Source organism: Bacillus rugosus (assembly GCF_023238245.1).
GTDB classification, from domain to species: Bacteria; Bacillota; Bacilli; order Bacillales; family Bacillaceae; genus Bacillus; species Bacillus rugosus.
Genome location: NZ_CP096590.1, coordinates 2,310,053 through 2,424,482, shown reverse-complemented (window position 1 = coordinate 2,424,482; position 114,430 = coordinate 2,310,053). Strand labels below are relative to the sequence as shown.

The window sequence follows — 114,430 nt, the reverse complement described above, 5'->3', positions numbered from 1 at the left end:
CATTATACCCGTTATTTTCAAATTTTACTCTCTGCTGTCAAAAAGTGTGAGCTTTTTTATTGACATTTTATTTTTTGGGCACACTTTAACTGGAGGTGCCATGATGACAAGCGAAAAAGATACAGAACAAGATCAACAACTGAATGAGAAGCAAGGGCCGCCTGTTCCAATGGCCGGAAGGGTGGCGGCAACAGGTTTTTGCGGAGGCGTGTTATGGAGTTTCATTGCTTATATTGCATATTTGTTTCATTTTTCTGAAATCAGTCCGAATATGATTTTGCAGCCGTTTGTGCTCGGAGAGTGGAAAAAACATGGACTGGGAACCGTAATCAGCATCATTTTGATCGGCATTCTTTCAATTGGCGCAGCGTTTCTTTATTATCTTCTATTGAAACGTTTAAAAACAATGTGGCCGGGTGTTTTATATGGCTTGCTGCTTTGGCTGCTCGTGTTTTTTGTTTTTAATCCGATTTTTCCTGATGTTCGCGCGGTGACCGAACTGAAAGCAGATACAGTTATTACAACTATTTGCATCTATTTGCTTTACGGGCTGTTTGTCGGTTATTCTATTTCATTTGAATACAATGAGCTGAATTCGGAAAAGCTGGCACGTGCGCTGGGAACGCATAGAGAATAGTGTATTATCCTTTTTCAGTATGATAAAATGTTCACGAGAAGTGAACATTTTTTACATGAGAAACCCTCGCGAAAAGGAGAGATTCATGTGCCTCATTTTTTAATTTTGAACGGGCCGAATGTCAATCGGCTGGGGAAGCGTGAGCCGGAGGTATTCGGCCGCCAGACACTGACCGATATTGAAACAGATCTTTTTCAATTTGCAGAAGCCTTACATATCCAGCTCACTTTCTTCCAGTCTAATCACGAAGGTGATTTGATAGATGCGATACATGAGGCTGAGGAGCAATACGGCGGGATTGTTCTGAACCCCGGCGCCCTGACTCATTACAGCTATGCGATCAGGGATGCTATTTCAAGTATCAGTCTTCCTGTAGTTGAGGTGCATTTATCAAACTTATACGCCAGGGAGGAGTTCAGGCATCAGTCGGTTATCGCTCCGGTTGCGAAAGGGCAGATTGTCGGTCTTGGAGCTGAAGGCTACAAGCTTGCTGTTCGCTACTTATTAAGCCAGCAAGGGGGAGAATAAAGATGAAGCTAGAGAAAATAAGAAATCTGTTTGGACAGCTGGGGATTGACGGAATGCTGATTACAAGCAGCACAAATGTACGCTATATGACAGGATTTACAGGTTCGGCGGGCCTGGCTGTTATATCAGGTGACAGGGCAGCGTTTATTACGGATTTTCGTTATACAGAGCAGGCGAAGGTGCAGGTAAAGGGCTTTGAGATCATTGAACATGGCGGCAGCTTGATTCAGACCACTGCCGACACGGTTGAAGCGTTCGGCATCAAGCGCCTTGGCTTTGAACAGAACAGCATGACATACGGCACATACGCTTCGTACAGCGCGGTTGTCAGTGAGGCTGAATTAGTGCCTGTGGCTGAATCGGTAGAAAAGTTGCGCTTGATTAAGTCTAGTGAAGAGATTAAGATATTAGAGGAAGCTGCGAAGATTGCAGATGATGCCTTCAGACATATCTTGACGTTTATGAAACCCGGCATTTCTGAAATCGCTGTTGCTAATGAGCTGGAGTTTTATATGAGAAGCCAGGGAGCTGACAGCTCTTCTTTTGATATGATTGTCGCCTCGGGCCTTCGGTCAAGCCTTCCGCACGGTGTGGCCAGTGACAAACTGATTGAAAGTGGAGACCTTGTTACGCTTGATTTCGGCGCTTATTATAAAGGATATTGTTCTGATATTACCCGTACGGTCGCTGTAGGTCAGCCCAGTGATCAATTGAAGGAGATTTATCAGGTCGTATTTGATGCTCAGGCGCTTGGCGTCGCACATATTAAGCCGGGGATGACAGGAAAAGAGGCTGATGCCCTTACAAGGGATCACATTGCTGCAAAAGGCTACGGTGAATATTTCGGCCATTCAACCGGGCACGGGCTCGGCATGGAAGTTCATGAATCGCCGGGATTGTCCGTCAGATCTTCAGCTATCCTTGAACCGGGCATGGTGGTCACAGTGGAGCCGGGCATTTACATACCAGAAACAGGCGGTGTCCGCATAGAAGATGACATCGTGATTACAGAAAACGGCAACCGGACAATCACCCATTCCCCAAAAGAACTTATTATTTTGTGATTGGAATATAGGAGGACATTAAACATGATTTCAGTTAACGATTTCCGTACAGGATTAACAATCGAAGTAGATGGCGGCATTTGGCGCGTCGTTGACTTCCAGCACGTAAAACCTGGTAAAGGTGCGGCGTTTGTCCGCTCTAAACTCCGCAACCTTCGTACTGGCGCGATTCAGGAAAAAACATTCCGCGCTGGTGAAAAAGTAGCGAAAGCGCAAATCGAAACAAAAACAATGCAATACCTATATGCAAACGGAGATCAGCACGTATTTATGGATACTTCTTCTTATGAGCAGCTTGAACTAAGCGCGACTCAAATCGAAGAGGAGTTAAAATACCTGCTTGAAAACATGTCTGTGCATATCATGATGTACCAAGATGAAACGCTAGGTATTGAGCTTCCGAACACAGTTGAGCTGAAAGTTGTTGAGACTGAACCTGGCATTAAAGGCGATACAGCATCAGGCGGTACAAAACCTGCGAAAACTGAAACAGGCCTTGTTGTCAACGTGCCGTTCTTTGTGAATGAAGGCGACACACTTGTTGTCAATACATCAGACGGTTCTTACGTTTCAAGAGCGTAGAAAGAAAAAAGAAGTCTGTTCCCAAATGGGAGCAGGCTTTTTTTTTGCCCAAAAACTGAATCTTTCTTTTATACGAAAATGACAAGACTACTTCCGCTAGCTAGAGCATATCATATAAAAAAATGGGAGGTTGGGAGAGTGCTATGAAATTTTTACTTGGAAATATTAATTCTACTGTTTTAACAATGGCTGGATTGCGAGTTTTATCCTCTATGATTGAGCTGACGGCAGCGATTATCATGCTTGTGACAAATGATGTCCGGAAGGCGGTTGTGGTTAACAGCATTCTTGCTATTGTCGGTCCGCTGATTTTTATCATCACCATGACTGTCGGAATCTATCAAATTGCCGGGCAGCTGTCGTATGCAAAGCTGATTCTGATTTTTACGGGTGTTGTTTTGATTTTGGCGGGTGTTCATAAATAAAGAGAGGCTTGTCATAAAGTCTGCCTCACGTCATACATTTTAAAGAAGCCAATCGGTAGAAAGGAGGAGGCTCTGTTGAATGAAATTGCTGAGGTTCTCCCTGAATCCATGAAAAACGCCCTTTCTGAAATACCGGAACATCAATGGCTGGAAATCGAAGAAGTCAGAATTCGGGTCAACCGCCCTGTTGAATTGATTCGAAAAGGACAACCTGTTTTTTTGTCCTATGCCGGCACGGCTGAGGATGCCCATCTGATTCTCAGCCGGCTCAGCAACTATAGCATGTATACGCTCGAAGAAGAGCTGAAGAAAGGGTATGTCACCATCAGAGGCGGCCACAGAGTCGGACTGGCAGGCAGAGTCATCACGGAAAACGGAGGTGTGAAAGGCCTCCGTGACATCACATCTTTTAATATACGAATTGCCAGGCAAAAGCTGGGGATTGCGGAGCCGCTGCTTCCATTCTTATATCGAGACAGCTGGCTGAATACGCTGATTATCGGTCCGCCGCAAACCGGTAAAACAACACTTCTTCGGGATCTTGCGAGACTCTCGAGCACCGGCAAAACCCACATGTTGCCCGTAAAGACAGGAATCGTCGACGAACGGTCAGAAATTGCCGGATGCCTGCGGGGCATTCCGCAGCATCAATTTGGACAGAGGATTGATGTATTAGACGCCTGTCCAAAGGCTGAGGGGCTGATGATGATGATTCGATCCATGAGCCCTGAGGTGATCATTGTCGATGAAATCGGGCGCATTGAAGATACAGATGCACTTCTTGAGGCCCTGCATGCAGGTGTTTCAGTAATCGTCTCGGCGCATGGCTGGAGCATATCCGATCTGATGAAGCGGCCTTCATTGAAGCGTTTGTGGGAAGAAAGAGCCTTTGACCGCTATTTGGAATTATCGAGAGCGAAGGGGCCTGGGACAGTAAGCCGCATTTATGACAAAGACGGTAATGTGCTGTCTGGAACGATGGGAGTGAAGACATGCTGAAGCTGCTGGGCGCTGTATTCATTGTGGTAGCGACAACATGGACAGGTTTTGAGATGGCGAAGATTTACACAGAACGGCCGAGGCAAATCCGCCAGCTGCGTGCGGCGCTCCAATCCCTCGAGGCTGAAATCATGTACGGCCATACACCGCTTCATACCGCTTCACAGCAGATCGCCAAGCAGCTGGCACAGCCTGTTTCAGCTCTTTTTATTACGTTCAGTGATCAGCTGGACAAGGGAAGTGATTCCGCGAAAACGGCGTGGGAGCAAAGCTTAAAGAAGGTGTGGGACACCATGTCTTTGAAAAAAAGCGAATATGAAGTGCTGAAGCAATTTGGCGAGACGCTCGGGATTCATGATCGCATCTCTCAGCAAAAGCACATCAAGCTGGCGCTGACACATTTGGAAGCCTCGGAAGCGGATGCTGAGCAGGCACAAGCGAAAAATGAAAAAATGATAAAAAGTTTGGGCTTTTTAGCGGGCTTGTTACTCATTCTTCTATTGATGTAAACGTGAGGGGAGCAAAAATAAAATGGGAGTAGACGTGAATGTCATATTTCAGATCGCTGGAGTGGGAATCGTGGTCGCATTTTTACACACGATTTTGGATCAGATGGGCAAAAAAGAATACGCGCAGTGGGTGACGCTGTTAGGTTTTATCTATATTTTATTTATGGTCGCCACGATTGTAGATGACCTTTTTAAAAAGATAAAAGCTGTGTTTTTATTCCAAGGATAGGGGGGCTTGCAGATTGACATTGTTCAAATTGTAGGTTTAGGGCTGATCGCCACCTTCCTTTCTTTGATTGTAAAAGAACAAAAGCCGACTTTTGCGTTTTTAATTGTCGTGTTTGCCGGATGTGCCATTTTTCTTTATTTGGTAGACCAGATCTACGCCATTATTCGAATGATAGAAAAAATCGCGATTAATGCAAATGTCAACATGGTCTATGTTGAAACCATTTTAAAGATTATCGGAATTGCCTATATTGCTGAATTCGGGGCGCAGCTCACAAAAGATGCCGGTCAAGGGGCCATCGCCTCGAAAATAGAATTGGCTGGGAAAATTTTAATTCTCGTTATGGCTGTTCCCATTTTAACCGTCATTATCGAAACGATTCTCGGACTTATACCTTCTATGTCATAACCGAAAGGAGGCGGTAGATTGAAGCGTTTTCAATTGGCTTTGCTTCTGGCCGTGCTGATCATAGCAGGCCGTGCAGAAGTTGTACAAGCAGCCGGTGACGCCGAACAAACGGAAGACCATGCTGAAACGGCTGAGCAATTAGCAGAAAGGACAGCGGCCTCGCTTGAAACAGACAAGATCGGTGAATTTTGGAATGACATTATGACAGAGTACGGCGGACTGCTGCCGGAAAGCCAAAAAGGCAGCTTAATTGAGTTTATCAATGGCGATAAAACATTTTCACCGCAAGAATGGCTTAAAGCTCTCTTTTCATATTTGTTTCATGAAGTGCTTGCCAACGGAAAGCTGCTTGGCACATTGATTTTGCTCACGATATTTTGCGTCATCCTGCAGCTTCTGCAAAATGCATTTCAACAAAGCACCGTCAGTAAGGTCGCTTACTCAATTGTATACATGGTGCTGATTATCCTTGCGCTGAACAGTTTTCATGTGGCAATCAATTATGCGACAGAGGCCATTCAGACGATGACCAGCTTTATACTGGCGCTCATTCCGCTCCTTTTGGCGCTTTTGGCTTCCTCAGGCGGAGCTGTATCTGCAGCCTTCTTTCATCCTGTTATCCTCTTTCTGATGAACACGAGCGGTCTCTTGATTCAGAATATTGTCATGCCGCTCATTTTCTTATCAGCAATTCTGAGCATTGTCAGCACAATGACCGAACAATACAAAGTGACGCAGCTGGCCAACCTGCTCAGAAATATTGCCATCGGGGCGCTCGCCGTCTTTCTCACCATCTTTCTCGGCGTCATCTCTGTTCAGGGAGCCTCAGCTGCAGTGACAGACGGCATTACGCTCAGGACGGCAAAATTTATAACCGGTAACTTTATTCCTGTGCTTGGCCGAATGTTTACAGACGCAACAGATACTGTGATCAGCGCTTCCTTACTTTTGAAAAATACAGTAGGAATTCTCGGAGTCGCTATTTTGATCTGTATTGCGGCTTTTCCAGCAATCAAAGTGCTTTCCCTCGCTTTTATTTATAAGCTGGCGGCCGCGATTCTTCAGCCGCTTGGAGGCGGGCCAGTCATTACCTGCCTCGACGTCATCAGCAAAAGCGTCATTTATATTTTTGCAGCTCTCGCCATTGTGTCTCTCATGTTTTTTCTAAGCCTTACCGTCATAATCACAGCCGGAAACCTCACGATGATGATGAAATAAAGGAGGCTGGCGGATGAGTTTTTTAACTGAATGGCTTACCACCATCGTGTTGTTTATCCTATTTGCAACTGTGATTGATATGCTGCTGCCAAGCTCCAGCATGCAAAAGTACGCAAAAATGGTAGTCAGCCTGCTCTTGATTGTCGTCATGCTTACGCCAATTTTTAAGATTTTCAACACAGACCCTGCAGTCATCTTTGAATACCTCACAAAAAACGGGCAGTCAGAGTCTGCCAACATAAAAAATCAAATCAATTCAAAAAAAATAGAAATACAAGCTTCCCAACGCGCATATATTTTAGAAGAAATGGCTGTCCAACTAAAAAAGAAAGCGGAGGAGAGATTCAGTCATGATGAATACAAAGTAGACAACATCAAACTCACGGCAGGAGAAAAGGTAGATTCAGAAGAGGATATTAAAACAATCAGCGTGTATATGGCCCCGTCTTCTGAAAAAACGGTCCAAACGGTCGCGCCGGTTCACATTGATACAGACCATGCATACGTAACGAAAGAAGCAGCCGAACAAAAAGAAGCCAAACAGATCAAGTCACAGCTTGCGGACATTTGGGAAATCGGAAGTGAGAAAATTACGGTTCATATGGAAGGCGGGGAGAGTGTCGGCAATGAATAAAAACGGATTATGGAATGTATTGAAAAAGCAGTTTCTTCCGGGGCAAACGAAGGACGGTGAAAAGCCGAAGCTGACCAAATATCATTACTTTCTATTCGTTTTTGTTCTCGGAGTTTCCTTTATGCTTGTCAGCCATCTGTTTTCGTCACCTGAGAAAATAGAAAACGCCAAAACGATAACGGCAGTATCATCACAAGATACTAAAGACAGCAAAGAGAAAACAGCCGAAGTGTTTAAAGCCTCGAAATCTGATGAACCTAAGAGCTCGATCGATGATTATGAAAAAGAATACGAAAATCAGCTGAAAGAAATTCTTGAAACGATTATAGGTGTGGACGATGTCTCTGTTGTCGTGAATGTTGATGCAACGTCGCTGAAAGTATACGAAAAAAACAAATCAAACAAAAATACAACAACTGAAGAAACAGACAAAGAAGGCGGAACAAGAAGCGTTACAGACCAGACATCAGAAGAAGAAATTGTCATGATCAAAAACGGCGATAAGGAAACACCCGTCGTCGTTCAAACGAAAAAGCCTGATATACGCGGTGTACTCGTTGTTGCTCAAGGAGTGGACAACGTTCAAATAAAACAAACCATTATTGAAGCGGTGACACGGGTCCTGGATGTTCCAAGCCACCGGGTTGCGGTTGCCCCTAAAAAAATAAAGGAGGATTCATAAATGCTCAAAAAACAAACCGTTTGGCTATTAACAATGCTCAGTCTTGTCGTGGTGTTAAGCGTCTACTATATCATGTCGCCGGAAAGCAAAAATGCCGTTCAAATGCAAAGTGAAAAAAGCGCGTCTGACAGCGGAGAGGTCGCAACTGAAAAAACGCCTCCAAAGCAAGACACAAAGGAAAAAAACGGTACAGAAACTGAAAAAGATAAAGAAGATGGAACAAAGGGCACAAAAGATTCATCAGCAGACAAGGAAACATCAGCTGAAGCTAGTGAAAAAGGAACTGTTGTAACAGAAACAGCTGATGATGATCTGTTCACGACGTACCGCCTTGATTTAGAAGATGCCAGAAGCAAAGAAAGAGAAGAGCTGAATGCCATTGTGTCAAGCGATGATGCAACAGCAAAGGAAAAGAGCGAAGCATATGATAAAATGACAGCACTCAGTGAAGTGGAAGGAACAGAAAAACAGCTGGAAACGCTTATTAAAACACAAGGCTACGAAGACGCGCTCGTGAATGCTGAAGGAGATAAAATCAACATTACAGTCAAATCAGACAAACACTCCAAATCGAAGGCGACAGCCATTATAGACCTTGTGGCAAAAGAAATCAAAACAATGAAAGACGTCGCTGTCACATTTGAACCATCCAAGTAAAAAAGAGGAAATGCACGCCCGCTTAAACAGCGGGCTTTTTGGCGTGCCAATCATATTAGAGTTGAATTCAAAAGTCCGCTCCTGTAAGATGAACATAGTATGTACTTTTAGTAGTAACCTATAAAAAAGAAATTTCATACATAGGAGTGCGATTGAATGTTAAATATTAAAGAAATCCACGAGCTGATTAAAGCAATTGATGAGTCTACAATTGACGAATTCGTATATGAAAATGAAGGTGTATCCTTAAAACTGAAAAAACATGAAGCAGGCACTGTTCAAGTCATGCAGCAGGCGCCGGCAGCACCTGTACAGGCGCAGGCTCCGCAGGCAATTCAGCCGCAAGCGCAGCAAGCAGCGCCGGCACCTGCCCAAGAAGAACCTAAGCAAGATGAGAATCTGCATAAAATTACTTCACCAATGGTCGGAACATTTTATGCCTCTTCTTCTCCGGAAGCTGGCCCGTATGTGACAGCTGGTTCAAAAGTAAATGAAAACACAGTTGTCTGCATTGTAGAAGCGATGAAGCTTTTCAACGAAATCGAAGCGGAAGTAAAAGGCGAAATCGTTGAAGTATTAGTAGAAAACGGCCAGCTGGTCGAATACGGACAACCTCTATTTCTTGTAAAAGCAGAGTAAGGAGACTTAACATGATTAAAAAGCTATTGATCGCCAACCGAGGAGAAATTGCTGTCAGAATCATCAGAGCCTGCAAAGAGCTCGGAATTGAGACTGTCGCTGTTTATTCAGAAGCTGATAAAGATGCCCTTCATGTTCAAATGGCCGATGAAGCTTTTTGTATCGGACCGAAAGCATCAAAAGACAGCTATTTAAACGTTACAAATATTGTGAGTGTTGCGAAGCTGACGGGTACGGACGCTATTCATCCGGGATATGGATTTTTAGCTGAAAATGCTGATTTTGCGGAATTATGCGAAGAAGTTAACGTCACGTTTGTCGGCCCGAGCGCTGATGCCATTTCTAAAATGGGAACAAAAGACGTCGCGCGGGAAACGATGAAACAGGCTGGCGTGCCGATCGTGCCAGGTTCACAAGGAATTATAGAAAATGTGGAAGAAGCGGTTTCGCTTGCTAATGAAATTGGGTATCCTGTAATTATAAAAGCCACTGCAGGCGGAGGCGGAAAAGGAATCAGGGTTGCTCGCACCGAAGAGGAACTGATAAACGGCATTAAGATTACACAGCAGGAAGCCGCAACAGCATTCGGAAATCCAGGTGTTTACATCGAAAAATACATAGAAGATTTTCGTCATGTTGAGATCCAAGTGCTTGCCGATAACTATGGAAATACCATTCATTTAGGAGAACGCGACTGCTCGATCCAAAGACGTCTGCAAAAGCTTTTGGAAGAATCACCATCTCCTGCGCTTGATTCAGAAATCAGGGAGCAGATGGGCGATGCCGCGGTAAAGGCTGCAAAAGCGGTTGGCTATACAGGTGCTGGAACAGTTGAATTTATATATGACTACAATGAACAGCGCTATTACTTCATGGAAATGAACACGAGAATTCAGGTAGAGCACCCAGTCACAGAAATGGTGACGGGAACTGACCTGATTAAGGAACAAATCAAAGTGGCATCAGGAATGGAACTGAGCCTCAAGCAAGAAGATGTTGTATTTGAAGGCTGGGCTATCGAATGCCGTATCAACGCAGAAAACCCAAGTAAAAATTTCATGCCGTCACCTGGTGAAATTAAAATGTACCTGCCTCCTGGCGGTTTGGGTGTTCGTGTCGATTCAGCTGCGTATCCGGGCTATTCCATCCCACCGTACTATGACAGCATGATTGCAAAAGTGATCACATACGGAAAAACGAGAGATGAAGCGATTTCCCGCATGAAACGCGCATTGAGCGAATTTGTCATCGAAGGCATTGAGACAACGATCCCGTTCCATTTAAAACTGCTTGAACACGAAACATTTGTGAGCGGAGAGTTTAATACGAAATTTTTAGAAACATATGATGTAATGGGCTCATAATTTTTACGGAGGTGAATTGAATGAAAGACAACAGCTTGCTTAAAATGGATCAAGAAGATACGCATTTGGGTAAGGTTGAGATTGCACCAGAAGTCATTGAGGTCATTGCCGGCATAGCAGCTTCAGAAGTTGACGGTGTTGCCGAAATGCGCGGAAACTTTGCGACTGGCGTCGTTGAGCGCTTCGGTAAAGTGAATCATGGCAAGGGTGTCAAAGTCGACCTGGTGGATGACGGAATTACGATCGATGTATACTGTGTCGTAACATTCGGTGTTTCGATTCCGAAAGTTGCAGCATCCGTTCAGGAAAACATTCGTCAAACCTTATTAAATATGACGTCTCTTTCGATTAATGAGATCAATATTCACATCGTCGGCATTCAATTTGACACAAAAGCCCAAGAAGTCCAAATCGACGAAGAAATGTAAATGGCTTAACACGAAACCAAGGGGAGGGCGGCCCTTTGGTTTTTTTACACGTTACCCTTTATTTCAAAGCATGAAGAAAGCCGGCTCAAGGCAGCCGAGTTTCTTCATGAACGTGAAACCCGAATGATCATATTAAGGTGTGTGAAAATATTCGGCAATAGGGTGAAAAAACCTTGATTTCAATATGCGGATACGAAAAAAATATGTTATGATCTCTTTGTGGCTTAACGACAAGCGGATAAAGAGGATCAAAGGAGAAAGAAAATGAAAAGAAGAACAGCAAGAGAAAAAGCTTTGCAGGCACTATTTCAAATTGATGTCAGCGATATTGCAGTGAATGAAGCCATAGAACATGCACTGGATGAAGAAAAAACAGATCCTTTCTTTGAACAGCTTGTATACGGGGTATTGGAACATCAAATCCAGCTGGATGAAATGATCTCCAAACATCTGGTGAATTGGAAGCTCGATCGGATTGCCAATGTTGACCGCGCAATTTTGCGTCTGGCAGCATACGAAATGGCATATGTCGAAGACATTCCGGTGAATGTCTCCATGAACGAAGCGATTGAGCTGGCAAAACGGTTTGGTGATGACAAAGCGACAAAGTTTGTAAACGGGGTTCTTTCTAACATTAAATCTGATATTGAACAATCATAGGAGGAAAGACAATGACTGCAACAATCATCGACGGAAAAGAAACGGCTAGAGAAAAACGCGAACAATTGGCAAAAGAGGTAGAAGAGCTTAAAAAGCAAGGCGTCACTCCCGGACTGGCGGTTATTTTGATTGGAGATGATCCTGCTTCTCACTCTTACGTGCGAGGAAAGAAAAAAGCGGCTGAAACAATGGGAATGAATTTCAAGCTCGATCAATTTGACAGCAGCCTCACAGAAGCTGAACTGCTTTCCATTATCGATCAATACAATCAAGACCCTGAGTTTCACGGCATTCTCGTTCAGCTTCCGCTTCCAGACCATATTTCTGAAAAAGCGGTAATCGAACGTATCTCTCCTGATAAAGATGTAGACGGTTTTCATCCGCTAAACGTAGGGAAAATGCTGCTTGGCGAAGATACGTTTCTTCCTTGCACGCCTCACGGAATTGTTGAGCTTTTGAAGAAAACCAATATCGACCTTTCCGGTAAAGAGGTTGTTGTAGTCGGCCGAAGCAATATTGTCGGCAAACCTGTCGGCCAGCTTTTACTTAATGAAAACGCAACAGTTACTTACTGTCATTCAAGAACAGAAAATATTACCGAACATACGAAAAAAGCGGACATCCTGGTGGTTGCAGTCGGCAGAGCCAACTTCATCAATGCAGACCAGATTAAAGAAGGTGCTGTTGTCATTGACGTAGGCGTTAACCGTCTGGAAAGCGGAAAGCTTTGCGGAGACGTTGAATTTGAAGGGGCAAAGGAAAAAGCCTCCTTCATCACGCCAGTTCCGGGCGGAGTAGGTCCGATGACCATCACGATGCTTGCGCATAATACTGTTAAATCTGCGAAACGTACGTTATCATAGATAATTGGAGATATTCACAGGCGAGAGATTTTGCCCGCTGTGAATATGAGCACGATACCCGCTTCTTCAGGCTCCTAAAGCCAGGGCGGGTTTTCTTTAGTTATGGTGCAGGAATGCTTATGAGAGGAGTTTGAGACATGGGCGAAACAGCGTTTGTTACCGTCTCAGCGCTGACGAAGTATATAAAACGAAAATTCGATGTAGATCCTCACCTTGAAAATATTTGGATTAAAGGCGAATTATCGAATGTAAAAATACACACAAGAGGCCACATTTATTTCACACTGAAAGACGAAAACGCCAGAATGCAGTCGGTGATGTTCGCGAGACAGAGCGAGCGTCTGCCTTTTAAACCTGAAAACGGCATGAAGGTGCTGGTCAGAGGCGGAATTTCCGTATATGAACCGAGCGGAAACTACCAATTATATGCCAAAGAAATGCAGCCTGACGGGGTCGGAGCGCTTTATTTAGCGTACGAAGAATTAAAAAAGAAGCTTGCCGGAGAAGGTTTATTTGACGAACGTTTTAAAAAACAAATCCCCGCATTTCCAGCCACAATCGGGGTTGTGACATCTCCAACCGGTGCCGCTGTCAGAGACGTCATTACAACTCTCAAAAGAAGATATCCCCTTGTAAAAGTCATTGTTCTTCCAGCGCTCGTACAAGGCGAAAATGCGAGCAGATCCATTGTTACGCGCATTGAAGAGGCAAACGAAAAAAAGGTTTGCGACGTATTAATTGTCGGAAGAGGCGGCGGTTCGATAGAGGAACTGTGGGCATTTAATGAAGAAATTGTAGCACGCGCGATCTTTGCTTCTAACATTCCGATTATATCGGCAGTCGGGCACGAGACGGACTTTACGATCAGTGATTTTGTCGCTGATATCAGAGCCGCAACGCCGACAGGAGCAGCTGAAATTGCCGTGCCACATACCACTGATTTAATCGAACGGACAAAAACAGCGGAAGTCAGAATGACAAGAGCGATGCAGCAGCATCTCGGCCAGAAAAAAGAACGGATTCAAACGCTGCAGTCCTCGTATGCCTTTCGTTTTCCCAAGCGTTTGTATGCGCAAAAAGAGCAGCAGTTTGACCTTGCCTATCAGCAGTTTCAAGCACAGCTTACCGCTCTTTTAGACCGAAAAAACAGACAGCTGGAGCGTGAAACGTACAGATTAGAGGCGCTGCATCCTCATGAACAGCTGAAGCAAGCGAGAACACGATACGAGGAACAAACAAATCAGCTGAGAAAAAATATGAATATCCAAATGAAGCATTTGCATTCCCAATTTCAAACTGTTCTTGGCAAGCTGAATGCGTTAAGTCCTCTTCAAGTGATGGAAAGAGGATACAGCTTGGCTTATAAAGAAGAGGAACTCATTAAAAGTGTCAGTCAAATAGAAGAGAAGGACCAGGTTGAGGTCAAACTGAAGGATGGCGTGCTGACCTGTGAAGTATTAGAAAAGAGAGGGGAAGAAAAATGACAGACGTGAAAAAAAATGAAAACATGACATTTGAAGAAGCGATGAAAGGGCTTGAGAGCATTGTGTCAAAGCTTGAAGAGGGCGATGTGCCTTTAGAGCAAGCAATTAACTATTTCCAAGAAGGCATGGCTCTTTCAAAGATGTGTCATGAAAAGCTGCAAAAAGTCGAAAAACAAATGGACTTCATTTTAAAAGAAGATGGCGAACTGGCACCTTTCAGTGTTCAGGAGGAAGACGAAGGTGACAAATAAATTAACGAGCTTTTTGGCGGAGCGGAAAAAAACGATTGAAAATCAGCTTTCTGTCTATACAGAAAAGCTGGATATGCCGGACTCATTAAAAAAATCTATGCTGTATTCCCTTGAGGCTGGCGGAAAGAGGCTGCGTCCCCTCATTGTACTGGCCGTTTTAAACGCATACGGGAAAAGTGAAAAGGACGGCATTCCGATCGGGTGTGCTGTCGAAATGATTCACACGTATTCGTTAATTCATGATGACCTTCCTTGTATGGATGATGACGATTTGCGCCGCGGGAAGCCGACAAACCATAAAGTGTTCGGTGAAGCCACAGCAGTATTAGCTGGTGACGGCCTGCTGACGGAGAGCTTTAAGCTAATCACCTCCCATGTATCAGACGAGGTGTCAGCAGAAAAGCGCCTTCGGCTTGTGAATGAACTGATTTCAGCGGCAGGCACTGAAGGCATGGTCGGGGGGCAAGTAGCTGATATGGAAGCGGAAAACCGCCAAATCACGCTTGAAGAACTTGAATCCATTCATGAACGGAAAACCGCCAAGCTCCTCGGTTTTTGCGTAATTGCTGGTGCTATTTTGGCGGATGCGCCTGAAGAAGACATCGAAACGCTGCGTACCTTCAGTAGCCACATTGGAATCGGTTTTCAAATCAGAGACGATATTTTAGATTTAGAAGGCAGTGAAGAGAAAATCGGCAAACGTGTCGGCTCGGATACAACAAACGACAAATCGACCTACCCGTCACTTCTTTCACTGGAAGGAGCCAAACATAAATTGGATGTTCATATAAAAGAGGCGAAGCGTTTGATCGGCGGACTCTCTCTTCAAAAAGATCTTTTATATGAGCTTTGTGATTTAATTGCGGCAAGAGATCACTAAACCGATCCTAATTTGAAGCGGCTGCACGAGATATGGTAAAATGTAAGCAGTTTATATGAAAAACGAAAAGGAAAAGCGCGTTTGTCTTTTTTTATGTCTGAGATTGGCTATTGTCAAGCTCGGCATGCGGAAGACATGTATCATTGCAGAAATTCATGCTGAAAGTGAGTTGATCCGCTTTGGATCTTTTATCAATACAGGACCCGTCGTTTTTAAAAAACATGTCCATTGATGAATTAGAGAAATTAAGTGATGAAATCCGTCAATTTTTAATTACAACTTTATCCGCTTCCGGCGGCCACATTGGCCCAAACTTAGGTGTTGTAGAGCTTACTGTTGCGCTGCATAAGGAATTTAACAGCCCGAAAGACAAATTTTTATGGGATGTAGGCCATCAGTCGTATGTCCACAAGCTCCTGACAGGACGCGGAAAAGATTTTGCGACGCTTCGCCAGTACAAAGGGCTTTGCGGATTTCCAAAGCGGAGTGAAAGCGAGCATGATGTTTGGGAAACCGGGCACAGCTCAACTTCTCTGTCAGGCGCGATGGGAATGGCAGCTGCGCGTGATATTAAAGGAACGGATGAATTTATTATACCGATTATTGGTGACGGCGCGCTGACCGGCGGAATGGCGCTTGAAGCCTTGAACCACATCGGCGACGAGAAAAAAGACATGATTGTCATCCTAAATGATAATGAAATGAGTATTGCACCGAATGTCGGTGCCATTCATTCTATGCTCGGACGGCTGCGCACTGCCGGGAAATACCAGTGGGTTAAAGACGAGCTCGAGTATTTGTTTAAAAAGATTCCGGCAGTGGGGGGCAAACTTGCCGCTACGGCGGAACGAGTCAAAGACAGCCTGAAATATATGCTCGTCTCCGGAATGTTTTTTGAGGAGCTTGGTTTTACGTATTTAGGCCCGGTGGACGGACATTCTTATCATGAGCTGATTGAGAATCTTCAATACGCCAAAAAAACAAAAGGCCCTGTTCTCTTGCATGTCATTACGAAAAAAGGGAAGGGGTACAAACCGGCTGAGACCGATACGATCGGAACATGGCACGGTACCGGACCTTATAAAATCAATACCGGTGACTTTGTAAAACCGAAAGCAGCAGCTCCTTCATGGAGCGGCCTAGTCAGCGGCACTGTGCAGAGAATGGCACGTGAGGACGGACGCATTGTAGCCATTACGCCGGCTATGCCTGTCGGCTCAAAGCTAGAAGGCTTTGCAAAGGAATTCCCTGACCGCATGTTCGACGTAGGAATCGCAGAACAGCATGCCGCAACGATGGCTGCAGCTATGGCAATGCAGGGGATGAAGCCGTTTTTGGCGATTTATTCAACCTTCCTGCAAAGGGCATATGATCAAGTGGTTCATGACATCTGCCGTCAAAACGCCAATGTGTTTATTGGAATTGACCGTGCAGGACTCGTAGGTGCTGACGGAGAGACACATCAAGGTGTGTTTGATATAGCGTTTATGCGCCACATTCCAAACATGGTCTTAATGATGCCGAAAGATGAAAATGAAGGACAGCATATGGTTCATACAGCACTCAGCTATGACGAAGGCCCGATTGCGATGCGTTTTCCGCGGGGAAACGGACTTGGCGTAAAAATGGATGAACAGCTGAAAACGATTCCGATCGGCACGTGGGAAGTGCTGCGTCCGGGGAACGATGCTGTCATCTTAACATTTGGAACAACAATCGAAATGGCACTTGAAGCAGCTGAAGAGCTGCAAAAAGAAGGCCTTTCCGTGCGCGTTGTGAATGCGCGTTTTATTAAGCCGATTGATGAAAAAATGATGAAGGGTATCCTAAAAGAAGGCTTGCCAATTTTAACGATTGAAGAAGCGGTCTTAGAAGGCGGTTTTGGAAGCTCGATTTTAGAATTCGCACATGATCAAGGTGAATATCATACACCAATTGACAGAATGGGTATACCGGATCGATTTATCGAACACGGAAGCGTAACGGCGCTTCTAGAAGAGATTGGACTAACAAAACAGCAAGCGGCAAACCGTATTAGATTATTGATGCCGCCGAAGACACACAAAGGAATTGGATCATGACGTCAAAGAAAGAACGATTAGATGTATTACTAGTAGAAAGAGGGCTGGCGGAAACGCGGGAAAAAGCCAAGAGAGCCGTTATGGCGGGCATCGTCTATTCAAACGAAAACCGTTTGGACAAGCCTGGGGAAAAAATTGACCGCGACCTACCGTTAACCGTCAAAGGAAACCCGCTGAAATATGTGAGCAGAGGCGGCTTAAAGCTTGAAAAAGCACTGGAGGAGTTTCCTGTCTCTGTTAAAGATAAAATCATGATTGATATCGGCTCATCCACCGGCGGTTTTACGGACTGCGCTCTGCAAAACGGAGCTAAACAGTCATACGCGGTGGATGTAGGCTACAACCAGCTCGCATGGAAGCTCAGACAGGATGAACGTGTCGTCGTGATGGAACGGACTAACTTCCGTTACGCGACACCGGCAGACTTTACAAAGGGCATGCCGGAGTTTGCCACAATTGATGTGTCCTTTATTTCACTGCGGCTCATCCTGCCTGTCCTCAAAACATTGCTTGTACCGTGCAGTGACTGCATGGCTCTTGTAAAGCCGCAGTTTGAAGCGGGACGTGAATCCGTCGGCAAAAAAGGGATTGTCAGAGATCCTAAAGTGCATGCTAATGTTCTCAAGCGAATGATCAGTTTTTCTGCTGCAGAAGGCTATATTTGCAAAGGCCTGTCATTTTCTCCAATCACGGGAGGAGACGGAAATATTGAATTTCTCCTTCATTTGCATTGGCCGGGAGAGGGACAGGAAGGACAGGAGCTGCCGGAAGAAGAGATCATCCGCGTTGTAGAAGAGGCACATGCGACGTTAAAAGAAAAAAAAGCAGATGTACCGGAATAATAGGGCGCTATTATTCCTTTTTTCTGCATTCATGTACAATTTGCAGAGAATCATATAACATAATAGAACAGATAAGCTGGAAATAGAGGTGCTTACATGAACAAAGGCCAGAGGCATATTAAAATCAGAGAGATCATTACAAGCAATGAAATCGAAACGCAAGATGAATTGGTCGACATGCTGAAGCAGGATGGATACAAAGTAACACAAGCCACGGTTTCACGAGATATCAAAGAACTTCACCTTGTAAAAGTGCCTACGAATAACGGCTCTTACAAATACAGTCTTCCGGCAGACCAGCGTTTCAATCCGCTATCCAAGCTGAAGCGGGCATTGATGGATGCATTTGTGAAAATAGATTCAGCAAGCCATATGATTGTGCTGAAAACGATGCCGGGCAACGCCCAGGCAATCGGGGCGCTGATGGACAATCTGGACTGGGATGAAATGATGGGGACCATTTGCGGAGATGACACAATTTTAATTATTTGCCGGACTCCTGAAGATACAGACGGCGTAAAAAACAGGCTGCTTGAGCTGCTGTAACAGAAATCTAACATAGATAAGAGGTGTAATGCTGTTTGTTAGCTGAACTATCGATTAAAAACTTTGCCATTATTGAGGAACTGACGGTTTCTTTTGAACGCGGGCTCACGGTTTTAACAGGAGAAACCGGAGCCGGCAAATCCATCATCATTGACGCCATTTCTCTTTTAGTCGGAGGCCGCGGATCATCTGAATTTGTCAGATATGGAGAGACAAAAGCCGAGCTTGAAGGGCTGTTTCTGCTGGACAGCGGCCATCCCGTTTTTGACGTATGCACTGAGCAGGGAATCGACGTTTCAGACGAAATGATCGTTATGAGAAGGGATATCAGCACGAGCGGAAAAAGCGTTTGCCGTGTTAATGGAAAGCTTGTCACGATTGCTTCACTAAGAGAGATCGGCAGACTTTTATTAGATATTCACGGGCAGCACGATAACCAGCTGTTAATGGAGGACGAAAATCATCTCCAGCTTTTGGACAAGTTCGCCGGAGCCGAAGTAGAAAGCGCACTTCAAGCGTATCAGGAAGGGTATCATCGGTATATGAAGCTGCTTAAAAAGCTAAAGCAGCTTTCTGAAAGTGAACAGGAAATGGCCCACCGCCTTGACCTCATTCAATTTCAGCTCGAAGAAATAGAATCGGCAAAGCTCGAGCTTAATGAAGATGAACAGCTTCAAGAAGAGCGCCAGCAAATTTCAAACTTTGAAAAGATATATGAATCGCTACAAAATGCATATAACGCGCTTCGCAGTGAGCAGGGCGGACTGGACTGGGTCGGAATGGCATCAGCGCAGCTTGACGATGTATCTGATATTAACGAATCGCTGAAAAAACTGTCTGAAGGTGTATCGAACTCCTACTATCTTCTGGAGGACGCTACATTTCAGATGAGAAATATGCTGGATGAGCTTGAATATGATCCGGAACGCCTGAACTATATTGAGACGCGACTTAATGAAATCAAACAGCTGAAACGAAAATACGGTGCAACTGTTGAGGATATTTTGGAATACGCTTCTAAAATTGAAGAAGAGATTGACCAAATTGAAAACAGGGACAGCCATCTTCAAAGCGTGAAAAAGGAGCTTGACTCAGTCGGCAAAGATGTCGCAGTAGAAGCGGCAAATGTTTCGCAAATCCGGAAAGCATGGGCGAAAAAGCTGGCCGATGAGATTCATCGCGAATTAAAAAGCTTGTATATGGAAAAATCAACTTTTGATACAGAATTTAAGGTTAGAACAGCGTCCCGCGATGAGGAGGCGCCGATTGTAAATGGCCAGCCTGTTCAGTTGTCTGAACAAGGGATTGATCTGGTGAAGTTTTTAATTTCAACCAATACAGGCGAACCGCTGAAATCCCTTTCGAAAGTCGCTTCCGGGGGAGAGCTGTCACGGGTGATGCTTGCCTTAAAAAGCATTTTTTCTTCACAACAGGATGTAACGTCCATTATTTTCGATGAGGTCGATACCGGTGTAAGCGGCAGAGTCGCACAGGCAATCGCTGAAAAGATCCATAAAGTGTCGATAGGATCACAAGTGCTATGTATTACACACTTGCCTCAGGTGGCTGCCATGGCAGATACGCATCTTTATATTGCGAAGGAATTAAAAGACGGCAGAACGACCACTCGTGTCAAGCCGCTGTCTAAGCAGGAAAAGGTGGCGGAAATCGGGCGCATGATTGCCGGAGTCGAAGTAACAGACTTAACGAAACGCCATGCGAAAGAACTTTTAAAACAAGCGGATCAAGTCAAAACAACTGGGTAAGCTGCGCGAGAAGCGCGGCTTATTTTTTTTGCTCACATCCATTCGTTCATCAGTATATCCAATGTTTTTCTTTATATGACAGTTATAAATAAGCCGTCAGAAGGCAAAATTAAATGATGTAGCAGCAAGTCATAAAGAAGGTGTGGGATAGGAGCGAGGAGAGTGAAGTAGTGAATGCCCGATAACATCAGAAAAGCAGTAGGTTTAATTCTCCTTGTTTCATTATTAAGTGTAGGTTTATGCAAACCGCTAAAAGAGTATTTACTGATTCCAACGCAAATGAGAGTATTTGAAACCCAAACACAAGCGATTGAAACGGGCCTATCGGTAAACGCTCATGCACAAGAAACATCAGAAGCGTTTACAGTAAAGAAAGACCCGCATGAAATCAAGGTGACAGGCAAAAAATCAGGTGAGTCAGAGTTAGTATACGATCTTGCCGGATTTCCAATCAAAAAAACAAAAGTGCAAGTTCTTCCTGATTTAAAGGTCATACCTGGCGGACAATCAATTGGGGTAAAACTTCATTCCGTCGGTGTTCTTGTCGTCGGATTTCATCAAATCAACACAAGTGAAGGCAAGAAATCTCCGGGAGAAACGGCCGGCATTGAAGCAGGCGACATCATTATTGAGATGAATGGACAGAAAATTGAAAAAATGAATGATGTAGCCCCATTTATTCAGAAAGCCGGTAAAACCGGAGAATCTCTAGATTTGCTCATTAAACGTGACAAACAAAAAATCAAAACAAAGCTCATCCCGGAAAAGGATGAAGCAGAGGGCAAGTACAGAATTGGTTTATACATCAGGGATTCTGCTGCTGGCATCGGCACCATGACCTTTTATGAACCGAAAACAAAAAAATACGGGGCACTTGGCCACGTGATTTCTGATATGGACACAAAGAAACCAATCGTAGTGGAGAATGGAGAAATTGTTAAATCAACTGTAACATCCATTGAAAAAGGGACAGGCGGAAATCCGGGAGAAAAACTGGCGCGATTTTCCTCAGAACGCAAAACGATCGGGGACATTAACAGAAACAGCCCATTTGGCATTTTCGGCACACTGCATCAGCCGATTCAAAACAACATTTCAGATCAAGCACTGCCGGTTGCGTTTTCTACTGAAGTCAAAAAAGGGCCTGCTGAAATTTTAACGGTCATTGATGATGACAAGGTAGAAAAATTTGATATTGAAATTGTCAGCACGACGCCGCAAAAATTCCCGGCGACAAAAGGAATGGTCTTAAAAATAACCGATCCGAGGCTGTTGAAAGAAACAGGCGGCATCGTACAGGGGATGAGCGGGAGCCCGATCATTCAAAATGGAAAAGTGATCGGCGCTGTCACCCATGTGTTTGTAAATGACCCGACAAGCGGCTACGGCGTTCATATTGAATGGATGCTGTCAGAAGCAGGAATCGATATTTACGGAAAAGAAAAAGCAAGCTGACTGCCGGAATTTCCGGCAGTTTTTTTGTTTTGATCCCCCTTCACTTCTCAGAATACATACGGTAAAATATACAAAAGAAGATTTTTCGACAAATTCACGTTTCCTTGTTTGTCAAATTTCATTTTTAGTCGAAAAACGGAGAAAAACATAGAATAACAAAGATATGCCACTAATATTGGTTATTATGATTTTTTTTAGAGGGTATATAGCGGTTTTGTCGAATGTAAACATGTAGCAAGGGTGAATCCTGTTAACTACATTTGGGGAGGAAGAAACGTGGAGAAAATTAAAGTTTGTGTTGCTGACGATAATCGAGAGCTGGTAAGCCTGTTGAGTGAATATATAGAAGGACAGGAAGACATGGAAGTGATCGGTGTTGCTTATAACGGACAGGAATGCCTGTCGTTGTTTAAAGAAAAAGATCCCGATGTCCTCGTTTTGGATATTATTATGCCGCATTTAGACGGACTTGCGGTTTTAGAGCGGCTGAGGGAATCAGATCTGAAAAAACAGCCGAATGTCATTATGCTGACAGCCTTTGGACAAGAAGATGTCACGAAAAAGGCCGTCGATTTAGGCGCGTCCTACTTTATTCTCAAACCGTTTGATATGGAAAACCTTGTCGGCCATATCCGCCAGGTCAGCGGAAATGCCAGCAGCGTGACGCATCGTGCGCCTTCATCGCAAAGCAGCATTATACGCAGCAGCCAGCCTGAACCAAAGAAGAAAAATCTCGACGCGAGCATCACAAGCATTATCCATGAAATCGGCGTCCCGGCCCATATTAAAGGTTATCTTTATCTGCGCGAAGCAATCTCAATGGTATACAATGACATTGAATTACTCGGCAGCATTACAAAAGTCCTCTATCCGGACATCGCCAAAAAATTCAACACAACCGCAAGCCGTGTAGAAAGAGCGATCCGCCATGCGATCGAAGTGGCATGGAGCAGAGGTAACATTGATTCCATTTCCTCGTTGTTCGGCTATACTGTCAGCATGACAAAAGCTAAACCGACAAATTCAGAATTCATTGCAATGGTTGCGGATAAGCTGAGATTAGAGCATAAGGCTTCTTAAGCATGAATATATTAACCGATGATTAAATCAAACGTCTTTTATTTATTAGTTTGCGCTGATAAATAGGAGGCGTTTTGTTTTGGGGACGTTTATTTGAAGGGTGATGAATATGAAGGATCTATTTTTCGCAAGGAGGATGTTTGAAAAGTACGGAGTGCCGAGGGCATTATTTAGCCGGGCGCTTTGCGTCCATTCGTACATCATTACTGACACACACATACTAGGCGCACCCCTGATTGACTTTACCTCATTTGCAGTCATGGTTTTATGTGTTTTCGCTACTGGGTGCATAAAAAACAAACAATCAAGATCAACTTGAAACCTTTTCCCTGTAAAATCGTAAGTAAGGAAGCATTCATGAACAAAGGAGACGTACGAATGAAAAAGAAAAAAGCCAGAAAGCGTGACGGGCTTCTCCTAGATTTGCTTCCCGAAGCAGCTGGCGAGCTCCTTCTCTTGCTGTTTAGATGTTTACATAAATTATTTATTTAAAATTGAAAAAAGACTGCCGAAGTGTTTCGGCAGTCTCAACACATTAGTCTTTATAAGGCACCCAGCCAGGCGTGTTCACAATTGCTTGCCATAGCGGTTCAGGCAAGTGATATTTTTCTTTATCTGTGCCTTTAATTACGGTTTCGATTTGTTTTTCCCGGCCTTCTTTTACTTTCACTGTCCAGTCAGGATCAACTAAAATTTCGCGTCCCATTGCGACTAGCGGAATGCCGTTTTCGATCACAGCCAGCGCGTCATCTGCGGAATGAATGGAACCGACGGCGATCAGCGGCACTTTGTTTCCGACACGTTCATTCAATAAGTCCATGCGTGTGCGAGTCGGATCTGCACCGCGGCGCGCGTTTGAGTTCACGTCCATCAGTGAGATATGAAGGTAATCCAATTCTTTATCCCCTAAAGCATCAACAAGCGTAAAGGTTTCAGCCATTGTCAATCCTGGTGTCTCAGGTTCTTCCGGAGACAGGCGGTAGCCGACTAAGAACGCACCCTTCGCATGTTCTGCAGCTGCTTTTTTCACTTCATCGACAATAGCAAGCGGGAAGGCTAACCGTTTTTCGTCGCTTCCTCCCCAGCGGTCTGTGCGCTGATTGGTTTTCGGAGAATAAAACTGCTGAATCAAGTAGCCGTTAGCACCGTGAATTTCAACACCGTCAAAGCCTGCTTCAATGGCGCGTCTTGTCGCATCTCCAAAAGCCCTCACAATGTTTTCCGTTTCTTCTTCTGTTAAGGCACGGGCAATTTGCTTGCCGTTATCAAATACGTCACTTGGCGCTACAACATCTTGTTGCGGAACAAGCTCAGACGGGCATTCAATGCCGCCATGATGAATTTGCACAACAGCTTTAGCACCTTGCGCCTGAATGGCTTGTGCTAATTTTTTTAAACCTGGAATGTTGGAATCATCATGGATGGCCGGCTGGCCGGGAAATGCTTTTCCGTCTGGCGTGACGTTTGCGCAGGCTGTAATCACCATTCCCATCTCTTTTGAGCGGGGGATGATGTAGTCAAGCTCTGCTTCAGATATCGTACCGTCTTCATTAGAAGCGTAATGAGTCATTGGCGCTACTGTGATCCGGTTGTCGATTGTAACGCCGCTTTTAAATGTAAATGGTTCAAACAGCGGTTTATACTTAGGGTTCATTTGATCATCTTCTTTCGTTTGGATTCGCACATATTCTAGCCTATATGTAAAAATTAATGCAATTGATCTGCTTTACCGGCTGAATATCTTGAGTGCAGAGTGATGTTTTCTGCGCTCTTTTTCGGAGGCTTTTCAGCCGCTAATTTGGTGGCCGATGATGCAAGTGATGATCGCTGCAGTAAGCAACATAACGAACTTTTTCTTGGCTGTATACTTCTTTCTGTAAAGTAAATATCCTTTAAAAGGTTGCGCCTGGCTGATCCACCCGTCAAACGATTTGCTCACCTCATTCTGCAAATTTTTCAAAATGAATAAAAAGTTGCTTCTTTCCGTTAATTTTTTCTAATATGTGCCTCAATTAGAGCGATCCTCATAGACAAATGAGATTGTTTTCTTTCTAACAACAGGAAAAGATCAGGTCGGATAGCCCTTTTGAAAAACTTGGAACTTCATCGCCTGCTTTCACAACATCTTTACAAAACTGCCATTCTGGTCAAAGATAAAAGCCAAACATCAGGAAGAGGTGATCATGTGAAACAAACGGCTCTTTTGCTGTTTACTGTGCTGTTTCTCTCGGGTTGCAGTATTGCAAGTGCAGATGACTCCGCCCCAAGGTTTACCGAAGAGGGAAAATACATTGGCTCGGCTGATCCTCATACAATCGCGGTTTCTCTGAATGGAGAAGAAACCATGATACAAGTTCCGAGGGATAAACGTGATGAATGTGAATCACTGCCAGATCACACAAATGTCCTGGTGAAATATATAAAAAAGGATAATGGAACTTTACAGCTGCAAGATATTCAGCTGCAGAAGAACTCGTCATAAAAAGACCGGAGGGAGAAAGTTGAGAATGTTATGGAGGAGCTTAGCCCTATGCGGATTGGCTTTGACGCTCGCGCCTTGTGCACAGGCCGCAGAGCCGATAGAAGGGAAAACAGTATACATTGATGCTGGACACGGCGGTGAAGACAGCGGAGCAGTCGGGAATGGGCTCTTTGAAAAGGATATTAATGTAGCAGTATCCGAACATGTGACGGACAAGCTGAAAGCGGAAGGAGCCAATCCTGTTGCATCCAGGTCTGACGATCATTTTCTGACCTTAGAGGACAGAGTGGCAAAGGCAAGTGCCAATCACGCCGATCTTTTTGTCAGCATTCATGTGAATTCCGGGGTTGCTTCAGCTTCAGGAACAGAAACGTATTTTCAATCTGATTATGAAGGGGAGAACAGCCGGCGTCTGGCATCCGATATTCAGTCACAGCTCGTCTCATCCTTACAGACGAGAGACAGGGGCGTGAAAGAATCAGACTTTTACGTCATTACATATTCACAAATGCCGAGTGTGCTGGCGGAGCTTGGGTTTATTACTAACAGCTCTGACGCGGACAAGCTTGGAAGCGAAGAATACCAGCAAAAAGCCGCGGATGCGATTGTCACCGGCATTGATTCTTATTACGATCAGTAGATTAATACAGCCTTAATCCTAGAGTGGAACCGCCAAAATCAGTATAATGGAGAAAACTTTAGGGCTTGAGGTGAAACAATGACAAAGATTTTTGCCCATCGGGGGGCGTCAGGGCAATTTCCCGAAAATACAATGCTTGCATTTGAAAAAGGAATTGAAGCCGGGGCGGACGGAATTGAGCTTGATGTACAGCTGACAAAAGATGGACGCATTGTTGTGATCCATGATGAAAGACTCGACGGGACGACATCGCTCAAAGGATTCGTGAAGGATACAGCGTATGATATAATAAAAACTGCGAATGCGGCAGCAAATCACAATCAAACCTACAGTGATATCAAAGTGCCGCTGCTTGAAGGCGTGCTTTCATGGGCAGAAAAAAAGAATTTTCTCATCAACATTGAATTGAAAAACAGCGTGATCCGTTATGAGGGATTGGAAGAAAAAGTGCTGGAAGCAGTGAAGCGATTCAATATAGAGGAGAGAATCATCCTGTCCACATTTAACCATGAAAGCTTGGCGCTATGCGCCCGGCTTGCGCCCCATATCGAACGAGCGGCATTGACTTCAGATGTGCTTTATCAGGCTGATCGGTATATCACATCAATTCCGGCTTCCGGCTATCACCCGAAGCTGAACAGCCCGGGGGCCTCGGATGAAGTACTGAAGAAAATGAGGAACAGTTCGATCGAGGTAAGGCCGTATACAGTCAATCGGCCGGAAGATATGAAGCGCCTCTTTGAAGCGGGGGCAGATGGCATTTTCACCGATTTTCCTGCAAAGGCTTTGGCATTGTTAAAAAATAAATAGTTGTTTTAGAAGGAGGCTGTTGGCGCAGCCTTCTTTTTTCATTCATTCCTGCCCGTTTCAAAGCATACATTCATAGAAGACAACTAGAAATTGTAAGCGCTGTCTATCTTCTGAATGAGGTGAAACCATGAGGAAAACAGTCATTGTAAGTGCCGCAAGAACTCCATTTGGCAAATTCGGCGGAGCGTTGAAAGAGGTGAAAGCTGCCGAGCTTGGGGGCATAGCGATGAAGGAGGCGTTACATCGCGCTGGAGTCTCTGGAGATGAGACGGAAGGTAATGTCATGGGCATGGTTGTCCAAGCTGGCTCAGGGCAGATACCTTCCCGCCAAGCTGCTCGTCTGGCTGGAATGCCTTGGAGTGTGCCGTCAGAAACGCTGAACAAAGTCTGCGCATCCGGACTGCGCGCTGTCACCTTGTGTGATCAAATGATTCGAGCGTATGATGCGGATATTCTTGTTGCCGGAGGAATGGAAAGCATGAGCAATATTCCGTATGCCGTTCCCGCCGGGCGCTGGGGAGCGCGGATGGGAGACGGTGAGCTTAGGGACTTAATGGTCTATGACGGATTAACGTGCGCGTTTGACAAGGTGCATATGGCTGTTCACGGAAATGCAGCCGCCAAGGAATATGAAATCTCACGCAGGGAGCAGGATGAATGGGCGTTAAGAAGTCATGCGCGGGCAGCTAAGGCATCCGATGAAGGAAAGTTTCAGGAAGAAATCGTTCCTGTTAGCTGGACCAACCGAAAAGGAAAAACAAATATTTTTGACAAAGATGAAGCGATTCGGCGTGAAACAAGTCTGGATCAGCTTGCAAAACTTTCACCGATTTATACAAGTAACGGTTCTATTACAGCCGGCAATGCTCCCGGGGTTAATGACGGAGCCGGCGCGTTCGTGCTGATGTCTGAGGATAAAGCTGCTGAGCTTGGCAAGCGGCCTTTGGCTACAATTCTTGGTTTTTCAACTATGGGAATGCAAGCACACGAACTAGCGGCTGCACCCGGGTTTGCAATCAACAAGCTCCTGAAAAAGAACGGTTTAACCGTCCAAGATATTGACTTGTTTGAAGTAAATGAAGCGTTTGCTTCTGTTGTTTTAACATGTAAAAAAATCGTCGGTTACGATCTTGAAAAAGTAAATGTAAACGGCGGTGCGATCGCGCTCGGCCACCCGATTGGCGCAAGCGGGGCGAGAATTCTCATGACGCTTGTTTATGAACTAAAGCGCCGGGGAGGGGGACTGGGAGTTGCCGCCATTTGCAGCGGTGCGGCTCAGGGAGATGCCGTCTTAGTGCAGGTTCATTAAAACAATGACGAAAAAGGGGATTTAAATGGAGATTAAACATATCATGGTGGCCGGTGCAGGACAGATGGGAAGCGGAATCGCTCTAACAGCTGCCGAAGCAGGTTTTTATGTGCGGATGTACGATGTGAACCCGGAGGCTGCTGAGGCAGGATTGAAGCGGTTGAAGAAACAGCTCACCCGTGATGCTGAGAAAGGAAGAAAGACCGAAGCGGAAGTGAAGGATGTGATCAGCCGCATTTCGCTCTCTCAAACGCTAGAGGAGGCAAAGCATGCGGACATTGTGATTGAGGCTATTGCAGAAAACATGACGGCGAAAACCGAGATGTTTAACACACTTGATCATATTTGCCCGCCTCATACGATTTTGGCCAGCAATACATCTTCCTTGCCTATTACAGAAATCGCTGCTGTGACAAACCGGCCTGAACGAGTCATTGGCATGCATTTTATGAATCCTGTCCCTGTGATGAAGCTTGTTGAAGTGATTCGCGGCTTGGCTACATCAGAAGAAACGGCCTTAGTTGTTATGGAAATAGCGGAAAAGATGGGGAAAACACCGGTGGAAGTCAATGATTTTCCGGGGTTTGTTTCCAATCGCGTTCTTCTTCCGATGATTAATGAAGCCATTTATTGCGTATATGAGGGGGTGGCGAAGCCGGATGCAATAGACGAGGTGATGAAATTGGGCATGAACCATCCGATGGGCCCGCTGACATTAGCGGATTTTATCGGGCTGGATACGTGCTTATCAATTATGGAAGTCCTTTATTCCGGTCTTGGCGATTCCAAATACCGTCCTTGCCCGCTGCTCCGCAAATATGTCAAAGCGGGCTGGCTTGGCAAAAAGAGCGGACGCGGCTTTTATCAATATGAGGAGAGGACTTCCTGAAGTCAATTCCATCCGGGGGTGGCCGAGTTGCATTTAACCCAAGAGCAAGTCATGATGCGAAAAATGGTGCGTGATTTTGCCCGAAAAGAAATTGCTCCCGCTGCAGAAATCATGGAGAAAACGGACGAATTTCCGTTTCAGCTAATCAAAAAAATGGGAGAACACGGCTTGATGGGAATACCGGTGCCGGAACAATACGGCGGCGCAGGGGCGGATGTTGTTTCTTATATTTTGGCGATTCATGAGATTTCTAGAATCAGCGCGGCGGTCGGTGTCATTCTTTCCGTTCATACCTCGGTCGGCACAAATCCGATCCTGTACTTCGGCAACGAAGAACAGAAGATGAAATATATACCGAAGCTCGCTTCAGGAGACCATTTGGGCGCATTTGCACTGACAGAGCCACACTCAGGGTCAGATGCTGGAAGCCTCCGCACAACTGCCATCAAAAAGAATGGCAAATACCTATTAAACGGATCGAAAATATTCATTACGAACGGCGGAGCCGCCGATATCTATATCACCTTTGCTTTAACAGCTCAAGATCAAGGCAGGCACGGGATTTCGGCTTTTATCGTTGAAAAAAACACACCTGGTTTTACCGTTGGAAAAAAAGAAAGAAAGCTGGGGCTCTATGGCTCCAATACGACGGAACTGATTTTTGATAATGCAGAAGTGCCGGAAGAAAATTTGCTTGGTAAAGAGGGTGACGGCTTTCACATTGCCATGGCGAATTTAAATGTCGGCCGCATCGGCATTGCGGCTCAAGCGCTCGGCATTACAGAGGCGGCTCTCGAGCATGCAATTGGTTACGCGAAACAGCGGGTGCAATTTGGGAGGCCTATCGCAGCCAATCAAGGCATATCATTTAAGCTGGCTGACATGGCGACAAGGGCTGAGGCGGCAAGGCATCTTGTCTACCACGCCGCAGACCTTCATAACCGCGGTTTGGCCTGCGGAAAAGAAGCGTCTATGGCAAAACAGTTTGCTTCCGATTCCGCGGTGAAGGCGGCGTTAGACGCCGTGCAAATTTACGGGGGATATGGCTATATGAAGGATTATCCGGTCGAGCGGCTGCTTCGCGATGCAAAGGTGACGCAAATCTATGAAGGGACGAACGAAATTCAAAGACTGATTATTTCCAAGCATCTGCTTGGCGGAACCTGATAAACAAAAAACGTAAAACGGAGGTTGAGGATATGGAGGAGAAACAGCGTTATTCTCCGGGTTTGGATGGTGTGATTGCGGCAGAAACTCATATTTCTTATCTTGACACGCAGTACAGCCAAATTTTGATACGAGGCTATGATTTAATAGATCTTTCTAAAACAAAAAGCTTTCTGGAGCTTGTCCATCTATTGCTGGAGGGCAGGCTGCCGGAAGAAAGTGAAATGGAAGAGCTTGAAAGAAACATAAACAGCGTATCAAGCCTGCCTGCTGATCTTCTCCGTCTGCTTGAGCTGCTCCCTGAGCACACTCATCCGATGGATAGCCTGCGTACCGGCCTGTCGGCACTTGCCGGCTATGATCGGCAAATAGATGATCGGTCTCCTTCTGCAAACAAAGAACGCGCCTATCAGCTTCTCAGGAAAATGCCTGCCCTCACTGCTGCCAGCTACAGGATCATCAATAAGAAAGAGCCGATTCTTCCGCTTCAAACCCTATCCTACAGTGCAAATTTTCTATACATGATGACAGGGAAATTGCCGTCCTCACTGGAAGAACGGATTTTTGACCGGTCCCTTGTCCTGTACAGTGAGCATGAGATGCCGAATTCAACTTTTGCGGCAAGGGTCATCGCTTCTACACATTCGGATCTTTATGGCGCTTTGACAGGAGCTGTCGCCTCCCTGAAAGGGAATCTTCACGGCGGGGCAAATGAAGCTGTGATGTATATGCTTTTGGAGGCGAAAACAACGGCCGATTTTGAGCAGCTTTTGCAAACAAAACTGAAAAGAAAAGAAAAAATTATGGGGTTCGGCCACCGGGTGTATATGAAAAAAATGGACCCAAGAGCACTCATGATGAAAGAGGCACTGCAGCAATTATGCGATAAAGCCGGTGACCATCGTTTATACGAGATGTGTGAAGCGGGTGAGCGGCTGATGGAGAAAGAAAAAGGGCTATACCCGAATTTGGATTACTATGCTGCCCCGGTGTATTGGATGCTCGGCATACCAATTCCTTTGTATACGCCTGTCTTTTTCAGTGCGAGAACGTCCGGTTTATGCGCCCATGTGATCGAACAGCATTCCAATAACCGTCTCTTCCGTCCCCGTGTCAGCTATATGGGCCCGCGCCATCAGGGTGAATCATAAATCATGAAAGGAACTGGTAGAATGCTGAAAACGGATCATGTCATTGAAAAAATTGCAGACTATGTGCTTGAGAAAGAGATTACAAGTTCCGAGGCGTATACAACAGCGGGGCATGTGTTACTGGATACGCTGGGCTGCGGGATTTTGTCGCTCCGGTATCCTGAATGCACAAAGCTGCTCGGCCCGATTGTTCCTGGGACGATTGTCCCAAATGGAAGCAAAGTGCCGGGAACATCATATGTTCTCGATCCGGTGAGAGCAGCGTTTAATATCGGCTGCATGATCCGCTGGCTCGATTACAACGACACGTGGCTTGCTGCGGAGTGGGGACATCCGTCTGATAATCTGGGAGGAATCCTTGCCGCCGCTGATTTTGTATCGAGAGTAAGGCTGTCTGAAGGAAAAGAGCCTTTAACGGTACGCGACGTACTTGAAATGATGATCAAGGCACACGAAATTCAAGGCGTACTTGCGTTAGAAAACAGCTTAAACCGAGTTGGCCTTGATCATGTGCTGTTTGTCAAAGTGGCGACAACCGCTGTAGCAGCAAAGCTGTTGGGCGGCGGAAGAGAAGAAATCAAAAATGCGCTTTCGAATGCATGGATTGACAATGCAGCCTTGAGGACATACCGTCATTCACCGAATACCGGCTCGCGCAAATCGTGGGCGGCAGGAGATGCAACGAGCAGAGGTGTTCATTTGGCGCTGATGTCGTTAAAAGGGGAAATGGGTTACCCGACAGCTTTAAGTGCACCGGGATGGGGGTTCCAAGATGTTTTATTCAATGAACAAGAGATCAAACTCGCCCGCCCGCTCAACTCTTATGTTATGGAAAATGTGTTATTTAAAGTGTCTTATCCTGCGGAATTTCACGCCCAGACAGCGGCAGAGTGCGCCGTCATACTTCACCCTCAGGTAAAGGGCCGGATTGATGAGATTGACCGTGTAGTCATCAATACGCACGAATCCGCTATCCGAATCATTGATAAAAAAGGCCCGCTTCATAATCCGGCAGACCGTGATCACTGCCTCCAGTACATCACAGCAATCGGTTTGCTTTTTGGTGATATCACCGCGCAGCATTATGAGGCTGAGACAGCGAGTGATCCGAGAATAGATAGACTACGTGATAAAATGGAAGTGACTGAAAACAAAACATATACCGAGGATTACCTGAAACCCGACAAGCGTTCCATTTCAAATGCCGTTCAAGTTCATTTTAAAGACGGAACGAGCACGGAAATGGTGGAATGTGAATTTCCGCTCGGCCATCGTTTTCGGAGAGACGAGGCAGTGCCGAAACTGCTGGAAAAGTTTTCTGCCAATCTCAAAACTCATTATGCTGACAAACAGTACAAACATATTTATGAGCGCTGTACCAGCTATGAGACATTACAAACGATGCGCGTAAATGAATTCGTAGATATGTTCTGCATGTAAAAGAAGGAGGACTTGCGTCATGTCGTGGATCGTCAATAAGCAATCGTCACAAGAGGAGCTTGCCGGGCATTTCCGCAAGCTGATGTCAGCGCCGGACATTCTGCAAATTCCCGGCGCCCATGACGGAATGGCAGCCTTGCTTGCAAAGGAGGCCGGTTTTTCTGCTATTTATTTGTCTGGTGCGGCTTATACAGCCAGCAGGGGGCTTCCTGATTTAGGGATCATCACGTCGACAGAAATGGCTGATCGGGCCAAAGATCTTGTGCGTGCAGTTGACCTGCCTTTGCTGGTTGATATAGATACGGGATTTGGCGGTGTGTTAAATGCCGCCCGAACCGCCCGTGAGATGCTTGAAGCCAGGGTAGCCGCCGTTCAAATAGAAGATCAGCAGCTCCCGAAAAAATGCGGACATTTAAATGGCAAACAGCTTGTCCCAATAAAAGAAATGGCACAAAAAATAAAAGCGATCAAACAAGCGGCGCCTTCCCTTGTCGTTGTTGCTCGTACTGATGCCAGGGCGCAGGAAGGACTTAAGGCCGCAATGAAACGGTCAGCGGCTTACATTGAGGCTGGAGCGGACGCGATATTTCCGGAAGCGCTCCAGGCGGAGAACGAATTCAGACAGTTTGCTGAGCACATCTCCGTTCCGCTCCTTGCGAATATGACCGAGTTTGGGAAAACGCCGTATTATCGCGCCGATGAATTTGAAGATATGGGGTTTCGCATGGTGATTTATCCTGTCACATCGCTTCGAGCGGCGGCAAAAGCTTATGAACGGATGTTTGGTTTGATGAAGGAGCGCGGCTCACAAAAAGAAGGACTTCATCATATGCAGACAAGAAAAGAACTGTACGATACGATTTCTTATTATGACTATGAAGCGTTAGATAAAACGATTGCCAAGACCGTTTTGCCTGACGAATAGTTTCGATCAAAAAAGCCGGAGCATTCTCCGGCTTTTTTGCAGCTATCGTTTTCTGAATCGCGGGCTGACTTGATTGCGTTTTCTGTCTCTGTAAAAAATGAACCCGGCCAGCACATAAAGGCCGAACGCAAAAAAGATAAATCCTGACAAACCTTGGAGCCAAAGAGCTGCAAATGGCTTTATCGCATGGCCGAAAAGCGTATCCCTCATCAGTTTAATGCCTAAAGCGGAAATGGCGCCGGGGATGACTAATATCAAAAGCGCAAGAAGTCGGCTCATCCTCAGAAAACTCCTTTATCTTTTCATTTCCTTTATTGTCCAGCGGAAAAAATATTTTGTCAAGAGAAGAAAACGTGGTAACATAAGGTTGTGCAAATTATTGCAACGGAATAAATAGGTGTGCAAATTTTTTCATACAAAGGGGTAGCGGGATGCAAAAGGTACTGATTGTAGGTGCCGGGAAAAGGGGAACGGCGTTATTACATATTCTGATCAAAACAGCCATCATTGAGATCATTGCCGTGGTTGACAAAGACCCCGAGGCGCCGGGATTGAAAGAAGCAGAACAGTATGGGATTGCCGTTTCATCTGATTGGAAACCTTACATACAACTAAAACCGGATATCGTCATTCATACCACCGGCGATCAAGCCGTGTTTGACGGACTCCTTCAGGAAAAGCATGAAGAGACTATTGTTATGCCAGGGAAAATGGCGTACATCGTTTTTCAGCTGATGGAAGAAAAGCAGCACCTGATTCAAATGCTGAAAGAGCAAACATACAAACACGACCGAATTTTTAATTCCACCCATGACGGGATGATTTTTATTGATATCAATGAAGAAATCATTCTCTTTAACCATATGGCCGAAAAAATGGTCGGGAAAAAAAGAGAGGAAGTCATTGGGTGCCCGATAAAAGAAGTCATTCCGAGCACGAAGTTGCCGCGGATTTTAAAAACAAGAGTGCCTGAATACAACCAGAAGCAGCTTTTAGGCGATCATTTGCAAATTGTGACGACAAGGCTGCCGATAATCGATGAAGGCGGACGTCTGCTCGGAGCGCTCTGTGTGTTTAAAGATATTACCGATGCGGTCGAGCTGGCAGAGGAAGTGACCAACTTAAAGCAGGTCCGTACGATGCTGGAGGCGATTATTCAATCCTCCGATGAGGCGATTTCTGTCGTCGATGAAAATGGCATCGGACTCCTGATCAATAAAGCATATACAAAAATGACGGGGCTATCTGAAAAAGAAGTCATCGGCAAGCCTGCAAACACTGATATTTCTGAAGGCGAAAGCATGCATTTAAAGGTGCTAGAAACAAGACGGCCTGTCCGCGGTGTCAGAATGAAGGTCGGCCCGAATGAAAAAGAGGTCATCGTCAATGTAGCGCCGGTGATTGTAGACGGGATTTTGAAAGGCAGTGTCGGTGTGATTCACGACGTGTCCGAAATTAAAATGCTGACAGTGGAGCTGAACCGCGCCAGGCAAATCATTCGGACGCTTGAAGCGAAATACACTTTTGACGACATTATCGGCAAAAGCGAGCAAATGCTGGTTGCGCTTGAGCAGGCGAAGCTCGGGGCGAAAACGCCAGCAACCATTTTGCTGCGCGGGGAGTCAGGAACAGGAAAAGAACTGTTCGCCCATGCCATCCATAACGAAAGCGACCGGAAATATAATAAATTTATTCGCGTGAATTGTGCAGCCCTTTCTGAAAACCTGCTTGAATCAGAATTGTTCGGCTATGAGGATGGTGCGTTTTCAGGTGCGAAGCGCGGCGGTAAAAAGGGCTTATTCGAAGAAGCCAATAATGGCAGCATTTTCTTAGATGAAATCGGTGAGCTGACACAAAATATGCAGGCGAAATTGCTCCGCGTCCTTCAAGAAAAGGAAATCGTCAGAGTGGGCGGCACGAAAGCGATCCCTGTTAATGTCAGAGTGATCGCGGCGACAAATGTAAATATTGAAAAGGCGATGGCGGATGGAACATTCCGCGAAGACCTATATTACAGGATCAACCGCTATCCAATCTCAATCCCGCCTTTGCGGCAGCGGCTGGAAGACATTGAAGCATTAAGCGTCAGGCTTATTCAAAAAATCAACCGGGATTATGGCAGGAATGTAAAGGGGCTCTCGCAGCAAGCCTTGCGTGCCTTATCCGCTTACCATTGGCCTGGGAATGTCCGTGAGTTGGAAAATGTCCTTGGACGAGCCATGATTTTTCTGAATCCGCATATGGAATGGATTGAAAAAGATCACTTGCCTGTATTCGAACTTGAGCAAAAAGAAAGTGACACAGAACAAGGTGCAGGGTTTGATTTCCCGGATATTGAAGGAGAAAAGCTGTCTGTCGCAGTAGAAAAGTTTGAAGCGCATTTGATCCAGCAAACGCTCGAAAAGCATCATTTTAACCGGACAAAAACAGCGAAAGCCCTCGGTGTCAGCATTCGGAATTTATATTACAAAATGGATAAATATGGCCTTGCAAATGAAGGCATGCAATAATTTGCAGAATGAACGCAAACATCTGCACGGATTTTTCAATACATCCGTTATGACAGCGTGGCAATAAGCTGGCATGGAACTTGCATAATAAAAGGCGGAGTCGAAACAAGGAAGGTGGTAACAGATGAAGCTGAAAGATTTGATCGGCAAAGCATCGATGTACAAAAACAAAACCATTGCGGTTGCCCATGCTGAGGATGAGGAAGTGATCCGGGCTGTAAAGCTGGCAGCCGAGCACCTATCCGCCCGTTTTTTGTTAGTGGGTGACAGCAAAAAACTGAACGATTTGACGTCATCTATGCAAGGGCATCAAGTGGAAATCGTTCATGCCGATACGCCTGAGGAATCGGCAAAATTAGCAGTTCGTGCTGTGCATCACAAAACAGCGGACGTTTTAATGAAAGGGAATGTGCCGACTTCTGTTTTGCTTAAAGCGGTACTGAACAGACAGGAGGGGCTTAGATCATCCAGTGTCCTTTCCCACGTGGCTGTGTTTGATATACCGGACTTTGACAGATTGATGTTTGTGACAGATTCGGCTATGAATATTGCCCCATCACTGGAAGAGCTTCGGCAGATTTTGCAAAATGCCGTTCATGTGGCCCATGCAGTAGGGAACAATATGCCAAAAGCAGCTGCTCTGGCAGCTGTCGAAACGGTGAACCCGAAAATGGAAGCGACAGTGAATGCAGCTGCTCTTGCTCAAATGTACAAGAGAGGCCAGATCAAAGGCTGCATTGTTGATGGACCGCTTGCTTTGGATAACGCAGTATCACAAATTGCCGCAGCCCAGAAAAAGATTTCGGGAAATGTTGCGGGCAGCGCTGATATCCTTCTCGTCCCAACAATTGAGGCCGGCAATATTTTATATAAATCATTGATTTATTTTGCGAAGGCCAGCGTGGCGGCTGTGATTACAGGAGCGAAAGCACCGATTGCCTTAACGAGCAGAGCGGATTCCGCTGAAAATAAACTGTATTCCATTGCGCTGGCGATATGCGCATCTGAAGAATACACACATTAGGAGGAACGAACATGGAACTTTTTAAATATATGGAGAAATACGATTACGAACAATTGGTATTCTGCCAAGATGAACAATCTGGCTTAAAAGCAATTATCGCAATTCACGATACCACGCTCGGCCCGGCGCTTGGCGGAACGAGAATGTGGACGTATGAAAATGAAGAAGCGGCAATTGAAGACGCGCTCAGGCTGGCAAGAGGCATGACCTATAAAAACGCGGCGGCAGGCTTGAACCTTGGCGGCGGAAAAACAGTGATAATCGGCGATCCGCGCAAAGACAAAAATGAAGAAATGTTCCGCGCGTTTGGCCGCTATATTCAAGGGCTGAACGGCAGATACATTACAGCTGAAGATGTGGGCACAACGGTTGAGGATATGGACATCATTCATGATGAAACAGACTATGTCACAGGGATTTCTCCTGCTTTTGGATCTTCTGGAAATCCATCCCCAGTTACGGCTTACGGGGTGTACAGAGGAATGAAAGCAGCAGCTAAAGCTGCTTTCGGAACCGACTCTCTTGAAGGGAAAACCATCGCTGTGCAGGGTGTAGGAAACGTGGCATACAACCTATGCCGCCACCTGCATGAAGAAGGGGCAAACTTAATCGTTACGGATATCAACAAACAATCAGTACAACGCGCAGTTGAAGACTTTGGCGCTCGTGCGGTTGATCCGGAAGAGATTTATTCACAAGACTGTGATATTTATGCGCCGTGTGCCCTTGGTGCGACAATTAACGACGACACCATTAAACAGCTGAAGGCGAAAGTCATCGCTGGTGCAGCGAACAACCAATTAAAAGAAACACGCCATGGCGATCAAATTCACGAAATGGGCATCGTTTACGCGCCGGATTATGTCATTAACGCGGGCGGCGTCATCAACGTAGCAGATGAGCTTTACGGCTATAATGCGGAACGTGCATTGAAGAAAGTTGAAGGCATTTACGGAAATATTGAGCGTGTACTCGAAATTTCTCAGCGTGACGGCATTCCGACGTATTTAGCGGCTGACCGCTTGGCAGAGGAACGGATTGAACGCATGCACCGCTCAAGAAGCCAGTTTTTGCAAAACGGCCACAGTGTATTAAGCAGACGTTAAGAAATTGATCTGGAGGTTATGAAAGTGCTACATGATGAAAAACGCATTCTCACAATTAATCCAGGCTCAACTTCAACGAAAATCGGTGTTTTTCATAACGAACGAAGTATTTTTGAAAAAACATTGAGACACAACATAGAAGAGCTGCAGCGATTTAACCATATTATTGATCAGTATGAATTTCGCAAAAACCATATACTTGAAACGCTTCATGAACAGGGAATCAATATTTCAAAATTTGATGCAGTCTGCGCCAGAGGCGGGCTTCTCCGGCCAATTGAAGGCGGAACTTACGAAGTGAGCGATGATATGATTGAGGATTTGAAAAGCGGCTATGCAGGCCAGCATGCTTCTAATCTTGGCGGCATTATCGCGCGAGAAATCGCTGACGGCTTAAATATTCCTTCGTACATCGTCGATCCTGTTGTTGTAGACGAAATGTCAGTGCTTGCAAAAATCTCAGGCATGCCTGAGATTGAACGGAAAAGCATTTTCCATGCGTTAAATCAAAAAGCTGTCGCCCGTAAGGCGGCAGCCTCTCTTGGCAAACGATATGAGAATATGAAAATGATTATTACCCATATGGGCGGAGGTATTACAATTGGCGTCCATGACCACGGGCGAGTGGTGGACGTCAATAACGGCCTTCACGGAGAGGGGCCATTCAGCCCTGAACGTGCAGGAACAGTGCCTGCGGGAGATCTTGTCGATCTATGTTTTTCAGGACAGTATACAAAAGAAGAAATTATGAAAAAACTGGTGGGCACCGGCGGGCTTTTAGGCTATCTAGGAACGAATGACGCAGTAAAAGTGGAACAGATGATTCAGGAGGGCGATGAAAAAGCCCGTTTCATTTTTGATGCCATGGCGTATCAGATAGCAAAGGAAATCGGGGCAGCCAGCGCGGCATTAAAAGGCGAAGTTGAAGCGATTGTGCTGACGGGAGGCCTTGCGTACGGCAAAAGCTTTGTTTCCAGTATCAGATCATACATAGATTGGATTTCAGACGTTTTAGTCTATCCGGGAGAAAATGAACTGCAGTCTCTGGCCCAAGGGGCGCTCAGGGTATTACTGGGCGAGGAGCAATCCAAACAATATCGTATTGAATAGACAGACTAGGAGTGAGTCACCATGGCAACTGAGTATGACGTAGTCATTCTGGGCGGCGGTACCGGCGGTTATGTTGCGGCCATCAGAGCCGCTCAGCTCGGCTTAAAAACAGCCGTTGTGGAAAAGGAAAAGCTCGGAGGAACATGTCTGCATAAAGGCTGTATCCCGAGTAAAGCGCTGCTTAGAAGCGCAGAGGTATACCGGACAGCTCGTGAAGCAGATCAATTCGGAGTGGAAACGGCTGGCGTTTCCCTCAATTTTGAAAAAGTGCAGCAACGTAAGCAAGCTGTTGTTGATAAACTTGCAGCCGGTGTGAATCATTTAATGAAAAAAGGAAAAATCGACGTATTCAACGGATATGGCCGTATCCTCGGACCGTCAATCTTCTCTCCGCTGCCGGGAACGATTTCTGTTGAACGGGGAAATGGCGAAGAAAATGACATGCTGATCCCGAAGCAAGTCATCATTGCAACAGGATCAAGACCGAGAATGCTTCCGGGCCTTGAAGCGGACGGCAAGCATGTATTGACTTCGGATGAGGCTCTTCAAATGGAGGAGCTGCCAAAATCCATCATCATCGTCGGCGGAGGCGTTATTGGTATCGAATGGGCGTCTATGCTTCATGATTTCGGCGTGAAGGTAACGGTTATTGAATACGCGGACCGCATATTGCCGACTGAGGATCAAGACATTTCAAAAGAAATGGAAAGCCTTCTTAAGAAAAAAGGCATTCAGTTCGTTACAGGGGCAAAAGTGCTGCCTGACACAATGACAAAAACGTCAGACGACCTCACCATACAAGCAGAAAAAGACGGAGAAACCGTTACTTACTCTGCTGAAAAAATGCTCGTTTCCATCGGCAGACAGGCAAATATCGAAGGCATCGGCATTGAAAACACCGATATTGTCACTGAAAAAGGCTTTATTTCAGTTAATGAAAGCTGCCAAACGAAGGAATCTCATATTTATGCAATCGGAGACGTAATCGGTGGCCTTCAGTTAGCTCACGTTGCATCGCATGAAGGAATCATTGCCGTTGAGCATTTTGCAGGTCTCAATCCGCATCCGCTTGATCCAACGCTTGTACCGAAGTGCATCTACTCAAGCCCTGAAGCTGCCAGTGTCGGCTTAACAGAAGATGAAGCAAAGGCGAATGGGCACAATGTCAAGATCGGCAAGTTCCCATTTATGGCAATTGGAAAAGCGCTTGTATACGGAGAAAGCGACGGATTTGTCAAAATCGTGGCGGATCGTGATACGGATGATATCCTCGGCGTGCATATGATCGGCCCTCATGTCACCGACATGATTTCAGAAGCGGGTCTTGCCAAAGTACTGGACGCGACGCCGTGGGAGGTCGGACAAACGATCCATCCGCATCCGACGCTTTCTGAAGCGATTGGAGAAGCAGCGCTTGCCGCAGACGGCAAAGCCATTCATTTTTAAAAGCACAAAGGAGGGGCTTGAATGAGTACAAAACGACATCAAGCACTAGGGCTAACTGATCAGGAAGCCGTTGATATGTATAGAACCATGCTGTTAGCAAGAAAAATCGATGAAAGAATGTGGCTGTTAAACCGCTCTGGTAAAATTCCGTTCGTGATCTCTTGTCAAGGACAGGAAGCAGCGCAGGTAGGAGCGGCTTTCGCTCTTGACCGTGAAATGGATTATGTACTGCCGTACTACAGAGACATGGGCGTCGTGCTGGCGTTTGGCATGACAGCAAAGGACTTAATGATGTCCGGGTTTGCCAAAGCTGCAGACCCGAATTCAGGAGGCCGCCAAATGCCGGGGCATTTCGGACAAAAGAAAAACCGCATCGTGACAGGATCGTCTCCAGTAACAACGCAGGTTCCGCACGCAGTTGGCATTGCGCTGGCGGGACGTATGGAGAAAAAGGATATCGCAGCCTTTGTTACTTTTGGTGAAGGCTCTTCAAACCAAGGCGATTTCCATGAAGGAGCAAACTTTGCCGCTGTCCATAAGCTGCCGGTGATTTTCATGTGTGAAAACAACAAATACGCAATCTCAGTGCCTTATGATAAGCAAGTCGCATGTGAGAACATTTCCGATCGTGCCGTAGGCTATGGAATGCCTGGCGTAACCGTGAATGGAAATGATCCGCTGGAAGTCTATCAAGCGGTCAAAGAAGCACGTGAACGGGCGCGCAGAGGAGAAGGCCCGACATTAATTGAAACAATTTCTTACCGCCTTACACCGCATTCCAGTGATGACGATGACAGCAGCTACAGAGGCCGTGAAGAAGTAGAGGAAGCGAAAAAAAGTGATCCCCTGCTTACTTACCGATCTTACTTAAAGGAAACAGGCCTGCTGTCCGATGAGATAGAACAAACCATGCTGGATGAAATCATGGCAATCATAAACGAAGCGACGGATGAAGCGGAGAACGCCCCTTATGCAGCCCCTGAGTCAGCGCTTGATTATGTGTATGCGAAGTAGGGAGGAAGAACAAATGTCAGTAATGTCATATATTGATTCGATTAATTTGGCGATGAAAGAAGAAATGGAACGAGATTCTCGCGTTTTCGTTCTTGGGGAAGATGTAGGAAAAAAAGGCGGTGTGTTTAAAGCCACAGCCGGACTCTACGACCAATTCGGAGAAGAGCGTGTTATGGATACGCCTCTTGCTGAATCAGCGATCGCCGGAGTCGGTATCGGAGCGGCTATGTACGGCATGAGACCGATTGCCGAAATGCAGTTTGCTGATTTTATTATGCCGGCGGTCAACCAAATCATTTCTGAAGCGGCTAAAATCCGCTACCGCAGCAACAATGACTGGAGCTGTCCGATTGTCGTCAGAGCGCCATACGGCGGAGGCGTACACGGGGCCCTTTATCATTCTCAATCAGTAGAAGCGATTTTTGCTAATCAGCCCGGACTGAAAATTGTGATGCCTTCGACGCCATATGACGCGAAAGGACTCTTAAAAGCCGCAGTTCGTGATGAAGATCCGGTGCTGTTTTTTGAGCACAAGCGCGCGTACCGCCTGATAAAAGGAGAGGTTCCGGCAGATGATTATGTCCTGCCAATCGGAAAGGCTGATGTAAAACGGGAAGGCGACGACATCACGGTAATCACATATGGCCTGTGTGTCCACTTCGCGTTACAGGCTGCAGAACGTCTCGAAAAAGATGGCATTTCAGTACATGTGGTGGATTTAAGAACGGTTTACCCGCTTGATAAAGAAGCAATCATCGAAGCTGCATCCAAAACCGGTAAGGTCCTTTTAGTCACAGAAGATACAAAAGAAGGCAGCATCATGAGTGAGGTGGCTGCGATTATATCCGAGCATTGTCTCTTCGATTTAGACGCGCCGATCAAACGGCTTGCAGGTCCTGATATTCCGGCTATGCCTTATGCGCCGACAATGGAAAAATACTTTATGGTCAATCCTGATAAAGTGGAAGCGGCGATGAGAGAATTAGCGGAGTTTTAAAGACGTAAGGAGGATACAATCATGGCAATTGAACAAATGACGATGCCGCAGCTTGGAGAAAGCGTAACAGAGGGGACGATCAGCAAATGGCTTGTCTCCCCCGGTGATAAAGTGAACAAATACGATCCGATCGTGGAAGTCATGACAGATAAAGTAAATGCAGAGGTTCCGTCTTCTTTTACCGGTACGATAACAGAGCTTGTGGGTGAAGAAGGCCAAACCCTGCAAGTCGGGGAAATCATTTGCAAAATCGAAACAGAAGGCGCCAATCCGGCTGAACAAAAAAAAGAGCAGCCGGAGGAGTCATCAGCTGCTGAGACGCCTGCCGCAGAAAACCGCGCAGAAGCAGCCAGTCAGCCTAATAAAAAGCGTTACTCGCCAGCTGTACTCCGTTTGGCCGGAGAGCACGGCATAGATCTTGATCAAGTGACAGGAACAGGTGCCGGCGGCCGCATTACGCGAAAAGATATTCAGCGTATCATTGAGACAGGCGGCGTGCAAGAACGACCTGAGGAGCCGAAAACAGAGGCTCCTGCACCTGCCACTTCACCAAAACCGGAGCCGAAGAAGGAAGAGGTTTCATATCCTGTATCAGCAGCGGGAGATAAAGAAATCCCTGTCACAGGCGTAAGAAAAGCAATTGCTTCCAATATGAAACGAAGCAAAACAGAAATTCCGCATGCTTGGACGATGATGGAAGTCGATGTCACAAATATGGTGGCATACCGCAACAGTATAAAAGATTCCTTTAAGAAGACAGAAGGGTTTAATTTAACGTTCTTCGCCTTCTTCGTTAAAGCTGTTGCTCAGGCGTTAAAAGAATTCCCGCAAATGAATAGCATGTGGGCGGGCGACAAAATCATCCAGAAAAAGGATATCAATATTTCAATCGCGGTTGCGACAGAGGATTCTTTATTTGTTCCGGTAATTAAAAACGCTGATGAAAAAACAATTAAAGGCATTGCGAGAGAAATTACCGACCTTGCCAAAAAAGTAAGAGACGGAAAACTCTCAGCAGATGATATGCAGGGGGGAACGTTTACAGTTAACAACACAGGTTCGTTCGGATCTGTTCAGTCGATGGGCATCATCAACTACCCTCAGGCTGCGATTCTTCAAGTGGAATCCATTGTCAAACGCCCTGTTGTCATGGATCATGGCATGATTGCTGTCAGAGATATGGTCAATCTGTGCCTGTCCTTGGATCACAGAGTGCTTGACGGCCTTGTTTGCGGACGATTCCTTGGACGCGTGAAACAAATTTTAGAATCGATTGACGAGAAAACATCTGTTTACTAATAAGAAAAAGAGCATTTTTTGAAACATAACTTCAAAAAATGCTCTTTTTTTATGCATCATGATTCTGCGATTCGGATTTTCATTTCGACCCGATATTCTTCTTGTTTTTTCGGTGAGTAATGAATCGGTATAATTAACTCGTACACATCACTAGCAACTGTTAATTGGTGGTCTGCGATATACTTAATAAGCTTCTGTAAGTTGAAAAAATAATGCTCGGGTGAAAAATTATACGCGATACAAACATATCTGCCTTTAGGGATCGTTGTGATTTCCATATCCGGCGTAATAGCAGAAATTTGTTTATTCGTCAATACAGGAGTAAAGATATGACGGTAGGTCATTTCATCAATGCTGGCGTACGGCTGAAACGAGAAAGTGGCGCCGTAGCTATTATTCGTAAAACCATCTGCTGATTCGATAAATTTTTTTAATTTGCTGTAGGAGGCGTTGAGCACGTTTTCAGGTCCGATTCCCTCTGCCTCTGTCTGGATGATGCGTGTTTCTTCTTCATCTAAAACAAACACCTCGCCGAGCGCAGGGTATTCCATCTGCCGTTTCATCCGCTTTTTCACCAGTGAAATGGTTTGCTCCAATGCTGATAAAAAGTCTAGTTTCTCCCTGATTTGCCTCTCCTGCTCTGTATAAAAAGCAAACAGTTCTTCCATCTCTAAGTCCTGTGCCTTTTTCATCTCTTCTAAAGGTGTGCCGATATATTTTAATGATTTGATCAAATCCAGAAGAATGAGCTGAGAATCTGTATAATAGCGGTAGCTGGTATTCGGATCGACATAGGCGGGTTTAAATAAATCAATTTTATCGTAATAACGGAGCGCTTTAATCGACACGTTTGCCAATTTTGAAACTTCCCCAATTGAGTAATACGACTCCTTCATGCCATCACTCCTTATATGATCAGTATAATAAAGAAGCGCATTCTTTGCAGTACGCAAAGAATACGCTTTTTATCACGTGCTGGCTTTAAGATGTGCAGGTGCTTTCCAAGCAATGGTCAGCGCAATGCCTATCGCTAAAGCTACCGTTGCAAAGTAGAATGGATAGTTTACATCGATATCGAACAGCATTCCGCCGATAATAGGCCCGAATACATTGCCGATACTTGTAAACATTGAATTCATACCGCCGGCAAACCCCTGTTCATTTCCCGCAATCTTTGACAGATAAGTCGTTACCGCCGGCCGCATGAGATCAAATCCGACAAATACGGTGACTGTAACCAGCAGAATTGAAACATAAGAATTCACGATTGTCATCAAGAATACAAGACTCGTCGAGAGAATTAAGCTATACCGAATTAAATGGATTTCGCCAAACCACCTTGTAAAGCGGTCGAATAAGACGACTTGCGTAATGGCGCCAACAATCGCTCCTCCTGTAATCAAAATGGCAATGTCGCTGGCCGTAAATCCGAATTTATGGTCAACGAATAACGCAAATAGAGATTCAAATGAAGCTAAACCAAAAGACGAAATCAAGATGATGAGAAAAGCAATGAAATACATGGGTGCAAAAATACGTTTGAAGCCTGTCTTCTGTCCTGTTATGTCTTGGTTTTCAGGATTTCGTTCCGGCTCGCGCAGTGTGAACATAGATAAAATGGCTGCCAGCAACGCAAAGGCTGCCGCAAAGAAAAAAGGCAGACGGGAATAGATTTCCGCTAAAAATCCCCCGATACCGGGACCGATAATAAAGCCTGTTGAAATAGCAGCTGACATATAACCTAGCGCTTTCGGCCGCGTTTTAATGGTCGTGATATCCGCGATAAAAGCCGTGACTCCAGGCATAATAAAGGCAGCGCTGATACCGCCAAGCATACGGGAGATAAATAACATCTCAACTGTTTTTCCGATGCCGAATAAAAACTCTGAAATACTAAAGAACAACAGTCCGATCACGATCATGATCTTGCGTCCGAAGCGGTCAACCCATCGTCCGCCTATTGGTGAAATAATGAGCTGTGTAACAGCGAAGCAGGCAACCATATAGCCGACCGCGGTACCCGATAAATGCAATTCATTCATAATGGTAGGCGTTACAGGAATGACAAGGCCGATCCCCAAAAACGCAATAAATAAATTGGTTAATAATATTGTTAAGGTAATATTTTGTTTCTCCATGTAACTTCCCCTTTTTCGAAAGTGTATCCCTTATACTCTAAGGCCTCCTCTTAGGGGAGAGTCAACGGATTTACACCTTCTTTCTAACAGTATTCGATCTTTATTCATTGCACGGGACTAGCATATCAATGTGCTGCGGCAGCACCTGGATCACCGCGGGCGTATGAGTATAGACTTCTCCATCTGTATCAGCCTTTTTGACAGTATCAGTTTCAATTTCGATACGGGAGGCTTGGATATAGGACAGCTCTCCGGTAAACCGATCAATTGTGCCCTGCTCCATGCTCATCAGCTCCCTCAATGCGGAGAGGTTGGTGCCGCGGCAAATGAGGATATCGAGTAAGCCGTCATTTATACTGGCATCCGGCAGGGGAATTCGGTTCGTTCCAATGTATTGTCCGTTCATGACAAGCAGCATTACGGCTTCTTCTTTAATTTCTTTTCCGTCAATTTTTAATGTCATCGGAAACGATCCCGCAGATGAGACTGTTCGGAGTGCACTTGTAAAATAGCTGATTTTTCCCAGCAATGCTTTTGAGGTCTCGTTGATTTGATTTGACGTTTCTGTAATCAGGCCGATCCCCCAGAAATTTAAAAAATAACGCTCGTTCATCCGACATACATCTACACTTGTTTTTTTTCCTGACACAAGTGCTTCCGCCGCCTTTGCGAGATTTTGAGGGATGCCCAGCACTCTTGAAAAGTCATTGCACGTGCCGCCGGGCAAAATTCCGACCGCGGGCTTTCTTTCTAATGTGCTGAGGCCATTAATGCATTGATGGACTGTGCCGTCGCCGCCGAGAATAAAGACGGTGTCGACAGAATCATCAATGGATTGGCAAAAATGATACGCATCGTCTTTTTTCTTTGTCTGTCTAATGATCACCTCATCTAAAGCTTGTGATAATACCGGCACCACAGCCCCTAATGCTTTTTCTATATTTTTGTTGCCGGCATTTCCGTTATGAATCAGTAATGCTTTCCGGTGGCTCATACAAAACTGCTCCTTTATATTACATCTGGTTATATAATCCCCTTTTTCTGTAAGCTGTAAACAGAGAGCAAAAAAAGTGTACGGCCAAGCAATGTGATTTGCCGTTATGGACGTTTCCTTGCTATCATAAGAAGAGATGATGAAAAAGGAGAGGTCTTCATTGAACATGGACTTTAATTTATTTATGAATGATATTGTCCGCCAAGCGAGACAAGAAATTGCTGCTGCCGGATACACTGAGCTAAAAACCGCTGAAGAGGTGGATGAGGCACTTACGAAAAAAGGAACGACGTTAGTCATGGTAAACTCTGTTTGCGGATGCGCCGGAGGAATTGCAAGACCGGCTGCATACCATTCCGTTCACTATGATAAAAGACCTGATCAGCTCGTTACCGTCTTTGCCGGACAGGATAAAGAAGCGACAGCGCGAGCGCGTGACTATTTTGAAGGGTATCCGCCATCTTCTCCGTCCTTTGCGATTTTGAAAGACGGAAAAATCATGAAAATGGTAGAACGCCATGAAATTGAAGGCCATGAGCCGATGGCAGTAGTGGCGAAGCTGCAAGAAGCCTTTGAAGAATACTGTGAAGAAGTATAAGACGAAAAACCCGGGTGCCTAAGCGGCTCCGGGTTTTTTTATGCATAAAATCCCAGAGAGGTATGAATAAATATTAAGAGATTATTCAATCCGATTGTACAATGAATCTATATTTATCTAGTGATATACCGTTGGAAAAATAAGCTTGAAGATAATTTTTAAAAATAGTATTGCATAAAAATAAGAAACTGTTTAAAATACAAATTAACGAATAAATATTCAAACACACGAAAAGTAATGAATATGGGGGAAATGGATCATGAAAAAATGGCTCTTATTACTTGTGGCTGCCTGCATCACTTTAGCACTATCGGCTTGCGGGTCAAGCAATTCAGGTTCTGAAGGCGGAAAGAAAAAGTTAATTATGGGTACTTCGGCGGATTACAAACCGTTTGAATATAAAGAAGGCGATAATATTGTCGGCTTTGATGTAGATTTGGCAAAAGCGCTTGCGAAGAAGACTGGCTACGAAATTGAAGTGCAGGACATGGACTTCAACAGCTTAATTACAGCGCTGAAATCAAAACAGGTGGATTTGGTTCTGTCAGGAATGACACCAACGCCTGAACGTAAAAAACAAGTTGATTTTTCCGATGTGTACTACACAGCGAATCATATGATTGTCAGCAAAAAAGACAGCGGCATTACATCTCTGAAAGACCTGAAAGGAAAAACAGTCGGCGTTCAGCTTGGCTCTATTCAAGAAGAGAAGGGGAAAGAACTTTCTCCGGAATATGGTTTTAAAACAGAAGACCGCAACAGAATTTCTGATTTGGTGCAGGAAATTAAATCTGACCGCTTTGATGCCGCGATTATCGAAGACATGGTGGCAGAAGGGTATTTCAAATCAAATGACGACCTGCAAGGCTTCGTGATTCCGGATGCGAAAGCGGAGGAAGCCGGTTCAGCGATCGCTTTCAGAAAGGACAGTGAACTGACAGACAAATTCAATAAAGCGCTCAAGGAAATGGAAGATAACGGAGAGCTCGAGAAATTGAAGAAGAAATGGTTCACTGGCGAGAAGTAAAAAAAGCGGCTCAACTTTTTCGTTGAGCCTTTTTATTGAATAGGAAATCTTTTTTCCTGTAAGAAAAGGAGACAAAGACTATGAATTTGGATTTTTCAGCAACGATCCCCCAAATTCCTTTTATATTAGAAGGCTTGGCAATTACTTTGAAAATTGTCATCGTATCAGCGATTATCGGACTTATACTCGGTATTGTGCTAAGCTTATGCAAGATCAGCACGTTCCGACCGCTTATATGGATAGCTGATTTTTATACATCAGTGTTCCGCGGTACGCCTTTAGTGCTGCAGCTTATGATTGTCTATTTCGGGCTTCCTCAGCTGCTCGGCTTTCAAATTGACCAGTTTTGGGCTGCGGTTGTCGCATTGTCATTGAATTCCGCCGCTTATGTATCGGAAATTATCAGAGCCGGAATCAATGCCATTGATAAAGGGCAAAAAGAGGCGGCTGTCGCACTGGGTGTCCCGTACGGCAAAATGATGAAGGATCTGCTGTTGCCGCAGGCCTTCAAAAATATATCACCGGCAATTGTGAATGAATTAATTACGTTAACAAAAGAATCGGCGATCGTCACCGTCATCGGCCTTGGTGATGTCATGAGACGCGCATATCAAGCTGGCGCTGCCACTTACAATTACCTTGAGCCGCTCATTATCGCCGGATTGATTTATTATGTGCTTGTCCTGATTTTAACGTTTATCGGCAAGGCTGTAGAAAGGAAGCTGAAATCCAATGATTAAGGTTGAAAAGCTGTCAAAATCATTTGGGAAACACGAAGTATTAAAAAACATTTCAACAACAATCGCTGAAGGTGAGGTTGTTGCCGTAATTGGCCCTTCAGGCTCAGGCAAATCAACGTTCCTTCGCTGTTTAAACCTGTTGGAAAAACCTAACGGCGGAACCATTACAATCAAAGACAACGAGATCACGAAGGCGAAAACCAACACATTAAAGGTCCGGGAAAACATCGGGATGGTTTTTCAGCATTTTCATCTCTTTCCGCACAAAACGGTTCTCGAAAATATCATGTACGCGCCTGTTAATGTCAAAAAAGAATCAAAACAGGCTGCACAGGAGAAAGCCGAAGAGCTGCTCCGCAAAGTCGGTTTGTTTGAAAAGAGAAATGACTATCCAAACCGCCTATCAGGCGGGCAAAAACAGCGTGTCGCTATTGCCCGGGCTCTTGCGATGAATCCGGAAATCATGCTGTTTGACGAACCGACCTCTGCACTTGATCCGGAGATGGTAAAAGAAGTTCTCCAGGTTATGAAAGAGCTGGTCGAAACCGGTATGACTATGGTGATTGTCACGCATGAAATGGGCTTCGCAAAAGAAGTGGCTGACCGCGTGTTATTTATGGATCAAGGAATGATTGTCGAGGACGGCAATCCGAAAGAATTTTTTCTTTCGCCAAAATCCAAAAGAGCGCAGGACTTTTTAGAGAAAATATTATAGAATATAGAAAAAAAGAAGAAGGCGTATCGCTTCTTCTTTTTTATTGAGAAACAAATAGAAATGGAGTCCGACATGTTTAAAATTGGTTACCGCACAATAAAGACCGCGCTTGGTACAGCTTTGGCTATTTATTTAAGCCAGCTATTGCATTTGCAAAACTTCGCATCAGCAGGAATCATCACCATTTTGTGCATTCAAATCACACAAAAACGGTCGCTTCAGGCATCGTGGGCCCGTTTTGCGGCATGCTGTCTGGCAATTCTTTTTTCTTATCTCTTTTTCGAGCTGATTGGCTATCATCCGTTTGTTATCGGAGCACTTCTCTTGATATTCATTCCGATAACGGTCCTGTTAAAAATTAACGAGGGAATCGTCACCAGTTCCGTTATTATCCTTCATTTATACATGTCCGGCGGCATTACGCCTGCTTTCATTTGGAATGAGGTTCAGTTGATTACGGTTGGTATCGGTGTCGCTCTATTGATGAACTTGTATATGCCGAGCCTTGACCGGAAGCTGATTGCCTATCGCAAAAAGATAGAGGATAACTTTGCTGTCATTTTCGCAGAAATAGAGAGGTATTTGTTAACTGGTGAGCAAGATTGGACTGGAAAAGAAATTCCGGAAACACACCAGCTCATTGCGGAGGCGAAAAACCTGGCATACCGAGATGTGCAAAACCACATTCTGCGCTACGAAAATCTGCATTATCATTACTTTAAAATGAGAGAAAAGCAATTTGAAATTATCGAACGCCTTCTCCCTAAAGTGACTTCTATCTCCATTACGGTAGATCAGGGAAAAATGATCGCTGAATTTATTCACGATTTGCGGGAAGCGATACACCCGGGAAATACGGCGTACAAATTTCTGAAAAGACTTGCTGATATGAGAAAAGAATTTGAGGAGATGCCGCTCCCGGCGACGAGAGAGGAATTTGAAGCAAGAGCAGCTCTCTTCCATCTTCTCGGGGAAATGGAACAATATTTAGTCATCAAAAGTTATTTTAAAGGAATAAAAGCACAAAAATCACTCGCATAATTCGCATGAGCTCTTCCTTCATTGGTCAACCTAATGAAAAAGGAGGAGCTTATGCGTTTTTTCTTATGTTCGATTTTTATGATGATGATTTCTCCGATTTGGCCTCTCGGCGAAAATCCGCTGCCGGGCGATCCGTATGTCATTGTCAACAAGAGAACAAACGAACTTGCTGTCATCCTCGACAATAAAATAGAAGGCGTGTACAGTGTGGCGACCGGAAAAACAGACGATCTGACGCCAGAGGGAGAATTTTCGATAACAGTTAAAGCGGTGAATCCTTACTACAGAAAGAAAAATATTGAAGGGGGATCTCCAGACAATCCGCTTGGGGCAAGATGGATCGGATTTGACGCGAAAGGAACAGACGGACGGATTTACGGAATTCATGGGACAAACCGGGAAGAATCAATAGGAAAATTTGTGTCTAACGGCTGTATACGTATGCATAACGATGAGGTCGTTCGTCTGTTTCAAACGATTCCGGTGGGAACGAGAGTGCTGATTACAGACGACACCCGTTCTTTTGAGGAGATTGCCGTTGAGCATAAAGCTCTGATAAAAAAGCAGGATGTTCCCATTCAATAAGGCCGCCTGCTTTTTTATCGTTATAAAAACATGATGATTCCTGAGAGTACAGTTGAAAGAATAAAAACTCCCAAAATCACAATCAAAACGCTTTTCATCAGTTTTTGAGACATGATTTCACTCCTTAGACAATCTGTCTATATTTTAGCGTGTTTTGAATGGGCGGACAAGCGATATCTATTGGCGGAAGGCAGGGATTGAGATGAATAGGCTTGACCATATCGCGATAGCCGTTTTTTCGATAGAAGAAGCGCGACACTTTTATGAAGATGTATTGGGGCTTGCGTTTCTTCATCAGGAAATGGTTGAAGAGCAAAAGGTGAATGTTGCTTTTTTTCAAGCGGGAAGCATCAAGCTGGAGCTGATTGAGCCGTTGACACCTGACAGCCCCGTTCGTTTCTTTTTGGAGAAGAAAGGGCAGGGACTGCATCATATTGCGTTTTTGTGCAACAACCTATCTGAAAAGCTTCAGGTATTGTCTGACCGGCAAGTTCAATTGATTGACAAGTACCCAAGACAGGGAGCAAACGGGAAAAAAATCGCATTTCTTTCTCCGCGGGAAACAAACGGCGTTCTTGTAGAGCTCTGCGAACCGAAGGGAGACCAAACCAATGAACATGAATGAGCATATTAATCATTTATTCACGAGACGCAGGCAGGCAGAACAAGGCGGAGGAGATGAAAAGCTGGCCCAGCAGCGGAAAAAGGGAAAGCTCACCGCTCGGGAAAGGATCACGTTTCTTCTTGATCAGGACAGCTTTTTCGAATTACATCCCTTCATGGAAAGTCAAGTATTAACAAGAGAACAGCGCGTGTTAGGGGATGGGGTCGTGACAGGATACGGGACGATTGATGGCCGCTCTGTATATGTATTTGCGCAGGACTTCACAGTGTTCGGCGGGGCACTTGGCGAAACCCATGCCCAAAAAATCTGCGCTCTGATGGATATGGCAGCAAAAAATAAGGCGCCGATTATCGGGCTGAATGACTCAGGTGGTGCGAGAATTCAAGAGGGTGTGGTATCATTAGATGGATACGGTCACATATTTTACCGAAACGTCTTATATTCAGGAGTCATTCCGCAAATATCGGTTATTTTAGGGCCGTGCGCTGGAGGCGCTGTGTATTCTCCGGCACTCACAGATTTTATATTTATGGCTGAACAGACAGGCCGGATGTTTATTACCGGGCCGAAGGTGATTGAAAAAGTGACAGGAGAACAGGTTGATGCGGAGAGCTTAGGTGGAGCGGGGATACATAATGCCGTCAGCGGAAACGCCCATTTTTCCGGACATACGGAGAAGGAGGTTCTGACAGGAGTGAAAAAACTGCTGTCTTATTTGCCGCTGAATGGCCAGACAGCAGCACCGCTACCTGAGAAAGAGGCATCCAGACCGTTATTAAACCGTCTTGTGCCCGCTGATACGACAAAGCCGTATGATGTTCGGACGGTGATTAAGGAGCTGGCTGATCCGCAGTCTTTTTTTGAGATTCAGCCGTTTTTTGCGAAAAACATTGTCGTCGGGTTTGCAAGGCTGGGTGAAAAAACGGTCGGCATCGTGGCGAGCCAGCCAAAGCACCTGGCGGGCAGCCTGACGATTGACGCTGCTGATAAAGCAGCGAGGTTCATCCGTTTTTGCGACGCCTTTGACATACCGTTGTTAACTGTCGAGGATGTTCCGGGGTTTCTGCCCGGTGTTCAGCAGGAGCATAACGGAATTATCAGGCACGGAGCAAAAATATTGTTTGCCTATGCAGAAGCGACCGTCCCAAAAGTCACGCTCATTATCAGAAAAGCGTATGGCGGCGCCTATGTCGCTATGAACAGCAAAGCAATCGGAGCGGACCTTGTGTTTGCATGGCCGAATGCTGAAATCGCAGTGATGGGATCAGAAGGTGCGGTATCAATTTTGTATGAAAAGGAAATAAAAGCTTCAGCCGACCCGCAAAAGACAAAACGCGAAAAAACAGCTGAATACAAAAAGCAAAACGCCGGCCCATACAAAGCGGCGGCCTGCGGAATGGTCGATGACATTATTTTGCCGGAAGAATCAAGGAAAAGACTGATTCAAGCTTTTCACATGCTTGCACATAAGACAGAAGAGAGACCGAAAAAAAAGCACGGTAACATACCGCTTTAACATGGAGGGACTTACAAATGGTGAATGAAAAACGCCTGCTGGAAGAATTTTTAGAGCTTGTCCAAATTGACTCAGAAACAAAACACGAAGCAGAAATCTGCAAAGTGCTGAAACAAAAATTTTCTGATTTAGGTGTGGACGTAAAAGAAGACGATACAATGGACATCACTGGCCACGGAGCCGGAAACCTGATCTGCACATTAAAAGGAACAAAACAAACAGATACCATTTATTTTACATCCCATATGGACACAGTGGTACCTGGAAACGGCGTAAAACCGGTTGTAGAGAACGGTTATGTCAAAACAGACGGCACTACAATATTAGGCGCTGATGATAAAGCGGGGCTGGCTGCAATGTTTGAAGCGATAAAAGTGCTAAAAGAAGAAAACATTGAACATGGTACAATTGAATTCATTATCACAGTAGGCGAGGAGTCAGGACTGATCGGAGCGAAGGCGCTTGACCGTTCTATGATCACAGCCTCTTACGGCTATGCCCTTGACTCAGACGGGAAAGTCGGAAATATCATTGTGGCCGCGCCGACACAGGCAAAGGTAAGAGCGGCAATTTACGGGAAAACCGCACACGCCGGGGTTGAACCTGAAAAAGGCATTTCAGCCATTACAATCGCTAGCAAAGCCATTTCAAAAATGCCATTGGGCCGTATCGATGAAGAAACAACAGCAAACATTGGCCGGTTTGAAGGCGGCACACAAACAAACATTGTGTGCGACGAAGTCCATATTCTTGCTGAAGCACGTTCTTTAGTTCCTGAGAAGATGGAAGTTCAGGTTCAAAAAATGAAAGCTGCTTTTGAAGAGGCCGCTGCCGATATGGGCGGACGCGCAGAAGTCGAAATTGAAGTTATGTATCCGGGCTTCAAATACCAAGACGGCGACCAAGTTGTTGAAATCGCGAAAAAAGCGGCTGCTAAAATCGGACGTCCGAGCGAGCTGCAAACAAGCGGCGGCGGAAGCGACGCGAACGTTATTGCAGGTCATGGCATCCCGACGGTCAACCTTGCTGTCGGTTACGAGCAAATTCATACAAAGAATGAAAAAATGCCGATCGAAGAACTCGTTAAAACGGCAGAAATGGTTGTTGCCATTATTGAAGAGGCGGCAAAATAAAAATAGAAAACCCGAGTGCGCTTGCGCGCATCGGGTTTTTTCTTGCATTCAGCGCCATTGCCTAAGCGGCCAAAATAACACGTCCTGTTTTTTAGCGTAATGAAGCAAAGGGTCTGACTCTTGAAGTGTAATGCCGTGAGCATCAGCCACCGTATTGACGGAACACTCGGCCTCGGCATTTTGCAGCAGCCAAGGATGATGATGAATGTCTTCGTAATAGAGCTTGTTTCGATAGGTGGTGTAGAGTCTGTATCGTTCCGTCAGCCAATAATCGAGTGAATCCTCTTCCGCTGTAAAAGGAGCTGAAATAGGCCGGTATGCGCAGCGGAATGCCGCTTCTCCGCCGTCTCTCCGCTTGCTGACATACTCAATGCCATCACCGTTTTTTTCAGCTTTCATATCAGCGTGAAAATAAGGCAAATGAAAGAACGTGCGAGCGCCCAGAACCGCCAGCCGATGATCAGCATCTAAGCTGAAAAAGTAAATGCCGGGTTTGCTTTTATAAGTGACATAGGTGCGGAGGTTAAGCTCAGGAAACGCACGCGCACCGGGAATGGCAGGGAGAAAACGCGCCCTCAGGTTCGTGAGCATAAAGGGAAGCATGCTGATCCAAGCTTGTCCGTTATATGTATCTAATTCTAAAACCGGCGGTACTAAAGCGCGAAGGATAGTAACATCAACTGGCCAGTGGGCAAATAAGACATCATTCCAGGTTTGTCTCATGATCCAGCTTCCTTCAGGTACAGAAATGTTTTTTTGCTGAGAGCGTTCCGTCACATACATGCGCTCCTTTCAGTTAGATGTGAGTATAAGGTATTCCCTGTTTCCTTCTTTTTAAACGATACGGCTGTTTTTTAGGTTTGCCATTTTCGCCTCTGCCATGACCGAAAAAGGGTGCGGGTGAAACAAAAAACAACCCCGGCTTTTCGCTCGGGGTTGTTACGCTATTTTACCGTCTCAGTAAGAGCAGCGGCGTTTTTACTTTTATGATGCGTCATCTGAAGGACGATGTTTTGTACTGTCAGGAACAGCCCGCTTGTGAACCAGTACAGCGGAAGGGCTGCCGGAACATTAAGCGAGAAAATCGTCATCATCACAGGGAAGATGAACACCATCAGTTTTGCAGATTGCTGTGCCGCCGGGTTTTGCGGGACAGCGGAATATTTCGCGCTCAGTTTTTGAGCGACATAGGCCTGGATAAAGTACATTGCTCCCGCACTAAGAGACACGAGAATGTCAGATTGTCCTAAACTGAACCATAAAAACGAGTGTGACGCAATTTCAGGTGTAGAGCGAATCGCGTAATAAAACCCAATCACAATAGGAAACTGAATCAGCATTGGGAGACACCCCATGGCAAGCGGATTGATATTGTGCTCTTGATAAAGCTTCATCATTTCCGTTTGCAGTTCTTTTTGCTTTTCCGGGTCCTTCGTTTTTTTCAATTTGGCCTGAATGCTGTCAACCTGAGGTTTAATAACTGCCATTTTCTCTTGGAATATGCGCTGTTTTTTAAACTGATTGACAAACAAAGGCAGTACAACGACACGCACAATAATGGTGACAAGAATAATAGACAGTCCGTATTCTCCGTGAAACAGCCCGGCAACACCCTTAAGCAGAGCGGAAAACGGTTCGATTAAATAATCGTGGAAAAAACCGACGTTGCTGAGGCCTCCCACCTGATTAGTCGCCGCAAACGCAGCATTGCCCGAGCATAATACGATCAAAAAGATACCCATAGCCAAAAGTTTTTGATATGTTTTTAACAATTTTGTTCTCCTCCTTTTTATAAATGCGGTTTATAAAAGAAGGGAACTGACGTCTTCATCATCATTTACAGGCGAATTCATGCGGAAGACTTTACGTATCCATGTTGTAATGCGATGATATATAATAATAAGAAAGTCTGTTCGGTTAATTTGAAAGACCGTCTGGTGTTCATCTGTTCGTTTTGATTTCCATTGCTCGCCGGCACGGCACTCTCGTAAGAGAAACGCAATCCCGATTGCCGTCAGGGTCGGAAGAATAATTGTGAAAAAATCGACTAAGAATAAAACGTCATTTATCGATTCCACAAACATTATAATCACATCCATTCAATACCTTCATTTTACTATATGTACAAGCCGTTGTCTAATAACGAAAAGGAGTTTTATTTATGCCGGGAAATGGCCGAATTATTTTCCATATTGATATGAATAGCTTCTATGCATCGGTGGAAATGGCATATGACCCGGCCCTCCGGGGGAAGCCGGTCGCAGTTGCCGGAAACGTAAAGGAGCGAAAGGGCATCGTGGTGACATGCAGCTACGAAGCAAGAGCGCGCGGCGTTAAAACAACGATGCCGGTTTGGGAAGCGAAGCGCAATTGTCCTGAGCTCATCGTTCTTCCGCCGAACTTTGACCGCTATAGAAGCTCTTCAAGAGCAATGTTTAACATCCTCCGTGAATATACTGACCTGGTGGAGCCAGTCTCCATCGACGAAGGCTATATGGACATGACCGATACACCATACAGCAGCCGTGCACTTGAGACTGCAAAAGAAATCCAAAGCAGGCTGCAAAAAGAGCTGCTGCTTCCGTCAAGCATAGGGATCGCGCCGAATAAATTTCTCGCTAAGATGGCGTCTGATATGAAAAAACCGCTTGGCATCACGATTTTAAGAAAGAGACAAGTGCCTGATATCCTTTGGCCGCTTCCTGTTGGAGAGATGCACGGAGTTGGCAAAAAGACAGCGGAAAAGCTGAAGGGACTCGGCATTCATACGATTGGAGAGTTAGCTGCAGCTGATGAACATTCGCTGAAGCGCCTGCTTGGCATCAATGGGCCGCGCCTTAAAAATAAAGCAAATGGCATTCACCATGCGCCAGTTGACCCGGAGCGCATTTACGAATTTAAAAGCGTCGGCAACTCATCGACGCTTTCACATGATTCCAGTGATGAAGAAGAGCTGTTAGGCGTTTTCAGAAAACTGGCCGCTTCCGTCAGTGACCGCTTACAGCGCAAGGAAGTCATGGCTTCGAAGCTATTTATTATGATTAGATATGCAGATTGGAAAACCATCACCAGAAGCATCACGCTGAAAAATCCGATCGATCAAAAAAATGAAATTATGAAAGAAGCAGAGCACCTCTTTTTTAAACATTGGAATAAAAATCCTGTCAGGCTGCTTGGCATTACCGGAACGGATTTAGTAGAAAAAGAACAGGCCTATAAACAGCTCGACTTGTTCAGCTTTAATGAAGATGCGAAGGATGAGCCCATTCAGCAGACGATGGAAAAGCTAAATGAAAAGTACGGCTCCAAGCTGATCAGAAAAGGGGCAAGGATAAAAAAAGAGGAGAGCAAAACGAAAGGAACAAGCTTTAATAAAGATTTTTTTCAGGATGAAAAGAAAAGTTGAATAGCTTGAAAAAAGGGGGAGAAGTATGGTAATTTCTTTATTATAAATATCATTTTATTTTAATTTAAATTTTAAAATGATTAAACGTTTGCAGAAGGGACGTTAGAATATGTCAAAACAACAAATCGGCGTTATCGGACTTGCGGTCATGGGTAAAAATCTGGCTTTAAATATCGAAAGCCGGGGATTTTCTGTTTCTGTTTACAACAGATCAAGCAGTAAAACTGAGGAGTTTCTGCAGGAGGCAAAAGGTAAAAATGTTGTTGGCACATACAGCATTGAAGAGTTTGTTCAATCCTTGGAAACACCGCGCAAAATCTTATTAATGGTTAAAGCGGGAACTGCAACAGATGCGACAATTCAATCTCTTCTTCCTCATCTAGAGAAGGATGATATTTTAATTGACGGCGGAAATACATACTATAAAGACACACAGCGCCGTAACAAAGAACTCGCTGAAAGCGGCATTCATTTTATCGGAACAGGCGTTTCCGGCGGAGAAGAAGGAGCGCTTAAAGGGCCTTCTATCATGCCTGGCGGCCAAAAAGAAGCACATGAGCTTGTGAAACCGATTCTTGAAGCGATTTCTGCAAAAGTTGACGGAGAACCTTGTACGACATATATCGGTCCAGACGGTGCAGGCCATTATGTGAAAATGGTGCACAACGGTATTGAGTACGGAGATATGCAGCTGATCTCTGAATCTTACTTCATTTTGAAACAGGTGCTCGGCCTTTCAGCTGATGAGCTTCATGAAGTTTTCGCTGAATGGAATAAAGGCGAGCTTGACAGTTATCTAATTGAGATTACGGCTGACATCTTTACAAAAAAAGACGAAGAGACAGGCAAACCGCTTGTTGATGTGATTCTTGATAAAGCAGGACAAAAAGGAACAGGAAAATGGACAAGCCAAAGCGCGCTTGACTTAGGTGTTCCGCTTCCGATTATTACTGAGTCTGTATTCGCACGCTTTATCTCAGCTATGAAGGAAGAGCGTGTGAAAGCGAGCGGACTTCTTTCAGGACCAGAAGTGAAGCCTGTGACAGAAAATAAAGAAGAGCTGATTGAAGCGGTCAGAAAAGCGCTGTTTATGAGTAAAATCTGTTCTTACGCGCAAGGATTTGCCCAAATGAAAGCTGCTTCTGAAGAATATAACTGGGATCTGAAATATGGCGAAATCGCTATGATCTTCCGCGGGGGCTGCATCATCCGCGCGGCATTCCTTCAGAAGATCAAAGAAGCTTATGATCGCGAACCTGAGCTTGACAACCTGCTTCTTGACAGCTACTTCAAAAATATTGTAGAAAGCTACCAAGGATCGCTTCGCCAAGTGATTTCACTTGCCGTTGCCCAAGGTGTGCCGGTCCCATCATTCTCAAGCGCATTAGCTTACTATGACAGCTACCGCACAGCTGTACTGCCTGCAAACTTAATTCAAGCGCAGCGTGACTACTTTGGCGCTCATACCTATGAGCGTACAGATAAAGAAGGTATCTTCCACACTGAATGGATGAAGTAATCAATAAAAACCCCCAAAACCTAAGGGCTTTGGGGGTTTTTTGCTGGAATGCCTTAAGGGATATGGCGGTCTTGACAACCGCAAAAAAGCGGAAAATGCTTGTGAGCATTTTCCGCTTTTTTCGTTTTATATATTCCACCAGTTCAAGCCGTCTTTCGCCAAAAGATCATCTGATTCTTTCGGTCCCATAGAGCCTGATTCGTAGTTAGGAGATAAGGTTTTGTTTGCTGCCCATGTTTCAGAAATGGAATCGACAAAGCTCCAAGAAAGGGCAACTTCATCCCAGTGTGCAAAGTTTGTTGCATCGCCAAGAAGACAATCATGAATAAGTTTTTCATACGCTTCAGGGGTGTTCAACTCGTCATTGCAATTGCTGCAATAATCCAGCTTGATTGGCTGTGCGTGTGCTGCTCCGCCAAGCTTTTTAGCGTTTAAGTAAAGCGTAATGCCTTCGTCAGGCTGAATATGGATGACGAGCAAGTTTGGATTCATATTGTTTTCATTGCCGTAGTACAGGTTCATCGGAATGTCCTTAAATTGAACGACGATTTTTGTGGACTTTTCTTTCATTCGTTTTCCGGTGCGGATATAGAATGGAACGCCAGCCCATCTGAAGTTGTCGATCAAGAGCTTGCCTGCAACAAAGGTTTCTGTATTGGAGTCAGGAGCGACATTATCTTCATCTGTATAAGCAGGAACCTGCACACCATCAATTTCACCGGCTTGATATTGTCCGCGCACAAAATACTCATCCACTTCGTCTTTGGCAATAGGGCGCAGCGCTCTCAGCACCTTCACTTTTTCGCTGCGGATTTCTTCTGTGTTCAATTTGATCGGCGGCTCCATTGCAAGAAGGGCAACCATCTGCATAATATGGTTTTGCACCATGTCGCGCAGGGCGCCTGATTTTTCGTAATACCTAGCACGATCTTCAACGCCAAGTGATTCGCTTGATGTAATTTGAATATTTGAGATGTATCGGTTTGTCCAAAGCGGTTCGAAAATCGCATTGGCAAATCGAATCACTTCAATGTTCTGAACCATTTGTTTGCCTAGATAATGGTCGATTCTGTAAATTTGATCTTCCGTAAATGCTTCGCGAATTTCTTTGTTCAGTGCCTGTGCGCTTGGCAGATCATGGCCGAACGGCTTTTCAATGACAAGGCGGGACCAGCCTGTTGTTGCTGTAACACCTTCTGATTTTAATGTTTTTGCAATTGTTCCGAAGAATTCAGGAGCCATTGCCAAGTAGAACATTCTATTGTTCGGAATTTGATATGTATCCTCCAGCTGGTTAAGCAATACGTTAAGCTCTTGATAAGAGCCAGGGTTTGTCACGTCAAACGGGTGATAGTAAAAATGAGACGTGAAATCATCTATATGTTTATCTGCAGATGAGGAAATGGATGTTTTAACGGTTTGGCGAAGATCCTCATTAGACCAAGGTCTTCTTCCAACTCCTACAACTGCAAATTCTTCTCCGATTTGTCCGTTTTGATATAAACGGTGAATAGACGGATACAGTTTTCGTTTTGCTAAATCCCCAGTTGCGCCGAATATGACAATTACTGCTTTTGGTTGTTGGTTTGTTTTCACTAAAAGTACCTCACTTTATTCGAAGCTTTATTTTAGTACACCCCGTATATTTCCTTCATTTTAAATCTAAAATTCAACGAAAGCAAACATTTAAGTCCTTTTTTTGCAGAATGCCGTAAAAATGTTTCTAGAACGAAAGGATTGTTCCTTTTAGAGGCAAGATTCACATTTTGCGCCTGATCCTGTATTCTTGTAGGTAACTAGTTCTAGTAGGAGGAAGGAAATGTGGAATTACTTTTTTTAGGGACGGGAGCAGGCATTCCTGCTAAGGCGAGAAACGTAACGTCGATGGCATTAAAATTGCTTGAAGAAAGGCGTTCGGTATGGCTGTTTGACTGCGGGGAAGCCACGCAGCACCAAATTTTACATACAACGATTAAACCTCGTAAAATAGAAAAAATCTTCATCACCCATATGCACGGCGATCATGTATACGGGCTTCCGGGTCTTCTGGGGAGCCGTTCCTTTCAAGGGGGAGAGGACGAGCTGACGGTGTACGGGCCTAAAGGGATCAAAGCATTTATTGAAACAAGCCTTGCCGTCACGAAAACCCATTTGACATATCCGCTTGTGATCAAGGAAATTGCAGAAGGAATCGTGTTTGAAGACGATCAGTTTATTGTCACAGCAGTATCTGTTATTCATGGAGTAGAAGCCTTCGGGTACCGTGTACAGGAAAAAGATGTACCAGGTTCCTTAAAGGCGGATGTATTAAAAGAAATGAACATCCCACCCGGACCTGTGTACCAAAGAATCAAAAAAGGCGAAACGGTAACGCTTGAAGACGGGCGCATCATCAATGGGAATGATTTTTTGGAGCCTCCTAAAAAGGGCAGGGCTGTGGTGTTTTCCGGAGATACGAGAGTAAGTGATAAGCTAAAAGAGCTTGCAAGGGATTGTGATGTTCTTGTTCATGAAGCAACATTCGCTAAGGAAGATCGGAAACTTGCTTATGATTATTACCACAGTACAACGGAACAAGCGGCTGTAACAGCGAAAGAAGCTGGGGCGAAGAAGCTCATTTTAACCCATATCAGCGCCAGATATCAGGGAGATGCCTCTCTGGAGCTTCAAAAAGAAGCTGCTGACGTTTTCCCTAACAGCGTGGCGGCATATGATTTCTTAGAGGTAAACGTCCAGCGGGGGTGAAGGAATCGTTTTTATTTGACAATCTTTAATTACATTGTATAATAAAACGTAATCATTACGCTTTATAAGGAGATGTTAATATGAGAGTCAATGTTACTTTAGCTTGCACTGAAACGGGAGACCGTAATTACATCACAACAAAAAATAAACGCACCAACCCAGACCGTTTAGAGCTGAAAAAATATTCACCGCGTTTAAAGAAATATACCCTTCATCGTGAAACAAAATAACAAAGAAAGACCGGGCGTCTTACGGCCCGGTCTTCTTTTATGTTAATTGACTGCCTGGTAAAGAGGAACGGCCTGCTGGCACGCTGCGCACCATACGTCATAAATGGCCAAATGAACAATATGAGGTTCATCATGATGGATGTTATGCGAGCTGTTTTTAGCTTGGATCCAGCCGCTTTGATTAGATAGAGATAATATGCCGCTGTGCATGTTTTGCCACTCCTGTTCAGCAGAGAATTTCTCAGTCCGTTCACCTGATGACAACACAAGGAGAGGCATGTTGCCTAAATGGACTTGCTGTTGTTTGAGTACCTGCAGGCTTTTTGAAAATTCTGCATGTGTGCCCTCAAGCATCATCTTTCTTGTGTATGCTTTGTGCATTTCTTCAGGAATAAAGGAGAAGCTTGTGCAATCTCCTAAAGCTGGATCAAGGAGGACCATGCCGATAATATCGCGCCTGTTTTTGCAGGCCCATAAACCGGTGATCACAGCTCCGTATGAGTGAGAAACAGCCAAATAAGGAGGTTTTACATCTGCTGCTTTAAGCAAACTCTCCAATTCTTTCACCTGTTGTTCAGCTGTTCGTTTAGTGCTGCTTTGTCCGCTTTTCCCTATTCCTGCCCGGTCATATGTGAAAATGCCAAATTCATCATCAATGTCCGCCATTAATGGTTCCCACGTCTCAGAAGAAGTACCGTAGCCGGCCTCAAAGACAATCGTTACACCGCTTGATCCTCTCCGGTGTTGTGTATGAAACGCACATCCGTCAATTGTATATGTCTTTTCCATCCAAGCTGAGTTCATTGGAGTCATCTCCTCTAATTGGTTCTACTAGGGAGACGGAGAACCTGAGCTGATCGTTTCTCTAAAAAATAAAAAAAGAGATATCCGGTTGAGGATATCTCTTTTGGACATTACCAGCCTCTTTCGTATTGAACAGGGGCCGGAATCTCTGTATTAAGCTGTTTTGCAGCAGTTCTTGCAAAGAATGGATCTCGCAGAAGCTCTCTGCCGATAAAGATAAGGTCGGCACGTCCGTTTTGCAGAATTTCTTCAGCCATTGAACCGTCTGTAATCATGCCGACAGCACCAGTTGCCATGTCAGCCTGTTCACGGATTTTCTCAGCGAAGCTGACCTGATAGCCTGGGAATACATTAATGTCTGCATGAACAAGGGCGCCTGAGCTGCAGTCAATTAAGTCAACACCTTGCTCCTTCATCCATTTTGCAAAACCGATGTGATCGGCGATGTCTAAGCCTTTGTCTGTATAGTCAGAAGCAGATACACGGACAAATAAAGGGCCGTCCCATACTTGTTTGACTTCATCGATGATTTCTCTTAAGAAACGATAGCGGTTTTCTGGTGAGCCGCCGTATTCATCTGTACGATGGTTGGATAGCGGAGATAGAAATTCGTGAATTAAGTATCCGTGCGCCGCATGAATTTCAATCACATCAAAGCCGGCTTCTTTTGCGCGGGCTGCCGCTTGTTTGAATTCCTGGATCGTTTCTTTTACTTTTTCTGCTGACATTTCTACAGGTGTTGCTGATTGTTCGTCAAACGCAATCGCAGATGGAGCGAAAATATCTCCTTCAAGCTCTGCTTTACGTCCGGCATGGGCAAGCTGAATGCCGATTTTTGCCCCCTGTTCTTTGACCTGCTCAGTCAGTTTGGCAAAGCCTTCGATATGCTCGTCGCTCCAAATCCCTAAGTCTTGGTCTGTAATTCGTCCTTGAGGGTTAACCGCTGATGCCTCCACAATAATCAGCCCGACCTGGCCGACTGCGCGTGATATGTAATGTGCCATGTGGAACGGCGTCAATTTTCCGTCCTTTTCATGAGAAGAATACATGCACATTGGCGACATGACAATGCGGTTTTTTAACGTCATATCTTTAATTGTAATAGGTGTGAATAATTTTCTGGCCATTTCTTTCGCCTCCCGTAAGGTTTTTAGAGATTGATTATATCAAGTCAATTCTTTCCCGTCATATAAACTGCTCAAAAGATCCGTTTTTGTCAAACATTTCTGTATAATAGACAGGGAGTCATTTTATTTTTCAGTTTAGAAGCGTTTTTATACATAGGAGGGGCGGAGATCGATGAATTGGCAGACGAAGGACGAATTGCTGACCCTTTTAACTTCTCTTGTGCAATACGAAAGCATCACCGGTTCGAAGGGAGAGGCAGCACTTGCAGAATATCTTTATTTTATTTTGAAGGACAAGCCTTATTTTCAAAAACATCCTGATGATGTAACACTTCATCCGATGGACGACGGCAGATCCTTTCTAACGGCTCTTGTCAAAAAGAAGAATGTCAAAAAGACAGTGCTTTTGCTGAGCCATTTTGATGTCGTGGACATAGAGGATTTCGGAGAATTCAAACATATGGCCTGTAAGCCTGCTGAGCTTTTGAGCTCTTTTCTAGAGAAAAAAGAGCTGCTTCCGGAACGTGTGAGAATAGACGCTGAAAGCGGAGACTGGCTGTTCGGAAGAGGGACGATGGATATGAAAGCGGGCCTTGCCGTTCAGCTGTCGATGCTGGAGCGGGCAATGAACGGCCAATTTGAGGGGAATTTGCTGTTGATTACCGTTCCTGACGAGGAAGTGAATTCAAGAGGCATGATTGAAGCGGTTCCTGTACTGAAGGAAATGGAGAAAAAGCGTGATATCACAATAACCGCTTGCTTGAATGCTGAACCGATGTTCGAAAAATATCCCGGCGATCAGCAGCAATATATTTATACAGGAAGCATTGGCAAGGTGCTTGCGGGATTTTTCTGCAAAGGGATTGAAACCCATGTCGGAGAGCCGTTTTCAGGCATAAACGCAAATTTAATGGTATCTGAGATTAACCGCTTGCTCGAACTGAATGCGGATTATTGCGAAAAGGTTGATGGTGAAGTCACTCCGCCGCCGGTAAACTTAATGCAAAAGGACTTGAAAGAGGCGTACTCAGTTCAGACACCGCATACGGCTGTCACGTTATTTAATGTGCTGTCAATGAAACGCTCTGCCAGTAAGCTGCATCAGATGCTGCTTAAAACAGCAGAACAGGCGGCGGAGGAAATAGCCGCGAATATTCGGAAGAAAACACAGGATTTTCAGCAATTTGAGTCATTTCAGCCGATTGAAAGGGCCGTCACTGTTTTGACATTTGATGAGCTGGTCGCGCGTGCCAAAAAGCGTGCTGGAACCTCGGAAACAGAGCGGGCTATTAATTATGTCTTTGCCAACAGGGGAGATCTTGGAGACAGGGATTTTTCGACCCAAATTGTATCTGAGCTTGCTTCGCTATGTAAAGAGGATGCGCCGCTCATTGTTCTTTTTTACAGCCCGCCGTTTTATCCGGCGGTTTCATCAAAGGACGATCAATTGATCAGAAATACAGCTGATCAGCTTATGCATTATGCGGCTGACAGATACGGCATAGCGCTACGGGAGGTGCAGTATTTTCCTGGACTTTCAGACTTAAGCTATCTACAGCTGGAAAAGCAGGAGGTTGATGCGTACACAAGCAATATGCCGCTCTTTAACAGAGGATATTCACTGCCAAGCGGCAAAGATCAGGCTTTATATGTCCCTGTTTTGAACGTTGGTCCGGCTGGAAAAGACCCGCACAAATGGACGGAAAGACTGTATATGCCTTATTCCTTTGAAGTGCTTCCAGACTTGCTTTCATTTACGATCTCCTCGCTATTAAAACAATCAGAAACTGCCGGCCAGCTGTTTTAGGAAAAACAAAAGAGAGAAGGCACTGTGCGGCTTCTCTCTTTGTGTTTTCATCTATGAATGCCTCTCTAAGGCGGCACCGGCAAACTGCTCTTTGATTTCAGCGCTGCGTTTAGCGGTTTCTTCAATACAGTAAATAATCGCTTCTTCAAAGCGGGAGTCCTGTAAAGCACGAAGACCTGCCTCTGTTGTACCCCCTGGACTCGTGATTTCCTTGCGCAGCTGTGCAGGTTGTTTGCCGCTTTGAAGGAGCATATCTGTTGCCCCTGCCATTGTCTGCAAAATGAGTGCTTTTGCGGTTTCCTTATCCAAACCTACTTTTTGCGCCGCTTTTTCCATTGCCTCGATATAACGGTACAAGTAGGCCGGACCACTGCCGGCAATCGCCGTGACAGCGTCAAGATGCCGTTCCTCAACCAGTGTGGCATCACCGATTGTTTCCAAGAGAGCTTTTGCGGCAGCCATATCATCCTGGCTTGTTTCAACGCTTGCGGAAAATCCGGTTGCTGATTTTCCGATCGCTGCTGATGTATTAGGCATGACACGAATGACTGCGAGCTTTCTGCCAAAATAGTGCTGAATGGTTTCGATTGTAAGGCCTGCAAGCACTGAAATCACGAGCTGATCCTTGAGATACGAACGGATGCTGTCGATGCTTTCCGCCGCGTCCTTCGGTTTAAAAGCGAGGATGATGATATCGGTTTGAGTAAAAAACTCATTTTTATCTCTGCATGGACGCACTCCGTACGTTTCCTTTAATTCGATCAGTCGCTCGTCGTTTGAGCGGTTTGTGATATAGATATGTTCTGGTTTTGTGATGCCGCTTTGCAAAATACCGTTAATCATTGCTTCTGCCATAGACCCGGCGCCGACAAATCCTATCTTTTTCATTGATATCCTCCTTTTATCAGAACAACAAAAAACCTTTTCATCACGTAAAGGACGAAAAGGTTCGCGGTACCACCCTCATTAGCACAGAATGTGCTCAGCTCAAATCCCGTAACGCGGGAAACGTTTAGGTTTTCCTAACCGCTCTGAGGGCAGGTTCTACAAACAAGCGGGCTGCAATACCTTTCAGCCGGGGGTATCGCTCTCTTTGGCCATTGCCTTGTATACTATTCCTCGTCATAGCGTTCCAATGGTTCTCGTTTTAGTTTGTTGTTCATTATGCAATGGCGGACAAGCTAATGTCAATAGCTTTTTCAAAAAGGGCCTTTCTCATTCGGCAATAATGACACAAGACCGAGAAAAAGCTAAAATATGAATGATGAATGAAGACAAGGAGCAATAGGATGACAATTGAAGATGTAATTGCAATCCGCGTTCCGACACCGTTTGCTGTCGGCGATGTTATCGTTTACCTCGTAAAAGGTGAAGCGCTGACACTGATCGATGCCGGGCCGAATACAAAAGAGGCTGTTAGAGCCCTTCAAGAACAGCTTGCCGCTGTAAATGTGAAAATGTCAGATATCGAGCAGGTTGTACTGACTCACCATCACGCTGATCATGCAGGCTTGCTTGATGTCTTTTCTGATGAAATCGAAGTGATTGGGCATCCGTTCAACGAACCTTATATCAGCCAAAATCAAGCTTTTATGGATTGGCAAAAATGTTTTTTTCAAAAGCTGCTGCCTGAATTAGGCGTTCCGTTTAATACGGGAAAGGCAGAAAAGCTGATTCGGTCAGCGTACGCATTTTCCTGTACAAGATCCCTGACGAAAACTGTCAGAGAAGGGATGAGTATTGATGGACTTGAGGGCTGGTCTGTTTTGGAGATGCCTGGACATGCTGAGTCGCATATCGTTCTATTCCATGAAAAAAGCGGGAAGATGCTTGGCGGCGATCTTCTGCTGGCTAACAGCTCGTCTAATCCGATTTTGGAAGCCCCGAAAACGGGAGACATAAGGTCAAAGCCTTTAGTCGATTATCAGAGGTCTTTGCGAAGGCTGTCTGAACTTGATCCAACAATCGTATACCCAGGTCACGGTGAAACGATTACCAGCGTACAGGCGCTGATTGAGAAGCGTTTTGACAAGCAGAGAAACAGGACGGAGGATGTGCGGCGCATGCTGGATGAAAAACCGATGACAGCTTTTCAGGTTTGTCAGCAGCTTTTTCCTGCTGTGTATGAAAAGGAATTATTTTTAACGATGTCAGAAACGGCAGGGCATCTTGATGTGTTGGCGGCAGAAGAATCCATCACGTCATATTGGGAAGGAAATACTGCATACTTTAGAACAATGAAGAGGTGAAATGGGTGAAACATATAGCGGGAAAGCGGATTTGGATAACCGGCGCTTCAGGAGGGCTCGGTGAAAGAATCGCATATTTATGCGCTGCTGAAGGAGCCCATGTCCTGCTGTCGGCAAGACGTGAGGATCGTTTGATAGAAATCAAAAGGAAGATAACTGAGGAATGGAGCGGACAGTGTGAGATATTCCCTCTGGATGTCGGCCGCCTAGAGGATATCGCCCTTGTCCGCGAGCAGATCGGCTCGGTTGATGTACTGATCAACAATGCAGGCTTTGGTATATTTGAAACGGTTTTAGACTCGACACTGGATGACATGAAAGCGATGTTTGATGTGAATGTCTTCGGCTTGATCGCCTGTACAAAAGCGGTGCTTCCGCAAATGCTTGAGCAAAAAAAGGGTCATATCATCAATATCGCTTCTCAAGCGGGGAAGATTGCAACACCAAAGTCGAGCCTTTATTCCGCGACAAAACATGCCGTGCTCGGCTACTCAAACGCTTTGCGGATGGAGCTGGCGGGAACCGGCATTTATGTGACAACAGTTAATCCGGGTCCGATTCAGACGAACTTTTTTTCCATTGCCGATAAAGGCGGGGACTATGTCAAAAATGTCGGCCGCTGGATGCTTGATCCTGATGACGTGGCAGCTCAAATTACAGCTGCTATATTCACGAACAAACGGGAGATCAACCTTCCGCGTATAATGAGTGCCGGCACCAAGCTGTATCAGCTGTTTCCAGCTCTCGTTGAAAAGCTGGCAGGACGTGTGCTCATGAAAAAATAGATGGACCTGCCTGTAGTGAGAGGCTTGTTGGCATGATCACAGGCAGTTTTTTATAGAGGAAGGGAGAAATATTGAATGTCAATCAATCAAGAAGCCCTTCACGTTCTGCTCAAAGATCCGTTTATTCAGAAACTGATTGAGGCAGAGCCTGTATTCTGGGCAAATTCGGGCAAGAAAGAGGGCCCGTTATTTCATGCAGATGAGTGGGAAAGTGAGATAGAAGAGGCGAAAAAAAGGCTACGGCGGTTTGCTCCTTATATTGCCGAGGTGTTTCCTGAGACGAAAGATGCCAAAGGGATGATCGAGTCTCCGCTTTTTGAGATGCAACATATGAAAGAAAAGGTGGAAGCGGCATATCAGCAGCCATTTCCGGGAAGATGGCTTTTAAAGTGCGACCATGAGCTTCCGATTTCAGGTTCGATTAAAGCGCGGGGCGGAATTTATGAAGTATTGAAGCATGCTGAAAAGCTGGCGCTTCAAGAAGGAATGCTTCAGGAAACGGATGATTACCGCATTTTACAGGAAGACCGGTTTACCGCGTTTTTCTCCCGCTATTCGATTGCTGTCGGTTCGACAGGAAATCTAGGATTAAGCATCGGCATCATCGGTGCCACACTCGGATTTCGCGTGACAGTGCATATGTCCGCCGATGCTAAGCAGTGGAAAAAGGATCTCCTTCGCCAAAAGGGTGTCACTGTCATGGAGTATGAATCAGATTACAGTGAAGCAGTGAAAGAAGGGAGACGGCAGGCGGAACAAGATCCATTCTGTTATTTCATTGATGATGAACATTCCCGCCAGCTGTTTTTAGGATATGCTGTTGCCGCCAGCCGATTAAAAAACCAGCTTGACTGTATGAATATACAACCAAGTCTTGAGACGCCGCTGTTTGTTTATCTGCCGTGCGGTGTCGGCGGAGGGCCGGGCGGTGTTGCATTTGGGCTGAAGCTTTTATATGGAGACCATGTTCATGTGTTTTTCGCAGAACCGACTCATTCACCGTGTATGCTGTTAGGGCTTTATTCCGGCCTTCACGAGAAGATTTCTGTCCAGGATATCGGCCTGGATAATCGGACGGCTGCTGACGGGCTTGCCGTAGGGAGGCCGTCAGGATTTGTCGGCAAGCTGATTGAACCGCTGCTGAGCGGCTGTTATACAGTAGAGGACGATACGCTTTATACCTTGCTTCATATGCTGGCTGTATCTGAAAATAAATATTTAGAGCCCTCTGCTCTTGCCGGCATGTTTGGGCCTGTTCAGCTTTTTTCGACAGAAGAAGGAAGAAGCTTTAGTCAGCAACATAATATGGAACATGCCGTACATGTCGTCTGGGGAACAGGAGGAAGCATGGTTCCAAAAGAAGAAATGGCTGCGTATAACCGGATTGGTGCGGATTTGCTGAAAAACGAAATGAAAAAATAAGCAGACAGTGAAAGGGTTTTCCGTTACAATCTTTGTAAGGGTTTTAACCTTCAGAGAGTCAGGTGTAAACAGTGAAAAATAAAGAGCTTAACTTACATACTTTATATACAAAGCACAATCGTGAGTCTTGGTCTGGTTTTGGGGGACATTTGTCGATTGCTGTTTCTGAAGAAGAGGCAAAAGCCGTGGAAGGGCTGAATGATTATCTATCTGTTGAAGAAGTGGAAACGATCTATATTCCGCTTGTTCGCCTGCTTCATTTGCATGTTAAGTCTGCGGCCGAACGCAATAAGCATGTCAATGTTTTTTTAAAGCACCCTCATTCAGCCAAGATTCCGTTTATTATCGGCATCGCCGGCAGTGTGGCAGTCGGGAAAAGCACGACGGCGCGGATATTGCAAAAGCTGCTTTCGCGTTTGCCGGACCGTCCTAAAGTGAGCCTTATCACGACAGATGGTTTTTTATTTCCTACAGCCGAGCTGGAAAAGAAAAATATGATGTCACGAAAAGGGTTTCCCGAAAGCTATGACGTAAAGGCGCTGCTCGAATTCTTGAATGACTTAAAATCAGGAAAAGACAGAGTAAAGGCCCCGGTGTATTCCCATCTCACCTATGACCGGGAGGAAGGTGTGTTCGAGGTTGTAGAACAGGCCGATATTGTGATTATTGAAGGCATTAATGTTCTTCAGTCGCCCACCTTGGAGGATGACCGGGAAAATCCGCGTATTTTTGTTTCCGATTTCTTTGATTTTTCGATTTATGTGGATGCGGAAGAAAGCCGGATTTTCACTTGGTATTTAGAGCGTTTTCGCCTGCTTCGGGAAACAGCTTTTCAAAATCCCGATTCTTATTTTCATAAATTCAAAGACTTGTCTGATCAGGAGGCTGATGAGATGGCGGCCTCGATTTGGGAGAGTGTCAACCGGCCGAATTTATATGAAAATATCTTGCCGACTAAATTCAGGTCAGATCTCATTTTGCGTAAGGGAGACGGGCATAAGGTCGAGGAAGTGCTGGTAAGGAGGGTATGAAATTGTGCATCATATCGAACTGTATGTCTCTGATTTGGAGGCGTCTAGGCGGTTTTGGGGCTGGTTCTTAAAAGAACTTGGCTATAAAGGGTATCAAAAATGGAGCTCAGGCATCAGCTGGAAGAAAGATCGTTTTTACCTAGTGATTGTGCAGGCGAAAGAGCCATTTCTAGAGCCGAAATACCATAGATGCCGAGTCGGTCTGAACCATCTCGCATTTCATGCTGAATCCAAGCTTCAAGTCGATCAGATGACTGAAAAATTGACGGCAAAAGGTTATCGTGTGTTGTACCGAGACAGGCATCCTTTTGCCGGAGGAGACGGGCATTATGCAGTCTTTTGTGAGGATCCAGACCGGATTAAGGTAGAGCTCGTTGCCCCAAGCTGTTAATCGTGATCTTCGGACAGGCTGTTCAGCTTTTTCTCAATGCGATCCAGCTGCGCTTTTCGGTTTTTCGCATACTTGAAGCCTGTAACAGCCGCAAAGATGACAGCGGCAAATATAATAAATACAAACAGCTGAAACATTATATCACCTATATTCATGTTCATCACCTCATTGTTGCGGGAGAGATTGGTTCTCTCCCGTTTTTTTATTTAAAGCGGCTTTTCCAGCCTGGATTGGTGTTTTGTGATTTCCATTTTCATTTGCCGATAGGCGAACGCTAAAAATGGCAGGCCGAGCAGGGTGATGCCGCTCAGGACAGAAAAAACAAAAATCGGCCGGCCAGCGCCAAATAGGTCTATACATATACCCCCGACCCAGGGGCCGATGACGTTTCCGAGCTGTGAAAAACCGATTGCCCCAAAATAAGTGCCTTTTAATCCTGGTTTTGCAATCTGGTCTACAAACAAATCCATCATAGAGAATAAAAGAACTTCGCCGATTGTAAATGTCACCACAATCATCACAAGTGATGAAACACCGTGTGATATGGTGAAAATGGCCAAGCTGATACTAACCATCACATTACCGAGCATCAGGGAGCAAAGCGGCGAAAAACGTTTTGCAAAATGGACGATGGGAAATTGCGTTGCCAACACAACGATTGCGTTTAATGTCAGCATCAACCCATACAGCTTCGTTCCATTGCCGATCAAGGGGTTCTGCGCCATGTACTGCGGGAATGTGGAACTGAATTGTGAGTAGCCGAAGGTGCATAGTGTAATGCCGATCAAAGCAATTGTAAAAAGATGATCCTTTTGCGTTACCATAAACGCTTCCCGCACGCTCATATTTTGGGGTTGGCTTGATGCTGACAAGGATGGATGTTTTTTAAATTGGATGGCAAGCACGAGGCCGTATAGTCCGTAAATGACTGCGGGCACCAAAAAGGGTGCGGTCGATTGCGATGAGCCGAAATACAGGCCGAGCACCGGTCCGAAGACAACACCGATATTAATAGCTGCATAGCGTAAATTAAAAACAAGCAGTCTCGTTTTTTCTTCTGTCATATCAGACAGCAAGGCCTTTGAAGCAGGCTCGAACAGTGATTTGCATAGACCGTTTAATGCGTTTACCACAAAAAACACCCAGAGATGAGATGCCGCCGCAAAGCCTGCAAATACCAGCATCCATCCGAAAATCGATACAAGCATCATGTTTTTTCTGCCGAATTTATCTGAGATATATCCGCCGTAAAAGCTTGCGAGGATGCCGACTGATGAGCTTGCGGCAATGACCAGCCCTGCATAGGAAGCAGATGCGCCTTGAACGGCCGTTAAATAAATCGCTAAAAAAGGAATGCTCATCGATGTTGCCATTCTGCCGAAAATGGTTCCGATGATAATTGTCCAGCTGATGGAGTGGATATCTTTCCATTTCTTCATGAATCGTATCTCTCCTGTATTGTAAGATCTTTTTCTATCATATATGAAAAAATTCCCTTCTCCAATGGGGAATTCAAAATATTTTGTTATTGGCATTTATAAAACATGTCCTACTTTATGGATTGCAATATACCATGTGTGGAGGATGCACATGGCTGACGTTACATTGTTGAAATTGAGGTTAAAGCATTCGGAAGGAAATGACGTTATGTCCGGCGTTTATCTGTGGTAAAAGCGTAATATTAATTGATGCTGAATGCGGGGGCATTTTAAAGTCGTTCGGCAGGACATGGAAGCAAAGGGATGTCCGTTTGAAACATTAAAGGCCGTAATTTTAACCCATCAGGGTGTGGATCAAGTTTCGTAAATGCTAGTGATGCCGGAGATGAGATCAAAATTTACGCTAAAAACCGACATGAACTGGAGGACAAAAGAAGATGCCGCGTTTCTTCCGAATGAATCAAAGTAGATTTCGAAAATTAAGTGTATGACACGGCTTGAGGAATGGGCAGTTATCCCGTTTTGAAGGGTATTCGGGTGATTTTTTTGTCAGGCATATCAATCTACGGAGTGTGAGAAATTCCTGCTTTGCTTTCTTCACAAGCCTTTTTGCCGTATGACATTGAGACTGTTTTCTGCATCACGGCGGTGTTTTCAAAGGGAAGACGCATTAGCGGCTGACGGTGTGACCTGCGCTTAAGAGAACAGCCCTTGGTTTGTGACATAGTCATAAATGATATCTTCTATATGCGCATGCAGATCCTCATCAGGTTCTTCATTCCGTCTCTCTTCTAAGGCTGCTTTCAGGCTTTGTTTTTCATACGGGCTTAACGGATCTATGGCAACATTTCTGCCGTATTGACGCAGTGCCTGCCCCATCATTTTTTCGACAAATTTCTCCATTATGACTCTCCTATCTTTATGCTTCGCTTTCATTCTACTAAATGTTTCTCTTCTCTCAAACCCTTGGATCATATTTTCTGTCAGACAAGAATCATTTACCAGTATAAATCGAACATACTTTCGCATATAATAGAAAAACGAACATAAGTTCTTTTTAGAGGTGTGTATGATGAAAGAAAAAGTGATTTTTCTCGTTGACATGCAATCGTTTTATGCATCTGTAGAGAAAGCGGAAAATCCACATTTGAAAAATAAGCCCGTCATTGTTTCAGGTGATCCTGAAAAAAGGGGCGGAGTCGTATTGGCTGCCTGTCCGCTGGCGAAACAAAAGGGTGTGGCGAATGCTTCGCGGCTGTGGGAGGCGCAGGAAAAGTGCCCTGAAGCTGTTGTGCTCCGGCCCCGTATGCAGCGGTATATTGATGTATCACTGCAAATTACCGCCATTCTAGAGGAATATACAGACCTTGTAGAGCCGTATTCCATTGACGAACAGTTCATGGACATTACAGGCAGTCAGAAGCTGTTTGGGACGCCGGAAGAGATTGCAAAAAGCATTCAGGGCAGAATCATGCGGGAGATCGGCGTTTATGCGCGGGTCGGAATCGGTCCTAATAAAGCGCTAGCCAAAATCGCGTGCGACAATTTTGCCAAAAAGAATAAGAACGGTATTTTTACCTTAACGAAAGAAAATATGAAAACTGAAATGTGGCCGCTTCCGGTGGGCAGCATGTTTGGCGTCGGGAGCCGCATGAAGCATCATTTAAACCGGATGGGCATCAGCACGATCGGCGGGCTTGCGGCTTTTCCGCTCGATCTTTTAAAAAAGAAATGGGGCATTAACGGCCATGTGCTGTGGATGACGGCGAACGGGATCGACTATTCCCCTGTATCTACTTCATCTCTGGACGGACAAAAGGCGATTGGCCATGGAATGACTCTCCCGAGAGACTACGAACACTTTGACAAAGAAATCAAAGTCGTACTGCTGGAGCTGAGTGAAGAAGTGTGCAGGCGAAGCCGAAACGCCGGAGTAATGGGGCAGACGGTATCAGTGAGCTGCCGGGGTGCTGATTTTGATTGGCCGACGGGCTTCAACCGGCAAGTGAAGCTGGCGGAGCCGACTAATTCTACCCAGGATGTATATGAGGCTGTATGCCGGCTGTTTCTTACGTTTTGGGACGGGAAGCCTGTCCGCCGTCTCGGGGTCAATCTGTCCCAGCTCTCATCTGATGACATATGGCAGCTCAATTTATTTCAGGATTATGCAAAGAAAATGAGCCTTGGCTATGTGATGGATGGCATTAAAAACCGGTTCGGCGATACAGCCATCATCAGGGCGGCGTCACTGACAGCGGCAGGCCAGGCATTTGAACGTGCGGCTAAAATAGGAGGGCACTATAAATGAATGACTATTTAAAAAGAGGCAACCTGCTGTGGGAAGGAAGCAGGATGTTTCTGCCGGAGCATAAACAAAGCCTGCTTGAGAGAAAGCGCCATAAACAGAAGCTGCAAAAGCCGATCCTTGATCCTGATAAGCTGGAGGAAATGAATCAAACGCTTTGCGCCGCGATGGAGTTTGCCCAGAATATCACTGTCAGCTGCTTTCAGGATGGTGAAATTGTCCGCTGTACCGGGAAGATCTGCCGGTATGAAGAGTTTGAAAAAACAGTATGGATAAAAGGAGACGAAGATCAGCTTTATAAGCTGAAACTTGATCAGGTGCTTGATATTGTGCTGTAAAGTTTCTCCCTCCTGCATTGGGGGGAGAAATATGTGTAAAAATATCTAACATTGTTCCCTCGGCAAACTGCAAACGTATGATACAGGAAAGAAGGCATTTACAATTCCAGTCAGGCAAAATATAATTTTTATATTGTGAGAAAAAAAGAGCTGACATTCGTTTTGCCAGACGGAGGGAGATCAAATCGTAATGGATATTCGAACAATCACGTCTTCAGATTATGAAATGGTAACGTCTGTAATGAATGAATGGTGGGGCGGCAGACAGCTGAAAGAAAAATTGCCGAGACTATTTTTTGAGCATTTTCAGGACACAAGCTTTATTACATCTGAACATAGCAGCATGACCGGATTTTTAATCGGGTTTCAATCACAATCGGATCCTGAAACGGCATACATCCATTTTTCCGGTGTGCATCCAGATTTCAGAAAAATGCAAATTGGAAAACAATTATACGATGTCTTTATTGAAACAGTAAAACAACGAGGCTGCACCCGGGTAAAGTGCGTCACTTCACCGGTGAATAAGGTGTCAATCGCGTATCACACAAAATTGGGATTTAACATTGAAAAGGGCACCAAAACGGTAAATGGCATCTCAGTGTTTGCAAACTATGATGGCCCCGGCCAAGATAAGGTACTGTTTGTCAAAAACATATGAGGGGGAAATATGATGGATTTTTTATCAAAAACACCTGAGCCTCCTTACTATGCAGTCATTTTTTCATCTGTCAGAAGCGAAAATGACCCAGGATATGGAGAAACAGCGGAGCGGATGGTATCGCTTGCGGCGGATCAGCCTGGATTTTTAGGCGTCGAAAGCGTTCGTGAAGCGGGTGGAAGGGGCATAACGGTTTCCTATTGGGACAGTATGGATGCCATTAACCACTGGAAGCATCACACTGAACATCAAGCAGCAAAAGAAAAAGGAAAAAGCATGTGGTACGAGTCGTATGCAGTCCGCATCGCAAAAGTCGAGAGGCAGCGGCTGTTTTCAGGAGAAGAGAAATGATTGAATATCTTCAGCATACGGAAGAGATCACAGCGCGTGAGATTATTGCCGTGCAGCAGCCAGCCTACATAAAAGAAGCGGAGCTTATCGGTTTTGACGGTATTCCCGCCTTACAGGAGAAGCCAAAGGATATTCAAGCCTCTCATGAACAGTTTGCGGGATATCGGAAAGAAGGTAAACTGATCGGTGTCATTTCATATGAGAAAAACATGCATCATCTCACCATTTGCAGGCTTGTTGTGCATCCCGACGGTTTCAGAAAAGGGATTGGACGAGCACTTTTGCAATTTGTCATCGATCAAAACGAAGACGCTGAGAAAATCGAAGTAGTCACAGCTGAGGAAAATACACCGGCCGTGTCGCTCTATGCAAAGGCGGGATTTCAAAAGGCAGAAACCATTAAAGCCGCGGAGGGTCTATTGCTGTCTGTCTTTCATTTGTATCCGGAACGAAAAGTTGAGGTCGTTCCCTACAATGAAAAATGGGCGGAATATTTCAATGAAGAAAAAGAACGGCTGAAGCTTGTGCTCGGACCGGAGATCGTTGCTGTCCATCATATCGGAAGCACATCAATTTCAAACATGGCAGCAAAGCCAATTATTGATATATTAATTGAAGTCAAAACCATTGAAGCTGTGAGCCAATATGATACACAAATGAAGGCTATCGGCTATACACCGAAAGGAGAAAACGGCATAGCTGGCAGGCGTTATTTCCAAAAAGGCGGTAATAAACGTACTCATCATGTCCATGTGTACGAAAAGGGAAACCCTGCTATTGAAAGGCATCTGTTATTCAGAGATTATCTCAGAGCCCATCCAAAAATAGCGGAGGAATACGCCGTTCTCAAAAAACGACTGGCTGCCCAGCATCCGGACTGCATCAATCAGTACATACAAGGGAAAGATGGTTGGATCAAGACTGCAGAAAAAAATGCGAAGCGGTGGAAAGAAGGCAGAAACAATGCGGATGGAAGCGTTGTATGCTACAATAGCGAAAATGATGAAAACGGGGGTCTCACCTTATGAACATACATGTGACAGATGCAGCAAAACAGGCACTGCAGCAGGCGTTTGACGCCAACCCGGGAAAAAAAGCCCAGCTTCGTTACGATGCAGAAGGATGCGGCTGCGCGGTAAGCGGTGTACCGACAATCTGGCTGGCAGAAGAATTAACGGGACAGTGCGAGCAGCTGGAAACGAACGGTATCCCGCTGTATATCCAGTCGTCACAAAAGGTGTTTTTTGACGATCAAATGACGATCGATTACAATGAAAAAGCCAAAACACTGGCGCTGAAAAGCCCGGCTGAAATGCTCAGCCCTAGAATGAGCATATTAGTAAAGTAGGGAGACACGAAACGTGGAACAAAAGCTGAAGGCAATGAAGAACACAGCACAGAATAAAACGTGGGTATCCTTCCTGAATCAAAACCATCCCTATACTTTGCTCCACTGGTCAATTGGAGGAGCAGAATCCGTCAAGAAAGATGTTTGGCTATTGCAGGATGAAATGACCTTCGAAACGCAGGAGTTTACAACGATAGATCTTGCGATTGAATGGATTAGAGAAAATATGGATGGCATTACCGACGTTTTATGAAATGGAAAAGCGAAAGAGCCGAAGGGGGCCTTTCGCTTTTTTATTATGAAAGAAAACCTGGTATTTTTGGTTTGCCAACCAAAAGATCTGCAGGAAAAGTTAGGATGCCAAAAAGACAGTAATCGTTTTAGCGCAAACAACTTGGACAGGAGGCAAGTTGTTAATGGAAATAGGACAAATACTAAATATTTTTAGTGTAAGAAAAAGTGCAAAGGCCACATCCATATGTTAATGGGCACTTCACTGAAAGAAAAAATCATTGGAGTATCGTAAGAAAACTAAGAGGGTTTTTGACGTGATAGAAAACGGAGTGAGAGTTCTAGCTCACTCTTTTTTTGTTTAATTGTCAACGACTTGAAAGTAGAAAAAACAAGGTGTCTCGGGATACTTCGGTTATTCGTTGACATTTTGACAACGATTATATATCATTATACCGTCTTAGTCTTTAGGCTGATAGATTGATAAATTTTTAATGTGAAAGGAGAACAAATCGTGGATGAAAAAAAGAAAAATCAGCTAGGAGCGCTGCTAAAAGAGCATTTGCAAAAAAATTCTTTATCTTTAAGAGAATTGAGCGAACGCACACAAATTGATAAAGCGACTATTTCGAGAATCATCAATGGCAAAAGAAAGGCCAACCTGAACCATTTACAAAGGTTTTCAGACAGTCTTGGCGTTTCTTTTGATGAGCTGATGACAGCTGCCGGCTATACAATGGAGAAGAAGCAGGACAACGGCCGTCCGGATATTCACTCATCAATGGACGAAATTGAAGACGTTTTGCAAACCTCAAATGTCTATGACCGGTCTTTTACAATGGAAGAGTTGAGTAGCAAATTGACTGAGTATCAGCAATATTCTCAGACAGAGGAAGGGAAGCGTACGATTCAGGACGAGTTTGAAGATAAAGTCGAGAAAGTCAGCGGCATCGGTCCTTTCCTGACCCGTCTGAACGACATGTATTTCCGATTTACCTCTGGTCGCGGGACGCCGCGTGAATTGCTGCTGATAGGCGGTGCTTTGTTGTATTTCATTGCTCCTGTTGATGTTATACCGGATTATATTTTTCCGATTGGCTATATCGATGACGCCGCAGCGATTCAACTTGTCTTCACCCAATTGTCACCTAAATCATAATGGAGCATGTTAAAGATGAAACAAAAACAAACCAACATTGACATCAGTCTTCTGCTCATTTTATTTAGTCTGTTTTGCATCAGTTTACTGGCTGTTTACAGCGGATCGGGGCAGTATGAAACACAGGACCCTTTTTATTTTGCTAAACGGCAGGTCATTTGGTATCTTGTCGGATTTGGCATCATGGCCGGGACAGCTTATATCGATTACGAGCTGCTCGAACGATTGGCGCTCAGGTTATTTGTAGGAGCTGTTTTTCTCCTCATTCTCGTTCATTTTTTTGGAACTTATAAAAATGGTTCACAAAGGTGGATAAGCTTGGGGGTGTTAGAAATCCAGCCTACAGAATTTATGAAGATTATTTTGATTCTTCTGTTGGCTTCGGTCCTTAATCAATATCAGCATAAAAGGTTTTCTTTCACAGAGAGCATCATTCCGACGGGTAAAATCATGGTGTACACACTGATTCCGTTTTTCTTCATATTGATTCAGCCTGATTTAGGCTCTGCATTGGTGATATTGTCGATTGCATTCACGTTAATGCTGGTCTCGGGGATTTCGGGCAGAATGATCATGTCCCTGTCACTTGGATTCATAGCATTAATCGCCTTTTTGACGTTTTTGCACAATTATTACTTTGAGATATTTTCTAAGATCATTAAACCCCATCAGCTTGACAGGATATACGGCTGGCTCAGCCCTCATCAACATGCGTCTACATATGGTTACCAGCTGACACAGTCGTTATTGGCGATAGGATCAGGTCAGCTGACAGGAAGCGGCTTTACTCATGGAGTCCAAGTTCAAGGAGGGAAAATTCCGGAGGCTCATACCGATTTTATATTCGCCGTGATTGGTGAAGAGTTCGGTTTTTTTGGTGCCGTAACATTAATCTGTCTGTATTTTCTGATGATCTACAGAATTATTAGGATTGCGATGCGGTCCAACAGTCTGTTCGGTGTTTATATATCTGCGGGGGTTGCAGGCTTAATTATATTTCAAGTGTTTCAAAATATCGGGATGACGATCGGTTTAATGCCGGTGACAGGGCTCGCTCTTCCGTTTATCAGCTATGGCGGCAGCGCGCTATTGACCAATATGATTGCTTTAGGTCTCGTTTTCAGTGTGAATATCAGATCTAAGCATTATATGTTTGGCAGGGGGTGGGATTGAAGTGCTTAAGGTGATTCTTTCCCATCTAAAGAAGCTGGATTATGTCTTGATCGCATTGGTTCTGATTTTATCCTCGCTTGGTTTGCTGATGGTTTACAGCGCCGGCTACCCCCTCGGATATATAAAGTATGGTAATGGCAGCTATTTTTTTATGAAGCAGCTGCAATGGCTGCTCATTGGTTTGACCTTTTTTTCGGCTGCCGTCTTTTTCCCTTACAAAGCTTACGGCAAACTCATCCGGTTTTTAGTAAAGCTTTCTTTTTTGATGCTGCTTCTCGTTTTGCTGCCGGGGATTGGGGTGGAGAAAAACAATTCCCAAAGGTGGATTCATTTCGGTTCGCTCATCATTCAGCCGTCTGAGGCTGTGAAGCTTGTGATGATTATTTATTTTGCTTACGTGTATGCAAAAAAGCAGAGATATATCGCCAATTTTGGAAAGGGCGTCATGCCCCCGCTGCTCATCTTGGCGGCCGTGTTTTTTCTAATTTTAAAGCAGCCGGACTTGGGCACCGCCGTTTCGATCCTGTTAAGCTGCGGAGCTGTTCTGTTGTGCGCCGGCATCAGAAAACGGCACTTATTGCTTCTCGGGACAATGGCCGGGGCCGGCATCGCATATTTTGCTATGACGGCGCCGTACCGGTTAAGAAGGCTGACATCGTTCAGGAATCCTTTTCAGGATGAAAACGGAGACGGCTACCAGTTAATCAATTCCTACCTCGCCATCGATTCGGGCGGGTTCTGGGGAAATGGATTGGGAAACAGTGTTCAAAAGCTGGGATTTCTTCCTGAAGCCCATACGGACTTTATTATGGCGGTTATTACCGAGGAACTCGGCGGGGTCGGGCTGTTGATGATCATCGGGGCCTACCTGTTAATGATGTTCAGAGGTGTTCGGATCGCTGTGCAAATCAATGATCCTTTTGGAAAGCTGCTGGCGATCGGCCTTACCTTCCAGATCATGATTCAATCGTTATTTAACCTGGGCGCTGTTTTAGGTCTTCTCCCCATTACCGGAATTCCTCTTCCGTTTGTCAGCTATGGTGGTTCTTCGTTAATGTTCATGCTGATTTCAGCCGGGATATTGGTCAATCTCTCATCACACGTTAAGAAGAGTAAAATAAGAGAGGCCTATCTTTTATAGAAAGGCCTCTCTTATGGTTGAAAAAAAACTAGGGCAGGGCTTAAGGTTTCGAGGTTTCTATTTTCTCTAAAAACTCCTGCACCGTTTTTCGGTATGTGTCCCGGTTTTTCGTATATGACATGGCATGTTCGCCGTTATCTGCAATATACAGCGCCTTCGGTCCGGGTTTCTTTTCATAAAGCCGCTCGGTAGAAGAAACGGGAATATAATCATCATCTTTACTGTGAATAAAGAGGACCGGTTTTTCGATTTTATCAATGACAGCAAGCGGAGATACGTCGCGTGCCCGATAGCCGCCCCTTAGCTTCAAAAAGAAGTCGGCGATGGGGAGCAGCGGCCAAGCCGGGAGCCTGTACTCCGCTTTCAGCCGATGGGCAAGCTGTTCATCAAAACGTGCGAATGGGCAATCAGCGATATAAAAATCAGCACCATCATCACAATGTTCACCAGCGTAAAGCAGGGCAGTCGCAGCTCCCATTGATTCACCGTGAATACCGATTAATCCGCGATGGCCTGTTTTGTTCTTGACCCAGCTGACAACCTCACTGAGATCATCCTTTTCATAAAACCCGTAGCTAGTCGTCTTTCCGCCGCTTTGTCCGTGCCGGCGATGGTCATAAACAATCACATTCCAGCCAAGATCAAGAAATAACTGCATATATTTAAGAGAATTCAGCACATTCATCGTCACCCCGTGGCAGATGATGATGGTGTTAGGTGTGTCATGCTGTGCGACATGGTATCCTTTTATATCATACCCGTAACCCGATGGTATAACAAAAGCGGTTTTCTCCATTCGTTCAAATGATTCAAACACATCATGTCCGTCGACTGTCTCTCTTTTGATAATATCTTCATCTGTTTTTTTCCTGATAAACAGAATGATATTTGAAAAAACAATTCCGATTGCGATTACAGCGGTTAAGACAGCGCCAATGGCCAAAAGGATTTTCTTCAAAAGTCACAGCACCTTTCAACTAAATACAGGAAATTTATACTTGAAATCATTATACCTAAACAGTGCTGTGTTGATCAAAAAAGTTTTCAGAAGAGAGTCCGCTTGTTCAGTCTGTATGCTCCGTGATAAACTGGCCTCAAAACAAATCACGGGGGAAGCGTACATGAAAAAACAAAAATCCGCTGACAAACACCAGTTAAAAGACGACCTTCAATCTGACATCAAAGCAAAGCTTATGGAGATGAAGAGCCAATTGAAGGAAGAGGATGAAAAGAGGCAGGAAAGAGAAAAAGCAGAACAGATCAGAAAGAAAAAAGAGATCGAAAAAAACAAAAGCTTTGAAGAACTCCTTAATGAAAACCAAATGGATTGGCATCAATATAAATAAACCAGCACCCGTACAGTGCTGGTTTTTCTGTTATGAGCGGTGCGCTTCGTAAACGTCTTGTTTCGTATGAGATTGGAGCGCTTTGATTTCCTCTTCGCTTAAACGCCGTGCGTTTGCAGCCTGAACGTTTTCCCGTAACTGCTCAATCTTACTGGCGCCTGTAATCACTGAGGCGACAGCCGGCTGTGCTAACAGATACTGCAGAGACTTTTCTGTCATGGAAAGATCGGGCGCGACATTCTCCATCGCTCTGCGGGCATTTGTCAATTCCTCAAACGAATAGGATAAGTACCCGTTTTGTTTGATGCTGTCCGCCACTTGTTCAAGCGGTTTTTCAGTTAACAGCCCTTTTGCAACCGGACCCCTGGTGACTACGCTGATTTGATGTTCCTCTAAAAGCGGAAGCCATTCCTCGGGGCGTCTGTCAAACAGGCTGAATTGCATCATAATACTGACGATGTTGGATTTTTTCACATATTCTTTTATCACATTCGGACGAATGGAAGAAATGCCGTAGTAACGGATCACACCTTCTTGTTTTAACTCCTCAAACGCTTCAATGGTTTCATCAATGTTGTCCTCTATCGTGCCGCCGTGAAGCTGATAAAGATCAATATAATCCGTTTTCAGCCGCGCAAGGCTCTTTTTTACGGCTTCTTTTATATAAGCTTTTGAAGGATCCCAATACCAGCCTTCGCTTTCTTCATTCCAGCGGTTTCCCGCTTTCGTTGCCAAAATAATATCCTGGCGTCTGTTTTGGATCGCATCACCGACGATTTCTTCGTTGCGTCCGCGGTCATACAAATCCGCTGTGTCCAAATAATTGATGCCCAGCTCGATCGCTTCATCCAGAATGGACAAGGCTTTGTTTTTTTCAGTTCCAAGAGACATACAGCCGAGTCCGACTTCGCTTATTTCTAAATCAGAAGTACCCAGTTTGCGCTTTCTCATGTGCACACTCCTTTTTTAGGCTTTGTATTGACCGTAATATAAAGGAGCTGAAGTTTCAACTTTTACGGCTTAGAGACCCAATCTTTCACATATTGGAATGTGCGTCCGTACTCCTTTAACTTTGCCCGAATCTCCCATGCTTTTCCGACTAAGACAACACCTTTGGGCATGCGGTGCACTTTCACGAAGAAGCCCCCTTTTTTCTAGTATGATAAAATGTATGGGGCATCATATAGAGACAGAACGGGAGATGAAGAAATGAAATCATTAGAAGAAAAAACAATTGCCAAAGAACAGATCTTTTCAGGGAAAGTCATTGATCTTTATGTAGAGGACGTTGAGCTGCCAAACGGAAAAACGAGTAAACGCGAAATTGTGAAACACCCTGGAGCTGTAGCCATATTAGCTGTCACAGATGAAGGGAAAATCATCATGGTGAAACAATTCCGCAAGCCTCTTGAGCGGACGATCGTTGAAATCCCGGCAGGAAAGCTTGAGAAAGGGGAGGAGCCTGAGTACACGGCACTTCGGGAGCTTGAAGAGGAAACGGGGTATACAGCGAAAAAACTGACAAAAATCACTGCGTTTTATACATCGCCCGGCTTTGCTGATGAAATTGTTCACGTGTTTCTTGCTGAAGAGCTTTCTGTACTCGAAGAAAAACGGGAGCTTGATGAGGACGAGTTTGTTGAAGTGATGGAGGTGACGCTTGTAGATGCGCTAAAGCTGGTTGAATCGCATGAAGTATATGATGCTAAAACAGCATATGCGATTCAGTATCTTCAGCTGAAAGAAGCGCTCCAAGCACAAAAATGAAAAAGATTTACGCGGATTTGCACATTCATATCGGCCGGACCTTTACAGGAAGGGCTGTCAAAATAACAGGCGCCAAAACGCTGACGCTGGACCGAATTTTGGTTGAAGCCAGTGAACATAAAGGAATTGAACTTCTTGGCATTATTGATTGTCATTCTCCGGAAGTTATCCTGGAGCTTGAGGAAGGCATTTCATCTGGAAGATATCACGAGCTTGCCGGCGGGGGGATTCGTTATCGCAGCACGACTCTTTTATTTGGAAGCGAGCTGGAGATTTATGATGAAGCCTGCAGCGGACCGATCCATGTGCTCGTCTTTATGCCGACGCTGGCTGATATGAAGCAGTTTTCAAACTGGCTGTCAGCGCGGTTGAAAAATATTCACTTAAGCTCACAGCGGATTTATGAAACGGGCTTGAATCTGCAAAAAAAAGTGAAGGAAATGGGCGGGCTGTTTATCCCCGCCCATATCTTTACACCGCATAAAAGCTTATATGGAAAAGGGGTTAAATTAAGCTTAACCGAGGTTTTTGATCCCTCTATGATAGATGCGGTGGAGCTTGGGTTAAGTTGTGATACAGACATGGCTTCTCACGTATCTGAATTGAATCAGTATACTTTTTTAACAAATTCTGATGCGCATTCGTTAGGAAAAATCGGCAGAGAATATAATGAACTATATGTACAGTCAGTTGATTTTACTGAATTTGCACTTGCATTAAGGGGACAGGGTGATAGGAAAATTACCGCAAATTACGGCTTGGACCCTCTATTGGGAAAATATTATCAGACGGCTTGCGAGGCGTGCGGAGAACCTGCTGTGAGCGGGGAAACGGCGTGCGCGAATTGCGGAAATGCCAGGTTTACCAAGGGAGTCAGTGAAAGATTGCGTGAATTGAGTGATCAGACTGAAGTTCGCGTCCCGCGTCCGCGATATATTCATCAGATTCCGCTGCAATTTGTTCCGGGTGTCGGTCCGAAAACACTGGACAAACTAAAAAAAGCCTTCGGAACAGAAATGGCTGTTCTTCATGAGGCTGCAGAAGAGGATTTGGCTCGAGTTGTCCCGCCGAAAACCGCGGCTCTTATTGTAAAAGCTAGATCCGGAAAGCTGGAATTGAAAGCCGGAGGAGGAGGAACCTACGGGAAAATTAAACGGTGAGTTAAAGATTAACTCAGTTCCTCCTGTACTTTTCTTTTTGTCCGGATAAAAGTGATCAGCTGGATGATTTCGTCTTCACTTAGCGGCTTGCTATCAACAGAAATGGTAAAGTCAAGGCTGCTCCACGTGGTCAATTCAATGGTCTGAGGAGCAGTCTGCTTTTGTTTCTCGCGGCCCAAAAGTTCATCGCAGGTTGTGTCAAAGAGGTCAGCCAGCATGGCAAGTGCCTCAAGCGAAGGCCGGCGGTAGCCTGACTCGTAGCCGGCATATGTGCTTTTTGCGATACCCAGAAGGTCAGCTGTATATTGAAGTGACCAATTTTTCTTTTTTCTCAACTCAGTTAAACGATCTAGATTCATGAACTTCCGCTCCTTTTTCACGTTGAGCTGATTATATCATATAGGTATTAGGAAGTGTACGCGAATTGAATAATAATGTCTTGCGTATTTTATTTTCCGTGTCTATAATTGCATTAAAAGTATGCGAAAAGCGAATGCCTTCTCGCAACCCATCTTTAGATATAGTGAAGAGGTGCATGGTATGAAAAAATTATTGATGTTGACAACTGGGGGAACGATTGCTTCAGTTGAAGGGGAAAACGGGCTGGCTCCCGGGGTCAAGGCTGATGAATTATTAAGTTACGTATCAAAACTTGATAACGATTACACGATGGAAACTCAGTCGCTTATGAATATAGACAGCACCAATATGCAGCCTGAATACTGGGTTGAAATAGCAGAAGCCGTTAAGGAGAATTATGATGCCTATGATGGATTTGTTATTACACACGGTACAGATACAATGGCCTATACATCTGCCGCACTATCATATATGCTGCAGCATGCCAAAAAGCCGATTGTCATCACTGGTTCGCAGATCCCGATCACGTTCCAAAAAACCGACGCCAAAAAAAATATTACAGACGCGATTCGCTTTGCCTGTGAAGGCGTGGGCGGCGTTTATGTTGTGTTTGACGGCAGAGTTATCCAAGGAACGCGAGCGATCAAATTAAGAACGAAAAGCTACGACGCATTTGAAAGCATCAATTATCCATATATCGCTTTTATCAATGAAGACGGGATCGAATACAACAAACAAGTAACGGAACCTGAGAACGACACCTTCACAGTTGATACTTCACTATGCACTGATGTATGTCTTCTGAAGCTGCATCCAGGCTTAAAGCCAGAAATGTTTGATGCCCTGAAAAGCATGTACAGAGGAGTTGTCATTGAGAGTTATGGCAGCGGGGGCGTGCCGTTTGAAGGCAGAGACATTTTGTCAAAAGTGAATGAGCTAATCGAAAGCGGCATTGTCGTCGTGATCACAACTCAATGTCTGGAAGAAGGCGAAGACATGAGCATTTACGAGGTCGGCCGCAGAGTAAACCAAGACTTAATTATCCGATCAAGAAATATGAACACAGAAGCAATCGTGCCAAAATTGATGTGGGCACTCGGCCAGTCTTCGGATCTTCCAGTCGTCAAGCGTATTATGGAAACTCCGATTGCCGATGACGTTGTCCTGTAAAATCACAGAAACGATGATCAACAAAGAGAAAGTAGGTTAAAGAAATGTTAAACGGCCAAAAAGAATACCGCGTGGAAAAAGACTTCCTTGGAGAAAAACAAATTGAAGCTAATGTTTATTACGGAATCCAGACGCTCCGTGCTTCTGAAAACTTCCCGATTACGGGATACAAGATCCATGAAGAAATGATTAACGCGCTTGCGATTGTTAAAAAAGCTGCAGCTCTTGCCAACATGGACGTGAAACGGCTGTATGAAGGAATTGGCCAAGCTATCGTACAAGCTGCTGACGAGATTCTGGAAGGCAAATGGCACGATCAGTTTATCGTCGATCCGATTCAGGGCGGTGCCGGAACTTCTATGAACATGAATGCGAATGAGGTTATCGGAAACCGGGCGCTTGAAATCATGGGACATAAAAAGGGAGACTACATCCATTTAAGCCCAAACACACATGTGAATATGTCACAGTCTACAAACGATGTGTTCCCGACCGCTATTCATATTTCCACATTGAAGCTGTTGGAAAAACTGCTGAAAACAATGGAAGATATGCATAGTGTGTTCAAACAAAAAGCACAGGAGTTTGATTCTGTTATTAAAATGGGCCGGACACACCTGCAAGACGCTGTTCCGATTCGTTTAGGCCAGGAATTCGAAGCGTACAGCCGCGTCCTGGAGCGTGATATCAAACGGATCAAGCAATCACGCCAGCACCTGTATGAAGTCAACATGGGCGCAACAGCTGTCGGTACGGGCCTGAACGCAGATCCTGAATATATCAAACAGGTTGTGAAGCACCTTGCTGATATCAGCGGTCTTCCCCTTGTCGGTGCTGATCATCTCGTTGATGCGACACAAAATACAGATGCCTATACAGAGGTATCGGCTTCATTAAAAGTCTGCATGATGAACATGTCGAAGATCGCAAACGACCTTCGCTTAATGGCATCAGGCCCGCGCGCCGGACTTGCAGAAATTTCTCTGCCGGCACGTCAGCCGGGGTCATCCATTATGCCGGGAAAAGTCAATCCGGTTATGGCTGAGCTAATCAACCAAATTGCATTCCAGGTTATTGGAAACGACAATACAATCTGCCTTGCTTCAGAAGCCGGCCAGCTTGAATTGAACGTCATGGAGCCAGTGCTTGTCTTTAACTTGCTTCAATCCATCAGCATCATGAACAATGGCTTCCGTTCGTTCACTGACTATTGCTTAAAAGGCATCGAAGCCAACGAACAACGCTTGAAACAATACGTGGAAAAAAGTGCGGGAGTGATCACTGCAGTCAATCCGCACCTTGGGTATGAAGCGGCAGCCCGAATTGCCCGGGAAGCAATTATGACAGGCCAATCAGTCCGTGATCTATGCCTGCAGCATGATGTGCTGACAGAAGAAGAGTTGGATATCATTTTAAACCCATATGAGATGACAAAACCAGGTATTGCAGGGAAAGAACTATTAGAAAAATAAAATTTAAACAAAACACAGCTTATTCATCTCCGTATAGTCGGATGAATAAGCTGTTTACAACATAGGGATGAGGAAGTATAGTATACGTGTTGCACTATTTATTGAAAGCGTTTTAGCTTTTTACATGAAGGGGGACTTCTTTTGAAGGATGTAAGACTGCCAACACTATTCGAAATTATTATTGTACTAGGATCATTTTTAGCACTTGTCATGTCGTTTACAGTCTTTTTAGACTTGCCGATACAGCTCGCGCTCTTCATTTCCTGGTTTATCGCAATGATTCTCGGAATCAGACTCGGTTATTCTTATAAAGATATGCAAAATGCCATCCTGAATGGAATATCAAACGGTCTTGAAGCCGTTCTGATTCTTGTTTCAGTAGGAGCACTTATTGGAACTTGGATCGCCGGGGGGATTGTACCGACTCTGATTTACTATGGTTTAGAATTTATTCACCCTAGCATCTTTTTACTTGCAACGCTAATTATTTGTTCAATTATGTCTGTAGCAACAGGAACGTCATGGGGAACAGTCGGAACTGCCGGCATTGCCATGATCGCAATTGGAGAGGGATTAGGCCTTCCGCTTCCTCTTGTAGCGGGAGCTATTCTTTCAGGCGCTTATTTCGGGGACAAGCTGTCTCCTCTGTCTGACAGCACAGTTCTTGCTTCTTCACTATCTAAAGTGGATGTGTTAGATCACGTCAGAGCAATGCTCTTTTTATCTGTGCCAGCATATGTGATTACCGCAATTTTATTTACAATTACCGGTTTTATGTACGGCGGGAAAAATATTGATCTTGATAAAGTTGAATTCTTGAAATCATCTTTGCAAAATACGTTTGACATTCATATTTGGATGCTGATCCCGGCTGTTGTCGTGATTATCTTATTGGCGCTGAAAAAGCCGTCAATGCCGGTTATCGTAATTGGCGCATTGCTTGGCGCTGTCTGGGCTGTTGTTTTCCAAGGCATGAATCCAGCGGATGCTGTTGCAACTGCCTACAACGGATTCTCTATTAAAACAGATGTGGAATTCTTGAACGGCCTGTTAAATCGCGGAGGCATCGTCGGAATGCTCGGTTCCCTTGTCGTCATTATCTTTGGTCTCGGATTTGGAGGCCTGCTTGAAAAGCTTGGCGTCTTAAAAGTGATTGTCTCTATGTTTGAAAAGAAATTAACATCACCGGGCAACGTCACTTTATCTACGCTGATTGTAGCGTTTTTAGCGAACATCTTCGGCTGTGCGATGTATGTATCTCTTATTTTGACTCCGAAGATTATGGAAAACAGCTATGATCGATTGAATCTCGATAGAAGAGTGCTATCCCGTAACTCAGAGGTCGGAGGTACATTAACTTCAGGTATGGTGCCTTGGTCTGATAACGGTATTTACATGGCGGGAATACTAGGAGTTTCTACCTTCTCTTATTTGCCGTTTATGTGGCTGAGTTTTGTTGCAATAGGTCTTGCCGTTATCTATGGTTATACAGGAAAATTTATATGGTATACGAAAAACAATACAGTTAAAGAAGAAAAACTAGGCTAATAGGGGAGGATCACTGAATGATAGCGAAACACATGATTCGGACACTGATGATTGAAACGCCTTCGGTTCCCGGAAATCTTGGAAGGGTGGCTACGGCAATCGGCCTCCTGGGCGGGGATATTGGTGAAGTGGAGACGGTAAAAGTAGGACCCAATTACACAATGCGGAATATTACCGTTCAAGTGGAGAATGAAGAACAGCTTCAGGAAGTGATCGCGGCTGTACAGGCCTTGGGAGAAGGGATTAGGCTTCACACCGTATCTGATGAGGTCCTGTCCGCACATGAAGGCGGAAAAATCCAAATGAAAAGCAAAATGCCGATCCGCTCGCTGGCAGAGCTCGGACGTGTCTATACACCAGGTGTAGCAGACGTGTGCAGGCTGATCGAAAAAGAGCCTGAAAAAGCGTCTATTTATACAACGATCAGCAATTCTGTCGCGATAGTAACGGATGGAACGGCAATCCTCGGTCTTGGGAATATTGGCTCTGTGGCAGGCATGCCTGTCATGGAAGGAAAGGCTGCTCTGTTTGATCAGTTGGCGGGTATTAGCGGCATTCCGATATTGCTTGATACGAGTGATCCTGAAGAAATCATCAAAACAGTAAAGCATATTTCTCCGGGTTTTAACGGCATCCTGCTTGAAGATATCGGCTCGCCGCATTGCTTCGAAATTGAGGACCGCCTAAAAGAAGAGCTGAACATACCTGTTATGCACGATGATCAGCACGGTACAGCTGTTGTGACGCTGGCAGCTGCCATCTCGGCATGCAGAAGCGCGGGGGTTGACCTGAAAGAAGCGAAAGTGGGGCAAATCGGCCTGGGCGCAGCAGGTGTTGCCATCTGCCGGATGTTTATGGCCTACGGCGTGAAAGCTGTGTACGGAACAGACAAATCAGAGGAAGCAATGAACCGTCTCGAACAATACGGCGGACAGGCAGTTGCCAGCATTGAGGAGCTCATGGAAACATGTGATATTGTCATTGCCACAACGGGCGTTCCGGGGTTAATTAAACCAGCATTTGTACGTTCTGGTCAGGTAATTTTGGCTTTATCGAATCCGAAGCCGGAAATTGAGCCGGAGGCCGCGCTGCAGGCTGGCGCCGCATATGCAGCGGACGGACGTTCTGTTAATAATGTGCTCGGTTTCCCGGGGATTTTCAGAGGGGCGCTTAATGCGAAAAGCAAAGAGATTAATCATAATATGCTTGTCGCAGCAGCAGAGGCCATCGCAGCCTGCACAAAACAAGGCGATGTGGTCCCGCAGCCGCTTGATTCAAAAGTCCATCAAGAGGTAGCAGCTGCGGTTGAGCACGCAGCACTTACAGCAGTAAAATAAATGAAGTAAAACAGCACCTGGCATAAACAGGTGCTGTTTTTTCTCGTATCATATAATGATCTGCTATAATTGCTGTGAAAATAAATAAGGGAGTGATCAGCATGGCAAAAAGCCGGGCGAAAAAGAAGCGGGATCATCTGCTTAGAAATGGCGGGCGTGACGTCTTATTATCAAGAGGCATTATATCGTCGTTCAGCACACATGAAAGAATGACAAAAAGCAAAAAAGAAATTTTTAATAAACGGAAGCATAAGAATCCTTATGATCATACGGCAGTTGATGATAAGGATTTTTTTGTGTCCAAAAAAGCCGCCTAGCATTCTTCTCTATCGTTTCTTTTTTGAAAAAGGGCATGTTTTTCCGTTTCTTTCATACAATCTATTAAATCAAATCACTAGAGCGGGCGGGAGGAAACGGTATGCGAAAAATCTCTTATAAGGACATGTTTCTCCGACATGTCAAAGATCATCTCTCTCTTTATATATTTGTCTCAGTGCTGTTTTTCATGGGTGTCATCTTTGGCGCGATTATTGTCAACAGCATGACCATCAGTCAGAAAGAAGATTTATACTATTATTTAAGCCAATTTTTCGGACAGCTTTCGGATGGAAAACAGGCAAGTTCATCTGATATGTTTGGGCAAAGTATCTTTCATAATGCAAAGTATTTAGGGTTGATGTGGATATTGGGAATTTCCGTCATTGGGATGCCGATTATTTTTATCATGATCTTTCTGAAAGGCATCGTCGTCGGCTTTACTGTCGGGTTTCTTGTCAATCAGATGGGAGTCAGCGGTTTTTTCTTATCATTTGTCTCCGTATTGCCGCAAAATGTTCTGCTGATTCCGGCTTATCTGATTATGGGCACATGTGCGATTGCGTTTTCTTTAAAGTTAATCAGGCAGCTGTTCGTGAAACGCAGCCTTCATGACGCGCCGATCCAGTGGTTCGGGCGGTATGCCTTTGTGCTTCTGGTCATTCTGATGTTAGCACTGATCTCATCCCTCTTTGAAGCATATTTATCTCCTGTCTTAATGGAACAGCTTACTTCGAGACTTTTTTAAAATAATTATTAAAAGAAAATCGTTTTATTTATCAGTTTATAATAATTATAGTTGGAACTCTGCGCGTATTTTGTTATAATGAGTCATGGAATGCGGCGTAGGAGGGAAAGACATGGAAAACCGTATTGATCGAATTAAGAAACAACTGCACTCATCCAGCTACAAACTTACGCCTCAGCGTGAAGCGACAGTAAGAGTGCTGCTTGAAAACGAAGAAGACCATTTAAGCGCAGAAGATGTATACCTCCTCGTAAAAGAGAAATCTCCTGAAATCGGTCTCGCAACAGTATACCGTACGCTTGAATTATTAACTGAATTAAAAGTTGTTGATAAAATTAACTTTGGAGACGGCGTATCCCGTTACGACCTTCGGAAAGAGGGCGCAGCTCACTTTCATCACCACTTGGTGTGCATGGAGTGCGGAGCCGTTGATGAAATTGAAGAAGATTTGCTTGAAGACGTGGAAGAAATCATTGAACGTGATTGGAAATTTAAGATTAAAGATCATAGATTGACGTTTCACGGCATTTGCCACCGCTGTAACGGAAAAGAAACTGAATAGACGGTGCCGAGCGCGAACCTTTTCTCATGGGGAAAGGGTTTTTTGCTGTTTCTATGTATAAAACCTTTCTGATTTGGCATATGGTTTAAATAACTGGAACCATAGGGAAAGGATCGATTAGGACATGGGAAGATTCCTAAAAACAGCTCTAGATGCATTGAAAGTTTTCATCCTGTTTACCGGTTTTACCGCTCTGTTCTATTATGCTATGATATGGGTGAATCAAGAGTATGAAAACTATCATCGGTACGATAAACCGGAAGGCTCCGCTGTAAAAGTTGTTGAAATGGATCAGGATGAAAAAGGCGGATGGTTCGACCGGTTGATCTTTTTTTACCAAAACGGGGAGTAGATCATGAGTGAAAGATCAAATAAAGGATTTCATCCACTATGTCATGGTAGAGAGAGGGCTTTCCCAAAACACGGTGGTATCCTATGAACGTGACCTGAAAAGCTATTCTCTCTATTTAACAGAAACCCTTCAAGTTACAGATTGGAATCACGTAACCCGCATACATATTATCCAATATTTAAAGCACTTGAAGGACTCGGGGAAATCCGGCAAGACATCGGCGCGGCATTTGGCATCCATTCGCTCTTTTCACCAATTTCTGCTCAGGGAAAAGGTGACAGACAAGGATCCTTCCGTTCATATCGAAACACAAAAGACCGAACGGGCGCTTCCGAAGGTGCTTGCGCTCAATGAGGTCGAGCGATTATTGGACACGCCTAAGCTGACGAGCCCTTTTGGCTACCGGGATAAAGCGATGCTGGAGCTGCTTTACGCGACAGGCATACGAGTCAGTGAGATGATTGAATTGAAAACGGCAGATGTTCATTTATCCATGGGTTTTGTCCGCTGCTTCGGAAAAGGAAGAAAAGAACGGATTGTGCCAATCGGTGAAGCCGCCGCTTCCGCCATTGAGGAATATATGACAAAAGCCAGGGGAAAACTGTTAAAGAACAATGTGTCTGACGCTCTCTTTTTAAATCATCACGGCAAACAAATCAGCCGGCAGGGATTTTGGAAAAACCTGAAGAAAATCGCGCTGGAAGCTGGGATTAAAAAAGAGCTGACCCCGCATACGCTCAGGCATTCCTTTGCGACCCACCTGCTTGAGAACGGGGCTGATCTTAGAGCGGTACAGGAAATGCTCGGCCACGCGGATATATCCACGACGCAAATTTATACGCATGTGACAAAAACAAGGCTGAAGGATGTGTACAAGCAGTTTCATCCGCGCGCCTAGCCGCAGGTGGCTGCGGCTTTTTTGTTTAGAGTGCCAGAAAATATCGAAGTTTCTCATTATTTCCGAATGCATTGTCAATGGGAATGTAAACGGTTTATACTTGAGTTGTCTGACCTCTAAGCGATACAATAGACGTATAGAAAAAAAGGAGGCTTTCAAGATGCCTGCATACAAATATAATCGTGTGTTTTTAATTGTAATGGACTCAGTCGGAATCGGTGAAGCGCCGGATGCTGCTGACTTTAATGACGAAGGCGCCAATACGCTTGGGCATATTGCCGAACATATGGATGGATTACATATGCCGAATATGGCAAAACTGGGCCTTGGTCTCATCGGAGATATCAAAGGTGTAGAAAAAACAGAACATCCGCTTGCGTATTATGGAAAAATGCAAGAAGCGTCAAACGGCAAAGATACCATGACCGGCCATTGGGAGATCATGGGCTTGTATATTGATAAACCGTTTAAAGTGTTCCCGGAAGGCTTTCCTGATGAACTGCTTCAGGAGCTGGAAAAGAGATCTGGACGCAAAATTATCGGCAACAAGCCGGCTTCCGGCACAGCGATTTTGGATGAACTTGGCCAGGAGCACATGGAGACAGGGGCTTTAATTGTATACACATCTGCTGACTCGGTTCTGCAAATTGCCGCGCACGAAGAGGTTGTGCCGCTTGAAGAGCTGTACCGCATTTGTGAAACAGCGAGAGAGCTGACGCTTGATCCGAAGTATATGGTAGGCCGCATTATCGCACGCCCGTTCGTCGGAGAGCCGGGACAATTCAAACGGACACCAAACCGTCATGACTATGCACTTAAGCCGTTTGACCGCACTGTCATGAATGAATTGAAAGACAGCGGTTTAGATGTGATTTCAATTGGGAAAATCTCTGATATTTATGACGGAGAAGGCATTACTTCTTCACGGAGAACGGTTTCCAATATGGACGGAGTGGACAAGGTGATCGATACGCTGGGAGAAGACTTTACTGGTCTGAGCTTTGCGAACCTTGTTGATTTTGACGCTTTATTCGGACATCGCCGTGACCCGGAAGGCTACGGACGCGCGCTTGAAGAATTTGATGCACGTCTTCCAGAAGTGTTTGAGAAAATGAAAGAAGACGATCTGTTAATCATTACAGCCGACCACGGCAATGATCCGATTCATCATGGAACCGACCATACACGCGAATACGTGCCGATTCTCGCTTACAGCAAAAAACATAAGAAAGCGCAAATGCTGCCGCTTGCAGATACATTTGCTGATATCGGCGCAACGATCGCTGATAATTTCCAAACGAATAAACCGAAATACGGAAAAAGCTTTTTATCTTTATTACAATAGGGGGACTATTTCTTGAAAGACAGAATTGAACGCGCAGCCGCTTTTATTAAGCAAAACCTGCCGGAATCTCCGAAGATCGGCCTTATTTTAGGCTCAGGTCTTGGTATTTTGGCGGATGAAATCGAAAATCCGGTCAAGCTGAAATATGAAGACATACCTGAATTCCCGGTATCTACTGTTGAGGGACATGCCGGCCAGCTTGTGCTTGGCACCCTTGAAGGAGTTTCCGTCATAGCTATGCAGGGCCGTTTTCATTTTTATGAAGGCTATTCAATGGAGAAAGTCACTTTCCCTGTACGCGTGATGAAAGCGCTCGGCGTGGAAACATTGATCGTGACAAATGCCGCTGGCGGTGTCAACACTGAATTCCGTGCGGGAGACTTAATGATCATTACTGACCATATCAACTTTATGGGAACAAACCCGCTGATCGGGCCAAATGAAGCTGATTTCGGCGCTAGATTTCCTGATATGTCTTCAGCCTATGACAAAGATCTATCCAGCCTGGCTGAAAAGATTGCGAAAGACCTTAACATTCCAATTCAAAAAGGTGTGTATACCGCTGTGACAGGACCATCTTACGAAACACCGGCAGAAGTCCGTTTTTTAAGAACAATGGGCTCTGATGCAGTCGGCATGTCTACTGTTCCGGAAGTCATTGTGGCAAATCATGCAGGAATGCGTGTCCTTGGCATTTCCTGCATCTCCAACGCGGCAGCCGGAATTCTGGATCAGCCTTTAAGTCACGATGAAGTAATGGAAGTGACGGAAAAAGTAAAAGCAGGATTCTTGCAGCTTGTTAAAGCGGTCGTCGCTCAATACGAATAAAAAATGAATGATAGCAAGATCAAAAGACAGCTGTGTCTGATATGACGCAGCTGTCTTTTTTTATGCCTAAAAAAGATACGAAACATTTTCCATCAATGGTGTATAAAACCATCCGGCTTGGAAAAAATAAAAAGGATTATGAAATGGAGGGCTTTTAAGATGAAACGTCTTTTATCCACTTTGTTGATTGGTATAATGCTGCTTACATTTGCACCGTCTGCATTTGCAAAACAAGACGGAAAAGGCACATCGGAGCTTGCTCATGAAGCGAAGTCTGCGGTGCTGATAGAACGTGACACGGGAAAAGTGCTTTACAACAAGAACAGTAATGAGAGACTGGCACCTGCAAGTATGACAAAAATTATGACGATGCTTTTAATTATGGAAGCTTTAGATGAAGGCAAAATCAAAATGAGTGATAAGGTCCGTACGAGCGAGCACGCTGCTTCTATGGGCGGCTCACAGATTTTCCTTGAACCCGGTGAGGAAATGACTGTCAAAGAAATGCTGAAAGGCATCGCGATCGCATCGGGAAATGACGCTTCCGTAGCGATGGCTGAATTCATTTCCGGCTCTGAAGAAGAGTTTGTTAGGAAAATGAATAAAAAAGCAAAAGAGCTTGGCTTGAAAAATACATCTTTCAAAAACCCGACCGGATTGACCGAGGAAGGGCATTACAGCTCTGCTTATGACATGGCAATCATGGCTAAGGAATTATTGAAATACGAATCAATAACGAAGTTTACCGGCACGTATGAAGACTATCTGCGCGAAAATACAGATAAAAAGTTTTGGCTTGTGAATACGAATCGGCTGATCAAGTTTTATCCTGGCGTAGACGGCGTAAAAACAGGCTATACAGGTGAAGCGAAATATTGTCTGACAGCTTCGGCTAAAAAAGGAAACATGCGGGCCATTGCGGTTGTGTTCGGAGCGAGCACACCTAAAGATAGAAACGCGCAAGTGACAAAGATGCTTGATTTCGCTTTTAGTCAATATGAAACACATCCTTTATATAAAAGAAATGAAATAGTAGCAAAAGTAAAGGTCAAAAAAGGCAAACAAAAATTTATCGAACTCACTACTTCTGAGCCGATTTCAATATTGACGAAAAAAGGCGAGGATATGAAAAATGTGAAAAAAGAAATCAAATTGAATGACAATGTGAGTGCTCCTGTTCAAAAAGGCCAAGAGCTTGGGACACTCGTTCTGAAAAAGGATGGAGAAGTACTCGCTGAAAGTCCTGTTGCTGCTAAAGAAGATATGAAGAAAGCCGGGTTCATAACATTCTTGAAGCGAACGATGGGAGACTGGACAAAATTTAAGTAATTATGCCGAATGACCACTAGTTTTGTCACGGTGAAGGAATTCATTCCGTCGAAATCGAAACACTCATTATCCGATCATATCAAGGAGGAATGAGCATGAGCCTTGGAATTGACATGCATGTCAAAGAATCTGTGCTTTGTATTCGATTAACAGGCGAACTCGATCACCATACGGCTGAAACCCTGAAACAAAAAGTGACTCAATCATTGGAGAAGGATGATATTCGCCATATCGTGCTGAACCTGGAGGACCTTTCCTTTATGGACAGCTCGGGGCTTGGCGTCATTTTAGGAAGATACAAGCAAATTAAGCAAATTGGCGGGGAAATGGTCGTTTGCGCTATCTCTCCTGCGGTGAAGCGGCTGTTTGATATGTCGGGTCTGTTTAAAATTATCCGATTTGAACAATCTGAGCAGCAGGCGCTGCTGACGCTGGGGGTGGCATCATGAAAAATGAAATGCATATTGAATTTTCTGCCCTCAGCCAGAATGAATCGTTCGCCCGTGTCACAGTTGCTTCGTTTATTGCCCAGCTTGACCCGACAATGGACGAACTGACCGAAATCAAAACAGTCGTGTCAGAGGCTGTAACGAATGCTATTATCCATGGGTATGAAGAGAACTGTGACGGAAAAGTTTACATTTCAGTGACGCTGGAAGATCATGTCGTATATATGACCATTCGTGATGAAGGCAGGGGCATTACAGATCTTGAAGAAGCCCGCCAGCCTTTATTCACGACTAAGCCTGAGCTTGAGCGCTCCGGAATGGGCTTTACCATTATGGAAAATTTCATGGATGATGTCAGTATCGATTCATCACCTGAGATGGGCACAACGATTCGCTTAACAAAGCACTTATCAAAAAGCAAAGCGCTTTGTAATTAAGGAGATTTGTTATGGATGTGGAGGTTAAGAAAAACGGCAAAAACGCTCAGCTGAAGGATCATGAAGTAAAGGAATTAATCAAACAAAGCCAAAATGGCGACCAGCAGGCAAGAGACCTCCTCATAGAAAAAAACATGCGTCTTGTTTGGTCTGTCGTACAGCGGTTTTTAAACAGAGGTTACGAGCCTGACGATCTCTTCCAGATCGGCTGCATCGGGCTGTTAAAATCTGTTGACAAATTTGATTTAACCTATGATGTGCGTTTTTCAACGTATGCAGTGCCAATGATTATCGGTGAAATCCAGCGTTTTATCCGTGATGACGGAACCGTAAAGGTGTCAAGGTCATTAAAAGAGCTCGGAAACAAAATCCGGCGCGCGAAGGATGAGCTTTCAAAAACACTGGGCAGAGTGCCGACGGTGCAGGAGATCGCCGACCATTTGGAAATTGAAGCAGAAGATGTCGTACTTGCTCAAGAGGCGGTAAGGGCTCCGTCTTCGATTCACGAAACCGTTTATGAGAATGACGGAGATCCGATTACTCTGCTTGATCAAATCGCTGACAACTCAGAAGAAAAATGGTTTGACAAGATTGCGCTGAAAGAAGCGATCAGCGATTTGGAGGAAAGGGAAAAACTAATCGTCTATCTCAGATATTATAAAGATCAGACACAGTCCGAAGTGGCTGAGCGGCTTGGGATCTCTCAAGTTCAAGTTTCAAGGCTTGAAAAGAAAATATTAAAACAGATCAAGGTTCAAATGGATCATACGGATAGCTAGTCTGCGATGCAGGCTAGCTTTTTTGTGTGCAAAAGCGTGGTAATTTATGGTCTTTTCGAGCGGATGAATGAGAACAAAATCGAACCACATACTACATATATAACCACCGAAAGATGGTGATCAATGATGGAACGACGTATATTTATCCGACTTCGCCACAGGGTGCTGGCCCATCCGGGAGATATTATCACGGTTGGAGATGCCGCGCAAATTGAAGGACAGCTTCAGCTGAAAAAGAAACTGTCGGCTATGCCGCTTTATCAGGTGAGCGAAAAAGATAAAAATATCGTAATCCTGGATATCATACAAGTCCTCAGAGCCATTCATTTACAAGATCCGACTCTTGATGTTCAAACGGTAGGCGGAGCAGAAACCATTGTTGAAATTCAGTATCGGAAACGGCAATTATCAACGGTTCTGTTTATCGGTGTCTGGCTGCTTCTGTTTATCGGATCGTGTCTAGCCATTATGAACTTTCATGAGGATGTAAGCATGAGAGATGTTCATATTGCACTATATGAAATCATAACCGGAGAGAGGAATGACTATCCATATTTGCTTCAAATCCCATACAGCATCGGTTTGGGACTGGGGATGATCGTGTTTTTTAACCACATATTTAAAAAGCGCCTTAATGAAGAGCCCAGCCCGCTGGAGGTTGAGATGTTTAACTATCAGCTTGATCTCGATCAATATGTGGCCATGCATGAGAATCAAGAAACAATAAAGGACCTGCATGATCGTTAGTGTATTGTTCATTATTTTTGTCGGGCTCGGCGGAGGCATCACGGTGGGGGCTGGCTTCGTTGCTTTTTTAACCGTAATGGGAATCATTCCGCGGCTGATGCAGCTCACCAAAACAATGAGATTTGTTCAGGCTTATGAAGCGGCTGTTATTCTTGGCGCTGTTTGCGGGGGATGGGAGACGCTTCATATGAACCATCTTTTTTTAACAAAATGGATTGCCGTGCCGGTCGGGCTGCTGGCAGGTGTGTTTGTCGGGATGCTTGCAGCTGCCCTTACAGAGGTTTTAAATGTATTGCCGATTTTAGCAAAGCGAATCGGGCTCAGAAGTAAAATCATTATTCTGTTAATGGCCATCGTGATTGGGAAAATCGCGGGATCTTTATTTCACTGGCTGTATTTTATTGATCATTCATAAGGAGGTTTCCAAGATGACAAACATAAAAGAAAACTACAAATCAAAAGTGAAAACATATCAGCCTAAGCCGCCTTACGTCTGGAACTGTGTAAAAGCCTTTCTGGTAGGCGGTCTGATCTGTGCGATCGGGCAAGGTCTGCAGAATTTTTATATCCATTTTTTTGATTTTAATGAAAAAACAGCAGGGAATCCAACGGCAGCAACACTGATATTGATTTCAGCCCTGTTGACCGGGTTCGGCATCTATGACAGAATCGGACAGTTTGCAGGCGCCGGTTCAGCTGTGCCGGTCACAGGTTTTGCCAACAGTATGGCAAGTGCGGCTCTTGAATATAAAAGCGAAGGGTTTGTTCTTGGAGTAGCGACAAATATGTTTAAACTGGCGGGAAATGTCATTGTTTTTGGAGTTGTGGCTGCTTACATCGTTGGAATGATTCGGTTTGCTTTTGAGAAACTGATGTCATAGGAGGAGAAGAAAATGAAATTAACAGGAAAGCAAACCTGGGTATTTGAACATCCCTTATTTGTCAACTCGGCGGGAACGGCAGCCGGACCAAAGGAAAAAGACGGGCCGCTCGGCTCTTTATATGATAAAACCTATGATGAGATGCACTGTAATCAAAAAAGCTGGGAAATGGCTGAACGCCAGCTGATGGAAGATGCTATTACTTCAGCGCTTCAAAAAAATAATCTGACAAAAGATGATATTGATCTATTGCTGGCAGGCGACTTGCTGAATCAAAACGTGACGGCCAACTATGTAGCAAGACACTTGAACATTCCGTTTCTATGTATGTTTGGCGCCTGTTCAACATCAATGGAAACAGTGGCTGTCGCATCTGCCTTAGTTGACGGCGGGTTTGCCAAGAGGGCGATCGCTGCCACCAGCAGTCATAATGCTACAGCGGAAAGACAGTTTCGTTATCCGACGGAATACGGAGGCCAAAAACCGGACACTGCCACCTCTACTGTCACAGGAAGCGGAGCAGTTGTGATCAGTCAGACACCGGGTGATATCCAAATCACAAGCGCGACTGTCGGGAAGGTTTCTGACTTAGGAATTACAGATCCGTTTGATATGGGATCGGCTATGGCTCCGGCTGCAGCTGATACGATTAAGCAGCATTTTAAAGATCTCAACAGAACGGCGGATGATTATGATCTCATTCTGACAGGTGACCTGTCCGGCGTTGGATCTCCCATCGTAAAAGACATCTTAAAAGAAGATGGCTATCCGGTCGGCACAAAGCATGATGATTGCGGGCTTCTGATTTACACTCCGGATCAGCAGGTCTTTGCCGGAGGGAGCGGCTGCGCTTGTTCAGCGGTTGTCACCTACTCTCACATTTTTAAGCAGCTGAGAGAAGGAAAATTAAACCGTGTATTTGTCGTGGCGACCGGGGCGCTGTTAAGCCCGACGATGATTCAGCAAAAAGAAACCATACCGACCATCGCCCACGGGGTTGTATTTGAGCGTGCAGGAGGTGCATCTTAACATGGACTACCTTTTGGCTTTTGTATGCGGCGGGGCCATTTGTATTGTCGGCCAGCTGCTCTTGGATATTTTTAAATTGACGCCAGCCCACGTCATGACATCATTTGTTGTGACCGGCGCGATCTTAGATGGTTTCGGCATTTACGATAAATTTATTGAATTTGCCGGAGGAGGCGCCACCGTTCCGATCGTAAGCTTCGGCCACAGTCTTCTGCACGGTGCCATGCACCAAGCGCATATACACGGATTTATCGGAATCGGCATGGGGATTTTTGAGCTGACCTCTGCCGGTATCTCAGCCGCCATTCTCTTCGCCTTTCTTGTAGCTGTTATTTTCAAACCGAAAGGATAATGCTGACATGACGACAAAACGCAAGGTCATACTGGTAACAGACGGAGATGTGTACGCCGCTAAAACAATTGAATACGCCGCAAGCCAAGTGGGAGGGCGATGTATTTCACAATCAAAAGGCAACCCTTCCATCCGCAGCGGCGCAGAGCTAGTCAAGCTGATCGCCTCTGCACCATATGATCCTGTTTTTGTTATGTTTGACGACTCCGGCCTCCAAGGAGAAGGTCCGGGAGAATCCGCTCTGACCTATGTTGCCACACATCCCTCTATTGAAGTGCTTGGAGTGATTGCGGTCGCGTCAAAAACCCATCAGGCTGAATGGACCAGAGTTGATGTAAGCATTGACCGCAATGGAGAAATAACAGAATACGGCGTGGATAAAGTCGGAGAAAGGGAATTTGATGAGCACAGAATGAGCGGAGATACAGTCTATTGCCTTGATAAACTTGATCTCCCGCTTATTGTCGGTATCGGGGATATCGGCAAAATGGGCAGAAAAGACGATATCTCAAAAGGGTCGCCAATCACCATGAAAGCGGTCGAGTTTATTTTAGAAAGGAGCGGGTATCATGCCGGATCACAAGGAAGAGAAAATCCGGGTTTATCGAGATCCAGCCAAAAATGAAGCGTATTTTAAAAATCGGGTCGGAATGGGAACTAGCTATGATGTAGGGGTTCGCAAGCTTAATATTTTAGACAAGGAAATACAGCTTTACTATCTGAATGGATTATCTGACACCGCTTTTATCATTCATTTAATGAGAGAACTTGTTTTCATTAACAATCGGGATGAGGATCCAGATAATCTAATTGATATTGTCGAAAACAGGCTTCTTAATGCCCAGGTTGAAAAAGTAAAAACACTCGATGAAGCAACTGACCAAGTGCTGTCCGGTTTAGTTGCAGTCATTGTTGAAGACGCAGGCTTCGCATTTATTATTGATGTCAGAAGCTATCCGGGCAGAAATCCGGAAGAGCCTGATACAGAAAAGGTGGTCAGGGGAGCCAGAGACGGATTTGTTGAGAACATCGTCGTCAATACGGCGCTTCTCAGACGGCGGATCAGAGACGAACGGCTTCGCATCAAGATGACAAAGGTTGGCGAGCGATCAAAAACGGACCTGAGCATTTGTTATATAGAAGATATTGCAGATCCGGATCTGGTTGCCATCGTGGAAAAAGAAATTGCTGCCATTGATGTCGATGGATTAACAATGGCTGACAAAACCGTAGAGGAATTCATCATTAAACAAAGCTACAACCCGTATCCGCTCGTCCGCTATACAGAAAGGCCGGATGTGGCGGCCAATCATGTGCTTGAAGGCCATGTCATCATTATGGTTGATACATCGCCAAGTGTAATTATCACCCCGACGACTTTGTTCCATCATGTCCAGCATGCTGAAGAATACAGGCAGGCGCCTGCAGTCGGTACTTTTTTAAGATGGGTAAGATTTTTCGGTATCATTGCTTCCACTATATTTCTCCCGATCTGGTTTCTATTTGTGCTGCAGCCGGACCTGCTGCCCGACAATATGAAATTTATCGGTTTAAATAAAGATACGCATATCCCGATCATCCTGCAGATATTCTTAGCTGACTTAGGAATCGAGTTTCTCAGAATGGCTGCCATTCATACCCCGACCGCTTTATCGACAGCAATGGGATTAATTGCCGCTGTGCTGATCGGACAGATTGCCATTGATGTCGGCCTGTTTTCACCAGAGGTGATTCTATACGTCTCACTTGCAGCGATCGGAACCTTTACGACGCCTAGTTATGAATTAAGTTTGGCAAATAAAATGAGCCGACTTTCCCTCATGATACTCGTTGCCTTATTTCATGTAAAAGGGCTTGTTATCGGATTCACAGTGCTAATTATTGCCATGGCCAGCATCAAATCCCTCCAAACACCGTACTTATGGCCGCTGATGCCTTTTAACGGCAAGGCGCTGTGGCAGGTACTGGTTCGGACAGCGAAACCTGGTGCAAAAGTAAGACCAAGTATCGTTCACCCAAGAAATCGCTTAAGACAACCTACCAATTCATAATCGCATTGAAACTGACTGAAGAGTATGATAATGTATGTCTTAATTATGAAGGGACAGTTCATAAAACTGTCCTTTTCACCCATAAGCGGAGAAAGAGGGAATGACATTGTTCTTACATGGCACGAGCAGACAAAATCAACATGGGCATTTAGAAATCGGAGGTGTGGACGCTCTCTATTTAGCGGAAAAATACGGCACACCTCTTTACGTATATGATGTGGCTTTAATACGTGAGCGTGCTAAAAGCTTTAAGCAGGCATTTATTACTGCAGGGCTGAAAGCACAGGTGGCATATGCGAGCAAAGCGTTCTCATCAGTCGCAATGATTCAGCTCGCTGAGGAAGAGGGACTATCTTTAGATGTCGTGTCCGGTGGAGAGCTTTATACAGCTGTTGCGGCGGGCTTCCCGGCAGAACGCATTCACTTTCATGGAAATAACAAGAGCAGGGAAGAACTCAGGATGGCACTTGAGCATCGCATTGGCTGCATTGTGGTGGATAATTTCTATGAAATCTCGCTTCTGGAAGACTTGTGCCAAGAAACGGGACACTCCATCGATGTTCTTCTTCGAATCACGCCCGGAGTAGAAGCGCATACGCATGACTACATTACAACTGGTCAGGAGGATTCAAAGTTTGGTTTCGATCTTCATAACGGACAAACTGAACGGGCGATTGAGCAAGTATTGCAATCAGAACACATTCAGCTGCTGGGTGTTCATTGCCATATTGGCTCGCAAATTTTTGATACGGCCGGTTTTGTGTTAGCTACGGAAAAAATCTTCAAAAAACTGAACGAGTGGAGAGAATCATATTCGTTTGTATCCAAGGTGTTGAATCTTGGAGGGGGTTTCGGCATCCGTTATACGGAAGACGATGAACCGCTTCACGCTACTGAATACGTGGAAAAAATTATCGAAGCTGTGAAAGAAAATGCTGCCCGTTACGGTTTTAACATTCCTGAAATTTGGATCGAACCGGGCCGTTCTCTCGTTGGAGACGCGGGCACAACCCTTTATACGGTTGGCTCTCAAAAAGAAGTGCCGGGTGTCCGCCAGTATGTGGCTGTAGATGGAGGTATGAACGACAATATTCGTCCTGCACTCTACCAGGCTAAATATGAAGCAGCGACAGCCAACCGTATCAATGAAGCGCATGACAAAACGGTGTCGATTGCCGGAAAGTGCTGTGAAAGCGGTGATATGCTGATTTGGGATATTGACCTGCCTGATGTAAAAGAAGGCGATCTTCTTGCCGTTTTTTGTACGGGCGCTTACGGATACAGCATGGCCAACAATTACAATCGAATCCCGAGGCCTGCCGTTGTATTTGTAGAAAACGGGGAGGATCACTTAGTCGTAAAGCGAGAAACATACGAGGACATTGTGAAACTTGACCTTCCCTATAAAACGAGTGTAAAGCAATAAAAAAAGCGCCGATTTTTCGGCGCTTTTTCTTATTTGAATATAGAAACAATCGCATTCCAGATAGATACGAAGAAATCAATCACTTTTTGAATGAAGTTTTTCCCCTCATCTGATTCTATGAATTTCGTAATCTTATCTTTCGCTTTATCAAGCTGGTCACCGACCTGTCCCCAGTCGATGTCAACGTTTTTCATTTTATTGAAGAGGGAGACAAGCTGATCTTTTTGGCTGTCTGTAAGTGTGACATTTAAATCAGAAGCTGCATCATCCACTTGTTTTTCAATGTCAGCTTTATTGTCAGGCACACCGTTTTTAGCAAACTCTTCTTTGATTTTTGCAATTAGCGCAGCCGCATTTTCGTTACCGATTTTGTCTCCAAGCTCTGATGTCGTAACAAGCTCTTGGTTGGCTACTTGCTTCACATCCTCCGAGATCGCTTCATCAGAAGAAACTTCATACGCCTTAATCAATCCAGTTAAAGCCGCAGTCCCGGATACTTCAAATGGTGCTGTAACATACACCTTGGCATCTTTTACACCGGCTGTCATCAGGGCATTCAAGTACATTTCATCTGTAATGCCGCTGATATTATGTGTCTCAACATTCAGGCCAGAGCCTTTTTTGGCAATGGTGATCGACGATGATGAAATCGCTCTTGATCCAATTTGAGCATTCGATATATATTTACCTAAATATTCATGTTCTTCCTTATTGGTCACAGTTACCGTTGTGGCATTATCAGGGACATTCATTTCATCAAGCACTTTTTGTTTATCAGATTCTGACAAATCAGCACCCAGTGTTACAATGACATCTCCAACTGCGGCATCCGCTAGACTGACTTTCGGAACCGTCAGCAGCAAAACAGCCGCTGCCAGCATTCCAATCCATATTTTTTTCAAAGCAGTTTGACCTCCTTCAATTTCACAAGCAGCTGGATAGAGCTGCTTTGCGAGGACCTGAATCATGATGAAAATACAGTTCCGTTAGGTTAGACGGAGATAAAGACATCTAGGTTTCATTTTTATTTTTAGTAAAGCCCGGAGATTCGTTTTCCCCCGAAAGGTGTGGTATAATAGCCGCGACAAGGAGAGACAGGCTATAACCTATCATACATAATCTCCTTTGAAAATTAAAATAAAGAAAGTAGGCATACAATTGAAAACAGGTTACTTTTTATTAGAAGACGGTAACAAAATTGAATTTGAACTTTACCCTGAAGCTGCACCGGGCACTGTCGCAAACTTTGAAAAGCTTGCGAACGAAGGCTTTTATGACGGTCTTACATTCCACCGAGTGATTCCAGGCTTCGTCAGCCAAGGCGGATGCCCGCACGGAACTGGCACAGGCGGTCCGGGATACACAATCAAATGTGAAACAGAAGGAAACCCGCATACACATGAAGCGGGTGCACTTTCTATGGCACACGCTGGAAAAGACACAGGCGGCAGCCAATTTTTCATCGTTCATGAGCCACAGCCTCATTTGAACGGTGTTCACACTGTATTCGGAAAAGTAACAAGCGGACTAGAATTCGCGAAAAACATGTCTAACGGCGACGTCATGAAAGAAGTTCGTGTAGAAGGCTAACAGACAGACGAAAAGCTTCCTCGTATCGGGGAAGCTTTTTTATTTGCGAAAAATATACCAATAAAAAAACGCCCGAGTGCTGGAGGCGGAAACAAACAGGTATTTATTAGGTTGAAGTGAAGACAATGCGGCGAGTGTTTCCTTGACTTTTCAATTGATGAAGAAATGAGATTAAAATGTTTTGGTCACGTTCTGATCAGTAAATTGATGGTTAATCATTTTAGCCTGGCTTATAAAGTTGTTTTCTATGACAATTCCCGTATTCAAGCCGCCCGAACCGAAAACAGATTTAGACACAGTTAATGGACTGATCACAAAAACGCCGCCTACGTTCACTACGCTGTTCCCGGAAATGTTGTTTATATTGATAGGATAATCAATCACACTATCGAGTCTCCTTTCATAGTATTCTATTTTTTATATGTATTAGTGCTAGAACTCATAAGCGTAAACTTATTGGTAAAAACATTTATCTTTTATATGATGCCGTGCAAAGGTGATCGATTCTTCAATTATTCCGTCCATTTTAGCCAGTCATATGTATTCGTTCCAATTCAAGCTGGTATAATCGAATTTTTTCTAAGGTGTTCATATGTAAAATTAAGAAAACTTTAAAGTTACATGATTCATCGAAAATGGAATTTTGTAGTAAAATGAATCAAAACAAACGAGATGTTTTGAAAAGGAGTTTGGCATTATGAACAACAAAGGCTGTATAAAATGCGGAAGTACTGAAGCGGGACAAAAAGAAATAGCCACAACCGGCACGGGATTATCGAAGTTGTTTGACGTGCAGCACAACCGTTTTCTTGTGGTGTACTGTAAGAATTGCGGATATTCAGAGTTTTATAATAAAGAATCTTCTACCGCCGGCAATATATTGGATTTGTTTTTTGGAGGCTGATCCATGTTTTCGAGCTTCAATGGGTTTAAACATGTCATGAAAGCAAAACGGGATGCCGGTTATGTCACCTGTGATATAGGCTGCCGCAAACATTCCAGTAACCTTCGCGACGTAAATCAGTTTGTCAAGCAATATGGGTATCATGGACTGGGCGATCAATGGAATGCATAGATGAACAGAGTGCCTGTAATCTCATGACTTATATATGATCTAAAGATTTAGCATACGAGCACTCTCTTTCTTCCGAGCACATTGCTTCTGAATGATGCGATTATTTCTTTCGTTATTTTTCGGATGTCCCTGTGTACGATACGAATGCTGATGTTGATGTTCAGTCCGGCAATGTTGAACTAAGCAGATGGAGTCCAATTTCCCAAGCGATATTTGATGCAGGACAGGTTGTAATCGACAAGAAAAAGATAGGCATGATTTGGGTAGAAGATGAAGATTAACAGATTGTAAAATCACTTCAATGGTCCTGATAGGATTTCTTTTCGTTTCGTGATAACATAAATTGAAGATCGTTGTTTATTGGAGGAAATCAGTTGAAATCAGAAAATGTGTCCAAGAAAAATACAATGTTAGAATGGGCAAAAGCAATTGTGATTGCTGTCGTTCTCGCTTTGCTTATCCGCAATTTTATTTTTGCGCCATATGTCGTTGATGGTGACTCTATGTATCCTACACTTCATGACAGGGAAAGGGTTTTTGTCAATATGACAGTCAAATACATCGGTGAGTTTGATAGAGGAGACATCGTCGTATTAAACGGGGATGATGTTCACTATGTCAAACGGATTATCGGCCTGCCTGGGGATACGGTTGAAATGAAGAACGACCAGCTCTATATCAACGGGAAAAAGGTGGCCGAGCCTTATTTGGCAGCCAATAAAAAGAGAGCGAAGCAGGACGGTTATGACCATTTGACCGATGATTTCGGTCCGGTGAAAGTGCCTGATGACAAGTATTTTGTGATGGGTGACAACCGGCGGAACTCTATGGACAGCCGAAACGGGCTTGGCCTCTTCACGAAAAAACAAATTGCGGGCAAGTCTAAGTTTGTTTTTTTCCCGTTTAACGAAATGCGTAAAACAAATTAGGATTAAGCAGCTTCCTGAACAGGAGGCTGTTTTTTATTTCTTTTTTTCGTTCATCCCCCAAAACCAGAACATAAATTCGTATAACTATAGAAAAGAATTTTTTGCAGAAATGTGAAACATATTCCCGTTATGCATCGTTATATTAATAATTTACGAGACTTTACGGTTTTTTATTCATGAAAAAAAGGAATAACTCATATGAATGAATAGATTCATATTGGCTGGAGGTTTAAAAATGGGAAGAATAAAAACCAAGATTACCATTCTGTTAGTGCTTTTGCTTTTACTTGCAGGCGGTTATATGTACATAAATGATGTTGAGCTGAAGGATGTTCCGACAGCGATTGGACAAACTTTGTCCTCGGAAGAAGAGGAATACACCATCCAGGAATATAAAGTGACGGAAATTGACGGCTCAGAGTATCATGGAGAAGCAGAAAACGGCACCAAAATCATTTTCAACGGTAAAAAATTAAATCAGGATTTGTCTGATATAAAAGAAGGCGACAAGATTAAGGCATACTTCAGCAAATCAAAGCGGATCGATGGACTAATCAAGGTTGCCAAAGTGAATGATTAACAAAACATCACCTTTCGGATCGAAGGGTGATGTTTTGTTTTTCTCAAATTGTAAGTTTATTTCATTGCGTACTTTAAGAAGGATCGCTATAATAGCCAATAAGGACAAATGAATATAGATTGTATCCTTCGGGGCAGGGTGGAAATCCCGACCGGCGGTAGTAAAGCGAATTCGCTTTAGAGCCCGTGACCCGTGTGCATAAGCGCGCGGTGGATTCAGTTTAAGCTGAAGCCGACAGTGAAAGTCTGGATGGGAGAAGGATGTTGAGCCGCTATGCAATTGGTTCAAAAATGCATAGTGTTATTTCCTATTGCGTAAAATACCTAAAGCCCCGGATTTTTTATAAATTCGGGGCTTTTTTGACGGTAAATAACAAAAGAGGGGAGGGAAACAAATGGAAGAGTATTATATGAAGCTGGCATTAGATCTTGCGAAGCAGGGCGAAGGACAGACTGAATCTAATCCGCTCGTCGGCGCTGTTGTGGTAAAGGACGGACAAATTGTCGGAATGGGCGCCCATTTAAAATATGGTGAAGCTCATGCAGAAGTTCATGCCATCCATATGGCCGGATCCCATGTAAAGGGTGCGGATATTTACGTTACACTCGAACCGTGCAGCCATTACGGAAAAACACCGCCATGTGCAGAACTGATCATCAACTCTGGCATCAAAAGAGTGTTCGTGGCAATGAGAGATCCTAACCCGCTTGTGGCCGGAAGAGGGGTCAGCATGATTGAAAAAGCCGGTATTGAAGTTAAGGAAGGCATCCTGGCTGACCAGGCGGAGAAGCTGAATGAAAAATTTCTGCACTTCATGAGGACAGGCCTCCCTTACGTCACACTAAAAGCTGCTGCAAGCCTTGACGGAAAGACAGCTACCAGTACGGGCGACAGCAAATGGATCACGTCAGAGGCTGCAAGACAGGATGCTCAGCAATACAGGAAAACACACCAAAGCATTTTAGTCGGAGTTGGCACGGTGAAAGCCGACGATCCAAGCTTAACCTGCAGGCTGCCCGATGTGGCAAAACAGCCGGTTCGGGTGATACTTGATACTGAACTCTCGATTCCTGAGGACGCCCAAGTGATTTGCGATCAGGCAGCGCCGACATGGATTTTTACAACAGCGCACGCAGACGAGGAAAAGAAAAAACGGCTTTCAGCTTTCGGTGTGAACATATTTACGCTTGAAACCGAGCGCATTCAAGTTCCTGATGTTTTGAAAATCCTTGCGGAAGAAGGCATCATGTCGGTGTACGTGGAAGGCGGTTCAGCTGTTCACGGAAGCTTTGTCAAAGAAGGCTGTTTTCAAGAAATCATCTTCTATTTTGCCCCTAAACTAATCGGAGGAACGCATGCTCCCAGCTTAATCTCCGGTGAAGGTTTTCAATCAATGAAAGATGTCCCCTTATTACAATTCACTGATATAACCCAAATTGGCCGTGATATTAAACTGACGGCAAAACCGATAAACGAGTAGGATGGTGACCATGTTTACAGGAATTATTGAAGAAACAGGCACAATCGAATCCATGAAAAAAGCAGGGCATTCAATGGCCTTAACAATCAAATGCTCAAAGATTCTAGAGGATGTTCATCTGGGCGATAGCATTGCAGTGAACGGCATTTGTCTGACTGTCACTGATTTTACAAAAAATCAATTCACAGTGGATGTTATGCCTGAAACAGTCAAAGCTACGTCATTAAATGATTTATCAAAAGGAAGCAAAGTAAACCTTGAAAGAGCGATGGCGGCAAACGGCCGTTTCGGAGGCCATTTCGTTTCTGGCCATGTCGACGGAACTGCTGAAATTACACGAATTGAAGAGAAAAGCAACGCTGTTTACTATGATTTAAAGATGGACCCTTCTTTAACAAAAACACTGGTCTTAAAGGGATCAATTACCGTGGACGGCGTGAGCTTAACCATATTTGGCCTGACAGAAGACACAGTGACAATTTCTTTAATACCGCATACGATCAGCGAAACAATTTTTTCGGAAAAAACGATCGGCTCTAAAGTGAATATCGAATGCGATATGATCGGAAAATATATGTATCGATTTTTGCATAAAGCTAATGAAAATAAGAACCAACAAACCATTACAAAAGCCTTCTTAAGCGAAAACGGCTTTTAGAGAGGAAGATTTGCATGTTTCATCCGATAGAAGAAGCACTAGACGCTTTAAAAAAAGGCGAAGTCATCATAGTTGTAGATGATGAAGACAGAGAAAATGAAGGGGACTTTGTGGCTCTAGCCGAGCATGCGACGCCAGAAGTCATTAACTTTATGGCGACACACGGAAGAGGGCTGATTTGTACGCCGCTCAGTGAGGAAATCGCAGACAAGCTGGATCTTCACCCTATGGTTGAGCATAATACAGATTCTCACCATACTGCATTTACGGTAAGCATTGACCACCGTAAAACGAAAACGGGTATCAGCGCTCAAGAAAGATCTTTTACCGTTCAAGCATTGCTGGACAGCAAATCCGTGCCGTCTGATTTTCAGCGTCCCGGGCACATTTTTCCGCTGATTGCGAAAAAAGGAGGTGTCCTGAAAA

Annotated in this window: 128 protein-coding genes, 3 pseudogenes, 1 riboswitch and 1 other annotated feature (1 of these 133 only partly in view); of the genes and pseudogenes, 107 read left to right on the top strand and 24 right to left on the bottom strand. The window is 44.7% G+C overall.

Translation table 11 applies throughout. From position 1 onward, the window contains the following. Positions 1-100: 100 nt before the first annotated feature. The 27 genes from M0696_RS12140 to spo0A all read left to right on the top strand — a co-directional run bounded on the left by M0696_RS12140 (position 101) and on the right by spo0A (position 22,911). Entirely contained in the window at positions 101-637 is a 537-nt protein-coding gene (locus M0696_RS12140) for a YqhR family membrane protein (protein ID WP_166850929.1), read from the top strand. A gap of 87 nt (positions 638-724) precedes the next feature. Then, on the top strand, positions 725-1,165 hold the full coding sequence (gene aroQ / locus M0696_RS12135; protein ID WP_166850932.1) for a type II 3-dehydroquinate dehydratase: 441 nt from the start codon (positions 725-727) through the stop codon (positions 1,163-1,165). A 2-nt stretch (positions 1,166-1,167) separates the two neighbouring features. Further along, positions 1,168-2,229, top strand: a complete 1,062-nt coding sequence (gene papA, locus M0696_RS12130) for an aminopeptidase PapA (RefSeq protein ID WP_166850935.1) — start codon at positions 1,168-1,170, stop codon at positions 2,227-2,229. A gap of 24 nt (positions 2,230-2,253) precedes the next feature. After that, entirely contained in the window at positions 2,254-2,811 is a 558-nt protein-coding gene (gene efp / locus M0696_RS12125; protein WP_003226377.1) for an elongation factor P, read from the top strand. 143 nt (positions 2,812-2,954) lie between these two features. Then, on the top strand, positions 2,955-3,236 hold the full coding sequence (locus M0696_RS12120; protein WP_003226379.1) for a YqhV family protein: 282 nt from the start codon (positions 2,955-2,957) through the stop codon (positions 3,234-3,236). Positions 3,237-3,311: 75 nt separating this feature from the next. After that, on the top strand, positions 3,312-4,235 hold the full coding sequence (spoIIIAA, locus tag M0696_RS12115) for a stage III sporulation protein AA (protein WP_166850938.1): 924 nt from the start codon (positions 3,312-3,314) through the stop codon (positions 4,233-4,235). After that, positions 4,229-4,744: a stage III sporulation protein SpoIIIAB gene (gene spoIIIAB, locus M0696_RS12110; RefSeq protein WP_248601998.1), complete on the top strand. Its 516-nt coding sequence runs from the start codon at positions 4,229-4,231 to the stop codon at positions 4,742-4,744. The genes spoIIIAA and spoIIIAB overlap by 7 nt, the downstream gene beginning before the upstream one ends. 22 nt (positions 4,745-4,766) lie before the next feature. Next, a complete protein-coding gene (spoIIIAC, locus tag M0696_RS12105) occupies positions 4,767-4,973 on the top strand; it encodes a stage III sporulation protein AC (protein WP_003153142.1) in 207 nt (68 codons plus the stop codon). A 6-nt stretch (positions 4,974-4,979) separates the two neighbouring features. Further along, positions 4,980-5,381, top strand: a complete 402-nt coding sequence (gene spoIIIAD / locus M0696_RS12100; RefSeq protein WP_166850944.1) for a stage III sporulation protein AD — start codon at positions 4,980-4,982, stop codon at positions 5,379-5,381. 18 nt (positions 5,382-5,399) lie between these two features. Continuing rightward, positions 5,400-6,599, top strand: coding sequence for a stage III sporulation protein AE (gene spoIIIAE / locus M0696_RS12095; protein WP_222143144.1), 1,200 nt, complete (start codon positions 5,400-5,402; stop codon positions 6,597-6,599). Positions 6,600-6,612: 13 nt separating this feature from the next. Beyond that, on the top strand, positions 6,613-7,233 hold the full coding sequence (gene spoIIIAF / locus M0696_RS12090; RefSeq protein WP_248601997.1) for a stage III sporulation protein AF: 621 nt from the start codon (positions 6,613-6,615) through the stop codon (positions 7,231-7,233). Next, entirely contained in the window at positions 7,226-7,915 is a 690-nt protein-coding gene (spoIIIAG, locus tag M0696_RS12085; protein WP_222143142.1) for a stage III sporulation protein AG, read from the top strand. Before spoIIIAF ends, spoIIIAG begins: the two co-directional genes overlap by 8 nt. Next, entirely contained in the window at positions 7,916-8,572 is a 657-nt protein-coding gene (gene spoIIIAH, locus M0696_RS12080; protein WP_166850956.1) for a stage III sporulation ratchet engulfment protein SpoIIIAH, read from the top strand. Positions 8,573-8,728: 156 nt separating this feature from the next. Beyond that, positions 8,729-9,211 (top strand): acetyl-CoA carboxylase biotin carboxyl carrier protein, encoded by a 483-nt coding sequence (gene accB, locus M0696_RS12075; RefSeq protein ID WP_222143141.1) that lies wholly within the window; start codon positions 8,729-8,731, stop codon positions 9,209-9,211. An 11-nt stretch (positions 9,212-9,222) separates the two neighbouring features. Beyond that, entirely contained in the window at positions 9,223-10,575 is a 1,353-nt protein-coding gene (gene accC, locus M0696_RS12070) for an acetyl-CoA carboxylase biotin carboxylase subunit (RefSeq protein WP_166850962.1), read from the top strand. 20 nt (positions 10,576-10,595) lie between these two features. After that, positions 10,596-11,003, top strand: coding sequence for a fatty acid biosynthesis protein YqhY (gene yqhY, locus M0696_RS12065; protein ID WP_222143140.1), 408 nt, complete (start codon positions 10,596-10,598; stop codon positions 11,001-11,003). Positions 11,004-11,267: 264 nt separating this feature from the next. Continuing rightward, the gene (nusB, locus tag M0696_RS12060; RefSeq protein ID WP_222143139.1) at positions 11,268-11,663 is read left to right on the top strand and encodes a transcription antitermination factor NusB; all 396 of its coding nucleotides are present in this window, start codon (positions 11,268-11,270) and stop codon (positions 11,661-11,663) included. Positions 11,664-11,674: 11 nt separating this feature from the next. Continuing rightward, a complete protein-coding gene (gene folD / locus M0696_RS12055) occupies positions 11,675-12,526 on the top strand; it encodes a bifunctional methylenetetrahydrofolate dehydrogenase/methenyltetrahydrofolate cyclohydrolase FolD (protein ID WP_222143138.1) in 852 nt (283 codons plus the stop codon). Positions 12,527-12,663: 137 nt separating this feature from the next. Next, on the top strand, positions 12,664-14,010 hold the full coding sequence (gene xseA, locus M0696_RS12050) for an exodeoxyribonuclease VII large subunit (RefSeq protein WP_166850971.1): 1,347 nt from the start codon (positions 12,664-12,666) through the stop codon (positions 14,008-14,010). Next, on the top strand, positions 14,007-14,261 hold the full coding sequence (locus M0696_RS12045; protein WP_003226409.1) for an exodeoxyribonuclease VII small subunit: 255 nt from the start codon (positions 14,007-14,009) through the stop codon (positions 14,259-14,261). Before xseA ends, M0696_RS12045 begins: the two co-directional genes overlap by 4 nt. Next, positions 14,251-15,141: a polyprenyl synthetase family protein gene (locus M0696_RS12040; RefSeq protein WP_222143137.1), complete on the top strand. Its 891-nt coding sequence runs from the start codon at positions 14,251-14,253 to the stop codon at positions 15,139-15,141. The genes M0696_RS12045 and M0696_RS12040 overlap by 11 nt, the downstream gene beginning before the upstream one ends. A gap of 179 nt (positions 15,142-15,320) precedes the next feature. Continuing rightward, positions 15,321-17,222 (top strand): 1-deoxy-D-xylulose-5-phosphate synthase, encoded by a 1,902-nt coding sequence (dxs, locus tag M0696_RS12035; RefSeq protein ID WP_248601996.1) that lies wholly within the window; start codon positions 15,321-15,323, stop codon positions 17,220-17,222. Then, the gene (locus M0696_RS12030; RefSeq protein WP_248601995.1) at positions 17,219-18,064 is read left to right on the top strand and encodes a TlyA family RNA methyltransferase; all 846 of its coding nucleotides are present in this window, start codon (positions 17,219-17,221) and stop codon (positions 18,062-18,064) included. The genes dxs and M0696_RS12030 overlap by 4 nt, the downstream gene beginning before the upstream one ends. A gap of 96 nt (positions 18,065-18,160) precedes the next feature. Beyond that, the gene (gene argR / locus M0696_RS12025) at positions 18,161-18,610 is read left to right on the top strand and encodes an arginine repressor ArgR (RefSeq protein WP_124072962.1); all 450 of its coding nucleotides are present in this window, start codon (positions 18,161-18,163) and stop codon (positions 18,608-18,610) included. A 35-nt stretch (positions 18,611-18,645) separates the two neighbouring features. Then, positions 18,646-20,376 (top strand): DNA repair protein RecN, encoded by a 1,731-nt coding sequence (recN, locus tag M0696_RS12020; protein ID WP_222143135.1) that lies wholly within the window; start codon positions 18,646-18,648, stop codon positions 20,374-20,376. Positions 20,377-20,550: 174 nt separating this feature from the next. Next, positions 20,551-21,831, top strand: coding sequence for a SpoIVB peptidase (gene spoIVB / locus M0696_RS12015; RefSeq protein WP_166850987.1), 1,281 nt, complete (start codon positions 20,551-20,553; stop codon positions 21,829-21,831). 276 nt (positions 21,832-22,107) lie between these two features. Beyond that, positions 22,108-22,911, top strand: a complete 804-nt coding sequence (gene spo0A, locus M0696_RS12010; protein ID WP_003226427.1) for a sporulation transcription factor Spo0A — start codon at positions 22,108-22,110, stop codon at positions 22,909-22,911. 535 nt (positions 22,912-23,446) lie between these two features. On the opposite strand, the gene M0696_RS12005 is transcribed toward spo0A, so the two are convergent. Continuing rightward, on the bottom strand, positions 23,447-24,565 hold the full coding sequence (locus M0696_RS12005; RefSeq protein WP_248601994.1) for an NADH-dependent flavin oxidoreductase: 1,119 nt from the start codon (positions 24,563-24,565) through the stop codon (positions 23,447-23,449). Positions 24,566-24,700: 135 nt separating this feature from the next. After that, positions 24,701-24,784 (bottom strand): annotated as a pseudogene (locus M0696_RS21070) (hypothetical protein); the annotation flags it as partial. Between the two features lie 312 nt (positions 24,785-25,096). Between M0696_RS21070 and M0696_RS12000 the strand changes: the two are divergent. The 9 genes from M0696_RS12000 (at position 25,097) to prpB (ending at position 33,724) form a co-directional block, all read left to right on the top strand. Beyond that, complete coding sequence (locus M0696_RS12000) at positions 25,097-25,393, top strand: hypothetical protein (RefSeq protein ID WP_166851027.1); 297 nt, start codon at positions 25,097-25,099, stop codon at positions 25,391-25,393. Positions 25,394-25,412: 19 nt separating this feature from the next. Continuing rightward, positions 25,413-26,033 (top strand): N-acetylmuramoyl-L-alanine amidase family protein, encoded by a 621-nt coding sequence (locus tag M0696_RS11995; RefSeq protein WP_166851030.1) that lies wholly within the window; start codon positions 25,413-25,415, stop codon positions 26,031-26,033. 78 nt (positions 26,034-26,111) lie between these two features. After that, positions 26,112-26,843, top strand: coding sequence for a glycerophosphodiester phosphodiesterase (locus M0696_RS11990; RefSeq protein ID WP_248601993.1), 732 nt, complete (start codon positions 26,112-26,114; stop codon positions 26,841-26,843). 127 nt (positions 26,844-26,970) lie between these two features. Continuing rightward, positions 26,971-28,152, top strand: coding sequence for an acetyl-CoA C-acetyltransferase (locus tag M0696_RS11985; RefSeq protein WP_222143130.1), 1,182 nt, complete (start codon positions 26,971-26,973; stop codon positions 28,150-28,152). Between the two features lie 25 nt (positions 28,153-28,177). Next, positions 28,178-29,041, top strand: coding sequence for a 3-hydroxybutyryl-CoA dehydrogenase (locus M0696_RS11980; protein WP_248601992.1), 864 nt, complete (start codon positions 28,178-28,180; stop codon positions 29,039-29,041). A gap of 27 nt (positions 29,042-29,068) precedes the next feature. Next, positions 29,069-30,208, top strand: a complete 1,140-nt coding sequence (locus M0696_RS11975; protein ID WP_222143128.1) for an acyl-CoA dehydrogenase — start codon at positions 29,069-29,071, stop codon at positions 30,206-30,208. A 32-nt stretch (positions 30,209-30,240) separates the two neighbouring features. Continuing rightward, a complete protein-coding gene (gene mmgD / locus M0696_RS11970; protein WP_248601991.1) occupies positions 30,241-31,359 on the top strand; it encodes a citrate synthase in 1,119 nt (372 codons plus the stop codon). A gap of 21 nt (positions 31,360-31,380) precedes the next feature. Then, on the top strand, positions 31,381-32,799 hold the full coding sequence (locus M0696_RS11965) for a bifunctional 2-methylcitrate dehydratase/aconitate hydratase (protein ID WP_248602771.1): 1,419 nt from the start codon (positions 31,381-31,383) through the stop codon (positions 32,797-32,799). A gap of 19 nt (positions 32,800-32,818) precedes the next feature. Beyond that, positions 32,819-33,724 carry a methylisocitrate lyase gene (prpB, locus tag M0696_RS11960; protein ID WP_248601990.1) on the top strand — a complete coding sequence of 302 codons (906 nt, stop codon included), beginning with the start codon at positions 32,819-32,821 and terminating at the stop codon, positions 33,722-33,724. Between the two features lie 42 nt (positions 33,725-33,766). Here the strand turns inward: prpB and M0696_RS11955 are convergent, their stop codons facing one another. Beyond that, positions 33,767-34,003: a DUF2627 domain-containing protein gene (locus M0696_RS11955; protein WP_248601989.1), complete on the bottom strand. Its 237-nt coding sequence runs from the start codon at positions 34,001-34,003 to the stop codon at positions 33,767-33,769. Between the two features lie 152 nt (positions 34,004-34,155). Here M0696_RS11955 and M0696_RS11950 point away from each other — a divergent pair, with 152 nt between their 5' ends. From M0696_RS11950 to M0696_RS11915, 8 genes are all read left to right on the top strand, one after another. Continuing rightward, positions 34,156-36,234 (top strand): sigma-54 interaction domain-containing protein, encoded by a 2,079-nt coding sequence (locus M0696_RS11950; protein WP_248601988.1) that lies wholly within the window; start codon positions 34,156-34,158, stop codon positions 36,232-36,234. 124 nt (positions 36,235-36,358) lie between these two features. After that, complete coding sequence (gene yqiS / locus M0696_RS11945; RefSeq protein ID WP_166851055.1) at positions 36,359-37,258, top strand: phosphate butyryltransferase; 900 nt, start codon at positions 36,359-36,361, stop codon at positions 37,256-37,258. An 11-nt stretch (positions 37,259-37,269) separates the two neighbouring features. Then, complete coding sequence (gene bcd, locus M0696_RS11940; protein WP_166851058.1) at positions 37,270-38,364, top strand: branched-chain amino acid dehydrogenase; 1,095 nt, start codon at positions 37,270-37,272, stop codon at positions 38,362-38,364. 18 nt (positions 38,365-38,382) lie between these two features. Beyond that, a complete protein-coding gene (buk, locus tag M0696_RS11935) occupies positions 38,383-39,474 on the top strand; it encodes a butyrate kinase (RefSeq protein ID WP_248601987.1) in 1,092 nt (363 codons plus the stop codon). A gap of 21 nt (positions 39,475-39,495) precedes the next feature. After that, positions 39,496-40,920 carry a dihydrolipoyl dehydrogenase gene (gene lpdA / locus M0696_RS11930; RefSeq protein WP_248601986.1) on the top strand — a complete coding sequence of 475 codons (1,425 nt, stop codon included), beginning with the start codon at positions 39,496-39,498 and terminating at the stop codon, positions 40,918-40,920. A gap of 21 nt (positions 40,921-40,941) precedes the next feature. After that, positions 40,942-41,934 (top strand): 3-methyl-2-oxobutanoate dehydrogenase subunit alpha, encoded by a 993-nt coding sequence (gene bfmBAA, locus M0696_RS11925; protein ID WP_248601985.1) that lies wholly within the window; start codon positions 40,942-40,944, stop codon positions 41,932-41,934. Positions 41,935-41,947: 13 nt separating this feature from the next. Further along, positions 41,948-42,931, top strand: coding sequence for a 3-methyl-2-oxobutanoate dehydrogenase subunit beta (bfmBAB, locus tag M0696_RS11920; RefSeq protein WP_166851069.1), 984 nt, complete (start codon positions 41,948-41,950; stop codon positions 42,929-42,931). Positions 42,932-42,952: 21 nt separating this feature from the next. Then, the gene (locus M0696_RS11915) at positions 42,953-44,230 is read left to right on the top strand and encodes a dihydrolipoamide acetyltransferase family protein (protein ID WP_248601984.1); all 1,278 of its coding nucleotides are present in this window, start codon (positions 42,953-42,955) and stop codon (positions 44,228-44,230) included. Positions 44,231-44,286: 56 nt separating this feature from the next. Here M0696_RS11915 and bmrR read toward each other — a convergent pair whose 3' ends face one another. From bmrR to M0696_RS11900, 3 genes are all read right to left on the bottom strand, one after another. Then, positions 44,287-45,126: a multidrug efflux transcriptional regulator BmrR gene (bmrR, locus tag M0696_RS11910; RefSeq protein ID WP_166851074.1), complete on the bottom strand. Its 840-nt coding sequence runs from the start codon at positions 45,124-45,126 to the stop codon at positions 44,287-44,289. A 72-nt stretch (positions 45,127-45,198) separates the two neighbouring features. Then, positions 45,199-46,368 (bottom strand): multidrug efflux MFS transporter Bmr, encoded by a 1,170-nt coding sequence (bmr, locus tag M0696_RS11905; RefSeq protein ID WP_166851077.1) that lies wholly within the window; start codon positions 46,366-46,368, stop codon positions 45,199-45,201. Positions 46,369-46,468: 100 nt separating this feature from the next. After that, on the bottom strand, positions 46,469-47,362 hold the full coding sequence (locus M0696_RS11900) for a YegS/Rv2252/BmrU family lipid kinase (RefSeq protein ID WP_248601983.1): 894 nt from the start codon (positions 47,360-47,362) through the stop codon (positions 46,469-46,471). Between the two features lie 160 nt (positions 47,363-47,522). Here M0696_RS11900 and brxB point away from each other — a divergent pair, with 160 nt between their 5' ends. The 6 genes from brxB (at position 47,523) to M0696_RS11870 (ending at position 52,068) form a co-directional block, all read left to right on the top strand. Continuing rightward, positions 47,523-47,960 (top strand): bacilliredoxin BrxB, encoded by a 438-nt coding sequence (gene brxB / locus M0696_RS11895; protein WP_148981947.1) that lies wholly within the window; start codon positions 47,523-47,525, stop codon positions 47,958-47,960. Between the two features lie 259 nt (positions 47,961-48,219). After that, a complete protein-coding gene (gene artP, locus M0696_RS11890) occupies positions 48,220-48,987 on the top strand; it encodes an arginine ABC transporter substrate-binding protein ArtP (protein WP_166851085.1) in 768 nt (255 codons plus the stop codon). Between the two features lie 80 nt (positions 48,988-49,067). Then, positions 49,068-49,727 carry an arginine ABC transporter permease ArtQ gene (artQ, locus tag M0696_RS11885; RefSeq protein WP_003236829.1) on the top strand — a complete coding sequence of 220 codons (660 nt, stop codon included), beginning with the start codon at positions 49,068-49,070 and terminating at the stop codon, positions 49,725-49,727. Further along, the gene (artM, locus tag M0696_RS11880; protein WP_166851088.1) at positions 49,720-50,442 is read left to right on the top strand and encodes an arginine ABC transporter ATP-binding protein ArtM; all 723 of its coding nucleotides are present in this window, start codon (positions 49,720-49,722) and stop codon (positions 50,440-50,442) included. Before artQ ends, artM begins: the two co-directional genes overlap by 8 nt. A gap of 72 nt (positions 50,443-50,514) precedes the next feature. Then, positions 50,515-51,483 (top strand): aromatic acid exporter family protein, encoded by a 969-nt coding sequence (locus M0696_RS11875; RefSeq protein WP_166851090.1) that lies wholly within the window; start codon positions 50,515-50,517, stop codon positions 51,481-51,483. Positions 51,484-51,534: 51 nt separating this feature from the next. Next, positions 51,535-52,068 (top strand): L,D-transpeptidase, encoded by a 534-nt coding sequence (locus M0696_RS11870; protein WP_166851093.1) that lies wholly within the window; start codon positions 51,535-51,537, stop codon positions 52,066-52,068. A 20-nt stretch (positions 52,069-52,088) separates the two neighbouring features. On the opposite strand, the gene prli42 is transcribed toward M0696_RS11870, so the two are convergent. Then, entirely contained in the window at positions 52,089-52,181 is a 93-nt protein-coding gene (prli42, locus tag M0696_RS11865) for a stressosome-associated protein Prli42 (RefSeq protein WP_041521370.1), read from the bottom strand. Between the two features lie 89 nt (positions 52,182-52,270). Here prli42 and mce point away from each other — a divergent pair, with 89 nt between their 5' ends. From mce to M0696_RS11850, 3 genes are read left to right on the top strand one after another with little or no spacing between them, the layout of a single operon-like run. After that, positions 52,271-52,693, top strand: coding sequence for a methylmalonyl-CoA epimerase (gene mce, locus M0696_RS11860; RefSeq protein ID WP_248601982.1), 423 nt, complete (start codon positions 52,271-52,273; stop codon positions 52,691-52,693). Beyond that, positions 52,686-54,209 (top strand): acyl-CoA carboxylase subunit beta, encoded by a 1,524-nt coding sequence (locus M0696_RS11855; protein WP_166854635.1) that lies wholly within the window; start codon positions 52,686-52,688, stop codon positions 54,207-54,209. Before mce ends, M0696_RS11855 begins: the two co-directional genes overlap by 8 nt. A 17-nt stretch (positions 54,210-54,226) precedes the next feature. Continuing rightward, positions 54,227-55,342 (top strand): tripeptidase T, encoded by a 1,116-nt coding sequence (locus tag M0696_RS11850; RefSeq protein WP_248601981.1) that lies wholly within the window; start codon positions 54,227-54,229, stop codon positions 55,340-55,342. Positions 55,343-55,390: 48 nt separating this feature from the next. Here the strand turns inward: M0696_RS11850 and M0696_RS11845 are convergent, their stop codons facing one another. From M0696_RS11845 to M0696_RS11835, 3 genes are all read right to left on the bottom strand, one after another. After that, complete coding sequence (locus M0696_RS11845; RefSeq protein WP_222143121.1) at positions 55,391-56,119, bottom strand: YqjF family protein; 729 nt, start codon at positions 56,117-56,119, stop codon at positions 55,391-55,393. 167 nt (positions 56,120-56,286) lie between these two features. Then, on the bottom strand, positions 56,287-57,114 hold the full coding sequence (locus tag M0696_RS11840; protein ID WP_248601980.1) for a membrane protein insertase YidC: 828 nt from the start codon (positions 57,112-57,114) through the stop codon (positions 56,287-56,289). 30 nt (positions 57,115-57,144) lie between these two features. Beyond that, a complete protein-coding gene (locus M0696_RS11835; RefSeq protein WP_166854636.1) occupies positions 57,145-57,432 on the bottom strand; it encodes a hypothetical protein in 288 nt (95 codons plus the stop codon). 71 nt (positions 57,433-57,503) lie between these two features. Here M0696_RS11835 and M0696_RS11830 point away from each other — a divergent pair, with 71 nt between their 5' ends. Both M0696_RS11830 and gndA read left to right on the top strand, forming a co-directional pair. Further along, positions 57,504-58,748, top strand: a complete 1,245-nt coding sequence (locus tag M0696_RS11830) for a DNA polymerase IV (protein ID WP_222143119.1) — start codon at positions 57,504-57,506, stop codon at positions 58,746-58,748. A gap of 109 nt (positions 58,749-58,857) precedes the next feature. Beyond that, complete coding sequence (gndA, locus tag M0696_RS11825) at positions 58,858-60,267, top strand: NADP-dependent phosphogluconate dehydrogenase (RefSeq protein WP_248601979.1); 1,410 nt, start codon at positions 58,858-58,860, stop codon at positions 60,265-60,267. Positions 60,268-60,393: 126 nt separating this feature from the next. Here the strand turns inward: gndA and zwf are convergent, their stop codons facing one another. Continuing rightward, complete coding sequence (gene zwf, locus M0696_RS11820) at positions 60,394-61,863, bottom strand: glucose-6-phosphate dehydrogenase (RefSeq protein ID WP_166851109.1); 1,470 nt, start codon at positions 61,861-61,863, stop codon at positions 60,394-60,396. A gap of 225 nt (positions 61,864-62,088) precedes the next feature. On the opposite strand from zwf, the gene rnz reads away from it, so the two are divergent. Both rnz and rpmG read left to right on the top strand, forming a co-directional pair. Further along, complete coding sequence (rnz, locus tag M0696_RS11815; protein WP_166851111.1) at positions 62,089-63,012, top strand: ribonuclease Z; 924 nt, start codon at positions 62,089-62,091, stop codon at positions 63,010-63,012. An 80-nt stretch (positions 63,013-63,092) separates the two neighbouring features. Continuing rightward, positions 63,093-63,242 carry a 50S ribosomal protein L33 gene (gene rpmG / locus M0696_RS11810; protein ID WP_003226511.1) on the top strand — a complete coding sequence of 50 codons (150 nt, stop codon included), beginning with the start codon at positions 63,093-63,095 and terminating at the stop codon, positions 63,240-63,242. Between the two features lie 42 nt (positions 63,243-63,284). On the opposite strand, the gene M0696_RS11805 is transcribed toward rpmG, so the two are convergent. Both M0696_RS11805 and namA read right to left on the bottom strand, forming a co-directional pair. Next, entirely contained in the window at positions 63,285-64,046 is a 762-nt protein-coding gene (locus M0696_RS11805) for an alpha/beta fold hydrolase (protein WP_166851113.1), read from the bottom strand. Between the two features lie 110 nt (positions 64,047-64,156). Next, positions 64,157-65,173: an NADPH dehydrogenase NamA gene (gene namA / locus M0696_RS11800; RefSeq protein ID WP_222143116.1), complete on the bottom strand. Its 1,017-nt coding sequence runs from the start codon at positions 65,171-65,173 to the stop codon at positions 64,157-64,159. Positions 65,174-65,345: 172 nt separating this feature from the next. Between namA and M0696_RS11795 the strand changes: the two genes are divergently transcribed. Then, positions 65,346-66,980, top strand: a complete 1,635-nt coding sequence (locus tag M0696_RS11795) for a M20/M25/M40 family metallo-hydrolase (protein WP_248601978.1) — start codon at positions 65,346-65,348, stop codon at positions 66,978-66,980. A 51-nt stretch (positions 66,981-67,031) separates the two neighbouring features. Here the strand turns inward: M0696_RS11795 and proC are convergent, their stop codons facing one another. Then, the gene (gene proC / locus M0696_RS11790) at positions 67,032-67,868 is read right to left on the bottom strand and encodes a pyrroline-5-carboxylate reductase (RefSeq protein ID WP_222143114.1); all 837 of its coding nucleotides are present in this window, start codon (positions 67,866-67,868) and stop codon (positions 67,032-67,034) included. Positions 67,869-67,912: 44 nt separating this feature from the next. Continuing rightward, positions 67,913-68,115, bottom strand: a binding site (T-box leader). Positions 68,116-68,269: 154 nt separating this feature from the next. On the opposite strand from proC, the gene M0696_RS11785 reads away from it, so the two are divergent. From M0696_RS11785 to M0696_RS11765, 5 genes are all read left to right on the top strand, one after another. Then, on the top strand, positions 68,270-69,229 hold the full coding sequence (locus M0696_RS11785; RefSeq protein ID WP_166851119.1) for an MBL fold metallo-hydrolase: 960 nt from the start codon (positions 68,270-68,272) through the stop codon (positions 69,227-69,229). A gap of 5 nt (positions 69,230-69,234) precedes the next feature. Further along, positions 69,235-70,014: an SDR family NAD(P)-dependent oxidoreductase gene (locus M0696_RS11780; protein WP_166851121.1), complete on the top strand. Its 780-nt coding sequence runs from the start codon at positions 69,235-69,237 to the stop codon at positions 70,012-70,014. 75 nt (positions 70,015-70,089) lie between these two features. After that, complete coding sequence (dsdA, locus tag M0696_RS11775; protein WP_248601977.1) at positions 70,090-71,436, top strand: D-serine ammonia-lyase; 1,347 nt, start codon at positions 70,090-70,092, stop codon at positions 71,434-71,436. Between the two features lie 71 nt (positions 71,437-71,507). After that, positions 71,508-72,467 (top strand): type I pantothenate kinase, encoded by a 960-nt coding sequence (gene coaA, locus M0696_RS11770; RefSeq protein WP_222143112.1) that lies wholly within the window; start codon positions 71,508-71,510, stop codon positions 72,465-72,467. Positions 72,468-72,471: 4 nt separating this feature from the next. Beyond that, positions 72,472-72,858, top strand: a complete 387-nt coding sequence (locus M0696_RS11765) for a VOC family protein (RefSeq protein ID WP_248601976.1) — start codon at positions 72,472-72,474, stop codon at positions 72,856-72,858. Here M0696_RS11765 and M0696_RS11760 read toward each other — a convergent pair. The 3 genes from M0696_RS11760 to M0696_RS11750 form a co-directional block, all read right to left on the bottom strand. After that, a complete protein-coding gene (locus tag M0696_RS11760; RefSeq protein WP_166851127.1) occupies positions 72,855-73,013 on the bottom strand; it encodes a hypothetical protein in 159 nt (52 codons plus the stop codon). The genes M0696_RS11765 and M0696_RS11760 overlap by 4 nt on opposite strands. Positions 73,014-73,064: 51 nt before the next feature. After that, positions 73,065-74,297 (bottom strand): MDR family MFS transporter, encoded by a 1,233-nt coding sequence (locus M0696_RS11755; RefSeq protein ID WP_166851129.1) that lies wholly within the window; start codon positions 74,295-74,297, stop codon positions 73,065-73,067. A gap of 696 nt (positions 74,298-74,993) precedes the next feature. Continuing rightward, positions 74,994-75,200, bottom strand: coding sequence for a YqzH family protein (locus tag M0696_RS11750; protein ID WP_003226541.1), 207 nt, complete (start codon positions 75,198-75,200; stop codon positions 74,994-74,996). A 166-nt stretch (positions 75,201-75,366) separates the two neighbouring features. Here M0696_RS11750 and M0696_RS11745 point away from each other — a divergent pair, with 166 nt between their 5' ends. The 10 genes and pseudogenes from M0696_RS11745 to ftsW all read left to right on the top strand — a co-directional run bounded on the left by M0696_RS11745 (position 75,367) and on the right by ftsW (position 83,004). Beyond that, positions 75,367-76,605 carry a DNA polymerase IV gene (locus M0696_RS11745; RefSeq protein ID WP_166851133.1) on the top strand — a complete coding sequence of 413 codons (1,239 nt, stop codon included), beginning with the start codon at positions 75,367-75,369 and terminating at the stop codon, positions 76,603-76,605. Beyond that, positions 76,602-76,940: a YolD-like family protein gene (locus tag M0696_RS11740; protein ID WP_222143110.1), complete on the top strand. Its 339-nt coding sequence runs from the start codon at positions 76,602-76,604 to the stop codon at positions 76,938-76,940. Before M0696_RS11745 ends, M0696_RS11740 begins: the two co-directional genes overlap by 4 nt. Positions 76,941-77,130: 190 nt before the next feature. Continuing rightward, a complete protein-coding gene (locus M0696_RS11735; protein WP_166851137.1) occupies positions 77,131-77,601 on the top strand; it encodes a GNAT family N-acetyltransferase in 471 nt (156 codons plus the stop codon). Positions 77,602-77,610: 9 nt separating this feature from the next. Further along, positions 77,611-77,956 (top strand): annotated as a pseudogene (locus M0696_RS11730) (antibiotic biosynthesis monooxygenase family protein). Further along, complete coding sequence (locus tag M0696_RS11725; protein WP_222143108.1) at positions 77,949-78,980, top strand: GNAT family N-acetyltransferase; 1,032 nt, start codon at positions 77,949-77,951, stop codon at positions 78,978-78,980. The pseudogene M0696_RS11730 and the gene M0696_RS11725 overlap by 8 nt, the downstream one beginning before the upstream one ends. Next, a complete protein-coding gene (locus tag M0696_RS11720) occupies positions 78,977-79,300 on the top strand; it encodes an iron-sulfur cluster biosynthesis family protein (protein WP_003226552.1) in 324 nt (107 codons plus the stop codon). The genes M0696_RS11725 and M0696_RS11720 overlap by 4 nt, the downstream gene beginning before the upstream one ends. A 13-nt stretch (positions 79,301-79,313) precedes the next feature. Then, entirely contained in the window at positions 79,314-79,553 is a 240-nt protein-coding gene (locus M0696_RS11715; RefSeq protein WP_003226554.1) for a YqkC family protein, read from the top strand. A 492-nt stretch (positions 79,554-80,045) separates the two neighbouring features. Continuing rightward, the gene (locus tag M0696_RS11710; RefSeq protein ID WP_166851145.1) at positions 80,046-80,690 is read left to right on the top strand and encodes a helix-turn-helix domain-containing protein; all 645 of its coding nucleotides are present in this window, start codon (positions 80,046-80,048) and stop codon (positions 80,688-80,690) included. 15 nt (positions 80,691-80,705) lie between these two features. Then, on the top strand, positions 80,706-81,863 hold the full coding sequence (gene rodA, locus M0696_RS11705) for a rod shape-determining protein RodA (RefSeq protein WP_166851148.1): 1,158 nt from the start codon (positions 80,706-80,708) through the stop codon (positions 81,861-81,863). Beyond that, positions 81,859-83,004 carry a putative lipid II flippase FtsW gene (ftsW, locus tag M0696_RS11700; RefSeq protein WP_166854637.1) on the top strand — a complete coding sequence of 382 codons (1,146 nt, stop codon included), beginning with the start codon at positions 81,859-81,861 and terminating at the stop codon, positions 83,002-83,004. The genes rodA and ftsW overlap by 5 nt, the downstream gene beginning before the upstream one ends. Positions 83,005-83,044: 40 nt before the next feature. On the opposite strand, the gene M0696_RS11695 is transcribed toward ftsW, so the two are convergent. Continuing rightward, the gene (locus M0696_RS11695; protein WP_222143107.1) at positions 83,045-83,962 is read right to left on the bottom strand and encodes an alpha/beta hydrolase; all 918 of its coding nucleotides are present in this window, start codon (positions 83,960-83,962) and stop codon (positions 83,045-83,047) included. Between the two features lie 163 nt (positions 83,963-84,125). Here M0696_RS11695 and M0696_RS11690 point away from each other — a divergent pair, with 163 nt between their 5' ends. Beyond that, a complete protein-coding gene (locus M0696_RS11690; protein WP_166851153.1) occupies positions 84,126-84,350 on the top strand; it encodes a YqkE family protein in 225 nt (74 codons plus the stop codon). A 30-nt stretch (positions 84,351-84,380) separates the two neighbouring features. Here M0696_RS11690 and M0696_RS11685 read toward each other — a convergent pair whose 3' ends face one another. Next, complete coding sequence (locus tag M0696_RS11685) at positions 84,381-85,301, bottom strand: aldo/keto reductase (protein ID WP_166851155.1); 921 nt, start codon at positions 85,299-85,301, stop codon at positions 84,381-84,383. Between the two features lie 62 nt (positions 85,302-85,363). Continuing rightward, positions 85,364-85,486, bottom strand: coding sequence for a Z-ring formation inhibitor MciZ (gene mciZ, locus M0696_RS11680; RefSeq protein WP_014114281.1), 123 nt, complete (start codon positions 85,484-85,486; stop codon positions 85,364-85,366). Positions 85,487-85,559: 73 nt separating this feature from the next. On the opposite strand from mciZ, the gene nudF reads away from it, so the two are divergent. Beyond that, positions 85,560-86,117, top strand: a complete 558-nt coding sequence (gene nudF / locus M0696_RS11675) for an ADP-ribose pyrophosphatase (protein ID WP_222143106.1) — start codon at positions 85,560-85,562, stop codon at positions 86,115-86,117. Further along, positions 86,114-87,277 carry a TIGR00375 family protein gene (locus M0696_RS11670; protein ID WP_248601975.1) on the top strand — a complete coding sequence of 388 codons (1,164 nt, stop codon included), beginning with the start codon at positions 86,114-86,116 and terminating at the stop codon, positions 87,275-87,277. The genes nudF and M0696_RS11670 overlap by 4 nt, the downstream gene beginning before the upstream one ends. 8 nt (positions 87,278-87,285) lie before the next feature. On the opposite strand, the gene ansR is transcribed toward M0696_RS11670, so the two are convergent. Next, complete coding sequence (ansR, locus tag M0696_RS11665; RefSeq protein WP_166851162.1) at positions 87,286-87,636, bottom strand: HTH-type transcriptional regulator AnsR; 351 nt, start codon at positions 87,634-87,636, stop codon at positions 87,286-87,288. Between the two features lie 181 nt (positions 87,637-87,817). Here ansR and ansA point away from each other — a divergent pair, with 181 nt between their 5' ends. The 23 genes from ansA to lysA all read left to right on the top strand — a co-directional run bounded on the left by ansA (position 87,818) and on the right by lysA (position 107,692). Beyond that, positions 87,818-88,807, top strand: a complete 990-nt coding sequence (gene ansA, locus M0696_RS11660; RefSeq protein WP_166851164.1) for an asparaginase — start codon at positions 87,818-87,820, stop codon at positions 88,805-88,807. Positions 88,808-88,851: 44 nt separating this feature from the next. Continuing rightward, complete coding sequence (gene aspA, locus M0696_RS11655) at positions 88,852-90,279, top strand: aspartate ammonia-lyase (RefSeq protein WP_166851166.1); 1,428 nt, start codon at positions 88,852-88,854, stop codon at positions 90,277-90,279. A 141-nt stretch (positions 90,280-90,420) separates the two neighbouring features. Beyond that, positions 90,421-91,827 carry a Na+/H+ antiporter NhaC gene (gene nhaC / locus M0696_RS11650; protein ID WP_248601974.1) on the top strand — a complete coding sequence of 469 codons (1,407 nt, stop codon included), beginning with the start codon at positions 90,421-90,423 and terminating at the stop codon, positions 91,825-91,827. A gap of 17 nt (positions 91,828-91,844) precedes the next feature. After that, the gene (locus M0696_RS11645) at positions 91,845-93,164 is read left to right on the top strand and encodes a malic enzyme-like NAD(P)-binding protein (protein ID WP_248601973.1); all 1,320 of its coding nucleotides are present in this window, start codon (positions 91,845-91,847) and stop codon (positions 93,162-93,164) included. 101 nt (positions 93,165-93,265) lie between these two features. After that, complete coding sequence (locus M0696_RS11640; RefSeq protein WP_222143103.1) at positions 93,266-93,481, top strand: hypothetical protein; 216 nt, start codon at positions 93,266-93,268, stop codon at positions 93,479-93,481. A 101-nt stretch (positions 93,482-93,582) separates the two neighbouring features. Next, the gene (gene spoIIM / locus M0696_RS11635; protein WP_222143102.1) at positions 93,583-94,227 is read left to right on the top strand and encodes a stage II sporulation protein M; all 645 of its coding nucleotides are present in this window, start codon (positions 93,583-93,585) and stop codon (positions 94,225-94,227) included. Between the two features lie 112 nt (positions 94,228-94,339). Next, entirely contained in the window at positions 94,340-94,789 is a 450-nt protein-coding gene (gene fur, locus M0696_RS11630; protein ID WP_003223972.1) for a ferric iron uptake transcriptional regulator, read from the top strand. Between the two features lie 124 nt (positions 94,790-94,913). After that, positions 94,914-95,141 carry a YqzK family protein gene (locus M0696_RS11625; protein ID WP_003223970.1) on the top strand — a complete coding sequence of 76 codons (228 nt, stop codon included), beginning with the start codon at positions 94,914-94,916 and terminating at the stop codon, positions 95,139-95,141. A 7-nt stretch (positions 95,142-95,148) separates the two neighbouring features. Next, complete coding sequence (gene xerD, locus M0696_RS11620) at positions 95,149-96,039, top strand: site-specific tyrosine recombinase XerD (protein WP_222143101.1); 891 nt, start codon at positions 95,149-95,151, stop codon at positions 96,037-96,039. A gap of 160 nt (positions 96,040-96,199) precedes the next feature. Continuing rightward, on the top strand, positions 96,200-97,384 hold the full coding sequence (gene deoB, locus M0696_RS11615; protein WP_222143100.1) for a phosphopentomutase: 1,185 nt from the start codon (positions 96,200-96,202) through the stop codon (positions 97,382-97,384). Between the two features lie 12 nt (positions 97,385-97,396). Continuing rightward, positions 97,397-98,212 carry a purine nucleoside phosphorylase I, inosine and guanosine-specific gene (locus M0696_RS11610; protein WP_166851182.1) on the top strand — a complete coding sequence of 272 codons (816 nt, stop codon included), beginning with the start codon at positions 97,397-97,399 and terminating at the stop codon, positions 98,210-98,212. A gap of 159 nt (positions 98,213-98,371) precedes the next feature. Next, positions 98,372-99,541 carry a D-alanyl-D-alanine carboxypeptidase DacF gene (gene dacF / locus M0696_RS11605; RefSeq protein ID WP_166851184.1) on the top strand — a complete coding sequence of 390 codons (1,170 nt, stop codon included), beginning with the start codon at positions 98,372-98,374 and terminating at the stop codon, positions 99,539-99,541. Between the two features lie 95 nt (positions 99,542-99,636). Then, positions 99,637-99,990, top strand: coding sequence for an anti-sigma F factor antagonist (gene spoIIAA, locus M0696_RS11600; protein WP_003223957.1), 354 nt, complete (start codon positions 99,637-99,639; stop codon positions 99,988-99,990). Beyond that, positions 99,987-100,427: an anti-sigma F factor gene (gene spoIIAB, locus M0696_RS11595; RefSeq protein ID WP_166851186.1), complete on the top strand. Its 441-nt coding sequence runs from the start codon at positions 99,987-99,989 to the stop codon at positions 100,425-100,427. Before spoIIAA ends, spoIIAB begins: the two co-directional genes overlap by 4 nt. An 11-nt stretch (positions 100,428-100,438) precedes the next feature. After that, positions 100,439-101,206, top strand: a complete 768-nt coding sequence (sigF, locus tag M0696_RS11590; protein ID WP_003223952.1) for an RNA polymerase sporulation sigma factor SigF — start codon at positions 100,439-100,441, stop codon at positions 101,204-101,206. 126 nt (positions 101,207-101,332) lie between these two features. After that, complete coding sequence (gene spoVAA, locus M0696_RS11585; RefSeq protein WP_166854638.1) at positions 101,333-101,953, top strand: stage V sporulation protein SpoVAA; 621 nt, start codon at positions 101,333-101,335, stop codon at positions 101,951-101,953. Then, complete coding sequence (gene spoVAB, locus M0696_RS11580; protein WP_003223948.1) at positions 101,943-102,368, top strand: stage V sporulation protein SpoVAB; 426 nt, start codon at positions 101,943-101,945, stop codon at positions 102,366-102,368. Before spoVAA ends, spoVAB begins: the two co-directional genes overlap by 11 nt. A gap of 13 nt (positions 102,369-102,381) precedes the next feature. Continuing rightward, complete coding sequence (spoVAC, locus tag M0696_RS11575) at positions 102,382-102,834, top strand: stage V sporulation protein AC (RefSeq protein WP_014114265.1); 453 nt, start codon at positions 102,382-102,384, stop codon at positions 102,832-102,834. Between the two features lie 12 nt (positions 102,835-102,846). Continuing rightward, positions 102,847-103,863, top strand: coding sequence for a stage V sporulation protein AD (spoVAD, locus tag M0696_RS11570; protein ID WP_166851189.1), 1,017 nt, complete (start codon positions 102,847-102,849; stop codon positions 103,861-103,863). A 1-nt stretch (position 103,864) separates the two neighbouring features. Beyond that, entirely contained in the window at positions 103,865-104,215 is a 351-nt protein-coding gene (gene spoVAE, locus M0696_RS11565; protein ID WP_166851191.1) for a stage V sporulation protein AE, read from the top strand. 7 nt (positions 104,216-104,222) lie between these two features. Further along, entirely contained in the window at positions 104,223-104,840 is a 618-nt protein-coding gene (gene spoVAEA, locus M0696_RS11560) for a stage V sporulation protein SpoVABEA (RefSeq protein ID WP_248601972.1), read from the top strand. Beyond that, positions 104,785-106,266, top strand: a complete 1,482-nt coding sequence (gene spoVAF, locus M0696_RS11555; protein ID WP_248601971.1) for a spore germination protein SpoVAF — start codon at positions 104,785-104,787, stop codon at positions 106,264-106,266. Before spoVAEA ends, spoVAF begins: the two co-directional genes overlap by 56 nt. A 106-nt stretch (positions 106,267-106,372) precedes the next feature. Further along, complete coding sequence (gene lysA / locus M0696_RS11550; protein WP_248602770.1) at positions 106,373-107,692, top strand: diaminopimelate decarboxylase; 1,320 nt, start codon at positions 106,373-106,375, stop codon at positions 107,690-107,692. Between the two features lie 29 nt (positions 107,693-107,721). Here the strand turns inward: lysA and M0696_RS11545 are convergent, their stop codons facing one another. After that, on the bottom strand, positions 107,722-108,594 hold the full coding sequence (locus M0696_RS11545) for a DUF1002 domain-containing protein (RefSeq protein WP_222143097.1): 873 nt from the start codon (positions 108,592-108,594) through the stop codon (positions 107,722-107,724). A 256-nt stretch (positions 108,595-108,850) separates the two neighbouring features. Here M0696_RS11545 and M0696_RS11540 point away from each other — a divergent pair, with 256 nt between their 5' ends. Beyond that, the gene (locus M0696_RS11540) at positions 108,851-109,282 is read left to right on the top strand and encodes a peptidylprolyl isomerase (RefSeq protein WP_003223931.1); all 432 of its coding nucleotides are present in this window, start codon (positions 108,851-108,853) and stop codon (positions 109,280-109,282) included. 171 nt (positions 109,283-109,453) lie between these two features. Here M0696_RS11540 and M0696_RS11535 read toward each other — a convergent pair whose 3' ends face one another. Then, positions 109,454-109,666, bottom strand: coding sequence for a spore germination protein (locus M0696_RS11535; RefSeq protein ID WP_166851203.1), 213 nt, complete (start codon positions 109,664-109,666; stop codon positions 109,454-109,456). 313 nt (positions 109,667-109,979) lie between these two features. Here M0696_RS11535 and M0696_RS11530 point away from each other — a divergent pair, with 313 nt between their 5' ends. Beyond that, positions 109,980-110,186: a zinc ribbon domain-containing protein gene (locus M0696_RS11530; protein ID WP_003223929.1), complete on the top strand. Its 207-nt coding sequence runs from the start codon at positions 109,980-109,982 to the stop codon at positions 110,184-110,186. On the opposite strand, the pseudogene M0696_RS11525 reads toward M0696_RS11530, so the two are convergent. After that, positions 110,129-110,330: pseudogene (locus M0696_RS11525) on the bottom strand (hypothetical protein). The gene M0696_RS11530 and the pseudogene M0696_RS11525 overlap by 58 nt on opposite strands. 158 nt (positions 110,331-110,488) lie before the next feature. Between M0696_RS11525 and M0696_RS11520 the strand changes: the two are divergent. The 6 genes from M0696_RS11520 to M0696_RS11495 all read left to right on the top strand — a co-directional run. Beyond that, on the top strand, positions 110,489-110,638 hold the full coding sequence (locus M0696_RS11520) for a hypothetical protein (protein ID WP_248601970.1): 150 nt from the start codon (positions 110,489-110,491) through the stop codon (positions 110,636-110,638). Between the two features lie 93 nt (positions 110,639-110,731). Beyond that, positions 110,732-111,286 carry a signal peptidase I sipS gene (gene sipS / locus M0696_RS11515; RefSeq protein ID WP_166851208.1) on the top strand — a complete coding sequence of 185 codons (555 nt, stop codon included), beginning with the start codon at positions 110,732-110,734 and terminating at the stop codon, positions 111,284-111,286. A 235-nt stretch (positions 111,287-111,521) separates the two neighbouring features. Continuing rightward, the gene (locus M0696_RS11510; protein WP_003223922.1) at positions 111,522-111,866 is read left to right on the top strand and encodes a hypothetical protein; all 345 of its coding nucleotides are present in this window, start codon (positions 111,522-111,524) and stop codon (positions 111,864-111,866) included. A 120-nt stretch (positions 111,867-111,986) separates the two neighbouring features. Beyond that, positions 111,987-112,131: riboswitch (FMN riboswitch) on the top strand. 129 nt (positions 112,132-112,260) lie between these two features. Next, positions 112,261-113,346 carry a bifunctional diaminohydroxyphosphoribosylaminopyrimidine deaminase/5-amino-6-(5-phosphoribosylamino)uracil reductase RibD gene (gene ribD / locus M0696_RS11505; RefSeq protein ID WP_166851214.1) on the top strand — a complete coding sequence of 362 codons (1,086 nt, stop codon included), beginning with the start codon at positions 112,261-112,263 and terminating at the stop codon, positions 113,344-113,346. A 10-nt stretch (positions 113,347-113,356) separates the two neighbouring features. Then, entirely contained in the window at positions 113,357-114,004 is a 648-nt protein-coding gene (gene ribE / locus M0696_RS11500) for a riboflavin synthase subunit alpha (protein ID WP_222143095.1), read from the top strand. Positions 114,005-114,018: 14 nt separating this feature from the next. Then, positions 114,019-114,430, top strand: the 5' portion of a protein-coding gene (locus M0696_RS11495) for a bifunctional 3,4-dihydroxy-2-butanone-4-phosphate synthase/GTP cyclohydrolase II (protein ID WP_248601969.1). 785 nt of this gene lie beyond the right edge of the window; 412 of the gene's 1,197 nt are visible here — the first part of the coding sequence; it begins with the start codon at positions 114,019-114,021; the stop codon falls past the right edge of the window.

What these genes read in the sequence shown, in the direction of transcription:
- spoIIIAG (WP_222143142.1), top strand. Translation starts at nt 7,226, where the DNA reads ATGAATAAAAACGGATTATGGAATGTATTGAAAAAGCAGTTTCTTCCG.
- M0696_RS11915 (WP_248601984.1), top strand. Translation starts at nt 42,953, where the DNA reads ATGGCAATTGAACAAATGACGATGCCGCAGCTTGGAGAAAGCGTAACA.
- rpmG (WP_003226511.1), top strand. Translation starts at nt 63,093, where the DNA reads ATGAGAGTCAATGTTACTTTAGCTTGCACTGAAACGGGAGACCGTAAT.
- M0696_RS11645 (WP_248601973.1), top strand. Translation starts at nt 91,845, where the DNA reads ATGATAGCGAAACACATGATTCGGACACTGATGATTGAAACGCCTTCG.
- argR (WP_124072962.1), top strand. Translation starts at nt 18,161, where the DNA reads ATGAACAAAGGCCAGAGGCATATTAAAATCAGAGAGATCATTACAAGC.
- M0696_RS12045 (WP_003226409.1), top strand. Translation starts at nt 14,007, where the DNA reads ATGACAGACGTGAAAAAAAATGAAAACATGACATTTGAAGAAGCGATG.
- bcd (WP_166851058.1), top strand. Translation starts at nt 37,270, where the DNA reads ATGGAACTTTTTAAATATATGGAGAAATACGATTACGAACAATTGGTA.
- M0696_RS11750 (WP_003226541.1), bottom strand. Translation starts at nt 75,200, where the DNA reads ATGGAGAAATTTGTCGAAAAAATGATGGGGCAGGCACTGCGTCAATAC.
- M0696_RS11640 (WP_222143103.1), top strand. Translation starts at nt 93,266, where the DNA reads ATGGCAAAAAGCCGGGCGAAAAAGAAGCGGGATCATCTGCTTAGAAAT.
- ribE (WP_222143095.1), top strand. Translation starts at nt 113,357, where the DNA reads ATGTTTACAGGAATTATTGAAGAAACAGGCACAATCGAATCCATGAAA.
- artM (WP_166851088.1), top strand. Translation starts at nt 49,720, where the DNA reads ATGATTAAGGTTGAAAAGCTGTCAAAATCATTTGGGAAACACGAAGTA.
- prli42 (WP_041521370.1), bottom strand. Translation starts at nt 52,181, where the DNA reads ATGTCTCAAAAACTGATGAAAAGCGTTTTGATTGTGATTTTGGGAGTT.
- M0696_RS11720 (WP_003226552.1), top strand. Translation starts at nt 78,977, where the DNA reads ATGAACATACATGTGACAGATGCAGCAAAACAGGCACTGCAGCAGGCG.
- fur (WP_003223972.1), top strand. Translation starts at nt 94,340, where the DNA reads ATGGAAAACCGTATTGATCGAATTAAGAAACAACTGCACTCATCCAGC.
- M0696_RS11740 (WP_222143110.1), top strand. Translation starts at nt 76,602, where the DNA reads ATGAATGACTATTTAAAAAGAGGCAACCTGCTGTGGGAAGGAAGCAGG.
- spoVAD (WP_166851189.1), top strand. Translation starts at nt 102,847, where the DNA reads ATGAAATTAACAGGAAAGCAAACCTGGGTATTTGAACATCCCTTATTT.
- bfmBAA (WP_248601985.1), top strand. Translation starts at nt 40,942, where the DNA reads ATGAGTACAAAACGACATCAAGCACTAGGGCTAACTGATCAGGAAGCC.
- nudF (WP_222143106.1), top strand. Translation starts at nt 85,560, where the DNA reads ATGAAATCATTAGAAGAAAAAACAATTGCCAAAGAACAGATCTTTTCA.
- bfmBAB (WP_166851069.1), top strand. Translation starts at nt 41,948, where the DNA reads ATGTCAGTAATGTCATATATTGATTCGATTAATTTGGCGATGAAAGAA.
- M0696_RS12140 (WP_166850929.1), top strand. Translation starts at nt 101, where the DNA reads ATGATGACAAGCGAAAAAGATACAGAACAAGATCAACAACTGAATGAG.
- spoIIIAB (WP_248601998.1), top strand. Translation starts at nt 4,229, where the DNA reads ATGCTGAAGCTGCTGGGCGCTGTATTCATTGTGGTAGCGACAACATGG.
- dsdA (WP_248601977.1), top strand. Translation starts at nt 70,090, where the DNA reads ATGTCAATCAATCAAGAAGCCCTTCACGTTCTGCTCAAAGATCCGTTT.
- M0696_RS11725 (WP_222143108.1), top strand. Translation starts at nt 77,949, where the DNA reads ATGATTGAATATCTTCAGCATACGGAAGAGATCACAGCGCGTGAGATT.
- M0696_RS11625 (WP_003223970.1), top strand. Translation starts at nt 94,914, where the DNA reads ATGGGAAGATTCCTAAAAACAGCTCTAGATGCATTGAAAGTTTTCATC.
- mmgD (WP_248601991.1), top strand. Translation starts at nt 30,241, where the DNA reads ATGGAGGAGAAACAGCGTTATTCTCCGGGTTTGGATGGTGTGATTGCG.
- proC (WP_222143114.1), bottom strand. Translation starts at nt 67,868, where the DNA reads ATGAAAAAGATAGGATTTGTCGGCGCCGGGTCTATGGCAGAAGCAATG.
- spoVAC (WP_014114265.1), top strand. Translation starts at nt 102,382, where the DNA reads ATGACAAACATAAAAGAAAACTACAAATCAAAAGTGAAAACATATCAG.
- bmr (WP_166851077.1), bottom strand. Translation starts at nt 46,368, where the DNA reads ATGGAGAAACAAAATATTACCTTAACAATATTATTAACCAATTTATTT.
- spoIIAA (WP_003223957.1), top strand. Translation starts at nt 99,637, where the DNA reads ATGAGCCTTGGAATTGACATGCATGTCAAAGAATCTGTGCTTTGTATT.
- M0696_RS11685 (WP_166851155.1), bottom strand. Translation starts at nt 85,301, where the DNA reads ATGAGAAAGCGCAAACTGGGTACTTCTGATTTAGAAATAAGCGAAGTC.
- prpB (WP_248601990.1), top strand. Translation starts at nt 32,819, where the DNA reads ATGTCGTGGATCGTCAATAAGCAATCGTCACAAGAGGAGCTTGCCGGG.
- namA (WP_222143116.1), bottom strand. Translation starts at nt 65,173, where the DNA reads ATGGCCAGAAAATTATTCACACCTATTACAATTAAAGATATGACGTTA.
- spoVAF (WP_248601971.1), top strand. Translation starts at nt 104,785, where the DNA reads ATGCCGGATCACAAGGAAGAGAAAATCCGGGTTTATCGAGATCCAGCC.
- M0696_RS11760 (WP_166851127.1), bottom strand. Translation starts at nt 73,013, where the DNA reads ATGAATATAGGTGATATAATGTTTCAGCTGTTTGTATTTATTATATTT.
- spoVAA (WP_166854638.1), top strand. Translation starts at nt 101,333, where the DNA reads ATGGAACGACGTATATTTATCCGACTTCGCCACAGGGTGCTGGCCCAT.
- M0696_RS11530 (WP_003223929.1), top strand. Translation starts at nt 109,980, where the DNA reads ATGAACAACAAAGGCTGTATAAAATGCGGAAGTACTGAAGCGGGACAA.
- deoB (WP_222143100.1), top strand. Translation starts at nt 96,200, where the DNA reads ATGCCTGCATACAAATATAATCGTGTGTTTTTAATTGTAATGGACTCA.
- M0696_RS11805 (WP_166851113.1), bottom strand. Translation starts at nt 64,046, where the DNA reads ATGAACTCAGCTTGGATGGAAAAGACATATACAATTGACGGATGTGCG.
- buk (WP_248601987.1), top strand. Translation starts at nt 38,383, where the DNA reads ATGAAAGTGCTACATGATGAAAAACGCATTCTCACAATTAATCCAGGC.
- xseA (WP_166850971.1), top strand. Translation starts at nt 12,664, where the DNA reads ATGGGCGAAACAGCGTTTGTTACCGTCTCAGCGCTGACGAAGTATATA.
- M0696_RS11690 (WP_166851153.1), top strand. Translation starts at nt 84,126, where the DNA reads ATGAAAAAACAAAAATCCGCTGACAAACACCAGTTAAAAGACGACCTT.
- M0696_RS11950 (WP_248601988.1), top strand. Translation starts at nt 34,156, where the DNA reads ATGCAAAAGGTACTGATTGTAGGTGCCGGGAAAAGGGGAACGGCGTTA.
- lpdA (WP_248601986.1), top strand. Translation starts at nt 39,496, where the DNA reads ATGGCAACTGAGTATGACGTAGTCATTCTGGGCGGCGGTACCGGCGGT.
- dacF (WP_166851184.1), top strand. Translation starts at nt 98,372, where the DNA reads ATGAAACGTCTTTTATCCACTTTGTTGATTGGTATAATGCTGCTTACA.
- M0696_RS12120 (WP_003226379.1), top strand. Translation starts at nt 2,955, where the DNA reads ATGAAATTTTTACTTGGAAATATTAATTCTACTGTTTTAACAATGGCT.
- M0696_RS11850 (WP_248601981.1), top strand. Translation starts at nt 54,227, where the DNA reads ATGGTGAATGAAAAACGCCTGCTGGAAGAATTTTTAGAGCTTGTCCAA.
- M0696_RS12030 (WP_248601995.1), top strand. Translation starts at nt 17,219, where the DNA reads ATGACGTCAAAGAAAGAACGATTAGATGTATTACTAGTAGAAAGAGGG.
- sigF (WP_003223952.1), top strand. Translation starts at nt 100,439, where the DNA reads ATGGATGTGGAGGTTAAGAAAAACGGCAAAAACGCTCAGCTGAAGGAT.
- ribD (WP_166851214.1), top strand. Translation starts at nt 112,261, where the DNA reads ATGGAAGAGTATTATATGAAGCTGGCATTAGATCTTGCGAAGCAGGGC.
- ansA (WP_166851164.1), top strand. Translation starts at nt 87,818, where the DNA reads ATGAAAAAATTATTGATGTTGACAACTGGGGGAACGATTGCTTCAGTT.
- nusB (WP_222143139.1), top strand. Translation starts at nt 11,268, where the DNA reads ATGAAAAGAAGAACAGCAAGAGAAAAAGCTTTGCAGGCACTATTTCAA.
- yqhY (WP_222143140.1), top strand. Translation starts at nt 10,596, where the DNA reads ATGAAAGACAACAGCTTGCTTAAAATGGATCAAGAAGATACGCATTTG.
- spoIVB (WP_166850987.1), top strand. Translation starts at nt 20,551, where the DNA reads ATGCCCGATAACATCAGAAAAGCAGTAGGTTTAATTCTCCTTGTTTCA.
- M0696_RS11735 (WP_166851137.1), top strand. Translation starts at nt 77,131, where the DNA reads ATGGATATTCGAACAATCACGTCTTCAGATTATGAAATGGTAACGTCT.
- M0696_RS11785 (WP_166851119.1), top strand. Translation starts at nt 68,270, where the DNA reads ATGACAATTGAAGATGTAATTGCAATCCGCGTTCCGACACCGTTTGCT.
- papA (WP_166850935.1), top strand. Translation starts at nt 1,168, where the DNA reads ATGAAGCTAGAGAAAATAAGAAATCTGTTTGGACAGCTGGGGATTGAC.
- M0696_RS11985 (WP_222143130.1), top strand. Translation starts at nt 26,971, where the DNA reads ATGAGGAAAACAGTCATTGTAAGTGCCGCAAGAACTCCATTTGGCAAA.
- M0696_RS12005 (WP_248601994.1), bottom strand. Translation starts at nt 24,565, where the DNA reads ATGAACCCTAAGTATAAACCGCTGTTTGAACCATTTACATTTAAAAGC.
- accB (WP_222143141.1), top strand. Translation starts at nt 8,729, where the DNA reads ATGTTAAATATTAAAGAAATCCACGAGCTGATTAAAGCAATTGATGAG.
- efp (WP_003226377.1), top strand. Translation starts at nt 2,254, where the DNA reads ATGATTTCAGTTAACGATTTCCGTACAGGATTAACAATCGAAGTAGAT.
- aspA (WP_166851166.1), top strand. Translation starts at nt 88,852, where the DNA reads ATGTTAAACGGCCAAAAAGAATACCGCGTGGAAAAAGACTTCCTTGGA.
- M0696_RS11755 (WP_166851129.1), bottom strand. Translation starts at nt 74,297, where the DNA reads ATGAAGAAATGGAAAGATATCCACTCCATCAGCTGGACAATTATCATC.
- M0696_RS11955 (WP_248601989.1), bottom strand. Translation starts at nt 34,003, where the DNA reads ATGAGCCGACTTCTTGCGCTTTTGATATTAGTCATCCCCGGCGCCATT.
- M0696_RS11900 (WP_248601983.1), bottom strand. Translation starts at nt 47,362, where the DNA reads ATGAGCCACCGGAAAGCATTACTGATTCATAACGGAAATGCCGGCAAC.
- bmrR (WP_166851074.1), bottom strand. Translation starts at nt 45,126, where the DNA reads ATGAAGGAGTCGTATTACTCAATTGGGGAAGTTTCAAAATTGGCAAAC.
- M0696_RS11875 (WP_166851090.1), top strand. Translation starts at nt 50,515, where the DNA reads ATGTTTAAAATTGGTTACCGCACAATAAAGACCGCGCTTGGTACAGCT.
- spoIIAB (WP_166851186.1), top strand. Translation starts at nt 99,987, where the DNA reads ATGAAAAATGAAATGCATATTGAATTTTCTGCCCTCAGCCAGAATGAA.
- M0696_RS11745 (WP_166851133.1), top strand. Translation starts at nt 75,367, where the DNA reads ATGATGAAAGAAAAAGTGATTTTTCTCGTTGACATGCAATCGTTTTAT.
- spoIIIAH (WP_166850956.1), top strand. Translation starts at nt 7,916, where the DNA reads ATGCTCAAAAAACAAACCGTTTGGCTATTAACAATGCTCAGTCTTGTC.
- gndA (WP_248601979.1), top strand. Translation starts at nt 58,858, where the DNA reads ATGTCAAAACAACAAATCGGCGTTATCGGACTTGCGGTCATGGGTAAA.
- artQ (WP_003236829.1), top strand. Translation starts at nt 49,068, where the DNA reads ATGAATTTGGATTTTTCAGCAACGATCCCCCAAATTCCTTTTATATTA.
- folD (WP_222143138.1), top strand. Translation starts at nt 11,675, where the DNA reads ATGACTGCAACAATCATCGACGGAAAAGAAACGGCTAGAGAAAAACGC.
- artP (WP_166851085.1), top strand. Translation starts at nt 48,220, where the DNA reads ATGAAAAAATGGCTCTTATTACTTGTGGCTGCCTGCATCACTTTAGCA.
- spoIIIAF (WP_248601997.1), top strand. Translation starts at nt 6,613, where the DNA reads ATGAGTTTTTTAACTGAATGGCTTACCACCATCGTGTTGTTTATCCTA.
- rodA (WP_166851148.1), top strand. Translation starts at nt 80,706, where the DNA reads ATGAAACAAAAACAAACCAACATTGACATCAGTCTTCTGCTCATTTTA.
- mce (WP_248601982.1), top strand. Translation starts at nt 52,271, where the DNA reads ATGAATAGGCTTGACCATATCGCGATAGCCGTTTTTTCGATAGAAGAA.
- ansR (WP_166851162.1), bottom strand. Translation starts at nt 87,636, where the DNA reads ATGAATCTAGATCGTTTAACTGAGTTGAGAAAAAAGAAAAATTGGTCA.
- M0696_RS11870 (WP_166851093.1), top strand. Translation starts at nt 51,535, where the DNA reads ATGCGTTTTTTCTTATGTTCGATTTTTATGATGATGATTTCTCCGATT.
- yqiS (WP_166851055.1), top strand. Translation starts at nt 36,359, where the DNA reads ATGAAGCTGAAAGATTTGATCGGCAAAGCATCGATGTACAAAAACAAA.
- M0696_RS11980 (WP_248601992.1), top strand. Translation starts at nt 28,178, where the DNA reads ATGGAGATTAAACATATCATGGTGGCCGGTGCAGGACAGATGGGAAGC.
- spoVAB (WP_003223948.1), top strand. Translation starts at nt 101,943, where the DNA reads ATGATCGTTAGTGTATTGTTCATTATTTTTGTCGGGCTCGGCGGAGGC.
- M0696_RS11510 (WP_003223922.1), top strand. Translation starts at nt 111,522, where the DNA reads ATGGGAAGAATAAAAACCAAGATTACCATTCTGTTAGTGCTTTTGCTT.
- accC (WP_166850962.1), top strand. Translation starts at nt 9,223, where the DNA reads ATGATTAAAAAGCTATTGATCGCCAACCGAGGAGAAATTGCTGTCAGA.
- M0696_RS11670 (WP_248601975.1), top strand. Translation starts at nt 86,114, where the DNA reads ATGAAAAAGATTTACGCGGATTTGCACATTCATATCGGCCGGACCTTT.
- M0696_RS11855 (WP_166854635.1), top strand. Translation starts at nt 52,686, where the DNA reads ATGAATGAGCATATTAATCATTTATTCACGAGACGCAGGCAGGCAGAA.
- M0696_RS11990 (WP_248601993.1), top strand. Translation starts at nt 26,112, where the DNA reads ATGACAAAGATTTTTGCCCATCGGGGGGCGTCAGGGCAATTTCCCGAA.
- M0696_RS11965 (WP_248602771.1), top strand. Translation starts at nt 31,381, where the DNA reads ATGCTGAAAACGGATCATGTCATTGAAAAAATTGCAGACTATGTGCTT.
- spoIIIAC (WP_003153142.1), top strand. Translation starts at nt 4,767, where the DNA reads ATGGGAGTAGACGTGAATGTCATATTTCAGATCGCTGGAGTGGGAATC.
- M0696_RS11795 (WP_248601978.1), top strand. Translation starts at nt 65,346, where the DNA reads ATGAATTGGCAGACGAAGGACGAATTGCTGACCCTTTTAACTTCTCTT.
- spoIIM (WP_222143102.1), top strand. Translation starts at nt 93,583, where the DNA reads ATGCGAAAAATCTCTTATAAGGACATGTTTCTCCGACATGTCAAAGAT.
- spoVAEA (WP_248601972.1), top strand. Translation starts at nt 104,223, where the DNA reads ATGACGACAAAACGCAAGGTCATACTGGTAACAGACGGAGATGTGTAC.
- M0696_RS11830 (WP_222143119.1), top strand. Translation starts at nt 57,504, where the DNA reads ATGCCGGGAAATGGCCGAATTATTTTCCATATTGATATGAATAGCTTC.
- spoVAE (WP_166851191.1), top strand. Translation starts at nt 103,865, where the DNA reads ATGGACTACCTTTTGGCTTTTGTATGCGGCGGGGCCATTTGTATTGTC.